General features: G+C 45.8%; 105 protein-coding genes (1 of these 105 only partly in view). 25 read left to right on the forward strand and 80 right to left on the reverse strand.

Features of this window, described 5'->3' with window-relative positions:
* From BM358_RS01480 to BM358_RS01565, 18 genes are all read right to left on the reverse strand, one after another.
* Nucleotides 1-1,084, reverse strand: the 5' portion of a protein-coding gene (locus BM358_RS01480; protein ID WP_028542723.1) for a flagellar hook-length control protein FliK. It extends 374 nt beyond the left edge of the window; 1,084 of the gene's 1,458 nt are visible here — the first part of the coding sequence; its start codon is at nucleotides 1,082-1,084; its stop codon lies off the left edge, out of view.
* Between the two features lie 26 nt (nucleotides 1,085-1,110).
* A complete protein-coding gene (locus BM358_RS01485; protein ID WP_028542724.1) occupies nucleotides 1,111-2,094 on the reverse strand; it encodes a magnesium transporter MgtE N-terminal domain-containing protein in 984 nt (327 codons plus the stop codon).
* Between the two features lie 47 nt (nucleotides 2,095-2,141).
* On the reverse strand, nucleotides 2,142-2,585 hold the full coding sequence (fliJ, locus tag BM358_RS01490) for a flagellar export protein FliJ (protein WP_013309890.1): 444 nt from the start codon (nucleotides 2,583-2,585) through the stop codon (nucleotides 2,142-2,144).
* Between the two features lie 10 nt (nucleotides 2,586-2,595).
* Nucleotides 2,596-3,915: a flagellar protein export ATPase FliI gene (fliI, locus tag BM358_RS01495; RefSeq protein ID WP_028542725.1), complete on the reverse strand. Its 1,320-nt coding sequence runs from the start codon at nucleotides 3,913-3,915 to the stop codon at nucleotides 2,596-2,598.
* The gene (locus BM358_RS01500) at nucleotides 3,902-4,738 is read right to left on the reverse strand and encodes a FliH/SctL family protein (protein WP_025723732.1); all 837 of its coding nucleotides are present in this window, start codon (nucleotides 4,736-4,738) and stop codon (nucleotides 3,902-3,904) included. Before BM358_RS01500 ends, fliI begins: the two co-directional genes overlap by 14 nt.
* Nucleotides 4,731-5,747, reverse strand: coding sequence for a flagellar motor switch protein FliG (gene fliG / locus BM358_RS01505; protein ID WP_013370674.1), 1,017 nt, complete (start codon nucleotides 5,745-5,747; stop codon nucleotides 4,731-4,733). The genes BM358_RS01500 and fliG overlap by 8 nt, the downstream gene beginning before the upstream one ends.
* 11 nt (nucleotides 5,748-5,758) lie before the next feature.
* Complete coding sequence (fliF, locus tag BM358_RS01510; RefSeq protein ID WP_023988187.1) at nucleotides 5,759-7,342, reverse strand: flagellar basal-body MS-ring/collar protein FliF; 1,584 nt, start codon at nucleotides 7,340-7,342, stop codon at nucleotides 5,759-5,761.
* A 35-nt stretch (nucleotides 7,343-7,377) separates the two neighbouring features.
* Nucleotides 7,378-7,692, reverse strand: coding sequence for a flagellar hook-basal body complex protein FliE (gene fliE / locus BM358_RS01515; RefSeq protein ID WP_007430020.1), 315 nt, complete (start codon nucleotides 7,690-7,692; stop codon nucleotides 7,378-7,380).
* Between the two features lie 39 nt (nucleotides 7,693-7,731).
* Entirely contained in the window at nucleotides 7,732-8,184 is a 453-nt protein-coding gene (flgC, locus tag BM358_RS01520) for a flagellar basal body rod protein FlgC (RefSeq protein WP_028542726.1), read from the reverse strand.
* A gap of 6 nt (nucleotides 8,185-8,190) precedes the next feature.
* Complete coding sequence (flgB, locus tag BM358_RS01525; RefSeq protein ID WP_013309883.1) at nucleotides 8,191-8,598, reverse strand: flagellar basal body rod protein FlgB; 408 nt, start codon at nucleotides 8,596-8,598, stop codon at nucleotides 8,191-8,193.
* Nucleotides 8,599-9,006: 408 nt separating this feature from the next.
* The gene (hslU, locus tag BM358_RS01530) at nucleotides 9,007-10,407 is read right to left on the reverse strand and encodes an ATP-dependent protease ATPase subunit HslU (protein ID WP_023988186.1); all 1,401 of its coding nucleotides are present in this window, start codon (nucleotides 10,405-10,407) and stop codon (nucleotides 9,007-9,009) included.
* Nucleotides 10,408-10,443: 36 nt separating this feature from the next.
* A complete protein-coding gene (gene hslV, locus BM358_RS01535; RefSeq protein ID WP_013309881.1) occupies nucleotides 10,444-10,986 on the reverse strand; it encodes an ATP-dependent protease subunit HslV in 543 nt (180 codons plus the stop codon).
* Nucleotides 10,987-11,012: 26 nt separating this feature from the next.
* A complete protein-coding gene (trmFO, locus tag BM358_RS01540) occupies nucleotides 11,013-12,353 on the reverse strand; it encodes an FADH(2)-oxidizing methylenetetrahydrofolate--tRNA-(uracil(54)-C(5))-methyltransferase TrmFO (protein ID WP_023988185.1) in 1,341 nt (446 codons plus the stop codon).
* Nucleotides 12,354-12,380: 27 nt separating this feature from the next.
* Nucleotides 12,381-14,483: a type I DNA topoisomerase gene (topA, locus tag BM358_RS01545; RefSeq protein ID WP_028542727.1), complete on the reverse strand. Its 2,103-nt coding sequence runs from the start codon at nucleotides 14,481-14,483 to the stop codon at nucleotides 12,381-12,383.
* A gap of 286 nt (nucleotides 14,484-14,769) precedes the next feature.
* Nucleotides 14,770-15,888: a DNA-processing protein DprA gene (gene dprA, locus BM358_RS01550; RefSeq protein WP_028542728.1), complete on the reverse strand. Its 1,119-nt coding sequence runs from the start codon at nucleotides 15,886-15,888 to the stop codon at nucleotides 14,770-14,772.
* 227 nt (nucleotides 15,889-16,115) lie between these two features.
* Complete coding sequence (gene sucD / locus BM358_RS01555) at nucleotides 16,116-17,045, reverse strand: succinate--CoA ligase subunit alpha (RefSeq protein WP_028542729.1); 930 nt, start codon at nucleotides 17,043-17,045, stop codon at nucleotides 16,116-16,118.
* A 49-nt stretch (nucleotides 17,046-17,094) separates the two neighbouring features.
* On the reverse strand, nucleotides 17,095-18,255 hold the full coding sequence (gene sucC / locus BM358_RS01560; RefSeq protein WP_028542730.1) for an ADP-forming succinate--CoA ligase subunit beta: 1,161 nt from the start codon (nucleotides 18,253-18,255) through the stop codon (nucleotides 17,095-17,097).
* A 329-nt stretch (nucleotides 18,256-18,584) separates the two neighbouring features.
* Nucleotides 18,585-19,055 carry a MarR family winged helix-turn-helix transcriptional regulator gene (locus tag BM358_RS01565; protein ID WP_023988180.1) on the reverse strand — a complete coding sequence of 157 codons (471 nt, stop codon included), beginning with the start codon at nucleotides 19,053-19,055 and terminating at the stop codon, nucleotides 18,585-18,587.
* 147 nt (nucleotides 19,056-19,202) lie between these two features.
* On the opposite strand from BM358_RS01565, the gene BM358_RS01570 reads away from it, so the two are divergent.
* Nucleotides 19,203-19,631: an organic hydroperoxide resistance protein gene (locus tag BM358_RS01570; protein ID WP_025723282.1), complete on the forward strand. Its 429-nt coding sequence runs from the start codon at nucleotides 19,203-19,205 to the stop codon at nucleotides 19,629-19,631.
* A 373-nt stretch (nucleotides 19,632-20,004) separates the two neighbouring features.
* Here BM358_RS01570 and BM358_RS01575 read toward each other — a convergent pair whose 3' ends face one another.
* The 28 genes from BM358_RS01575 to BM358_RS01710 form a co-directional block, all read right to left on the reverse strand.
* The gene (locus BM358_RS01575; RefSeq protein WP_028542731.1) at nucleotides 20,005-21,624 is read right to left on the reverse strand and encodes a YifB family Mg chelatase-like AAA ATPase; all 1,620 of its coding nucleotides are present in this window, start codon (nucleotides 21,622-21,624) and stop codon (nucleotides 20,005-20,007) included.
* Between the two features lie 163 nt (nucleotides 21,625-21,787).
* A complete protein-coding gene (locus BM358_RS01580) occupies nucleotides 21,788-22,339 on the reverse strand; it encodes a nitroreductase family protein (protein ID WP_028542732.1) in 552 nt (183 codons plus the stop codon).
* Nucleotides 22,340-22,492: 153 nt separating this feature from the next.
* Complete coding sequence (locus BM358_RS01585) at nucleotides 22,493-22,876, reverse strand: YraN family protein (RefSeq protein WP_028542733.1); 384 nt, start codon at nucleotides 22,874-22,876, stop codon at nucleotides 22,493-22,495.
* On the reverse strand, nucleotides 22,876-23,175 hold the full coding sequence (locus BM358_RS01590; RefSeq protein ID WP_023988176.1) for an EscU/YscU/HrcU family type III secretion system export apparatus switch protein: 300 nt from the start codon (nucleotides 23,173-23,175) through the stop codon (nucleotides 22,876-22,878). Before BM358_RS01590 ends, BM358_RS01585 begins: the two co-directional genes overlap by 1 nt.
* Nucleotides 23,172-25,277, reverse strand: a complete 2,106-nt coding sequence (locus BM358_RS01595; RefSeq protein WP_028542734.1) for a DNA ligase — start codon at nucleotides 25,275-25,277, stop codon at nucleotides 23,172-23,174. Before BM358_RS01595 ends, BM358_RS01590 begins: the two co-directional genes overlap by 4 nt.
* A gap of 90 nt (nucleotides 25,278-25,367) precedes the next feature.
* Nucleotides 25,368-26,015 carry a ribonuclease HII gene (locus tag BM358_RS01600; RefSeq protein WP_076156892.1) on the reverse strand — a complete coding sequence of 216 codons (648 nt, stop codon included), beginning with the start codon at nucleotides 26,013-26,015 and terminating at the stop codon, nucleotides 25,368-25,370.
* A gap of 210 nt (nucleotides 26,016-26,225) precedes the next feature.
* Nucleotides 26,226-27,086 (reverse strand): ribosome biogenesis GTPase YlqF, encoded by an 861-nt coding sequence (gene ylqF / locus BM358_RS01605; protein WP_023988173.1) that lies wholly within the window; start codon nucleotides 27,084-27,086, stop codon nucleotides 26,226-26,228.
* A gap of 86 nt (nucleotides 27,087-27,172) precedes the next feature.
* Nucleotides 27,173-27,799 carry a signal peptidase I gene (gene lepB / locus BM358_RS01610; protein WP_013309866.1) on the reverse strand — a complete coding sequence of 209 codons (627 nt, stop codon included), beginning with the start codon at nucleotides 27,797-27,799 and terminating at the stop codon, nucleotides 27,173-27,175.
* 101 nt (nucleotides 27,800-27,900) lie between these two features.
* Nucleotides 27,901-28,245 carry a 50S ribosomal protein L19 gene (gene rplS / locus BM358_RS01615; RefSeq protein ID WP_010346403.1) on the reverse strand — a complete coding sequence of 115 codons (345 nt, stop codon included), beginning with the start codon at nucleotides 28,243-28,245 and terminating at the stop codon, nucleotides 27,901-27,903.
* Between the two features lie 224 nt (nucleotides 28,246-28,469).
* A complete protein-coding gene (gene trmD / locus BM358_RS01620; RefSeq protein WP_023988171.1) occupies nucleotides 28,470-29,288 on the reverse strand; it encodes a tRNA (guanosine(37)-N1)-methyltransferase TrmD in 819 nt (272 codons plus the stop codon).
* The gene (gene rimM / locus BM358_RS01625; RefSeq protein ID WP_013309864.1) at nucleotides 29,288-29,803 is read right to left on the reverse strand and encodes a ribosome maturation factor RimM; all 516 of its coding nucleotides are present in this window, start codon (nucleotides 29,801-29,803) and stop codon (nucleotides 29,288-29,290) included. Before rimM ends, trmD begins: the two co-directional genes overlap by 1 nt.
* Nucleotides 29,804-29,900: 97 nt before the next feature.
* Nucleotides 29,901-30,131 (reverse strand): KH domain-containing protein, encoded by a 231-nt coding sequence (locus BM358_RS01630; protein WP_013309863.1) that lies wholly within the window; start codon nucleotides 30,129-30,131, stop codon nucleotides 29,901-29,903.
* 23 nt (nucleotides 30,132-30,154) lie between these two features.
* The gene (rpsP, locus tag BM358_RS01635; RefSeq protein ID WP_013309862.1) at nucleotides 30,155-30,427 is read right to left on the reverse strand and encodes a 30S ribosomal protein S16; all 273 of its coding nucleotides are present in this window, start codon (nucleotides 30,425-30,427) and stop codon (nucleotides 30,155-30,157) included.
* 67 nt (nucleotides 30,428-30,494) lie between these two features.
* Entirely contained in the window at nucleotides 30,495-31,871 is a 1,377-nt protein-coding gene (gene ffh / locus BM358_RS01640; protein WP_023988170.1) for a signal recognition particle protein, read from the reverse strand.
* A gap of 52 nt (nucleotides 31,872-31,923) precedes the next feature.
* Nucleotides 31,924-32,292: a putative DNA-binding protein gene (locus BM358_RS01645; RefSeq protein WP_023988169.1), complete on the reverse strand. Its 369-nt coding sequence runs from the start codon at nucleotides 32,290-32,292 to the stop codon at nucleotides 31,924-31,926.
* A gap of 166 nt (nucleotides 32,293-32,458) precedes the next feature.
* On the reverse strand, nucleotides 32,459-33,109 hold the full coding sequence (locus BM358_RS01650; protein WP_023988168.1) for a PAQR family membrane homeostasis protein TrhA: 651 nt from the start codon (nucleotides 33,107-33,109) through the stop codon (nucleotides 32,459-32,461).
* A gap of 162 nt (nucleotides 33,110-33,271) precedes the next feature.
* Nucleotides 33,272-34,288 carry a signal recognition particle-docking protein FtsY gene (gene ftsY, locus BM358_RS01655; RefSeq protein ID WP_028542736.1) on the reverse strand — a complete coding sequence of 339 codons (1,017 nt, stop codon included), beginning with the start codon at nucleotides 34,286-34,288 and terminating at the stop codon, nucleotides 33,272-33,274.
* Nucleotides 34,289-34,326: 38 nt separating this feature from the next.
* A complete protein-coding gene (gene smc, locus BM358_RS01660) occupies nucleotides 34,327-37,896 on the reverse strand; it encodes a chromosome segregation protein SMC (protein WP_028542737.1) in 3,570 nt (1,189 codons plus the stop codon).
* Between the two features lie 256 nt (nucleotides 37,897-38,152).
* The gene (gene rnc, locus BM358_RS01665) at nucleotides 38,153-38,851 is read right to left on the reverse strand and encodes a ribonuclease III (RefSeq protein ID WP_013309856.1); all 699 of its coding nucleotides are present in this window, start codon (nucleotides 38,849-38,851) and stop codon (nucleotides 38,153-38,155) included.
* A 12-nt stretch (nucleotides 38,852-38,863) separates the two neighbouring features.
* Entirely contained in the window at nucleotides 38,864-40,102 is a 1,239-nt protein-coding gene (gene fabF / locus BM358_RS01670; protein WP_023988165.1) for a beta-ketoacyl-ACP synthase II, read from the reverse strand.
* A 228-nt stretch (nucleotides 40,103-40,330) separates the two neighbouring features.
* Nucleotides 40,331-40,564: an acyl carrier protein gene (locus BM358_RS01675; protein ID WP_007429985.1), complete on the reverse strand. Its 234-nt coding sequence runs from the start codon at nucleotides 40,562-40,564 to the stop codon at nucleotides 40,331-40,333.
* A 108-nt stretch (nucleotides 40,565-40,672) separates the two neighbouring features.
* Nucleotides 40,673-41,422, reverse strand: a complete 750-nt coding sequence (fabG, locus tag BM358_RS01680) for a 3-oxoacyl-[acyl-carrier-protein] reductase (protein WP_025721716.1) — start codon at nucleotides 41,420-41,422, stop codon at nucleotides 40,673-40,675.
* Between the two features lie 50 nt (nucleotides 41,423-41,472).
* Entirely contained in the window at nucleotides 41,473-42,417 is a 945-nt protein-coding gene (gene fabD, locus BM358_RS01685) for an ACP S-malonyltransferase (RefSeq protein ID WP_028542738.1), read from the reverse strand.
* Between the two features lie 81 nt (nucleotides 42,418-42,498).
* Nucleotides 42,499-43,488, reverse strand: a complete 990-nt coding sequence (locus BM358_RS01690; RefSeq protein ID WP_023988162.1) for a beta-ketoacyl-ACP synthase III — start codon at nucleotides 43,486-43,488, stop codon at nucleotides 42,499-42,501.
* A gap of 8 nt (nucleotides 43,489-43,496) precedes the next feature.
* Nucleotides 43,497-44,489: a phosphate acyltransferase PlsX gene (plsX, locus tag BM358_RS01695; RefSeq protein ID WP_023988161.1), complete on the reverse strand. Its 993-nt coding sequence runs from the start codon at nucleotides 44,487-44,489 to the stop codon at nucleotides 43,497-43,499.
* Nucleotides 44,473-45,069: a transcription factor FapR gene (gene fapR / locus BM358_RS01700; protein ID WP_007429980.1), complete on the reverse strand. Its 597-nt coding sequence runs from the start codon at nucleotides 45,067-45,069 to the stop codon at nucleotides 44,473-44,475. The genes plsX and fapR overlap by 17 nt, the downstream gene beginning before the upstream one ends.
* A gap of 283 nt (nucleotides 45,070-45,352) precedes the next feature.
* Nucleotides 45,353-45,526: a 50S ribosomal protein L32 gene (gene rpmF, locus BM358_RS01705; RefSeq protein WP_007429979.1), complete on the reverse strand. Its 174-nt coding sequence runs from the start codon at nucleotides 45,524-45,526 to the stop codon at nucleotides 45,353-45,355.
* A 187-nt stretch (nucleotides 45,527-45,713) separates the two neighbouring features.
* Nucleotides 45,714-46,232 carry a YceD family protein gene (locus tag BM358_RS01710; RefSeq protein WP_023988160.1) on the reverse strand — a complete coding sequence of 173 codons (519 nt, stop codon included), beginning with the start codon at nucleotides 46,230-46,232 and terminating at the stop codon, nucleotides 45,714-45,716.
* Between the two features lie 355 nt (nucleotides 46,233-46,587).
* Between BM358_RS01710 and BM358_RS01715 the strand changes: the two genes are divergently transcribed.
* The gene (locus BM358_RS01715; RefSeq protein WP_028542739.1) at nucleotides 46,588-47,823 is read left to right on the forward strand and encodes a nucleotidyltransferase; all 1,236 of its coding nucleotides are present in this window, start codon (nucleotides 46,588-46,590) and stop codon (nucleotides 47,821-47,823) included.
* Here the strand turns inward: BM358_RS01715 and BM358_RS01720 are convergent.
* Nucleotides 47,813-48,844 carry a YlbL family protein gene (locus BM358_RS01720; protein ID WP_028542740.1) on the reverse strand — a complete coding sequence of 344 codons (1,032 nt, stop codon included), beginning with the start codon at nucleotides 48,842-48,844 and terminating at the stop codon, nucleotides 47,813-47,815. The genes BM358_RS01715 and BM358_RS01720 overlap by 11 nt on opposite strands.
* A 197-nt stretch (nucleotides 48,845-49,041) precedes the next feature.
* On the opposite strand from BM358_RS01720, the gene BM358_RS01725 reads away from it, so the two are divergent.
* On the forward strand, nucleotides 49,042-50,325 hold the full coding sequence (locus BM358_RS01725) for a nucleoside recognition protein (RefSeq protein WP_023988157.1): 1,284 nt from the start codon (nucleotides 49,042-49,044) through the stop codon (nucleotides 50,323-50,325).
* On the opposite strand, the gene coaD is transcribed toward BM358_RS01725, so the two are convergent.
* The 8 genes from coaD to BM358_RS01765 all read right to left on the reverse strand — a co-directional run bounded on the left by coaD (nucleotide 50,288) and on the right by BM358_RS01765 (nucleotide 57,478).
* The gene (gene coaD, locus BM358_RS01730; RefSeq protein ID WP_013309846.1) at nucleotides 50,288-50,809 is read right to left on the reverse strand and encodes a pantetheine-phosphate adenylyltransferase; all 522 of its coding nucleotides are present in this window, start codon (nucleotides 50,807-50,809) and stop codon (nucleotides 50,288-50,290) included. The genes BM358_RS01725 and coaD overlap by 38 nt on opposite strands.
* Complete coding sequence (gene rsmD / locus BM358_RS01735) at nucleotides 50,802-51,443, reverse strand: 16S rRNA (guanine(966)-N(2))-methyltransferase RsmD (RefSeq protein ID WP_028542741.1); 642 nt, start codon at nucleotides 51,441-51,443, stop codon at nucleotides 50,802-50,804. Before rsmD ends, coaD begins: the two co-directional genes overlap by 8 nt.
* Nucleotides 51,444-51,758: 315 nt before the next feature.
* Nucleotides 51,759-51,881 carry a cyclic lactone autoinducer peptide gene (locus tag BM358_RS01740; RefSeq protein WP_023988155.1) on the reverse strand — a complete coding sequence of 41 codons (123 nt, stop codon included), beginning with the start codon at nucleotides 51,879-51,881 and terminating at the stop codon, nucleotides 51,759-51,761.
* A gap of 5 nt (nucleotides 51,882-51,886) precedes the next feature.
* A complete protein-coding gene (locus tag BM358_RS01745) occupies nucleotides 51,887-52,402 on the reverse strand; it encodes an accessory gene regulator ArgB-like protein (protein ID WP_028542742.1) in 516 nt (171 codons plus the stop codon).
* Nucleotides 52,395-53,027 (reverse strand): hypothetical protein, encoded by a 633-nt coding sequence (locus BM358_RS01750; protein ID WP_023988153.1) that lies wholly within the window; start codon nucleotides 53,025-53,027, stop codon nucleotides 52,395-52,397. The genes BM358_RS01745 and BM358_RS01750 overlap by 8 nt, the downstream gene beginning before the upstream one ends.
* 171 nt (nucleotides 53,028-53,198) lie before the next feature.
* On the reverse strand, nucleotides 53,199-54,317 hold the full coding sequence (locus tag BM358_RS01755; RefSeq protein WP_028542743.1) for an acyltransferase family protein: 1,119 nt from the start codon (nucleotides 54,315-54,317) through the stop codon (nucleotides 53,199-53,201).
* Between the two features lie 313 nt (nucleotides 54,318-54,630).
* Nucleotides 54,631-56,448, reverse strand: coding sequence for an APC family permease (locus BM358_RS01760; protein WP_023988151.1), 1,818 nt, complete (start codon nucleotides 56,446-56,448; stop codon nucleotides 54,631-54,633).
* A 193-nt stretch (nucleotides 56,449-56,641) separates the two neighbouring features.
* Nucleotides 56,642-57,478, reverse strand: coding sequence for an AraC family transcriptional regulator (locus BM358_RS01765; protein WP_023988150.1), 837 nt, complete (start codon nucleotides 57,476-57,478; stop codon nucleotides 56,642-56,644).
* 138 nt (nucleotides 57,479-57,616) lie between these two features.
* Here BM358_RS01765 and BM358_RS01770 point away from each other — a divergent pair, with 138 nt between their 5' ends.
* The 3 genes from BM358_RS01770 to BM358_RS01780 all read left to right on the forward strand — a co-directional run bounded on the left by BM358_RS01770 (nucleotide 57,617) and on the right by BM358_RS01780 (nucleotide 61,786).
* A complete protein-coding gene (locus tag BM358_RS01770) occupies nucleotides 57,617-59,644 on the forward strand; it encodes a beta-galactosidase (protein ID WP_028542744.1) in 2,028 nt (675 codons plus the stop codon).
* Nucleotides 59,645-59,713: 69 nt separating this feature from the next.
* Nucleotides 59,714-60,940 (forward strand): MFS transporter, encoded by a 1,227-nt coding sequence (locus BM358_RS01775; RefSeq protein ID WP_028542745.1) that lies wholly within the window; start codon nucleotides 59,714-59,716, stop codon nucleotides 60,938-60,940.
* A 210-nt stretch (nucleotides 60,941-61,150) separates the two neighbouring features.
* Complete coding sequence (locus BM358_RS01780; protein ID WP_028542746.1) at nucleotides 61,151-61,786, forward strand: hypothetical protein; 636 nt, start codon at nucleotides 61,151-61,153, stop codon at nucleotides 61,784-61,786.
* A gap of 73 nt (nucleotides 61,787-61,859) precedes the next feature.
* On the opposite strand, the gene BM358_RS01785 is transcribed toward BM358_RS01780, so the two are convergent.
* Both BM358_RS01785 and BM358_RS01790 read right to left on the reverse strand, forming a co-directional pair.
* Nucleotides 61,860-62,690, reverse strand: coding sequence for a DegV family protein (locus tag BM358_RS01785; RefSeq protein ID WP_023988146.1), 831 nt, complete (start codon nucleotides 62,688-62,690; stop codon nucleotides 61,860-61,862).
* Nucleotides 62,691-62,711: 21 nt separating this feature from the next.
* On the reverse strand, nucleotides 62,712-63,149 hold the full coding sequence (locus BM358_RS01790) for a MarR family winged helix-turn-helix transcriptional regulator (protein WP_023988145.1): 438 nt from the start codon (nucleotides 63,147-63,149) through the stop codon (nucleotides 62,712-62,714).
* Between the two features lie 191 nt (nucleotides 63,150-63,340).
* On the opposite strand from BM358_RS01790, the gene BM358_RS01795 reads away from it, so the two are divergent.
* On the forward strand, nucleotides 63,341-63,808 hold the full coding sequence (locus tag BM358_RS01795; RefSeq protein ID WP_023988144.1) for a GNAT family N-acetyltransferase: 468 nt from the start codon (nucleotides 63,341-63,343) through the stop codon (nucleotides 63,806-63,808).
* Nucleotides 63,809-63,995: 187 nt separating this feature from the next.
* Here the strand turns inward: BM358_RS01795 and BM358_RS01800 are convergent, their stop codons facing one another.
* The 3 genes from BM358_RS01800 to BM358_RS01810 form a co-directional block, all read right to left on the reverse strand.
* Nucleotides 63,996-64,577: an NAD(P)H-dependent oxidoreductase gene (locus BM358_RS01800; protein ID WP_028542747.1), complete on the reverse strand. Its 582-nt coding sequence runs from the start codon at nucleotides 64,575-64,577 to the stop codon at nucleotides 63,996-63,998.
* Between the two features lie 72 nt (nucleotides 64,578-64,649).
* Nucleotides 64,650-65,072: a MarR family winged helix-turn-helix transcriptional regulator gene (locus tag BM358_RS01805; protein WP_025718540.1), complete on the reverse strand. Its 423-nt coding sequence runs from the start codon at nucleotides 65,070-65,072 to the stop codon at nucleotides 64,650-64,652.
* A 334-nt stretch (nucleotides 65,073-65,406) separates the two neighbouring features.
* On the reverse strand, nucleotides 65,407-66,528 hold the full coding sequence (locus BM358_RS01810) for an NADH:flavin oxidoreductase (protein ID WP_028542748.1): 1,122 nt from the start codon (nucleotides 66,526-66,528) through the stop codon (nucleotides 65,407-65,409).
* Nucleotides 66,529-66,773: 245 nt separating this feature from the next.
* Here BM358_RS01810 and BM358_RS01815 point away from each other — a divergent pair, with 245 nt between their 5' ends.
* Complete coding sequence (locus tag BM358_RS01815; protein ID WP_023988140.1) at nucleotides 66,774-67,370, forward strand: TetR family transcriptional regulator; 597 nt, start codon at nucleotides 66,774-66,776, stop codon at nucleotides 67,368-67,370.
* 95 nt (nucleotides 67,371-67,465) lie between these two features.
* On the opposite strand, the gene BM358_RS01820 is transcribed toward BM358_RS01815, so the two are convergent.
* Nucleotides 67,466-68,617 carry an iron-containing alcohol dehydrogenase gene (locus tag BM358_RS01820; protein WP_028542749.1) on the reverse strand — a complete coding sequence of 384 codons (1,152 nt, stop codon included), beginning with the start codon at nucleotides 68,615-68,617 and terminating at the stop codon, nucleotides 67,466-67,468.
* 251 nt (nucleotides 68,618-68,868) lie between these two features.
* Here BM358_RS01820 and BM358_RS01825 point away from each other — a divergent pair, with 251 nt between their 5' ends.
* The 7 genes from BM358_RS01825 (at nucleotide 68,869) to BM358_RS01855 (ending at nucleotide 77,650) form a co-directional block, all read left to right on the forward strand.
* Nucleotides 68,869-69,903 (forward strand): C40 family peptidase, encoded by a 1,035-nt coding sequence (locus BM358_RS01825; RefSeq protein ID WP_023988138.1) that lies wholly within the window; start codon nucleotides 68,869-68,871, stop codon nucleotides 69,901-69,903.
* Between the two features lie 239 nt (nucleotides 69,904-70,142).
* A complete protein-coding gene (locus BM358_RS01830; RefSeq protein ID WP_023988137.1) occupies nucleotides 70,143-70,673 on the forward strand; it encodes a GNAT family N-acetyltransferase in 531 nt (176 codons plus the stop codon).
* 160 nt (nucleotides 70,674-70,833) lie between these two features.
* The gene (locus BM358_RS01835) at nucleotides 70,834-71,205 is read left to right on the forward strand and encodes an iron chaperone (RefSeq protein WP_028542750.1); all 372 of its coding nucleotides are present in this window, start codon (nucleotides 70,834-70,836) and stop codon (nucleotides 71,203-71,205) included.
* Between the two features lie 172 nt (nucleotides 71,206-71,377).
* On the forward strand, nucleotides 71,378-72,055 hold the full coding sequence (locus BM358_RS01840) for a tetratricopeptide repeat protein (protein ID WP_028542751.1): 678 nt from the start codon (nucleotides 71,378-71,380) through the stop codon (nucleotides 72,053-72,055).
* A gap of 227 nt (nucleotides 72,056-72,282) precedes the next feature.
* Entirely contained in the window at nucleotides 72,283-73,695 is a 1,413-nt protein-coding gene (locus tag BM358_RS01845; protein WP_023988134.1) for an efflux RND transporter periplasmic adaptor subunit, read from the forward strand.
* Entirely contained in the window at nucleotides 73,692-76,772 is a 3,081-nt protein-coding gene (locus tag BM358_RS01850; RefSeq protein WP_028542753.1) for an efflux RND transporter permease subunit, read from the forward strand. The genes BM358_RS01845 and BM358_RS01850 overlap by 4 nt, the downstream gene beginning before the upstream one ends.
* Nucleotides 76,769-77,650, forward strand: a complete 882-nt coding sequence (locus BM358_RS01855; RefSeq protein ID WP_028542754.1) for a TetR/AcrR family transcriptional regulator — start codon at nucleotides 76,769-76,771, stop codon at nucleotides 77,648-77,650. Before BM358_RS01850 ends, BM358_RS01855 begins: the two co-directional genes overlap by 4 nt.
* Before the next feature lie 104 nt (nucleotides 77,651-77,754).
* On the opposite strand, the gene BM358_RS01860 is transcribed toward BM358_RS01855, so the two are convergent.
* The 10 genes from BM358_RS01860 to BM358_RS01905 all read right to left on the reverse strand — a co-directional run bounded on the left by BM358_RS01860 (nucleotide 77,755) and on the right by BM358_RS01905 (nucleotide 86,143).
* Nucleotides 77,755-78,393 (reverse strand): GDSL-type esterase/lipase family protein, encoded by a 639-nt coding sequence (locus BM358_RS01860; RefSeq protein WP_023988131.1) that lies wholly within the window; start codon nucleotides 78,391-78,393, stop codon nucleotides 77,755-77,757.
* A gap of 71 nt (nucleotides 78,394-78,464) precedes the next feature.
* Nucleotides 78,465-78,887 (reverse strand): GNAT family N-acetyltransferase, encoded by a 423-nt coding sequence (locus BM358_RS01865; RefSeq protein ID WP_028542755.1) that lies wholly within the window; start codon nucleotides 78,885-78,887, stop codon nucleotides 78,465-78,467.
* A 42-nt stretch (nucleotides 78,888-78,929) separates the two neighbouring features.
* Nucleotides 78,930-79,484: a nucleotidyltransferase family protein gene (locus BM358_RS01870; protein ID WP_028542756.1), complete on the reverse strand. Its 555-nt coding sequence runs from the start codon at nucleotides 79,482-79,484 to the stop codon at nucleotides 78,930-78,932.
* 19 nt (nucleotides 79,485-79,503) lie between these two features.
* Nucleotides 79,504-80,757 carry an MDR family MFS transporter gene (locus BM358_RS01875; RefSeq protein ID WP_028542757.1) on the reverse strand — a complete coding sequence of 418 codons (1,254 nt, stop codon included), beginning with the start codon at nucleotides 80,755-80,757 and terminating at the stop codon, nucleotides 79,504-79,506.
* A gap of 54 nt (nucleotides 80,758-80,811) precedes the next feature.
* Entirely contained in the window at nucleotides 80,812-82,527 is a 1,716-nt protein-coding gene (locus tag BM358_RS01880) for an ATP-binding protein (RefSeq protein ID WP_028542758.1), read from the reverse strand.
* A gap of 49 nt (nucleotides 82,528-82,576) precedes the next feature.
* Nucleotides 82,577-83,641, reverse strand: a complete 1,065-nt coding sequence (locus BM358_RS01885; RefSeq protein ID WP_028542759.1) for a cobalamin B12-binding domain-containing protein — start codon at nucleotides 83,639-83,641, stop codon at nucleotides 82,577-82,579.
* A gap of 192 nt (nucleotides 83,642-83,833) precedes the next feature.
* Nucleotides 83,834-84,295, reverse strand: coding sequence for a MarR family winged helix-turn-helix transcriptional regulator (locus BM358_RS01890; protein ID WP_013309820.1), 462 nt, complete (start codon nucleotides 84,293-84,295; stop codon nucleotides 83,834-83,836).
* Nucleotides 84,296-84,494: 199 nt separating this feature from the next.
* A complete protein-coding gene (locus BM358_RS01895) occupies nucleotides 84,495-84,944 on the reverse strand; it encodes a VanZ family protein (RefSeq protein ID WP_023988125.1) in 450 nt (149 codons plus the stop codon).
* Nucleotides 84,944-85,612, reverse strand: coding sequence for a ribose-5-phosphate isomerase RpiA (gene rpiA, locus BM358_RS01900; protein ID WP_025718577.1), 669 nt, complete (start codon nucleotides 85,610-85,612; stop codon nucleotides 84,944-84,946). The genes BM358_RS01895 and rpiA overlap by 1 nt, the downstream gene beginning before the upstream one ends.
* Nucleotides 85,613-85,672: 60 nt before the next feature.
* Nucleotides 85,673-86,143, reverse strand: coding sequence for a GNAT family N-acetyltransferase (locus BM358_RS01905; protein WP_028542760.1), 471 nt, complete (start codon nucleotides 86,141-86,143; stop codon nucleotides 85,673-85,675).
* Between the two features lie 467 nt (nucleotides 86,144-86,610).
* Here BM358_RS01905 and BM358_RS01910 point away from each other — a divergent pair, with 467 nt between their 5' ends.
* The 3 genes from BM358_RS01910 (at nucleotide 86,611) to BM358_RS01920 (ending at nucleotide 93,338) form a co-directional block, all read left to right on the forward strand.
* Nucleotides 86,611-88,380 carry a methyl-accepting chemotaxis protein gene (locus tag BM358_RS01910; RefSeq protein WP_023988122.1) on the forward strand — a complete coding sequence of 590 codons (1,770 nt, stop codon included), beginning with the start codon at nucleotides 86,611-86,613 and terminating at the stop codon, nucleotides 88,378-88,380.
* Nucleotides 88,381-88,524: 144 nt separating this feature from the next.
* A complete protein-coding gene (locus BM358_RS01915) occupies nucleotides 88,525-92,220 on the forward strand; it encodes a non-ribosomal peptide synthetase family protein (protein ID WP_028542761.1) in 3,696 nt (1,231 codons plus the stop codon).
* Between the two features lie 119 nt (nucleotides 92,221-92,339).
* Nucleotides 92,340-93,338 carry a polysaccharide deacetylase family protein gene (locus BM358_RS01920; RefSeq protein WP_028542762.1) on the forward strand — a complete coding sequence of 333 codons (999 nt, stop codon included), beginning with the start codon at nucleotides 92,340-92,342 and terminating at the stop codon, nucleotides 93,336-93,338.
* Nucleotides 93,339-93,428: 90 nt separating this feature from the next.
* Here BM358_RS01920 and BM358_RS01925 read toward each other — a convergent pair whose 3' ends face one another.
* Both BM358_RS01925 and BM358_RS01930 read right to left on the reverse strand, forming a co-directional pair.
* On the reverse strand, nucleotides 93,429-94,049 hold the full coding sequence (locus BM358_RS01925; protein ID WP_028542763.1) for a TraX family protein: 621 nt from the start codon (nucleotides 94,047-94,049) through the stop codon (nucleotides 93,429-93,431).
* Between the two features lie 22 nt (nucleotides 94,050-94,071).
* A complete protein-coding gene (locus BM358_RS01930) occupies nucleotides 94,072-94,782 on the reverse strand; it encodes a CBS domain-containing protein (RefSeq protein ID WP_028542764.1) in 711 nt (236 codons plus the stop codon).
* Between the two features lie 185 nt (nucleotides 94,783-94,967).
* Between BM358_RS01930 and fsa the strand changes: the two genes are divergently transcribed.
* The 3 genes from fsa (at nucleotide 94,968) to BM358_RS01945 (ending at nucleotide 97,473) form a co-directional block, all read left to right on the forward strand.
* Nucleotides 94,968-95,615, forward strand: a complete 648-nt coding sequence (fsa, locus tag BM358_RS01935) for a fructose-6-phosphate aldolase (protein ID WP_013309811.1) — start codon at nucleotides 94,968-94,970, stop codon at nucleotides 95,613-95,615.
* A 201-nt stretch (nucleotides 95,616-95,816) separates the two neighbouring features.
* Entirely contained in the window at nucleotides 95,817-96,272 is a 456-nt protein-coding gene (locus BM358_RS01940; protein ID WP_023988117.1) for a MarR family winged helix-turn-helix transcriptional regulator, read from the forward strand.
* A 1-nt stretch (nucleotide 96,273) separates the two neighbouring features.
* On the forward strand, nucleotides 96,274-97,473 hold the full coding sequence (locus tag BM358_RS01945; protein WP_028542765.1) for an MFS transporter: 1,200 nt from the start codon (nucleotides 96,274-96,276) through the stop codon (nucleotides 97,471-97,473).
* Nucleotides 97,474-97,564: 91 nt separating this feature from the next.
* Here the strand turns inward: BM358_RS01945 and BM358_RS01950 are convergent, their stop codons facing one another.
* On the reverse strand, nucleotides 97,565-98,875 hold the full coding sequence (locus BM358_RS01950; protein ID WP_028542766.1) for an MFS transporter: 1,311 nt from the start codon (nucleotides 98,873-98,875) through the stop codon (nucleotides 97,565-97,567).
* Between the two features lie 90 nt (nucleotides 98,876-98,965).
* Nucleotides 98,966-100,684 (reverse strand): methyl-accepting chemotaxis protein, encoded by a 1,719-nt coding sequence (locus BM358_RS01955; protein WP_028542767.1) that lies wholly within the window; start codon nucleotides 100,682-100,684, stop codon nucleotides 98,966-98,968.
* Between the two features lie 270 nt (nucleotides 100,685-100,954).
* Between BM358_RS01955 and BM358_RS01960 the strand changes: the two genes are divergently transcribed.
* Entirely contained in the window at nucleotides 100,955-101,908 is a 954-nt protein-coding gene (locus tag BM358_RS01960) for a serine hydrolase domain-containing protein (RefSeq protein WP_028542768.1), read from the forward strand.
* 143 nt (nucleotides 101,909-102,051) lie between these two features.
* On the opposite strand, the gene yicI is transcribed toward BM358_RS01960, so the two are convergent.
* On the reverse strand, nucleotides 102,052-104,376 hold the full coding sequence (yicI, locus tag BM358_RS01965) for an alpha-xylosidase (RefSeq protein ID WP_028542769.1): 2,325 nt from the start codon (nucleotides 104,374-104,376) through the stop codon (nucleotides 102,052-102,054).
* A gap of 181 nt (nucleotides 104,377-104,557) precedes the next feature.
* Between yicI and BM358_RS01970 the strand changes: the two genes are divergently transcribed.
* Nucleotides 104,558-105,478 carry an AraC family transcriptional regulator gene (locus tag BM358_RS01970; RefSeq protein ID WP_028542770.1) on the forward strand — a complete coding sequence of 307 codons (921 nt, stop codon included), beginning with the start codon at nucleotides 104,558-104,560 and terminating at the stop codon, nucleotides 105,476-105,478.
* Between the two features lie 15 nt (nucleotides 105,479-105,493).
* Here BM358_RS01970 and brnQ read toward each other — a convergent pair whose 3' ends face one another.
* Nucleotides 105,494-106,852 carry a branched-chain amino acid transport system II carrier protein gene (brnQ, locus tag BM358_RS01975; RefSeq protein ID WP_023988110.1) on the reverse strand — a complete coding sequence of 453 codons (1,359 nt, stop codon included), beginning with the start codon at nucleotides 106,850-106,852 and terminating at the stop codon, nucleotides 105,494-105,496.
* Between the two features lie 873 nt (nucleotides 106,853-107,725).
* Between brnQ and BM358_RS01980 the strand changes: the two genes are divergently transcribed.
* Entirely contained in the window at nucleotides 107,726-109,000 is a 1,275-nt protein-coding gene (locus BM358_RS01980; RefSeq protein ID WP_034095014.1) for an oligosaccharide MFS transporter, read from the forward strand.
* Between the two features lie 96 nt (nucleotides 109,001-109,096).
* Here the strand turns inward: BM358_RS01980 and BM358_RS01985 are convergent, their stop codons facing one another.
* Together BM358_RS01985 and BM358_RS01990 are read right to left on the reverse strand one after the other, a co-directional pair.
* The gene (locus tag BM358_RS01985) at nucleotides 109,097-110,800 is read right to left on the reverse strand and encodes a methyl-accepting chemotaxis protein (RefSeq protein WP_028542771.1); all 1,704 of its coding nucleotides are present in this window, start codon (nucleotides 110,798-110,800) and stop codon (nucleotides 109,097-109,099) included.
* 33 nt (nucleotides 110,801-110,833) lie between these two features.
* Nucleotides 110,834-112,108: an ABC transporter substrate-binding protein gene (locus tag BM358_RS01990; protein ID WP_028542772.1), complete on the reverse strand. Its 1,275-nt coding sequence runs from the start codon at nucleotides 112,106-112,108 to the stop codon at nucleotides 110,834-110,836.
* Between the two features lie 242 nt (nucleotides 112,109-112,350).
* Between BM358_RS01990 and BM358_RS01995 the strand changes: the two genes are divergently transcribed.
* Nucleotides 112,351-113,199 carry a copper amine oxidase N-terminal domain-containing protein gene (locus tag BM358_RS01995; protein WP_023988106.1) on the forward strand — a complete coding sequence of 283 codons (849 nt, stop codon included), beginning with the start codon at nucleotides 112,351-112,353 and terminating at the stop codon, nucleotides 113,197-113,199.
* 289 nt (nucleotides 113,200-113,488) lie between these two features.
* Here BM358_RS01995 and BM358_RS02005 read toward each other — a convergent pair whose 3' ends face one another.
* Nucleotides 113,489-115,330 carry an adenine deaminase gene (locus BM358_RS02005; RefSeq protein ID WP_028542774.1) on the reverse strand — a complete coding sequence of 614 codons (1,842 nt, stop codon included), beginning with the start codon at nucleotides 115,328-115,330 and terminating at the stop codon, nucleotides 113,489-113,491.
* Nucleotides 115,331-115,343: the final 13 nt, after the last annotated feature.

Genomic DNA, 115,343 nt, shown 5'->3' on the forward strand with positions numbered 1-115,343 from the left:
CCAGATGATCTGGACGAAGCATGATGGTCGCTTCCGTCAAACCAGTGCGTTTTACAATGTCAAGTTTCTGAACTACAAATTCGGTCATCTCCTTGGCAAATTGCCGTACATGTACGACTGGTTGAGCTGGAGCCGAAGGTGTTGTTCCTTGCGTTTGTACCGAAAGCTGTCCCGCAGTTGTGATCACTGGAGTCTGATTGTCAGTTGCTGTCGGATCCGCTTGCTCAGTTGCATCTACGAATGCACTCGCTTCATCCGCTCCAGTCGTCTTAACTGTAGACTGAACGAGAATATTAGTTGATGAACGTTGCCCTTCTGAACCTTGCTGATTAGTTTCGCCCTGACTTGCTTGCTGCTGAGAAACAACAACCTGTTTGTCTGTAGTAGCTGTAGCTACGGTCTGAGTACCATTTGCTCGATTTGCAGAAGGCTGAACCGCTTGTGAGTCCCCACCATCAGCAAGTTCCACAGCTTTCATTACACCATTCCACTGCTCATCGGAAATAGCTCCCGTCCCTGCCGTTGCGCTTTGGAGCGATTGTAGCAACTGTGCCACCTGGGACTTTTGGTCTCCAGAAGCCTGCTCTGCTACATTGGCAAGTTGTGACAAAGCGTCCTGCAATGCAAATCGAAGAGTAGCCGGGTTGGCTGCCAAGGCTGTTAAGCCTGTCGCCTCTGACGTTTCTCCACCGTTTAACTGTTGATTTGTTCCGTCGCCTTGCAAAAACTGTTGTACTTGCTGAATCCACGCTTGCAGAGAAGCAAGCAGAGCAGGATCGGCAGCTACCTGATCATCCAGCTTTTCGAGATTTTGCAGCAAAGGAGCCAGTGTTTCGACCAGCGGCTCGGTTGGAGCTTCCGTGGATTCTCCGGTTGCAATCAGCGGAAGTACCATAACTAATGGAGAACCGTTCGCATCTGTGCCTGCTGAGTCCGTTTGCCCGCCTGTCATCATTTGCGTAAGTGTTTGATTAAAAGCACCCGTGGTTGCTCCGGCAGCCGTGGCTGTACTCGTTGTTGAGGCTGTCGTACTGCTAGCTGTTTGACTGGAGCTGAGCGATACACTTTGAGAAATAAGGGTCATTTATTTTTCACCTCCCTTCATTTAAATTACTTACTGCCCATCAGTTTGTTCAAAATTTTTGCAGTCTGAGCCGCATCCTTGGCAGACATATTTTGTAGTAAAGAACCACGTGTCGAATCATCTACTGTATTTAATATGTTTAATGCCTTGTCTGGACTGATTTTGTAAGTTTGTAAAATAAGTTCGGCACCGCTCTTCTTGTCCATGGAAGCAAATGTGCTACTGATTTGAGTGCTTTGCAAACTCTTACTCGTCGTGCCAGCTGTGGTACCTTGATCCTTTTTCAGACGAGACTGCAACGCAGCAACTGACAAATCCGTAGATGGCGTTACGTTTTTCAGAGCCATAGTAATATCGGCTGCTTTTTTAGCGTCCATCTTTTGCAAAATCTTTGCACTGTTGGCAGGGTCCATGTAGCTTAGCAGCTGCACAGTCTCTTCCGTAGTCAGATTCTCCATAATCGGTGCCGCTTTACTAGCTGTCATTCCTTCATACATGCTAGCAAGATCTCTGGCCTGTTTTACATAAGGATCTTCATTTGTTGTTCCACCTGTAGTTTGCGTACCAGCCTGTCCCTGCTGACTGGCCTGTGGCTGCTGTTCCTGTTGCGTTTGCAGCGTATTGACCTGATTCTGCAGTTCAGTAACCTTTTTATCTTGTGTCGTCTTAGCAGCGGTAGCCTTTTTAAGCTCCTCCGTCTGCTTGGCTAAATCTGACTTTAACTGCTGAATGGTTGCTTCAGAACTTTCAGACTGTGCCTTCTGATCTGCCTCTTTCGTCTGGGTAGCCTTATCTTTCGGTTCAGGCACCCAATTTTTAACAACTGGTATTTTGTTCCCTAATGAAATCATTTCGCTTCTGAAGTCCATATTGAACAATGTAAGCAGGACCCCGACCAGAACGATTGTGAACACAATCGGAATCAGGAAAAACATAAACCGTTCAAATCCCCCGCCTGATTCTTTTCCTAAATCCATATCCAGTTCATTTTCTGCTAACTTCTGTGCCATCGTCTTCCTCCTCAGGCAGCTGATATGCGTATCCTATGACTTTCCGCTTACCGGGCTTTCATGGCAAATCGCACGGAAGCCATTTCATCCAGCTCGTTCTGCTCGCGCAGGAGCATTTCCTGTTGGAATTTCACGTTGGCCTTCTCTCTCGCTTTCAGCCAAACCTGTTCATCCAGCATTTTATCGGTCAAAACGGTTTGTTTGCTTTGCACATTTTGCTGCGCATATTGAACATCCCTATGCTTGCGTGTAATACATTGGTCCAGATGATTAACATAAGCCTGTAATTCCTGAATGGTAGAGAGTGGCGCGCAATCCTCGGCAGCCTTTTGAATGGCTGATATGACCCGATTCCTTTCGCCTACAAGCTGTGTTAATGTCTGCTCCTCAGCCTGCAATTGTCCAACAGCACTGGAAAGCAACCATTCGGCCTGTGACTTTTCGTTGGTTTTCAAGTCTACAACTTTCTGAAAGGAATACTGAAATCTCATCGTTCAACCTTCATCTCCTCATAAATTCAGAAATCAAACGCTCCCTTACCTCGTCCAGCTCAGCCTTTTCATCTGTTCTTTGTCTTGTAAAATCCCATATATCCCGTATACGCTCCATGGATTCGTCAATTTCTGCATTTGAACCCTGCTGATAGGCCCCGATATTAATCAGGTCCTCCGAATCTTTGTAAACGGCCATCAAGCGCTTAATGTTCTCGGCAGCGTCTATCTGATCTCGTGGTGCGATATCCTTCATAACCCGGCTAATACTCGCTAACACATCAATTGCGGGAAAATGTCCTTTGTTCGCAATCCCACGATTCAAGACAATGTGTCCATCCAAAATCCCGCGCACCGCATCCGCGATGGGCTCGTTCATATCATCACCATCGACCAGCACCGTATAAAAAGCGGTTATGGAGCCAGTAGGACCTGTCCCTGCACGTTCTAGAAGCTTAGGTAGACTAGCAAACACGGAAGGTGTGTACCCTCTCATTGCTGGCGGCTCCCCTACGGCTAGTCCCACTTCACGTTGGGCCATCGCATACCGGGTAACTGAATCCATCATCAGCATGACATTTAACCCGCGATCCCGAAAATATTCCGCGATCGTCGTTGCAATAAGTGCACCCTTAATACGGATTAACGCAGGCTGGTCGGAAGTTGCCACAATGACCACGGAACGTTCTAGTCCCTCCGGACCTAAATCCCGTTCAATAAAGTCCAGCACCTCGCGTCCACGTTCCCCGATCAAGGCAATTACATTCACATCAGCTTCCGTATTACGAGCAATCATTCCCATCAAGGTACTTTTACCTACACCCGAACCTGCAAAAATACCAACCCGTTGTCCTTTACCGATAGTAAGCAACCCGTCGATAGCGCGCACCCCGATACTGATTGGTTCCTGCACACGCGGACGATTCAGCGGATTGGACGGAATATTGAAGGTTGAATATCTCGCCATTCGAGAGGGAATCAATGAGCCATCCAGAGGCTGACCCAATCCGTCCAGCACTTTGCCTAACAGCTCCGACCCGACCTGCACATTCAACGGTTTCCCTGTTCCTACAACATCACAACCGGGACCAATGGATTGCAGTTCTCCAAGTGGCATCAGAAGCACTTTATTGTCCCTGAAGCCTACGACCTCCGCTTGCAAGGGCTTTGCCGTTTTACCCGGATAAATGTAACAAACATCCCCGATACTGGCGTCTGGACCTTCCGATTCAACCATCAAGCCGATAACCTGCGTAACCTTGCCATTTACCCGAACCGGGTCCAGCTGGCGCAAATGATCCATGTAGCGCTGCGCATTAAGCCCCTTCATGTCTTCGCTCCTCATTCTCATGTGCCAGACGCAATAATTCCTTTTTGATCTCAGCTAATTGTGTATCAATCCGCGCATCCACACTTCCAAAGGAAGAACGGATAACACAACCGCGATCTTTCACAGTACCATCAGGAATAATTTGCAGTTCTGCCTGCGAATCGACAGTTAATGACAATTCTTCTCGCGCACCTTGCACAAATGCGAAATGCTGAGGCGACACACACAATGTAATGGTTCCTTTTTCCCGCTTACGAGCCAAATTTTTACGAATTAATTCAATCGTGTATTCAGGCTCAAGGCTAAGCTGTTTCTCAATGACCTTCTCAGCAATAGCACTACTCAGTTCAACCAGGAAAGGCTCAGCTTCCTGAATCAGTTGTTCCTTGATCTCATAGGCCTGACGCAGAATATCCTGTGCTTCTTCCATCATCTGCTCTGATTTCGTCTGGAGCTCGGCCTCAGCCAGCTTCTGACCTTCTTCATATCCTTGCTGAAACCCATCAGCTTTTAACGACTGAGTTAACTGCTCGTCATGCTCGCGTCGTTCCTGCCACCAGGCTTCAATCTGCTGCTGTGCCTCCTGAAGCATCCGTTCCGCTTCTTCAGCTGCCTCGCGAACCTGACGTTCGGCAAAATCCTTAGCATCATTCAGCATTTCATCCCGTAGCCGTTCAGCCTCGTGATCTCGCTGAGGCTCCGGCTCCGTATATTCAGTTGTGATTTCTTCATCCGTCGTTTCTGGCGCATACGTATGTGCCACATCAATTGTTTTCAAAGCCTCTACAGGAACATATTGGAAAGATTTGATCAAGTTAGACAATGATGTCATCTCCTCCGCCGCGTGCGATTATAATCTCACCGGCCTCTTCCAATCTGCGGATTGTCGATACGATACGTGTCTGTGCTTCTTCCACATCACGCAACCGCACCGGTCCCATGTACTCCATTTCCTCTTTGAAGGTTTCTGCCATACGTTTCGACATATTTCGGAAAATCACATCGCGTACTTCTTCACTGGACACTTTAAGCGCCAATTGCAAATCTGCATTGTCGATATCGCGGATAATGCGCTGAATGGAACGGTTGTCCACATTGACGATATCCTCGAACACGAACATTCTTTTCTTGATTTCCTCAGCCAGTTCTGGATCTTGAATTTCAAGCGAGTCGAGAATCGTACGTTCGGTTCCGCGGTCTACGCCATTCAAAATCTGAACAATGGACTCGATACCACCCGCATTTGTATAATCCTGCGTTGCGGTTGCAGATAGCTTTTGCTCTAACACTCGTTCCACCTGGGAAATAACTTCCGGAGATGTACTGTCCATGACAGCGACACGCCGGGCCACATCTGCCTGTTTTTCCTGTGGCAGAGACGACAGAATTGCAGCCGCCTGCTCGAATTGCAAGTACGAAAGCACGAGAGCAATCGTTTGCGGATTCTCATTCTGTATAAAATTCAATATCTGGTTTGGATCAGCCTTGCGGGCAAAATCGAAGGGTCTTACCTGTAACGTCGCTGTTAGACGGTTAATGACCTCAACTGCTTTTTGCGACCCGAGTGCTTTTTCCAATATTTCTTTAGCGTAATTAATACCGCCTTGGGAAATGTACTCCTGAGCCAAACAAATTTGATGAAACTCGGCCATGATGGAGTCTTTCTCAATGGCATCGACCTTCCGCACATTGGCAATTTCCAATGTAAGTTGCTCGATCTCCTCATCACGCAAATGCTTGAATATTTGAGCAGATACCTCTGGTCCCATTGTGATGAGAAGTATAGCCGCCTTCTGTCTTCCCGTTAAACCTTGACTGCTTGCCTTTGCCAATGAACTCACCTCTATTCGTCAGCCAGCCATGTACGAAGCAGATTGACGAATTCGTCGGGTTTCTTTTTCGCCAGACTTTCAAGCTGTTTACGCACTTGACTTTCATTTGTCACACTTTCCATGGTAATAGACGGGAACTCCGTCGGCGTTGGCATGAGTTGCAATTCTTCATCCAACTCTTCTTCCTGATTACGACGACCGCGTACGATGAGGAAGATTACACCCGCCAGCAGCGCCAGAACAGCAGCTCCGATGCCCCATAGCCAAGGGTTGGAAGCTGAGAAGAATGTATTCGTGCTCGCAGGCGCCGGAACAGCTTGTGAGAACACTGAAACCTTCTTAGCCAAATCAGCGTCTGTAATAGTAGTACCAGAATTCGCTAACGACGCTCTTACAATATTAACCAAAATATTTTGAATTGCTGTCTGAGTTGCAGTATCCAACGTTTGCTGACCTGTTGGTGGTTCAACTGCTACATTAATGGTTAAATCTTTTACAGTGTACGGACTTTGGATAATATCCCTTGCAATTCGGTTAACTTCGTAGTTAATCGTACTTGAGCTCTTATCTGAGCTGGTATTGCCGGAATTAGCTCCTCCAGGGTAGCCTGGAACATCCTGTGTTCCTGTTCCTGCAACTCCTCCGGTTTGTCCACTACTGCCCGTATAGCTTTCCTGAATTTGTTGGGCGCTAATTTCAATACCCTTCATTTTCGTTTGATCAACAGGTGTGACCATTTGTTCCTTTGATGTTACTTTGTCGAAATTTAGCTGGGACATAACCAGCACATTTACCTTGTCGTCTCCAACAATTTTCGACAAAAATTGTTGAACATTATTCCTTACATCGCTCTCAAACTTCTTCTGTAGAGCCATGTTTTCCTGAACACCACTAGTGAGCCCACCTTGGCCGCCCTTGGCCGTTGGAATCAACTCATATTCCTTATTGGTGATCGTAATGTTTTCCACTGGCAGATTCGGTACGGCCGTTTTTACCAGATTAAAATATCCGTCGATCGCTTGCTGATTTGGAGTAAAGCCAGGCTCGAATTCCATTTGAATCGAAGCGGAGGCTTTGTCCTTTTCTTCAAGTCCGGCAAAAATGTTTTCCTTTGGCATATTAATGACAGCTTTGGAGCTTTGGACACCATCCATCCGTTCCAACAGTTGCTGTATTTCGCCGTTCAATGCATTATTGTACTTCACATTGAACTCGTTCTCCGTCATACCAATGGCAGAGGAGGACTGGTCAAAAGCACTCATGCCGATTGAACCCTTCTGAATCAGGCCTTGAGACCCAACATCTACCTTCGCCTTATCCGCATTAGCGGTTGGAACTGAGATTTGTGTCCCACCAGCATTAAGTTGATACGGTATACCCGCAGAATCGAGATATTTAATGACTCCGGCTGCATCGTTAGCATTTAAATCTCGGAAAGCCACTTCATACTCGGTTTTAGTAAACTGCATCGTTAGCACTACAACGGCGATAATGATGAATGCTAATGTCGAAACAAGTAATATCTTCTGTTTTTTGCTGAAATTATTCCAATACCCGGAAATCTTATCCCGATATTGGGCGATTCTCTCGTTCACTCCGTCACCCCATCCGAAACTTTGCTAAACCCTCTTTACATCTGTGTACGCATGATCTCCTGATAGGCTTCGATCGCTTTGTTTCGGACCTGTGTAGTAAGCTGCAGGGAAAGCAGCGCTTGTTGGGAAGTGATCATGACCTGATCTACATCAACTTTGCCTGCCATGAATTGGTCGGACATCTGGTGCGTAGCGGCTTCCTGCTGCCCTACTTCATTGAGAGCATCCTTTAGGAAGGAACCAAAATCCTTCAAGGATTCGGAAGGCGTCGCTTTCGTCAACTCATTGTTAGGCGATTGAATCTGCTGTATTACCGGTGTCTGTACATTAAACATGGCGTTCTGAATCATGTTTTACTCTCCCTATTAAGTAGTTAGTAGTCCTAGAACTTAGCGACCGATTTCAAGCGCTTTGGAAACCATAGCCTTTGATGCATTCAGAGCTGTTACATTGGCTTCGTATGAGCGTGTTGCGGAAATCATGTCGACCATTTCTTTCATAATGTCTACATTAGGCATATATACATAGCCATCTTTATCAGCGTCCGGGTGACCCGGATTGTACACAGGCTTCAAAGGTGACTGATCTTCCTGAATTTGCGAAACCTTAACGCCAGCAGCGTTTGTGCTACTACCTTCCATTTGAGCCTTTAAAACATCGGCAAAGCCAGATTGGTTCGGCTCCAAAACAACCGTTTTTCTCCGATATGGAACTGCTTGTCCATTCTCTACTTTCGCCCGAGTTGTCTCTGCGTTGGCAATGTTGCTAGATATAACGTCCATCCGCAACCGTTGGGCCGTAAGAGCAGATGCACTAATATCAAAGCCGTTGTTAATCTTCACCTAGTCCTATCTCCCTTCTACCGCTGTTCTCATCATTTTGATGCGCTCATTAATTTCTTGGATGTAGGTATTATATCTTAGTTGATTTTCAGCCATAAGACTCATTTCTCTGTCGATATCTACGTTGTTCATATTGTTATTCATGACTGAGTACCCATCTTTGGTGACCGTGGCATCTGGAATGGAGTTCACAGGTCCTATTTGAAAATGTCTTGAATTGGTTACTTTTCCACGTAGTGGTGTGACATCACCGTCCATTTGCTGCTGAAGCAGTTCTTCAAATGAAACCTCCGAACGCTTAAAATACGGGGTATCCGCATTGGATATATTGTCCGCCATCACACGTTGTCTCGTATTTGCCGCCTGTACACCTGCCTGAAGCTTTTGAAAGCTCATATCACCCAGCAGATTCATTTAGCTCCTCCCTCCCAGCGTCTACTCCAAAGTAAGATTCAATAAAACAAGATTTTTCACTTTTTTTCGACAATAAAATTTCATAATTATACATTTCTTTTAGGTCTTAAGTAGAAAATAATAACTTTCTGTCATATATTCTAAGTTTCGTAGAGTTGGGACCTAATTACAATAAGAAAAAAGCCCTATCTTTTTTAAAAAAGAGGGCTTTAGATGCATAAAATGTTAAATTTTTCAGGTTTATTTCAAGAAAATGAATGTTTTCTTAGCACTTTACACCTGTAAAAGATTATACGTCCTACTTTTGGAATAGACAGAAAAATCATCAACTTGACCATTATCTAGGTCTAAACGACGGTGCAAGATAGTGTTATTCTGGACCACACACCCTATTTTTAGAAACCCTATTCATAAAATATACTGACTAAGGTCCCTGTTTTGGGCAATATCTCCCAGCTTCTCACGTACATATTCCGGGGTAATGATCATACGATCCAATGTAAGCTCTGGTGCTTCAAACGACAGATCCTCCAGCAGCTTTTCTAGAATGGTATGCAAACGACGTGCGCCAATATTTTCGGTGTTGCGATTTACAGACTCAGCAATGCTGGCAATCTCACGGATCGCTTCCGCAGAAAATTCGACTTCAATCTCCTCAGTACGGAGTAGATCAGTGTATTGCTTGGTCAGCGCATTTTTAGGCTCCGTCAGTATCGACACAAACTCATCCAAAGTCAGGCTACTTAATTCCACACGGATTGGAAAACGGCCCTGAAGCTCAGGGATCAGGTCAGATGGTTTTGCAACATGAAAAGCTCCTGCAGCAATAAACAGAATGTAATCTGTTCTTACCGGACCGTATTTGGTCATGATGGTAGATCCCTCGACAATAGGTAAAATATCGCGCTGGACGCCTTCTCTCGACACATCGGGGCCGCTCCCCTTACCCTGGCTGGCAATCTTATCTATTTCATCAATAAAAATAATACCGGATTGCTCAGCACGCTTCACAGACTCCTGAATCACATCATCCATATCGATCAATTTGGCAGCTTCATCTTGAATTAGCACCTTGCGAGCTTCCTTGACTGGTAGCTTGCGCTTCTTCGTCCGCTTGGGCAGAAAACTTCCGAACATCTCCTGCATATTCATACCCATTTGTTCATTCCCTTGCCCAGCAAACATATCGAGCATATTGGGTGCAGTATCCTCCACATCAATCTCTATAACATCATCCTCAAGCTTACCAGACAACAGATCGAATTTAACCTTACGGCGCTTTTCTGCCAAAGATCCATCCTGTTGTGGTGGTTCTTCTTCTACCGAAGTTCCCGTGTTATTGCCAAATAGCATTTCAAAGGGATTACGTTGCGATTTGTTTGACTTTTCTGCAGGTACAAGGATGCTGACAATCCGTTCATTTGCCATGTCTTCCGCTTTGTCCTTCACATTCTCTGTTCGTTCCGTCTTAACGATGCGAATAGAGGTTTCCATCAGATCACGCACCATGGATTCCACATCACGACCGACGTAACCCACTTCTGTAAATTTGGTCGCCTCTACCTTGACAAAAGGAGCCCCCACGAGCCGTGCAAGTCTACGTGCAATTTCAGTTTTACCCACACCTGTTGGTCCGATCATCAAAATATTTTTAGGCACAATTTCATCCCGGATATCATCCGGTAGCTTACTACGCCGATAACGGTTACGCAAGGCAACAGCAACAGATTTTTTAGCTTCCTTTTGTCCGACAATATACTTATCCAGCTCGGATACCACTTGTCTGGGCGTCAACGATTGATTATTCATTTTGCACTCCTCCACCCTTGAATACTCAGAGCCGATTTACAGTTCTTCCACGATAATCTGATTGTTCGTATACACACATATTTCCGAAGCAACCTCTAGCGCTTCCCGTGCCATGTCCTTTGCTTCCATGCCAGAGCCATGGCGTTTGAAAGCACGGGCAGCCGCCAATGCAAAATTACCACCTGAGCCAATCGCAAGCACATCATCATCCGGCTCGATAATTTCGCCGCCTCCAGAAATGAGCAGCATTCCGGATGAGTCCATCACAATCATGAGCGCTTCCAGCTTGCGCAGAATACGATCCTGACGCCAGTCCTTGGCCAGTTCCACGGCTGCTCTTTGAAGATTTCCGTGGTGTTCCTCTAGCTTATTTTCGAACTTTTCAAATAACGTGATAGCATCTGCCACCGAACCCGCAAATCCCGCAACGACCTGACCACGATACAATCTGCGCACTTTTTTTGCCGTCTGCTTCATTACAACACTGTTGCCGAACGTTACCTGTCCATCACCCGCAATAGCTCCTTTGCCATTGTGGCGTACAGCGCAGATGGTGGTAGCATGAAAGGACATATCCATAACGCGCTCCTCCTTTTCCTTCATCCTTATGCCTGTACTTCAGCTGACATAACTCCCGTTTCGTTGATATAACCATGCAAACTTTCCAGCGCGCGATTAGCGAGAGCTTCATTTTTTTCCTTTTTGTTACGAATCCGTTTCTCCAACTTTGGAAGCAAACCAAAATTTGCATTCATCGGTTGAAAATGCTTAAAATCAGCGGTCGTAATATACCGCGCCATGCTGCCTAATGTCGTTTCTGCAGGAAATACAAACATTTCCTGTCCACGCGCTGCTCGTGCCGCATTCATCCCGGCCAGCAGACCAGAAGCCGCCGACTCCACATATCCCTCTACACCGGTCATTTGTCCGGCGAAGAATAGATTACTTCTTCCCTTGAACTGATAGGTTGGATGAAGTTGCTGCGGAGAATTAATAAAGGTATTGCGATGCATCACACCGTAACGAACAAACTCTGCCTCTTCAAGACCCGGAATCATTGAAAATACACGCTTTTGCTCCCCCCATTTGAGGTGAGTCTGGAAACCAACCAGATTATACAGCGTTCCTGCGGCGTTATCCTGCCGAAGCTGAACAACTGCGTGGGGCAGTTCACCTGTATGTGGATTTACGAGACCCACAGGTTTCATCGGTCCGAACAATGCCGTTTGTTTCCCACGTTGCATCATCACTTCGATGGGCATACAGCCTTCGAAATAAATTTCTTTTTCGAATTCCTTGACTTGCGCTACCTCAGCCGTAATCAGAGCCTCATAAAAAGCATCAAATTCCGCTTCGTTCATCGGACAATTCAAGTACGCTGCTTCTCCCTTATCATAACGGGAAGCCAGATAAACCTTGCTCATGTCGATAGAGTCCTTTTCTACAATCGGGGCTGCCGCATCGTAAAAATAAAAATACTCCTCTCCCATCAGCGATTTAATCTGTTCCGACAAAGCTGGAGAAGTTAAAGGCCCCGTCGCAATGACCACAATACCGTCCTGTGGGATTTCCTGAAGCTCTTCATTAACAACCTCGATCAAAGGGTGTTGATGAAGCGTATCAGTAATATGACCGGAAAATCCGTCACGATCCACTGCCAATGCACCGCCAGCCGGAACAGCATGACGATCTGCTGCACTCAGAATCAAGGAGTTCAGTATTCTCATCTCTTCCTTCAGTACGCCTACTGCATTCGTTAGGCCGTTTGCCCGCAAGGAATTACTGCATACCAGTTCGGCAAATTTATCTGTATGATGTGCTGGTGTTTTTACAACCGGCCTCATTTCATACAACTTAACTGGCACTCCACGGCTTGCAATTTGCCAGGCAGCTTCGCTGCCCGCCAAACCTGCTCCGATGACCGTTACCTTTTGTAGTTCACTCACGTTTAAATCCCCCTGCTATTGTTGTTCTTAAGAAGTCTCTACGCTCTCATCGCTCTCTTCCAGCATTTCGCTGTGATCGCAGACAGTACAGTTGAGCTTCGTTCCTTGTTTTGTACGTTTTTCGACCATTAGGCTACTGCAACTTGGGCAAGGCTTAATGGACGGTTTATCCCAGGAAACAAAATCACATTCCGGGTAGCGGTCACATCCATAGAAGACACGTCCCTTTTTACTCCGTCGTTCGACGACATGACCCTCACCGCATGTAGGACAATTAATCCCGATATCCTTAACAATTGGCTTTGTGTTACGGCAATCTGGAAAAGCAGAACAGGCCAGGAATTTACCAAATCGGCCAAGCTTATACACCATTTGGCTGCCACACTTATCACAAATGACATCGGATACTTCATCTTTTATTTCAATTTCTTTCATTTCTTCTTCAGCCACTTCAAGTCGCTTCTCGAATGACTCGTAAAAGTCACTCAACACCTTGACCCAATTACCTTCGCCTTCTTCGACGTGGTCAAGATCACCTTCCATATTAGCTGTAAACTCCACATTCAGAATCTCTGGGAAGAACTCCTCCATCTGTTCGATGACCAATTCGCCCAGCTCTGTAGGGAAAAACTTCTTCTCTTCAATAGCAACGTAACCACGTTTCTGAATGGTTTCCAGCGTTGGTGCATACGTACTTGGACGTCCTATACCCAGTTCTTCCAGCGTCTTCACCAGTCGCGCTTCCGTATAACGGGGAGGCGGTTGTGTAAAATGCTGCTTCGGCTCAACCGCTTCTTTTTTTAATTTATCGCCTGGTTGAAGTGGTGGCAGCAGTTTATCTTCTTCGGTTTTACCGTCGTCATTTCCCTCTACATACACTTTCATGAAACCTGGAAAACGAACCTTAGAACCTGCTGCCCGGAATATCGTCTCACCCGCTTCAATATCTACGGACAAAGTATCCATAATAGCAGAAGCCATCTGGCTGGCCATGAAACGTTCCCATACCAATTTGTACAAACGGAACTGATCCCGACTCATAAACGGCTTAACTGTTTCCGGATCGCGTAACGCAGAGGTTGGACGAATCGCTTCATGCGCATCCTGGGCGTTGGCCGCTTTTTTTGAATATTGACGAGGAGTTTCAGGTACAAAAGCTTCGCCATATTTTTGAATAATTAATTCTTTCGCTTCCTCTTGAGCTGAAGCGGCGATCCGTGTGGAATCCGTACGCATATACGTAATCAGACCCACGGTCCCTTCTTTACCTAAATCCACACCCTCATATAGCTGCTGAGCTACAGACATCGTTTTAGATGCACGGAAGTTGAGCTTCCGAGCCGCCTCCTGCTGCAAGGAACTTGTTGTGAATGGAGGAGAAGGATTGCGTAAACGCTCTTTCTCTTTAACATCGCGTACCTTGTAGGACGATTTTCCGATAGCTTCTAACACTTCTTGTACATCCGCTTCGCTAGAGAGTTCTTTCTTTTCACCGCGCAGCTTATGAAATTTCGCTTCAAAAGTACTGTCTTTAATAGCTAGTTTAGCTGTAATCGTCCAGTATTCTTCCGGTACAAACTCATTGATCTCGTTTTCCCGGTCCAAAATAATTTTCACCGCAACCGACTGCACACGCCCAGCGGATAGGCCCTTTTTTACCTTTTTCCAGAGCAACGGGCTGATTTTGTAGCCAACAAGTCGATCCAGTATCCGTCGTGCCTGCTGAGCATTGACCAAATCCATATTGATTTTACGGGGTGTTTTAAAAGCATCTTTGACAGCCTGCTTCGTAATTTCATTAAATACAACACGGCAATCTGCTGTATCGTCCAGTTCCAGCGCATGCGCCAGATGCCAGGCAATAGCTTCACCTTCGCGATCCGGGTCAGCCGCCAGATATACTTTTTTTACTTTTTTTCGGGCATCCTTTAATTCTTTTAGAATTGAGCCTTTACCTCGAATGGTAATGTATTTGGGATTAAAATCATTTTCGACCTCTACGCCGATCTGACTCTTCGGTAAATCCCTGATATGACCCATGGAAGCCTTGACGATATATTTGCTGCCTAAGTATTTGCCGATCGTCTTCGCCTTGGAAGGCGATTCCACGATGACGAGTGAATCCGCCATAGGCTCTTCCTCCTCTCAATTACACACATGAATATGATAGACTTCCTGAAATGTGGTGAGTTATGACGCGATAGAGAGCTTCACAGATTGGTCATTCTTCCGGATCGCTGAGATTCTTCAGAAAAATCCCATCTGCTCCGCTGCTGCGAGTCATAATGTCAACACATTTCAGGAAGTGGGGAAGGAGTAGGAATCCGCGACGCGGATGAATGCCATACTGCCCTCCACCTGATGTTTAAAATTGAATTTGTGCATTTACTAACTAAGGACTTTGCAAAAACAACTACTAAATAAGCTTGTATTTTGTGCCCGCTAGCTGGGCGATCCTTTTTTTTATGATTAACGATAACAGAACTGCGTGTAAAAGTCCAAAATCCCATGCCGTAGCATCAAGCAGTTCATCCAGTGTCATGGTTCCCTGTTCAAGCAACAGTATGACACGGTTTTCCTCAGAAGTCTCACTTTCTGGCACTTTGGAGACCTCCTTCAGATTAAGACTCTGCTCTCTATTGTATGAAGAAACCTCCCTTGTACGCAAATCTGCTTCATACTCCTCAATAATATCCGAAGCTTCAGTGACCGTTTTTGCCCCTTGCTTAATCAAGCTCAGCGTACCTCTACTCTTCGGTGACGTAATGGGTCCGGGAACAGCAAACACATCTCGATTTGCCTCCAGTGCAGCATCAGCGGTAATCAAGGAGCCGCTTCTTGCATCTGCTTCGACAACAAGCGTTCCCTTCGTTAGACCGGCTATAATCCGATTACGTTGTGGAAACATTCCTGGATGCGACCTCGTGCCTGGAGGATACTCTGATAAGATCAAGCCATTGCTAGCCATCTCTGCAAATAAAGACGCATTTTGGGGAGGATAAATTTGATCAATCGCTGTTCCCAGTACACCAATCGTGTTTCCTCCCCGGCGCAGGGCTGTTTCGTGACAAATACTGTCAATCCCTCTCGCCAATCCGCTAACGATTGTAATCCCTGCATTACATAATCCCTCTGTTAGTATCTCCGCTGCTCTACGTCCATAAGCGGTAGGAACGCGAGTTCCTACCATGGCTACAGAACATGTATGCAAAAGTGATTTATCCCCTTTTGTATACATTACCCAAGGTGGGTCAACTGTTTCCTTCATTAATAGGGGATAATCCTCGTCCACATAAGTTACCGTTCCAATATCACCGGATTGAACTCGCTGATATCTTTCATGCACCCATTCTTCATCATAACACTGAGCCGCAATGCGTGCCTGAGCAGGGCTTAACCCTATCTCGATCCACTTCTGTTCGCTAAAATGCAGTAGCTCATGCAATTGATAGTCACTCGACCAAATACGCTGAATTGTTTTTCTTCCGATTCCCTCTAACTCATGTAAACCTAACAAAAGCCATCTTTCTTCCAAACTATGGTTCCCCCATTCACGGAAGAGTGAACCCTCCCTTATTTTGTGGCACAATGAATCATTTTGCAAGCGTTTCCCTGACAAGCCTGTCTTAACGCAAAAAAAGCAACCTTTTCATCCCCTGTTTCAGAAGATAAAAAGGTTGCTTACCTTTCTTTCATTATACACTAGCCTGCGGCAAATTTCGATGCAGTTTTATGGCCTGTATATTAATGAAGAAACACGATTTAATGTGTCGTACACAAATTCAAAATACCACGTGCTTCCAGCACACTTACCAGTGTCGAGCCCATTTCGGAAGGAGTCGGTGCCACCTTGATCCCACAGGCTTCAAGCGTGGCAATTTTCTCTTTGGCCGTTCCTTTTCCACCAGAAATAATGGCACCTGCATGCCCCATCCGTTTGCCTGGAGGCGCAGTCACACCGCCGATAAAACCAACCACTGGCTTCGTCATATTGTCCCTGATCCACTCGGCAGCCTCTTCCTCGGCTGTACCACCAATTTCTCCGATCATAATGACAGCATGAGTGTTGGGGTCCTCATTGAAGCGTTGCAAAATATCAATGAATTCTGAACCTTTAACGGGGTCACCGCCAATACCAACCGCAGAAGATTGTCCTATACCTCGGGTCGTTAACTGATGCACTGCTTCATAGGTCAAAGTACCACTACGTGACACAACGCCTACATGACCTGGTAGATGAATGTAACCTGGCATAATACCGATTTTACATTCTCCTGGCGTAATAACGCCCGGGCAGTTAGGGCCAATCAGAACGGTCTTTTTACCTTCCATAAAACGTTTGACCCTGATCATATCAAGCACCGGAATGCCCTCCGTGATACAAATCACGAGATCTAATTCCGCATCTACAGCCTCCAAAATGGAATCTGCGGCAAAAGCTGGTGGCACGTAAATCACGCTCGCTGTTGCGCTAGTAGCTTCCTTGGCTTCGCTCACTGTATTAAACACCGGCAATTTGACCTGTTGTCCGTTCTCCAGTGTAATTTCTACCTCGGTGCCTCCCTTACCTGGAGAGGTGCCACCTACCATTTGTGTACCGTAATCAAGTGCACCCTTGGCATGAAACAACGCCGTTTTTCCCGTAATCCCCTGTGTAATCACCTTTGTATGCTTATCGACCAAAATACTCACGATCTTCACATCCCCTATCGTTTATTCGGCATATCGGAATGCAAACAGGCTATTGAACAAGTTCGACGATTTTTTGGGCGCCATCCGCCATGGAATCGGCTGCCACGATATTCAAACCGGATTCCGCTAAAATCTGTTTGCCGAGCTCAACATTCGTACCTTCAAGACGGACAACAAGCGGACGAGTCAGCCCCAACTGTTTGGCAGCCTCCACGACGCCGTTCGCAATGATGTCACACTGCATAATTCCGCCGAAAATGTTCACGAAAATACCTTCTACCTTCGGATCGGACAAAATGATTTTGAACGCTTCGGTTACCTTTTCCGTCGTCGCACCGCCCCCTACGTCTAGGAAGTTGGCCGGATCGCCACCGTAATATTTAATAATATCCATGGTTGCCATCGCCAAACCCGCACCATTGACCATACAGCCAATATTTCCGTCCAGAGCGATATAGCTTAGATCGTATTTAGATGCCTCAATTTCCTTCTCATCCTCTTCATCCAAATCACGCAATTCCAAAATATCCTTATGACGGAACAACGCATTAGAATCAAAATTCAGTTTGGCATCCAACGCCAGTACATTCCCATCACCCGTAACGACTAAGGGATTGATTTCTGCAATTGAACAGTCCTTGTCCACAAAAGCTTCGTATAGCGCCAGCATAAACTTGACCGCTTTGTTTACCAGCTCATTAGGAATATTAATGTCATACGCCAACTTACGTGCCTGATACACCTGAAGCCCAATCGCTGGATCAACAACCGCTTTAAAAATCTTCTCCGGAGTGGCTGCAGCCACCTCTTCGATTTCCGTACCGCCTTCTTCTGAGGCCATCATTACGATACGTCCAGTCGCACGATCTACGACAACGCCGACGTAATATTCTTTACGAATATCGCAGCCTTCCTCAACCAAAAGGCGTTTGACCTCTTTACCTTCAGGTCCGGTCTGATGCGTCACCAGCACCTTACCCAAAATTTCAGAAGCAAAAGTGCGCACCTCATCCAAACCTTTGGCAACTTTCACGCCACCCGCTTTACCGCGTCCACCAGCATGAATTTGTGCTTTTACCACCGTAATAGCGCTTCCAAGCGATTCTGCCGCAGCAACGGCTTCCTCCACCGTATAGGCAACCTTACCGTTCGGTACAGCCACTCCGTACTGCTTTAATACTTCTTTACCCTGATATTCATGGATATTCATTCTGGAATCCTCCTATCAACATGACTGCAACAAGGGCGGTTCACAAGGAAATCTATACTAAACCTACATCATTGTAACATGTTTTTAAAACGCTTTCCTTATAATTTAACCTCATGAATTACAGTATTTTGATATCATTATCATTCCCAAAATCGAATGCTTGGATATTATTGGATATTACGATTAATACAAATTCACACAAATAAAAGCACCTCTACAACACGGGATTACCTAATCCGCATTAAGAGGCACTTTATTTCTTCAAGCATTATTACTTTCAGCTGAGAACAACTCATGCCATAAGATTCGCAAGAGCAACTGAAAATATCTTATGATTTTTCAATTTGTACATTCGCTTGATGAACACGATCAAGCAGATCATTGAACTGGAGCAGAAGCGACCCAAATTGATCATGAGTCATACTTGTTTTTTCCTGGATGCATCCTGGTACAGATAGAGCTTTTTCCCGCAATGCGCTTCCCTCTGTCGTCAAAGAAATCAGCACCTTACGCTCATCCTGAGTGGAACGCTTTCGATCGATCAGCCCGGCGTTCTGCAATCTCTTCAATAGCGGAGTTAGTGTGCCGGAGTCCAAATATAGTGCCTCACCCAATTCCTTCACTGTACACTCTTCACGCTCCCAGAGCACGATAAGTACCAAATATTGCGAGTACGTCACACCGAGCTTTTCCAGATAAGGCTGGTATAGCTTCGTTATCTCTCTGGAGCATGCATATATGGCAAAGCATAACTGATTATCAAGTTTTAACGCTGTACCTTCATTAGGGTTGTTTTCCATGCTGTCTGATCACCTACTTTCGTCATTATTTTAGCACATTATATAATAAAATACATGCTAATTGCACAAAATACTTTACAAACGATAATTATTTTGATAAATTAAATTGTGTAAAATATAAATTGAGCGAGAGGCAGTGATTGGATTATGATGACCATTCAACAAAAAATGTATGAAACAACAGTAAAAGCGGTTGGTGGACGTAACGGTTATATCGAGTCTTCTTCCCCTGAACTTCGTTTAGATATTGATACCCCAAAAGAAATGGGCGGCGCAGGCGGTGCAGGTACGAATCCAGAGCAATTGTTCGCAGCAGGCTATTCCGCTTGCTTTGATAGTGCTTTAAATATGGTTGCTCGCATGCAACGTGTTAAGCATGAAGGTACTGAAGTAACAGCTACGGTCCATTTCGGCAAAGTGGAAGACGGCGGCTTCGGAATTGGAGTAAACCTCGATGTATTGGTAAAAGGCGTCGATCATGAAACTGCATTAAAACTGGTGGAAGGCGCACACGAACAATGTCCATACTCCCGCGCTACCCGCGGTAATATTGAAGTAAAACTGAACGTCTTGTAACTCAGATTTTCTTTAGCACATGTAGGGGGAATCTCCATCTCTCTTCATGGATTCAATAGTTTCGTTAGAATGAATTTCACAACAAGCCCCTCAACCGTTTTTTTGTCGAGGGGCTTATTATCCTTTCAGCTATCCCTTCGTTAAAGACTGTTTATTTTTTTCCATCAAGTAACATGGGAGATGATGCATAATCGTATATACGAAATTGATATACTCATAGTATAATCACTATTGTCATAATCTTATTTTTCTTCTCCAGATCTTTATTGTCTGGAGCTTTTTTTGTCCTTTTTTCCATTTTCTATTGTACATACCCTTTGGAAAAACTCTTTTATAAAAATGATCGTGTTATAACTACTAGTTTTATTGCTTTTTAACTTTCGGGAAAACTGGCATTTGCTCTATCCATATGGCGGTATTGAATAGCTTCAGCCACATGTGAAGTCAAAATTTTCTCTGAGTCATGTAAGTCTGCAATGGTACGCGAAAGCTTGAGAATTCGATCATACGCACGCATGCTTAAACCGAGTGCGTCCATTGTCTGATCAAGCAAGTCCGCTGCATTTTTTTCTAATACGGCATATTTACGAAGCATCTGACCAGACAGCTCACTATTCCATGAAAAGGGAAGCTTGCTGTATCTGTGGATTTGTATCGCTTGAGCAGCCAGCACCTGCCTTCGCATTTCAGCGGACGACAATGATTCTTTTTCCTCCCGCCAATCCTTTGGCTGCGATACTTCAAGCTGAAGATCGATCCGATCCAGCAGTGGACCAGAAATACGTGAACGGTAGCGGGCTACTGCTGCAGGTGAACAGGTACAGCGCTGATGTTCCGTATCATTTCCGAAAAAGCCACAGTGACACGGATTTAAAGAGGCAGCAAGTAAGAAATGCGCCGGATACTTAAAAACAGCACGTGAACGACTGATCGTAACATTGTGGTCTTCCAAAGGTTGACGCAGCACTTCTAGTACATGACGGCTAAACTCAGGCAACTCATCCAGAAATAAAATCCCCCGGTGTGCAAGACTGATTTCTCCTGGTTTGGGTATACCTCCCCCACCCACCAAACCAGCAGCAGAGATCGTATGATGAGGCGAACGGAAGGGACGAATATTCATCAGATGAGGCGATGACTCCTTCCACTTCCCGGCAGCGCTGTATACTTTGGTGACTTCAAGCGCCTCCTTTTCAGTCAAAGGCGGAAGGATAGATGGCAACCTGCGGATGAGCATTGTTTTCCCAGCCCCCGGCGGTCCCATGAGCAGGATATTATGCATTCCGGCTGCAGCGATGACTAACGCACGCTTGGCGTGCAGCTGACCCAGCACATCGCTGTAATCCTCCATGTTGCTAGTTATCTCTTCTTTCTCACACAACGGTATTTGCTCTGCCTGAGGTAAATGGTCATAGGAACAGATCATGACTTGTTTACTGGCAGTACAACTCTGATTTGTCGCTTGCCTATCAACACTCCCTTGTGCACGATCTTCAATCGGGATAAGATCTGCTAGATGACGTATAGCGTAAATACGTATACCCGTAATCAGACGAGCCTCGCTTGCGTTTTCCTGGGGAAGCAGCACGGAATTGAATCCTTCTCTCTTGGCCAGATCAACCATGGACAGCACCCCATTTACAGGGCGAATACTGCCATCCAGCGCCAGCTCTCCAATAAAAAGTGTCCGTTCTCCCACGGGTAAAACGACCTGTTCACTGGTTGTCAGCAACCCTAAAGCGATAGCAAGGTCAAAAGATGATCCTTCCTTACGCAAATCAGCAGGAGCTAAATTAATCGTGACACGCTGGGACGGATATTTAAAGCCACAGTTTTTAATTGCTGCTCTGACACGCTCCACTGCCTCTCGAATCGCCGAATCCGGCAATCCTATAATCGCTGTCTGAGGCAAGCCATTGGACAAATCAGTCTCAACTTCAATCAGAACGCCATCTATTCCATACAGACAAGCTCCGTGTAATTTTCCATACATATCAAAAAGCACCTCTCCTCATATTGGAATGCTCCCTCTCGGGAATCATTGCATATATGAAAAAAGGTGCTTCCAAATTTTCATTCTTTGCAAATGTGATGTTCGAAATTTTAGCTCCGAACTATGCTTTCAAAATTCTTGACTAAGTTTATCTGACGACAGATTATTTGTCAAACAAGGTCAGCTTATCGACTGCGGGAGTACGTGGTCTTGATTCCGGGATAACGTCAGGATAGCCTGCATATATCATTCCTATTACCTTCTCACCTGGTTGAATTCCCAAGTGCTCACGGAACTTAGGCGAATACAAAAATGGCTTTGTCACCCAAAACGTTCCGATTCCTTTGCTCCATGCGGCAAGCATAAAGTTTTGTACAAGCGCGCTGACCGCTGCAAAATCCTCATCCCAAACCGCTTGACGCGGGTCTTCTTCCAGCACTACTAAAAGCTGGATCGGGTTGTGCAAAATGCCGCTCTCAAACTTGTTGTCCTTACCGATATCGGCTGCAATTGCTTTTGCAAGCTTTTTCCGTCCTTCACCAGCAAACAACAGAAAACGCCACGGTTCACGCATTTTATGATTAGGAGCCCACACAGCGACGTCCAGCAATTCTTTGATCGTATCTACCGGAATAGAGTCGGATTTAAATCGTTTAATCGTCCGGCGTTCCTGAATTACATCTATGACATGTTCACTAAAGGTATGTTTTGTCACGTAAATCCTCCTTCACAGGTACAACTTCTCGATATTCATTTTCAGATGAAAATGATAACTATTCTCAATAAAATATACCTGTAGCTTTCCTTCCTGTCAACCTGTACATATGAATTCAGTCCCGCACTCTTAGCTTCGAAAAAGCTCTTACTCTTAAAATGCGCCTATTAAATGGTCTGTAACAACTGCCTTTTCGTCAGTTAATTGTACAGAAATCATGTCAAAGCGGATTGGAGCATCTCCAATCCCGTTCATATGCAAATATACAGCGGCTGTTTGGCGAACTTGGGCTATTTTACGCGCAGTAACTGATTCTGCTGGCGTTCCATATTTGGAGCTACTTCGACTACGTACCTCAATAAACACGAGTGTATGCTCCTGCTTGGCAATCAGATCTATTTCACCACTGCGGCATCGCCAATTACGCTCTATGATTCGGTAACCCAAGTTTTTTAAAAACAAAGCCGCTGCCTCTTCGCCCATCGCTCCTTTAGCTTTCCGTTGATCCTTGCCTCCAGCCTTCATTTCATTCCACATCACCAGTCATCCCTTGAAGCAAGCCGATCCATTTGATATATATAGGTAAGCACCTCTGCCACCAACTGATAGAGCTCAGCAGGGATTTGTTCGTCCAAATCAAGTTTGGATAGTACTTCAACCAGCGCAGCATCCTCCTGAACGGGAACACCATGTTCTTTGGCCTTTTCTAAAATGCTATCCGCAATACGGCCGCTCCCCTTGGCAACGACAATCGGTGCTTCGCTCTCACCAGGCGTATATTTAAGGGCGACCGCCTTCTTTATGGAAGGAGAAGGAGGTTCCAACGGCTCTTTCATATTTTAAGATCGACTCCTTTATACGGCTGAGGCACATAGCTTTGTACTTCAGAAGAGGCGAGGCTGTTCTGTTCAGTCCTTATGGGCATGGGCTCGGTACGAAGCGATAGAAGCTGGTATCCTAGTGACTCCAACGCTGTGTGAATGGACTCACGCCCACTGGTTAACAACGAAGCCGCCCATTCATGATCATTATGGAGCTTGACACTTACAATCCGATCTACAACCTGGACATCTACCAGGGTCGGTCCAAGTCCCTTCATGTCCAAATCAAACCAAAGACGACAGTTGGAGGCGTCCAGCTCTCCCCGTTTGCCGCGGCGGGATTGAATCTGGATCGTAGCTGTTTCGCGACCGTCCGGTCCAACGAATGGTATAAACATGTGTACTTGGGCAAAAGGCGCCGTTCGGTCTGTATTGAGCAGCAACTGCTGACCTGTCAGGTGCTGTACAACCTGCTGAGCCGCCTCTTTCAAAGCGGGCGGCAGGTCGTCACTGCTCATCAGCTGGAGCAGTGCCCCTTTTACGGTGTCTGCGTCTGCTGACACCGTGTCCCCAGACGCAGCCGCTAATCCCGGCAGCGTCTGGGGCATTCCCTCTGGCGGCTCCATACGTGCCGCCGCCCCTTGCGCGACCTGTGTAGTCGCGCGGTGCACTTGCTGCTCGTGCTCTGCACCGAGCAGCTTCAGTACGCGGCCTACCCACGGGTCTTCCGTGGGGGTGAGCTGCGGGCTGGACGCCACAGGCTGCGATGCAGCGGCGTCTGCGGCCCGCGAGGCGCCAGCCGCCCGCTGCGCCACTTCCGCTGCGGGCTGCTCTGGGGCAGCCGTGCTCAGTGCGGGCGGCACCGCCGCGCGTAGCTCTTGCAACAGCGTGCGCAGCCGCTGGAGCGGCACCTCTGGCGCAGCAGTGTTGCCTGCTGTGGATTGCGGCACAGGGGCACCAGCCTGCTGTGCCGAGAGACGGTCAGCCGTGGCTGAGGTTAAGGCGGGCTTGGCCCCCGCAGGCTCTGCCGTGGCAGCCGCTGGAGCGCCATCCGCATCCTTAAGCTGTGTGCTTGCCGCTGGAGCTTGCTGTGACTGTGACTGCTCCACTCTGGTGCGGGGACCATTTAATGCATCAGCACTCGATTCTGGCGCATTTACGCCAGCTTCCGATGCCACTGTCGCTCCGCGTCCATTGGCTGCCTCCGATTCTCCTGGAGCAGTCCCTTTGGCTGCAGATGTAGCCCCCGTCGCAGTATCTGAATCTGTTGCCAAAGCACTCGCTGCTGCAGCAAGGTTGGCTGCTTGAGTCCCTTTTAACAATTCCTTGCCGCCTGTGGTTTGTCCAGCTTCTGCCTGCTTTGCAGCGGTAGAAACATCCTTGGACAATAGAGGTGCTTGGCCTTCCTGCCCATCTACCACCACAGAAGAAGCACCTGTTGGACTAGCAGACATTCGGTCAGCGTTCTTTATAGCTGTCGATTCCCCCACTGAACGGTCAGTGGATATTCCCTGTGCTTGCTGTTTTAATACCGTTTCAAGCTCTTGCTCCAGCGAAGACAACAGATCATTTAAAGGAGGCCCAAACATCGCTTGACGCAATCCATTTATGCTTTCTGTCGTCAATGGAAGTCCACGCTGAAAGGCAACTGCCGCCGCCTGCACAAACGTTCCCAATTGTACATTGCCGCTTTGCTTCGCCATAGCTTCTCGCAAAGAAGCCGCATTTTCCGACGTCAACGGCACACCATTCTTTTGCATTGCCTGTATAAGCTCCCTGTTCTGAGCTGTATCCGGCAGTCCCACCGATTCCAATACATCTGTCAGCGCTACGGTTTGCTGTGGTGTATTGGCCACATCGTTCAGAGGCTTAAGCACCGTCATTCCGCTGGGGGAAGCCGGTTGAACCTGAAACGTTGTAGTCTGTCCAGGTTGAAGAGGGGTCTCCAGCTTTGCCCTGACCTGAGAACCTTGTATTTGCAACACAGCCTCACCGCCGTCCTCAGACACCTTTAGCACGACTCCTCGTACGACCTGACCTGGCTGCATATCAAGTTTTTTAGCCTCTCCAGCCTTCACATCTCCAAGTAATCCACGAAATACAGATCCGATGTTCATATCGCCCCTCCTCTCACTCTCCCCCATTCAAAGGGGCTTATGGTATTAGTTATACTTTATATCGGCATTGTCCCGATTCATAATAAGTAACTACAGATCAAACAGTGTCGGTTGCTCTGTCAACAAATTGCCCAGAAAGCTGCGTCTATGCATCTTTGTAGGTCCTAGCGCCAAAATTTGTTCCCTGTGCAACTTGGTAGCGTAACCTTTATGTATACCGATCCCATATTCCGGATACTTCGCATCCCATTCACCTTTACACAGCCGATCACGGGTTACCTTGGCGATGATAGAGGCCGCCGCAATGGACTGACTGTTCGCATCTCCTTTAATAATAGAGAGCTGAGGAATAGGCACATCTACCTTTTCTGCATCCACCAGTAAATAATCAGGAGATACATGTAAAGCCTCAATAGCCTGCTTCATAGCCAAACGAGCTGCCTGCTTAATATTGATATCATCAATCGTGTGCGCGTCTACATAGCCAACTCCTACAGCAATGGCCTTCTCCATAATCAGCTCGTAGTATGTTTCTCTCTTCTTATCCGTCAATTTTTTGGAATCATCCACACCTTCCAGTAACTCACCCACTGGTAAAATGACTGCTGCGGCCACAACATCACCAAACAGGCACCCACGACCTACCTCGTCAATACCTGCAATCCGCTCACAAGACTGCTCCCAGCATTTTTTTTCATAATGTAGCATGTCCTTTGCTACAATCTCTTTATTTTCCATATTCAATACCTGCCCATCTATATGTAGTTTAACGCGTCATTCATGCCGTAGCTCTAGCGATTGAATTCAGCTTACCACAGACCTTCACCGTCCAAAACCCTTTTCTAACTGCCTTCAAATACCAAAAAAAACCTTCCTCCTCTCCGGAGAGATGGGGAAGGTTCTTCCTTGCCACAAAATGCTATGTTCTGCATCGGTGTACCAGTAAAATCAGTAAGGAGCTTCCAAACTGAATCGTCCCAGCTTCCCTGCACGCAGCTCACGCAAAATGATTTTTGACGCCTTTTCGAGATCTACACGTCCGCCGCTAACAATACAGCCACGTTTACGTCCGATCGCTTCCATAACGTTGACAATTTCATCAGGATTTTCTGTATCTTCAGGACGTTCGGTGAGCTCAAAGCGCTCTGCCAGTGCATCCCAATAGTACTGAACTAAATATTTAGTCGCAAAAAAGGCAATATCCTCGACATTCAGAATTTCTTCCTTGATCGCACCTGTAACTGCCAGACGATAGCCTACATTCTGATCCTCAAATTTAGGCCATAGAATACCTGGTGTATCCAGCAATTCAATTTCTCCGATCTTGATCCACTGCTGTGCCTTCGTTACCCCTGGACGGTCACCCGTAGCTGCAATATTACGTCCCGCCATTCGGTTGATCAGTGTCGATTTACCAACATTCGGAATACCAACAATCAACCCACGCATAGGACGCGGGTTCATTCCCTTCCTAATCTGCCGATCTATCTTTTCCTTAAGCAGCAGCTTAGCCTGAATCGGAATTTCTTTTAGTCCCGTCCCAGTTGTGGCATCCACCGGAAGGGCCACATGCCCCTGCTCCTTAAAATAAGCAATCCATTGCTGTGATACTACCGGGTCCGCCAAATCTGCTTTATTCAAAATAATCATCCGCGGCTTGCCTTGCAAAATATCATCAATCATTGGATTTCGGCTGGAGAGCGGCAATCGAGCATCAATCAGCTCAATGACCAAATCAATTAACTTTAATTTTGCTTCAATTTGGCGGCGCGCTCTGGTCATATGACCAGGAAACCATTGAATCGTCACCGTCATCACCCCATTGATCGTAACTCCTACTTTTACCCTTAGGCTCTTAGTTAGGATTACGGCAGCTATGCTGCTTATTAGTTATTCTAGTGGTTAATCCACTGCATATCTTTTGCCGGCCAGAAAATAACGTCAGCCCGACCTACGACTTCCTTCAAATCAATATATCCAATCATCCGACTGTCTGTACTATTGGAACGGTTATCTCCCATTACAAAAATATGCCCTGCCGGAACTTTTCCATCCTTAAACTTCTCATTTGGAAAATTTGTAAACTTGTTGTAAAGCTCGCCATTCTGATGGGCTTCTTCTAAAGGAGCTTTCAAATAAGCTTCCTGAATCGGCTTACCATTTACTGTAATCGTGTCACCTTCTACCTTGACCGTATCTCCTTCAACGGCAATGACGCGTTTGATAAAGTCTCTTCCTTCCTCCGGCACATGAAACACGATCACTTCGCCTGGTTTAGGGGCACGGAAATCATACAAAATCTCATTTACAATGACGCGTTCTCCGGTATGAAAGTTAGGCTGCATCGACGGGCCATCCACAATAAACGGCTTAAAGAGAAGCCAGCGGATTAAAAAGACAAGCACTAACGCAATAATGATGGCCTTGAGCCACTCAAAAATCTCATTTTTTGGTTTACGCTTGGGCGTACCATCCTGATCAGTTGGCTGCTGTACAGCTCCTTGTCCTACTTCTTGCTCCATAGCTCACTGTCCTCTCTTTACGGTCAATAATCCACAGTTCCCTATGTACGTAGAAAAAACGAAAGGAGCTTGTAACCAAGCCCCTTTCGTTATTCGTTGTATTAACGACGAATTTCTTTAATTCTCGCTGCTTTACCGCGCAGTTCACGAAGATAATAAAGCTTCGCACGACGCACTTTACCACGGCGAGCCACGTCGATTTTATCGATTTTCGGGGAATGAAGCGGGAAAGTTCTTTCCACACCTACACCGTAAGAAATTTTACGAACTGTAAAAGTCTCACTGATTCCACCACCACGGCGTTTAATTACAACACCTTCAAACAACTGGATACGCTCACGAGTTCCCTCAATAACTTTCACGTGCACTTTCAAAGTGTCACCAGGACGAAAGTTAGGCAAATCTTTACGCAGTTGTTCTTCAGTGATCGCTTGGACGATATTCATCTATGACTCCCTCCTTCCGTACAGGTGTTCATGCTTCTTCTGGAAACACAACCGTTTCCTTCATCATCCACAGAGGACCACCGTATTACACACAACAGATGTATTGTATCATGGAGGATACCGCATTGCAACAACAAAAAGGGATTTGACCAAACATTATTTAATTGACTCCATTATAAAACAGGTCACCGCCTGCTTTCAAATCCACTCATGTCTAAGGCGCTTTATTGCTTATCCCCCAAACAGTCAGATTTGCGCTGCTCCTCAATCCACATGCGCTCCTTGCCTGTCAGTTCAGCCTGTTCCAACAGGTCTGGTCGGCGTTCCATCGTGCGACGTAACGCCTCTTGGCGTCTCCAAGAATCAATATTGACGTGATGCCCTGACAGGAGTACATCGGGTACTTTCCAGCCCCGAAACTCCGCAGGCCGGGTATAATGGGGGTACTCCAGCAGCCCCGTACTAAACGAGTCCGTTACCGCACTCGTTTCGTTCCCCAGCACTCCTGGTAGCAACCGTGTCACACTGTCAATGACGGTCATGGCTGGAAGCTCACCACCAGTCAATACATAATCTCCGATAGAAAGCTCATCCGTCACCAAATACTCTCGAATACGCTCATCATAACCCTCATAATGCCCACATATAAAAATAAGATGGTCCTCTTTGGCCAGCTCTTCCGCTTTCTTTTGCGTAAAAGTCTCGCCTTGTGGACACATCAAAATGATACGCGGAGATTTTATGTCTGTGTTACGTTCTACCCCTTCATGTTGGATAACTTCATCGGCTGTCTCTAATGTTGGTTGCTCTGATTTATCCAACAGCGCTTCCACAGCAGCAAAAATAGGGTCAGGCTTCAAAACCATGCCGCCCCCACCGCCATAGGGCGTATCATCCACTTGTCCATGCTTGTTGCCAGCATACTGACGAAAATTAACCGCTTGCAGTGATACAATTCCCTTATCCCTTGCTTTTCCCAGAATGCTTGCATTAAATACTCCATCAAACATCTCTGGAAACAGGGTCAGCACATCCACCCTCATTACAGCAGACCTTCCATTAACCGTACCGTAACCCGTTTTTCACGCACGTTTACATCCAAAATAACATCCTCTATATACGGCAATAGCAGTTCCTTGCCTTTAGGCATTTTGACTACCCATACATCATTGGCTCCCGGAGTCAAAATTTCTTTGACCACGCCGAGCTCATTTCCGTCTTCGGTCACCACTTCCATGCCGACTACTTCATGAAAATAGAATTCGTTTTCTTCCAATTCGCCTAACCGCTCAGCAGATACCTTCAACAATGTACCTTTATATTTTTCGACTTCATTAATATTGTGATATTCCTTAAATTTAGCGACAACCATATTTTTTTGAAAACGCGCTGTTTCAACAGTTACGGGGATCGGTGCTTTACCTTCCGCCGGAACAATCAAAAGCTCACTACCTTTAGCAAAACGATCTTCTGGGAAATCTGTCGTCGTTAATATTTTAAGCTCCCCACGGATTCCATGGGTGTTCACAATTTTTCCGACATTAAACAATTGTTGCATCGTGTTCCTCCTGCTTGTAATCGGTCCCGCTCCATATCATCTTCATCATGTACGAAAAAGGGTTAGGACATACATCCTAACCCACTTTCGTATATCTTTAAGATATGATGTCTACGGTAACCCGTTTATCCATCTTAACGGCTGCTGATGCAACCACAGTGCGAAGCGCCTTGGCGATACGACCCTGCTTACCAATGATTTTGCCTACATCCTCAGGATGCACACTAAGCTCATATACAACAAGCCGATCCTTCTCCAAGGTCTTCACGGTTACATCTTCCGGATGATCGACTAAAGCCTTAGCAATGATTATCACTAATTCTTCCATGGTTGACCCTCCGTATCAGCACCTTATTTCTGTAGTTTAGATTCATGAAACTTTTTCATTACGCCCGCTTTGCTAAGCAAGTTACGGACTGTGTCGGATGCTTGTGCACCATCTTGCAACCATTTCAGCGCTTTATCTTCATCAATTTTTACAACCGCTGGTACTGTGATTGGGTTGTAGTAACCGATTTCTTCGATAAAACGACCGTCACGCGGGGAACGAGAATCAGATACCACGACGCGATAGAAAGGAGCTTTATGTGCACCCATACGTTTCAGACGAATACGAACTGCCACGAAAATTCACCTCCTTCAAAAAGTAGACTGTATATTGTTATCCCATAATTCCAAGGGCCTAACGGCCTTAGCGGAAAGGAAACTTCATACCTTTACCCATACTCTTCAGCTGCTTCATAGCCTTGTTTTTGCCACCCTTAGGTCCCATCATATCTGAGAACTGCTTCATCATGCGACGCATTTCGTCAAATTGCTTTATCAGACGATTTACCTCAGCCAGTGATGTTCCACTGCCTACAGAAATACGTTTGCGTCGGCTATGATTAATCATGTCTGGGTTTTGCTTTTCCTGTGTGGTCATAGAATGAACGATAGCCTCAATCCGGCCCATCTGTTTGTCATCCACTTTGATATCTTTCATTTGCTTCATGTTGCCCATACCGGGAATCATATCAAGAATCTGGTCGATTGGGCCAAGCTTCTTAACTTGATCCATTTGCTCCAGAAAATCTTCAAAAGTAAACTCGGCATTACGCATTTTACGTTCCATTTCCTTCGCCTTATCGGCGTCGATATTGGACTGCGCTTTTTCAATCAGGGACAACATGTCACCCATGCCTAAAATCCGTGAAGCCATCCGTTCAGGATGAAACGGCTCCATCGCATCCAGCTTTTCACCCAATGTAGCAAACTTGATCGGGCATCCCGTCACAGCCTTAACTGATAATGCTGCACCACCACGAGTGTCACCATCCAGCTTCGTCAGTACAACTCCCGTCAATTCCAAGCTACTATTAAAGTGCTCTGCAACGTTAACCGCGTCCTGCCCCGTCATGCTATCTACAACCAGTAGAACTTCATCCGGGTTGACGTTGGTATGAATCTGGCGTAACTCTTCCATGAGTTCTTCATCAACATGAAGACGACCCGCAGTATCTATAATAACGTAGTCATTACCATTATCCTTAGCATGCTGCAAACCCTGTTTCGCAATTTCTACCGGGCTTGTCTGATCTCCCAGTGTAAATACAGGAGTATTAATCTGCTCCCCAAGAACCTGAAGTTGCTTGATCGCGGCTGGTCTATAAATATCACCAGCTACAAGCAATGGACGATGATTTTGCTTTTGCAACAATTTCGCCAGTTTACCAGACGTCGTCGTCTTACCTGCGCCCTGGAGACCCACCATCATAATGACCGTAGGCGGTTTGTTTGCTTTGGCAAGCTTGGCCTGACTGCCACCCATCAACTCGGTCAGTTCCTTGTTCACGATGTCGATGATGACCATGCCTGGCGTAAAGCTGTCCATCACTTCCTTACCAACGGATTTCTCCTTTACCTTGGCAATAAAGTCCTTTACAACCTTGAAGTTAACGTCCGCCTCAAGCAAAGCTAATCGTACTTCACGCATCGCCTGAGCTACATCATCCTCAGACACTTTTCCTTTGCCGCGCAGTTTACTGAATACATTTTGCAAGCGAGTCGATAATCCTTCAAATGCCATACTTTCGCACCTCCTTGTCTACCAGGGTTGTTTGTTCTTATATCTATATGTCCTACAATTCCTGCAGGCGATTTACAATTTGATGGACATGTTGCAGAGTGCCTTCATCGGACTCACCGATTTTACCGAATGCCTCATACAACGTCTTATTTAATTCTTCGAGATCTTGGATTCTACGCTCATACTTACTTAGCAAACCAAGCTTTTCCTCGTACATTTCCAATACCTGTTCAGCACGTTTAATATGTTCATACACTGCCTGACGGCTAATTTGAAATTCCGATGCAATTTCCCCTAAAGAAAAATCATCATGGAAGTAATATTTTAAAAACATCTGTTGCTTCTCTGTAAGCAGAGGTTCATAGAAGTCAAACAGTCGGTTAATCCGGTTTGTCTTTTCCAGCCGATTCTCCTGACTCATCTTGTATACCTCCATCGTCAAGGAAAAACACTTTACAGTTCTTTTCAACGTTCCTTATGATACATAAAAGAAAAGAAGATGTCAAGCGTTATCCCTTGTCATACAAAAAAAAGCCGATCCACTGCCCTTAAACGGAAGTACGGATCGGCTTTTTGCCCACTGTTACTTAAACCCTTACTGGAGTGAGATACAGCAGAACAGCCAGAAAATGAAGTATGCTGCCTGCCAAAACAAACAGATGCCAGATCGCATGGTGATATGGAAATGCCCGCCACACATAGAAAATCGTGCCCAACGTATACATTAGACCACCTACGAACAATAACGTCATCCCTCCGGCGGGAACAGTCGCAACAAGAGGATTCCAGGCAATGGTGATGAGCCAGCCCATCACAATGTAAAACACGGTAGACATAAACAGAAAGCGCTTGGTGAAAAACGCCTTGAACAACACACCAAACAGTGCAATCCCCCAAATCACTCCAAACAGCGTCCATCCCATAGTACCTCGCAGTGCAACGAGCATAAACGGGGTGTAGCTACCTGCAATGAACAGGTAAATGCAAGAATGATCGAATATTTCGAACAAATCTTTCATTTTCCCTTCACGCAGGCTATGAAGCAACGTTGAATTGGTGTACAACAGCAACATCGTAATCCCGTAAATCGTAAAGCTGACGACATGCCAAGTGGTTCCTTTCATGCTAGCAAAAACAATGAGCAACACAAGCGCTGCTACGCTTAAAACGGCTCCAATTCCATGTGTAATGGCGTTGGCTACTTCTTCCCGTCGGGAGTAGGTATAGGTGTTTGCCATCGGTTTTTCACCCGACTTCCTGATTTATATTTTACATACAAGATACATTACATATACGGCATCGACAGACTTCTTGCTTTCATTATACATCTGGGCGAACTTGAGCAGCAACAGGATGGCTACTTAGTCCCAAACGTAGCATGAAAGCCTACTTTAAACGTATCAGTTCTGTTCTTCCTCACCTGTAGCAGTTGCTTCGACCGTCTCTTCCTGAATCAACCCCGCAAACAACGCATGAACGAATTGCTCGGAATCAAACGGTTGAAGATCATTCACTTTTTCACCTAAGCCCACCAGCTTAACAGGCAAATTCAGCTCCTGACGGATGGCCACAACAATTCCGCCCTTCGCTGTACCATCCAACTTCGTTAGTACCAGCCCGGTTACACCGCTTTTCTCACCAAACAGCTTTGCTTGGTTAAGTGCATTTTGTCCAGTCGTCGCATCAAGTACCAACAACACTTCATGTGGAGCATCTGGAATTTCGCGTTGAATCACACGGAAAATTTTGTTCAGTTCCTCCATTAGATTGCTTTTATTCTGAAGACGTCCTGCGGTATCACACAACAAAACATCCACTTGACGCTGCTTGGCAGCCTGTACGGCATCAAACATAACCGCAGCCGGATCGGAACCGGATTGCTGCTTAATAACCTCTACACCTGCCCGTTCGCCCCATACCTCCAACTGTTCAATCGCACCCGCGCGGAACGTATCCCCAGCAGCCAACAATACTTTTTTGCCCTCTTGTTTAAAACGGTGAGCTAACTTGCCAATGGTTGTTGTTTTGCCGACGCCATTGACTCCCACGAATAAAATGACTGTAATCCCGTCAGGATTCATTTTGAGCTGACTATTGTCATTACCCCGCAGCAACTCAGACAGCTTTTCTGACAATACAGGCTGTAACTCGGATGCGTCCTCGATTTTGCGCTTTTTCACTTCTTCTCGCAGGTCTTCAATGAGGTTCATAACCGTGTTGACGCCTACGTCCGCTCCGATCAGAATTTCTTCCAGTTCCTCATAAAATTCCTCATCAATCTTTTTACGGCGAATCATCAAGTCTGTTACTTTTTCAACAAAACCTTTACGTGTTTTTTCCAAACCATCTTTGAACTGTTTTGTGACAGATTCAGTTTTGTTTGCAATGCTTTCCTTCAATTTCCTAAAGAAACTCATGGATTCCCTCCGTTGGTCTGAAAGTATGTTATTTAATGTCAGGCAATCTCAGCTTCATCGTTGTCCAGCTTGACAGATACGAGTTTGGAAACCCCGCCTTCCTCCATCGTAACCCCGTATAGCACATCTGATTCTTCCATTGTGCCCTTGCGGTGTGTGACTACAATGAACTGTGTCTGCTCCGAGAATTCTCGTAAATACTGGGCAAAACGCACCACGTTTGCTTCGTCCAATGCAGCCTCTACTTCATCGAGTACACAGAATGGAACAGGTTTAACGTGTAAAATGGCAAATAGTAACGCCATCGCTGTTAACGCACGCTCACCGCCCGACAGTAGCTGCAAGTTTTGCAGTTTTTTGCCCGGTGGTTGAGCTACGATGTCGATTCCCGTCTCCAGCAAGCGTTCCGGGTCAAGCAGCACGAGATCAGCACGTCCGCCTCCGAACAGCTTGGAGAATACCGTTCCAAATTCGCGCCGAATAGCATCGAATGTAGTCTTAAAGCGTTTGGACATTTCTTCATCCATTTCACGAATAACCTGATAAAGCGTTGTCTTGGCCTCCACCAAATCAGACTTTTGCTCATCAAGAAACGTATAACGCTCATGCACACGCTGGTATTCCTCAATGGCACCTAGATTCACCTCACCTAACGCGGAAATACCACGTTTGAGCCTTTCTACCTCACTCTGCGTACCTTCAATATCTTCAGGTATAGGGTAACGCTGCTTGGCTAACTCATAGCTGAGTTCATAATCATCACTTAATTTTTTCAGAACATTTTCCAGTTCCACATCAAGTCGATTTACTCCAATTTCCGTTTGACGAAGCAACTCCTCCACTGACTTGAGCTGAATTCGTTGTTCTTTCGTGTCGTTCTCAGCCACTTCCAGCTTTTTGGACAAGCTGCTGCGTGCAGCCCGCTTGAATTCCAGTTGCTGTGCGGCTTCTTCCTTTTTCAAACGGTATTGATTGAGATTTTCAATCTGTTTCACGGTCTCCTGCTCATTGGTCAGCAAATCTGCTTCGATGGAAGCAAGCAAGGTCTTGTTTTGTCTCGAATCCTTACCAAGAGTATCATAATCCCCACGCAATCTGCGCAGCTGCTCTTCCAATGAAAAGCGCTCCTGGTCCAGCTTTCCTTCTCTTACCTTGAGATTCGTGAGCTCTCCCTGCAGCTGCTCTTTGGCAGATTCGTTGGCTTTACGGGCGAATTCGGCAGCGTGAATGGCCTGATGCGTTTTCTTCTCTTCTTCCTCCAGCGCAGCCAACTTTATCAACGCTTCTTCACGGGAAGTTTCCAGCTCCTTGATTTCCTGATCAAAGCCCTTTTTCTCCTGACCAGACGCAGCGACCTGCTCCAGAACATGACGAAGTTCATGCTCCAGTTGCTTGAGCTCCATTGCCATCTGCTGCTCTTCACCGCGCTTCACATCGCCGCCCTGACGCAACTCGTCCAGACGGGTCTGTGTCTCCTCCAGCTGGCGTTTGGTATCTATTGCACTCTGGCGCAACCTTGCAATTTGCTGCTCCGTATCTACAATGTCTTGATCCAACTGATCCAGCTGACGCTTACGTCCAAGCAGATTAGCATTTTTCTTGAACTGGCTTCCCCCAGTCATGGAACCCCCTGCATTGACAACATCGCCTTCCAAAGTGACCACGCGGTATCTATATTGGCAACGGGCCGCAATACGGTTTGCATCTTCCAACGTACGGGCAATGACCACATTCCCCAAGAGACTGCCTACAATTCCGGCATATCGATCATCATACTGAACAAGATCTGCACCGATCCCGACAAAGCCTTCAGCGCCTTCTGCAATTTGGCGTTCTCCTGCGCTGATTTGACGCGGGCGGATAACATCCATAGGCAAAAATGTCGCTCTGCCCAGTTGACGTTGCTTTAGAAAACTGATCGCCTGTCTGGATACGGATTCATTTTCCATCACGATATGCTGAACTGAAGCACCCAAAGCGGTTTCCATCGCCTGCTCTAAATGCTCAGGCACCCGAATCAGCTCCGCTACCGCTCCATGCACACCGTGCAAAGTTTCTTTTCGTGCAGCCTTCAATACCTCTTTAACTCCAAGCATGAAGCCGTCAAAGTCATCCTGCATTTCCTTCATTGTATCTCGCCGTGAAATTTGAGCCTCACGCTTTTGTTCCCATTTACGAACCGTACCCTGGTTTTCTTCCAGTAGTTTTTGCAGGGCCTGGTACTTTTCACTTCCCTGAATATAGCCACTACGCAAACTACTGATTTCCTGCCCCAGCTTCTGAACCGCAGCTTCCAATCCCTTTTTGCGCTGTTCAAGTTGTACTTTCTGGGCTTCCCATTTGCCGGATTCGTCACTTACGCGAGTCACACGCCGTTCCAATGCTTCCTTCTGTTGGTCTGTATAACGAATTTCGTTACGCGCCTGCGCCATCTGATTCATCAGCTCCAGCAGACCACCCTTTAGGCTTTCTTCCTGCTCCTGGCTGATTCCGCCTGTAACACCAATCAGTTTGGCCTCTTCGTCAGACAGCCGCCCACGCAACTCGTCAAGCTCTACATTCAGTGCAGACAGCTTTTCGTTCAGTTGATCCAGTTCACTCCTGCGCTCGGAATGCCGTGATTCGCTTGTGCTAAGTGATAAGATCAATTGTTCCCGATTAGCCTCCAGATTGCGTGTGCGCTCTTTGAGCAATTCGCCGTAGCCTTCACTTTTCTCCGTCGCTTCACTGTATTGCAGCAGATCCCTTTGCAACCGCTCTACTTGCTCCTCCAGCTGGCGTAATTCGTTGCGGTCGCTTTCCAGCATCGCATCGTGGCTGGACACCACCGTAGACAACTGAAGTTGCTCCTGCTGCAGCAAAGCTAGTTTGGAAGTCGCATCGCTCCACGAAGTATGAATTTGTTCAATTTGATGGACGTACATTGAAATTTCTTTGGATTTCAATTCACCGCGTAGCTCTTTAAAATGAATCGCCTTTTCAGACTGCTCCTTAAGCGGTCCAATCTGATCCTCCAGTTCACTAACCAAATCGTGAATACGCAGTAAATTTTGCTCCGTTTCATCCAGCTTGCGAACCGCATCTTTTTTACGCGATTTATATTTTACGATACCCGAAGCTTCCTCAAAAATACCTCGACGATCCTCAGATCGGGTACTCAGAATTTCTTCAATGCGTCCCTGTCCAATAATTGAATAAGCTTCTTTACCAATCCCTGTATCCATAAACAGCTCTGTAATATCTCGGAGTCTGCATGATTGCCGATTAATGAAATATTCACTATCTCCACTTCGATGTACACGTCGTGTTACCGTGACTTCACCAAAATCCAGAGGCAACGCCTGATCTTCATTATCCAACGTAAGCGATACTTCACCGTAATTAACAGCCTTACGAGCATCACTACCCGCAAAAATAATGTCCTCCATTTTGCCGCCACGCAGTGATTTGGCACTCTGTTCGCCAAGCACCCAACGAATCCCGTCGGAAATATTACTTTTTCCGCTTCCGTTGGGTCCGACGACTGCCGTAATGCCGCGGACAAATTCCATTTCCGTTTTATCTGCAAACGATTTGAAGCCCGCCAGCTCAATGCGCTTTAAAAACATGCTCAATCTCACCTCTAACATTTCAAATATGCTTGTACAACACCGTACACCTGATTGATATGAATTATCCCTATTGTAGCATAAACTAGCTTGTATAAAGCACAGTACCGACACTCACATTACACCAGCAAAGCCACGAAAAAAGAGCAAAACGCAGTCCATTCGCCATTACGGGCCGGGACTCCCCGCGGACTGCCCTTTGCTCTTACTTTGTGTCCCCTGCTTGCGTAACCCGTCCGGGCTGCTCAGGTACCGATTACGATTCTGCCAGCTTCAAACGGTTTAAAGCTACTGCCGCCGCTTGCTGCTCAGCTTCTTTTTTGGAGCGTCCCGTACCTGCCCCTAGCCGTTCGCTGTCCATATATACCTCAGCTACAAACTCGCGCTCATGGGCTGGTCCGCGCTCCTCTACAATCTTGTATTCAAGCATCCCCATGTTATGATGCTGCGTCAGTTCCTGAAGCTCTGTTTTGAAATCACTCATCTGAAGCTTACCGTTTAATACAATTTGAGGAAAAATATAACGTTCCAGAAACGACCGGACGGCCTCCAGACCCTGATCCAAATAAAGCGCACCTACGAACGCTTCGAATACATCAGCCAACAGAGCCGGACGAGTACGTCCACCTGTCAACTCTTCACCTTTTCCAAGCAGTACATATTGCCCAAACTCAAGCCCGACAGCAAACTTCACCAGAGAAGGCTCACAGACAATAGCTGCACGTAGCTTGGTGAGTTCGCCTTCGGGTCGATTAGGGTACTGATTGTACAATTGCTCGGACACCGTCAGTTCCAGAACAGCGTCACCTAAAAATTCAAGACGCTCATTGTCTGCATGCTGACTGAACCGATGTTCGTTTACGTAGGAAGCGTGCGTAAAGGCCTGCTTCAGAAGCTGCCGATTGTTGAATTGAATATGAAGTTTCTGCTGTAATTGCTTCAAGTCTCCACTCAACGAACTGACCCCTTATGCTTCATATTTTTTTAGAATAACCGTAGCATTGTGACCGCCAAAACCAAAGGAATTGGACATAACCACATTCAGTTCCGCTTTTCTCGGCTTATTAGGTACATAATCAAGATCGCATGCTGGGTCTTGATTATCCAAATTAATCGTTGGCGGAATCGTCTGATGCTGAAGGGCGAGACCACAGATCACGGCTTCAACGCCGCCCGCTGCACCCAATAAATGCCCTGTCATCGACTTAGTTGAGCTGATCGCTACCTTATAGGCATGCTCTCCCAGCGTTTTCTTGACTGCTTCCGTTTCGGATTTATCACCGACTGGCGTAGATGTACCATGTGCATTGATATAATCAATCTCTTCAGGATTCAATCCAGCATCACGGATCGCCATTCTAATGCAGCGTGCTGCTCCCTCTGGATCAGGCTCCGTCATATGATGGGCATCGCCAGAAAGACCGTAGCCAATCACTTCACCGTAAATACGCGCACCACGCTTCAAAGCATGATCCAACGATTCTAGAATAAGAACACCAGAGCCTTCGCCCATAACAAACCCGTCTCTTTCGGTATCAAAAGGACGGCTTGCCTTTTCAGGCTCGTCGTTACGCGTGGACATTGCTCGCATGGAACAAAATCCAGCCATACCAATCGGACGAATAGTCGCCTCAGCTCCTCCGCAAATCATGGCGTCTGCGTCACCACGCTGAATCATGCGGAAGGAATCACCAATAGCATGACTGCCCGTGGCACAAGCCGTAACTGGTGATGTATTGGGGCCTTTAGCACCGAGTGAAATCGACACTTGACCGGAACCCATATTAGCAATCATCATCGGGATGAAGAAAGGGCTTACGCGTTTAGGTCCTTTTTCAATCAGTGCGTTGTGCTGATCCTCCCAAGTTCCCAATCCGCCAATACCGGAACCGACAGATACACCAACACGCTCAGCATCCGCATTTTCTCCGATTACAAGTCCGCTGTCCTCAAGCGCCAATTTACTAGCAGCAACCGCAAACTGCACAAAGCGGTCCATTTTACGCGCATCCTTACGTTCAATATAATCCTCTGGATTAAAATCTTTAATGGAAGCGGCTATTTTCGTAGTGTACTCACTTGTATCGAAAGCTTCGATTTCACTGACGCCGGATTTTCCAGCCATCAGATTATCCCATAGTGTGTTCAAATCCTGTCCCAGCGAAGTGATTACACCCATTCCTGTTATGACAACACGTTGTTTCAAAGATAATCACCTCTATGTCTACTGCATATTGTATTTTAAGACCGCACACTCTTGTGCGTAAAAATAATATAGAATCAACTAAAGTTAGTAATGCCGCATACTTCTCAGCCTTTGACTAAGTGAAGCTGAGCCAGACTCAAAAACACACGGCAATTCCGTCTTTAGTTCAATCTGTATAATTAGGAGAAAGTCCCGCCTGTAACAGAACGGGACTTTTGATGACATGAATTAGGTATGAGATTGTATGTACTTCACAACTTCACCTACAGTTGTAATTTTCTCTGCATCTTCATCAGAGATTTCCATATCAAACTCATCTTCCAATTCCATTACCAATTCAACTACATCGAGAGAATCAGCGCCTAAATCATCTTTAAAAGATGCTTCAAGTGTAACTTCGGCTTCGTCGGCTCCCAAACGGTCAACGACAATGCGTTTTACGCGCTCCAATACATCGGACATCCGGCTCACCTCCTCTTAGGTATTATACGAAAATTACAATTAAAATGCCATAGAAGAGAGTATTCATTGACAACTCTTCATCGGGGCATGCGGATTGGCAACATGCTACTACATATACATGCCGCCATCCACATGCAAAGTCTGGCCCGTCATATATGAGGAAGCATCCGAGGCCAAGAACAGCACCACGTCAGCAATTTCCTCAGGCCGTCCAAGACGGGCCAGCGGAATACCGCTCAGCATATTGTCACGCAAATCATCAGCCAGCACCTGCGTCATCTCAGTATCGATGAATCCAGGAGCCACACAGTTCACTGTAATACCTCTCGAAGCAAGCTCTCGAGCAGAGGATTTGGTAAGACCAATTACCCCTGCTTTAGCAGCAACGTAGTTGGCTTGTCCTGCGTTGCCAAGTACACCGACCACGGATGAGATATTGATAATTCGGCCAGAACGCTGCTTCATCATTGGACGTGTTGCCGCCTTAAGACAATTAAACACACCCTTCAGATTCGTTTCGATCACCTGATCGAATTCCTCTTCCTTCATGCGCATGATTAAATTATCTCTTGTTATGCCGGCATTATTCACCAGGATGTCAATCTTGCCCCAAGCGCCAATCACATCCTTGATCAACTGATCCGCTTCATCAGCGCGACCGACATTAGCCTGAACTGTAATAGCCTCTACACCTTTGGCACGAATCTGCTCTGCTACCTCAGTCGCAGCCGCCTCACTACCAGCATAGTTTACCGCCACATTAGCACCTGCTTCAGCCAGCGCCAACGCAATACTACGGCCAATTCCGCGCGACGCTCCTGTAACGAGCGCCGTTTTTCCACTCAATGGCTTAGACATCATAGTCCCCCCTTGCAAGTATATAACCCGTTAAGGCAATGATTATACTTTTAACGGGCCTCCAAGGCTTCCGTTACAGAAGCAAACGACTCCAGGCTGCTTATATTATACAGCTTAACCGTTTTGTCGATTTTTTTAACCAGTCCAGTCAATACACTTCCCGGTCCAAACTCAACAAAGGTGTCAACACCTTGTTCTAGTAGCCATGCTACACTGTCTTCCCACAGTACCGGAGAATAGACCTGATCCACCAACAGTTGGCGAACTTCGCTCCCCTCACGTACAGGTTTAGCTGTTACATTGGCAACAACCGGAACCTGAGCTTTGGAGAAAGTTACAGCCTCCAACTTGCCGGAGAGCTTGGTCGCTGCTTCCTTCATCAATGACGAGTGGAAAGGACCGCTAACCTCCAGAGTAATAGCGCGCTTGCCTCCTGCTTCCTTCACACGTTCAGCGACAGCAGCTACGCCCTCCTTCGTACCAGATACAACAATTTGTCCAGGACAATTGATGTTGGCTAGTTCGACCAGTTGACCAGACTCCGTAATATCACGGCACAATGCTGCCAATGCTTCACGATCAGCTCCCAACACAGCAGCCATCCCGCCTTGCCCATCAGGAATGGCCTGCTCCATGAACTCGCCACGTGTACGAACGATTTCAACCGCATCCTCAAATGCGAGAACACCGGAAGCGACTAGCGCGCTGTATTCTCCTAGACTGTGTCCAGCCACATAATCGGGATGAATGCCCATTTCTTCCTTGAACGCTTCATACAACGCAATGCTCGCCGTTAACAGTGCAGGCTGCGTATTGGATGTTTGCTTCAAAGCTGTGTCCGGCCCTTCAAAAATCAGTGTGCTTAGTGCGAACCCTAACCGTTCGTCCGCTTGGCGAAATACTTCTGTTGCAGCTGGAACTGCTTCATAAGCATCTTTAGCCATACCTACAGCTTGTGAACCCTGACCGGGAAAAATAAATGCCGTTTTGCCCATCGTGTATGCACCTCTCTGTATCCAATGCTTGTCCTGTAAAACACTACACAAATTCAATATTATATCAAAACTTCCATCTTATTACCAGACAAGAACCGACGCTCCCCAGGTCAAGCCACCGCCAAAGCCCACCATTAATACACGGTCGCCTTCCTTCATGCGGCCTTCCTCAGCTGCTTCCACAAGAGCGAGAGGGATTGATGCTGCCGATGTATTCGCATATTTATGAACATTAACAACTACCTTTTCCTCTGGTAAATCCAGACGTTGCATCGCCGATTGGATGATGCGAACATTGGCTTGATGCGGAACGAACAGATCAATATCATCTTTGGACAGCCCTGCTTTTTCCAACACATCGACCGTTGCCGTTCCCATAACACGAACCGCGAACTTGAACACTTCGCGTCCGTTCATGTAAATATAGTGCTGTTTATTTTCCAGTGTGTCTGCACTCGCAGGCAAACGCGAGCCTCCTGCTTCCAACTTGAGTAAGCTGCCTCCGGCACCCTCAGCCCCGAGATCAAAGGATTGGAATCCTCTACCTTCAGGCACTTCGCCAATCACTACAGCTCCTGCACCATCTCCGAATAGAACACAGGTATTGCGGTCGGTATAATCTGTAATCCGAGAAAGACAGTCTGCCCCAATGATTAATGCATTATTATAGATACCTGTCTTAATGAAGCTCGTTGCCGTAGCCAGTCCGTATACAAAACCCGAGCATGCCGCAGACAAATCGAAAGCTGCTGCGCCTTTGGCTCCCAATTTGTCCTGAAGAATGCAGGCAGTTGACGGAAACGCCATATCCGGTGTAACCGTAGCTACAATAATTAAATCCAGATCCTGTGCCGTCATACCCGCGGACTCCAACGCCTTAATTGCTGCTTCATAAGCTAAATCAGATGTAGCCTGCTCTGGAGCCGCAATATGGCGCTCCTGAATCCCTGTACGGCTGACAATCCATTCATCACTTGTTTCTACGATTGCTTCCAAATCTTTATTGGTCAGAATTTTCTCAGGTACGTATTTCCCTGTTCCGATAACACCAACCGGCCGTAATTTATTCATATCGTCACTCACTTCCTGCTGATTTCCTTGGATATACTTTCTACCAATCGGTTTTGCAAGGCCGTACGAGCCTGCCTTACCGCATTTTTGACGGCAACGCCGTCAGACGAACCGTGACTTTTCAGGACGAGTCCACTCAAACCCAGCAAAGGAGCCCCGCCATGCTCTTTATAATCCAATTTACCTTTCAGACTGCGAAGCTCAGGCATAATCAAGGCTGCCGCAAGCTTGGTCTTCAAGGATTTGGTGAATTGCTCTTTTAAGAGAGAAAATATGGCTCCGGCTGTACCCTCTAGCGATTTTAGCATGATATTTCCAGCAAATCCATCACACACCAGTACATCGCAATTCCCGGTTAACACATCTCTCGATTCAACATTACCCACAAAATTGACAGGTAACTGCTCAATAAGTGGATATGCCAACTTCGTCAGTTCATTGCCCTTCCCAGCTTCGGTCCCCACATTTAGCAGACCCACCCTTGGAGAAGACACACCGTGAACTTTCTGACGATACAAGCTCCCCATCAGTGCATACTGGGCAAGATGCTCAGGCTTGGCATCCATATTGGCTCCCAAGTCCAGCGCTAGAATACCCTGATCATCTATCGTTGGTATCATCGGCGCGAGAGCCGGACGTTCAATGCCCTCCATTCTTCCAACCACCAGCAACCCTGTGGTCATTAGCGCGCCTGTATTACCTGCGGATATCATGGCATCCGCTTCGCCTTCTCTGACCATTCGACCAGCTACGACCATCGAGGCATCCTTTTTACGGCGCACTGCCTTTACAGGCTCGTCCTGCGCATCTATCATTTCGGATGCATGGCGAATGCTGAGGTTCGTCGGCAACGCCCTACCGTTCAGAACCGATTCAATTCGTTCCAGGTCACCAACCAGCGTAATGTCCGTATCCTTCCATTCCGCTGCCGCAGATAGCGCGCCCTCTACTGTCGCCTCAGGAGCATTATCTCCCCCCATGGCATCAATGGCGATCCGCATGCTGACTTCCTCCTTCGCTATACTCTTCCTCCGTGGAGCGATAAATGACAAAGTTGCCTTGGAACACCATTTCTTCTCCTACGTAGGCAAAGACTTCCACTTTAGCCTTCCCTTTTTGTTCTGGATTTGAGCGTACATATGCCTTGGCAATGCACTTCTCACCTAAATGAACCGGGCGGACAAAGCGTATATCCGCTGATGCAGTCAATGCTATCTCATCATTAATCACGGCAACGGCCAATGAATTGGCCTGAGCAAATACATAATGCCCCCGCGCAATGCCAGTACGCGAAAAAATATGTTCCTCTTTAATCTCAAAAATCGAAATACCGCTTCGATCCAACTGTAGATCAACGATATCCCCGATCACTTCATGCAAAGGCAAGGAACGAACCTGGTCGTAGGAGCGCTCAGCCATCAGCTTTAGCCGTTCCCGCAATTCTGGGATTCCCAGTTCCATCCGGTCCAGCCGAATAGTCTGAATACTTACCTTCAGCTGTCTTGTCAATTCCTGATCCGTTACGAACGGATTATCATCAATTAATTGAGTCAGCCGCTGCTGTCTCTGTCTCTTCGGCAAACGTTCGATGTCAGTGACGCCTCCTTTCCCTACAATAAACTGTCGTTCAGACGACAGTTCGGGTTACTTTACTTCACTTTCTAACGGCGAAACTTCAAGCCGATTTGTCTTCTTGTATGTATAAAGGAACCTCTTCGGCCCTTCTTTCTTAGAACCTGGTACTAAAACAGTATATAGCATGCTGACGTAAAAAGGAAGCATGCAGACAAAAAAAAAGTAGCGCCTCACTGAAGTGAAGCGCTACTCTTCCTGCGAAGATTCCAAAGAATCCGCTTATCGGACATTATTGAGAGATGATCTCTCTAGCTTTGTACGTTCCGCAAACTTTGCACACATGGTGAGCAAGTTTCAATTCGCCGCATTCGGAGCATTTCACCATACCTGGTACTGCCAGTTTAAAGTGAGTACGACGTTTGTCGCGACGAGTTTTGGATGTTCTCCGTTGAGGTACTGCCATTATTCCCACCTCCTTAACCAGATCACCCCCGCATAGCGGGTATGACTTCTTATCTCATTCAAGACTGAAAGAAAATGCCAGAAGCAATTATCTTACAGCCGGTGAATCAAGCCTGCAACATCCACGCATCGGTTCAGTAACTCTCCGGCACAAGCGGATGATGATTTTTCAGAATTGAACTCAATTCTCATTTAAAAAAATCCTTAAGCCCTGCCAGACGCGGATCAATCTTTTCCGTATCGCCATCGTTACTGTCATCGGAGCCAATACTCCAGTTTTGTCCGGTCTTTGGTGCGATTCCCTGACAATCCTCACTGCACAAAGGCGCAAACGGCACATGCAGTACAAACAGTTCTTCACAATACGGTGCAATGTCGAAGGAGTCCTCCGTCACTGCGATAAAATCGCCATCTTCATCCTCCTCTTCAACACTCGAAGAGGTTTGCTTGAACCGTTCACGGAATTCAATCTTTAAATCCTCGTGCATCGGGCTTAAACAGCGTGAGCATAGCATGTCCAGACCTGCGGTCAACGTGCCTTCTACGCTCATCAAGCCTTGACCCAGACTAACGGCGACCAAGTCGGTCTCCAGCGGGGAAACGGCCGTAACATCAGCACGATCATCCACCAATTCACTCACATTAAGAGATTCACGGATAGGAAAAGGACCGTCACTTGTTGCTACTTTGCGAAAAAATAGTTGCATCACTATCACTCCAAACAAACAAAAATTATTATACCGACTGATCGAGTCGTTTGTCAACACCTTTCACTTTACACCACTCACAAATCCACCGGTTTTCCAATGGTTCGACAAGTTTTATGCAGAAGCAAAAATGCATTGTGCTAAACATGTACCGATGAGTATTCGTACCCCCGCCACTCTTCGTGTACAATAATGCGAGTATAAAGCTTTTTCGTCCAGGTCTCAATGGTCTTGTTCATGTCGACGATGAAAAACAGTATAGCTGCCCTGAAAACAATCATTCACGGGTACTTAACCATTATTATCAAAATAGTTACCCAATAAGTTACTTTAAGAAAGGAGCTGACATACGGTCTTGAAAACACTCGGTATGGTTGTAGAGTACAACCCCCTGCATAACGGACATGTCCATCACTGGGAGGAGTCTCTTCGCATCACTGGTGCACAGCGCACAGTGGCTGTGATGAGTGGCCCTTTCCTTCAGCGGGGTGAACCCGCGATTACAGACAAATGGTCCCGCACCGAAATGGCACTCGCCATGGGTGTGGACCTGGTTCTGGAGCTGCCTGTGGCCTATGCCGTCCAGCCTGCAGAATGGTTTGCCCGCGGAGCGGTCGCCCTGCTCCATGCGACGGGCATCGTCGATGCGCTCTGCTTCGGTAGCGAGAGCGGAGACATCGCCCCGCTGCGCGCGCTGGCCCGCGTGCTGGCGGCAGAGTCGGCCGAGCTCAAGGCCGGCATCGCGCAGCGCCTAAGCAGCGGCGCGAGCTATCCCGCTGCCTACGCGGGAGCCGCAGCCGCGCTGGCGGCCGAAGGAGAGGACGGCGCTGCGCTCGCCGCCCTCATGCAGCAGCCCAACAATACGTTGGGGCTGCATTACTTGATTGCGCTGGAAAGGCTGGGCAGCACAATCAAGCCCTTCACGGTAGCCCGCACGGGATCGGGCTACCATGAAGCCGTGGCTCCTGCGGACGGAGTCATCGCCAGCGCCACGGCCATCCGCCGTCTGCTGCTGGACGGCGGGCCGGAGGCCGCGTCGCCGTACATACCTGCGGCGACACTGGAGATTTTGCGGCGCGAGTGGCAAACCGAACGCGCGCCGCTGCATTGGGAAGCGTTCAGCCAGCCGCTGCTGAACGCCCTGATCACACGTAGCCCGCAGCAGCTGGCGGAGCTGCACGAGGTCACCGAAGGGCTGGAGCATCGTCTGCGGCAATCGCTGTACACGCTCCCCCAGCCTTCTGTGGAGGCCCTGCTCGCCGCTATCAAGACAAGGCGCTATACTCGTACGAAGCTTCAGCGGATGTGTACACATATTTTGCTGAATCATTCCAAAGCCGATATGACTCCTGCTGAGCTGGCGAAAGGTCCGGGCTATATCCGCGTGCTCGGCTTTAACAGGGCTGGACGCAAGCTGCTGGCACGTATGAAGCAGACAGCCACCCTTCCGGTATGGGTCAAGCTGTCTGCCAGATCACATCCTCAGCTGGACTGGGATACAGCCGCAGCCACCATACACGCAGCCGGGATGCCACGTCCCGCCATCCGCGACATGTATGCTGATTACTTGCGACCGCCCATTATGGTTTGATGGGCAGTTTTTCCATATAATTCAGCGCATCGCCAAGCTTGCGAACCGGAACAAGCTTCATCCGGGTTCCAATTTGCTCAGCTTTGGCCTTCGCCTCTTTATAATTATCTGCAGGGACGAAAAACAAATCCGCATCCTGACGGTCAGCAGCAACTATTTTATACTTTGCACCACCAATCGCTCCAACCTGACCGTCCTTATCAATAGTACCCGTACCGGCTGCACGATATCCCTTACTCAGATCACCTGGTGTCAGTTGGTTATAGATTTCCATGGTAAACATCAAACCTGCCGAAGGACCGCCAACATCCGTAGATGTAAAATGAATCGTTTTACGTCCATCCTTCGGCTGTACCTTCTGTACCGTGGCAATACTGACGCCAAATCCAGAACGTTGCTTGCCCGTCTCACTGTCCTTGATGGTCGTTAAGGGAGCTTGCACGGTCAGCAACTTTCCATCACGCTTTAGCTTCACTTTAGCCATTGTTCCCGGTTTTTCGTCCTCCAAAGTCTTCCGAATGGAACGATTATCGGTCACCCTCACTCCGTTCAGCTCCAATATTTCATCTCCAGGCTCGAACACGCTGTTCGAGCCCGGGACCTTAAATACATACACGTAATCTGGCACAATCCGATAGGGGACATGGGCACGGGTGTAGGCAGCCTCCATTGCGGAAGATTGGGAATCCCCCATATACCATACCTGTTCTGCCGCATATTCGTCTTCACTTCTTCCATGCAGACGATCCTCTTTGCGTTGAATCTCCGAATTGCGGTCCAACTTGGACAGGCCCAACATGATAACATTGGCATAACGCGCCGATACCGTCGTCATCATAAAAGTCCCCCGTTCGACGCTGTCACCCTCCTGGACTCTAACCATCGGTTTGATCTCGTTTGCCCCACCTGGTCCATAGATCAGATAAGGGGTTGGCATATAGACCAGCACATAGACCATTGCAGCCAGCGTTAAGACATAACCGGTTGTAAAAAAAGCTCTTTTCCGGTTTATTCGTTTCATTGCTTCTCCCCCTTGCAGCCTAACTTCTCCTATCTTACCCAAGTGCCTCTATGCCACCTGTTCTCAAGCCTTCCGAAAAAGCATACATTGTTTACGACAACGTATACGAACAACCTATCCCAAGACAACGAACGTGAATAAACGCTGGAGACAGCATCCTACTCTCCTTAGTATATTTATGAGAGGTGAATTCTTTGATGCAAAAGGAAGCCCATTCCGCTCCTTATTGGACAACCGTACTGCTTGGCCTTGGAGCCATTTTACTTGTACTGGCTGTTGTCGCCTCACCAGAAAAAGTATTTCAAGCCTCTACTCAAGGCCTTAAGCTATGGTGGAGTATTATTTTCCCGGCCATGTTGCCTTTTTTGATGCTGTCCGAAATGCTCATCGCCTTTGGTCTAGTACATGGACTAGGTGTCCTGCTGGAGCCGTTTATGCGATTCTGGTTCCGTCTACCCGGGCGAAGCGGCTGGGTGTTGGCCCTCGGCCTGACCGCAGGATTCCCGGCTGCTGCGGAAGCAGTGCGCCAATGGGCACAACAGGAGGATATGACCGCGTTTCAGCTTCGACGTCTAACCGCTATCGCTCATTTCTGCAATCCGATTACCATCCTGCTCGTCATCGGGACAGGGCTACTGCACAATGCTGCCGCAGGTGTGATGTTACTTGCCGTTCACTGGATTTCCGGGCTGCTGGCAGGCTGGATCACAGCCAGACTACCTGTACCGTCCAAAGAATTGCAAAAACGGGAAACGCCAGCTGCCCTCCGGCGCACCTCAGTTTCCCGTACTTCTCCCTCCCTGATCCGATCCGCATGGGAAGCTACCCGCTCTGCCAGAGAACGGGACGGCCGCAGTTTCGGAAAACTGTTGGGCGAAACCGTATCCCATGCTGTACAGACGCTGATGGTGACAGGTGGATTCATTATTTTCTTTTCCGTACTGATTCGACTGCTGTCCATATATACAGGCCAAGGATCGCTTTCTTTCATATGGCCTGCCTGGATGGAAATCCATCTGGGTTCCTATGAAATCAGCCGTCTGCCCTTTGATCTCCGTACACAAGCAGCCCTGATCAGTGCTGTGTTGGGCTGGGGTGGCCTGTGCGGCTGGCTTCAAATTACCGCCGTCACCAGGCCTTCCGACAAGGGCATCACCTTCACCCTGTCACGAGTGCTCCATGGGATCATTGCTTTTGGACTTACCTTGGCGACATGGGTCCCGCTTAGCCGCATCTTCAGCAATACAACTCCCGCTTACGTCAGTCGCAGTTCTGTGTCTTCTTTTGCGGAAAGCGTAAATGAATCCGCCACGCATCCTGTCATGGCCGGAGCCAGCGGCTTATTAACACAAATTGAAGGAACATCTATGTACCCCTGGCAACTAACCGTACTGTCCATTGCACTGCTAGGTACAATTATAGTTACCCTGCTGGCCTTTTCCTTTATGACTTCATGGTGGAGCCGCCACGATTCGCGTTGACCTTCGCACGCAGTGCGTCTTCCACCTCCGGTGCCACCAGATCTACAACCTTGCCATCAAAATGCGCAATTTCCTTCACCATACTGGAACTCAGATATGAATAAGCTGGATTGGTCATCATAAAGATCGTTTCCGCATCCGGGTTCAGCTTATGATTTGTAGAGGCTAATTGTAGCTCATATTCAAAATCAGTCACCGACCGAATTCCTCTGACAATAACCTGGGCCCCTTTTTGACGTACATAATTAGCTGTCAGATCACGGAAGCTGTCCACTTCAACGTTCGGGATATCGCGAGTTACCGTTCGCAGTAACTCCATTCGTTCCTCAAGTGAAAACAGCGGATTTTTACTAATATTGTTAAGAACCGCGACAATCAATAGATCAAACTGTCTGGCTGCTCTTTGAATAATATCCTGATGCCCCATCGTCACGGGATCAAAAGTTCCCGGATATACAGCAATACGTGGTTTGTGCTCAATCATGATGGTCCTCCCCGTCTGATTCGCTGATGCCGAATTTGACCCCTCCGGCTTCTGTATGTTCTACGACATCCGACAAAACATCGGCTGCAAAATGATAAATAGATAACGCCGTTTCACCATAAACTGCTTTTCTGACCTGTTCGAACGGCCCGAAGCTTTCCGGATATTCATGTCCCGATTCATACTCCAGCACGATGATTGCATCTGAACGAAGCAAGTTCAACTCAGCCATACGGCTCATTAATTCATCTCCGTGTTTGAGACGATAGGGTGGGTCCAGAAAAACAGCATCAAAAAGAGCTCCACGTTTTGCCAGCACCTTGAGCGCTCGTCCGGCATCATTGCGGAACACTTCAGCCTGTCCTTCCAATCCAGTTTTTCGCAAATTTTCTTTAATGACATCAATGCTTTTGGATTCCATATCAATAAAAACAGCCTTGTCCATTCCCCGGCTAAGCGCCTCTATACCCAGGCCACCACTGCCAGCAAACAGATCAAGTGCGACTCCCCCATCAAAATAAGGACCTATCATGCTAAATAGCGCTTCCTTGACCTTATCCGTGGTCGGCCGCGTCCCTGTGCCGGGAACTGCCTTTAACGGCCTTCCTTTGGCACTACCCGATACCACTCTCACGCTGAAACTCACCTATTTTCTATATGTGTTCATAACCATATAAGATTATGACGCTATCGTACCACATGCACCGCCGTTTGAAAAACTTAGGATGAGGCAGGTATAAAAAACCATTCCCTGGGCATCCTTAGGATATCGGCATTCAACCAATGTCGTAGACAACCGCGGAGAAGACTTACGTTTCCCCATAAGCTCTTCGTCCGGTTTCTCCTCTCCCATTCGGGCGCTCTTTAATGGAGCGCCTGATTTTTTTTGCATAAAAAGAAGCTGCTTAATAGCAGCTCTATGTATCATTTTTCTATTTCGGCATTTTGTTTATTTCAGCAGTTCCTCGGGTGTATCCCCTTGATAAACATACACGTAACTCGCCACTGATACAGCAAATGTTGCAAACATAGACAACGATGTAGCTAATCCATATACCATTTTCCTCATCATTCCACTCACCTCCTTCCCCGGATCAATGTTAGGCTTTGGACCAAAAAAGCAATAGCCACTACAGAGGAACCGATTACAAAATTAGTACATACAAGCAAGGAGGATAACAGTCGCAAGAGGGGATAAAATTGTACTGGAATGCGCGACTGCTTTTCAATTCTGGACGGGGCAAAACATAAAACGAGAATGAGAGCTATTCCGGTAAACAGGTTTGTCCACCAACTATTTAAGGCAATGCAGGATATGTAAGTAAAAGCTGCTGAGGTCACCAACACACATGCCATGCCCGTTTTCAAATGAATGCCTCCTGATATTTGGCGCAGTAGGGCGAAAGCGACGAGAATCATTACAGCCTCTACCATCCGCCCCGTGAAGATTGAGGCGAATAGTGTTAACACGATGATCATGGACGCATTCAGAATGAGAGCAAGTGCGTATTTAAGCACCGCGACAGAGGCCGGATGATCAGGCACAGTACGTTTGATCTGGTTAGCAAGTTTGAAAGCCATCGCTTCAATCATCCCGGTATTCCTTTCCGATTGCATAATAGATGAAAAATCCCGAAACCAGTGCAAAAAATATCATATTTAACCATACCTCGTTATAGTAGAGCACAATAGAAGTTGAAATGAGCGACAGGATAATCAGCGTGATGACAATTCCATATTCCTCTTTGAACTTTAGCTTCTTGAAATTAGGGGAAAAGCCGATCCCTTTTCGATACAACATCAATGAAATAAGCAGTCCTACTGCCGCGCTTACCACTTGTAGCAGATAGCCCTTCAAGGACCCATCCTGCAGCTCAGAAACCGGAAGGTTGCCGAACATGACTTTTAGGAATACCGACTGAACAACGGCATATGCAAAATAACCTGTAACCGTCATAATACCGGACCACACAATCGGAATCTTCACGACCGTAGCAAGTAAAAAAATAAAAAGCAGCATATTTACGACGGGCACCAAATACGAAAAGGAAAACTCCTCTCGGAGCATATAACTTTGCAAATTCATAATCAGGTTAACAAAAATGGCCTGCCATAGATAAGGGGTCATTTTAACTTTAAAAATACTCAAAATCAGCGCAAAAACAGCTACTCCCTCAAGCGTGGAGAAAAGCAAAAAGCCGATTGGCTTCAAAAGCATGCGTGCATCTCCTTTACAATTCCAACAAACCTCATCGGTGTATTCAAAAACTTGGATGTACATCGAATATAAAGGGCTGGGAGCTACTTTTCAAGAGGTCTTTTCAATTATTTCATAGATTTATTCAAGCACTTCAACCAAATGTTATCGGATGCTGCTTCAAGTTGCAGCTTAGGCAACACTTTCTTTGACCGAATCTCCCTGCTTGTGCACAGGCTTCATACGTGATATAAGCTTTTTCCCCCAACGGATGCCGGGCTGTTCAATCCACGAGTAGGTAAACCAGGATAGTCCGATGGTGAATAGCAACGTCATGATAAACATAAGTGTGAGGCTGACTTGGGGAGCAAAAGGTAGTTTAACCTGTACGATTAGTCCCAGAACCAGCATATGCGTCAAATACATGCTGTAGCTAAGGCGGCCGATCCATGACCACACCCGATTAAGCAGCCAGATCGGCTGCCAGTGATACAAAGCATACGCTCCCAGCAGCAACCCGACACCTATGAGATAATCGGTCATGCCTCCAAAAAACGCAAATAGCACAGAAACCAGCAGCCAACCTCCACTGACCCGGTCTATACTTTTCCAATGCCGCTCGTCTTTCCAAATGAAAAACAACAATATACCTAGCCCAAAGACAGGCAATTGATTCGGAAACCATAAATACAGATAGTGCCCCCATAAAGAGTGATCATTAACCCATGGATATTGAACAAATACCGTATTTAGCCCGAAGCTTACCACAAGTGCCATCACAACAAACCAGGTCGCATGGCGGACTGATCGGATCAGCTTAAATAATAGGGGGATAAACAGATAAAACATACATTCCACCGCAATGGACCATTCCACACCAATAATGCTGTTGATCCAGTACGGATTCAGACCATTCAAAAACAGGAAATGAGCAGTGATATTGGTGGCAGTGACTCCCTCCTGATCTCCAAGCCAAAATCGTGGACCTGTCCCGTTCACAACCAAATAGATTCCTAACATCACGTAATACAAAGGAGCAATTCGAAAAAAACGACGCAACAGGTAAGCTGAAGTTCTTTCCCTCTTGTCACCTGAACGTCTGCTCAAGGACAGAAATAGTGTAAAAGCGCTGGCCATATAAAATAAAGCGACTCCTTTAGCTCCTATACTCAAGCCTTTTTGCAACCATCCGTTTAATCCGTCTACATGCTGGCTGACATGCACAAGTAAAACTCCAATAATAGCCAGCGCCCTCAGCGTATCTACAAATTGCAGCTTGTCATCTTCCATTTTCCCCTTGGCTTCGGGCATCGTATCCCTCCATAACAGTCTCGAATGATACATTTCGTATCTATAATACACAAAATGTATCACCAAAGTAAATATCTCCGTTATGCAAAAAAAAACACCCTCCGACCGCAAAGAAATGCGGCCAAAAGATGTTCATTTTGTCCTTGCTATAGTCAGTTCACGCAAATGAGTTGGGCTAATTGGCAGTGACTTTATTTCAGGATTTTGCAAAATTCGATTCCAGTCGCTCCGAAGTGCAAGATATAGATGAACTAAAGCATTTCGATCTATATCCTGTTCATCGGAAGTCGCTTATGGGATTTTTGCAAAATCCTCATTTGTTTAAATGAAAAGGTACGGTCGTTACGATCACGTCTTTGTAATTAATCAAATAAGCTCTCATCAGTAAGCTGGTCTGATTGTGTAGAATATTTTCCCACCAGTGCTTGGTGATGAATTGTGGAATGAGAACAGTGATATGGTCCTCGTCTGCTTTTTTCCACTCTACTGTATCGATGAACTTGCGGAGCGGATTAATGATGCTGCGATAACGGGATCTCAGCACTACTAAACGTATGCCCACGTCCCACTCTTCCCACTTCTGTTCCATTTTTTGAATCGCCTCATCATCCACACCCACATATACGGCAACCACATTATCCGACAAGGTTTTGGCATAGCTGATCGTATTCATAACGACTCGCGTAATACCTGCCACCGGAATAATAATCGTATTGCCTTTCACCATAGGTTTATCCTTGGTAATATCAATGCGCAGTTGTTCAGCCGTATTTTTGTAATGCCTGTTGATCTTCATAAAGAAATACAGAACCAAAGGCAGAAAGATAAAGATTACCCACACCTGGCTAAATTTGGTGAAAATAAAGATGAGCGTAATCGACAGCGTGGTCAGCATCCCAACCGTATTAATAGCAAGTTTGACGATCCAGCCTGGCGGTTTGAGCTTGATCCAGCGAATCATCATGCCAAGTTGCGAGAGCGTGAACGGAATAAATACCCCTACGGCATAAAGCGGGATCAGATTTTCTGTGTTGCCGCCAAATACGATAACCAGCAATGCCGAGAAGATACTCAGAAACAGGATACCATTAGAGTATCCAAGCCGATCTCCACGAACCATGAACATGTGCGGCATGTATTTGTCCTTCGCGAGCATAAAAGCAAGCAATGGAAAGGCCGAATAGGCTGTATTCGCCGCCAAAAACAAGATGAGCGCCGTTACGCCCTGAATGATGTAATACATCACACCGCGCCCGAAAGTGGCGTTCGCAATTTGCGAAATGACCGTTTCATGCGGATTAGGACGAACACCGTACCAATAAGCCAGCAAACTAATTCCGATAAACATACACCCGAGAATCAAACCCATCATCATTAGTGTAGTTGCTGCATTTTTGGCAGCTGGCTTGCGGAAGTTCGGAATGGCATTCGAGACAGCCTCTACCCCAGTTAACGCCGAGCAACCCGAGCTGAACGCCTTCAGTAGCAGGAACAGGCTGACGTTGGATACCGTAGCTCCAAATTGCGGTGCTGCAGCATGAGCTCCCCCTGCCACGTAATGAATGATACCGCTAATAATCAAAACAAAAATAGCAACAACAAATAAGTAAATCGGTACAGCCAGCACCGAGGCAGATTCTGTCACCCCGCGCAAGTTCATAATAGTCAAAAAGATAATCATAATCAGAGCAATGGCGATCCGATGATCATGTAACGACGGGAACGCAGATGTAATGGCATCTGTACCTGCTGATGAGCTAACTGCTACCGTCAGAATATAATCGACCAGCAAAGAACCACCTGCAATCAGACTCGGACTCTTTCCCAAATTGTCCTGTGCAACAATGTACGCTCCGCCACCACCAGGATAGGAAAATATGGTCTGTCTATAGGACAGGATCAGAATGATCAGCAAACCCAATACCGCAATGGATATAGGAATGGAATACCATAGGGCAGCGAAGCCAGCTGTAATTAAAACCAGCAGAATTTGCTCCGTTCCGTAAGCTACAGAGGACAAGGCATCTGAGGACAGAATGGCCAGTGCCTTGAGCTTATTCAGTTTCTCATCTTCAAGGGCCGTCGACTTTCGCGGACGACCGATTAATAATCTTTTGACTTTACTCAGCATTTCGTTGACTCCTTCTTTGGATGAGGGTTTTGCAAAAGAACTATGGATCTTATGTTTATTATGTCACCTGCACATCAGTTTGATGAAACAAATGAACTATTATTTTATACTCCCTCATCCTGAAAAAAACAATAAGGAATGCTCCCTAAAAAGAGCATTCCCGAGTAAGAAAGAGTATTTCGATAAAATACCCTTATGTATACAGTAATTTGAACCTTTCCGGGGTAATTCCTTCAGCTCGGCGGAAAGTTGCCACAAAATGACTGGCATCTCGGAATCCTACTCGCTCCGAAATCTCCTTTACTGTTAATTGCGGATATTCCGTCATCATTTCCTTGGCCTTCCGCAGCCGAATTACAATCAGATAAGCATAAGAAGTCACACCAAACGCTTGCTTAAATAATGTATTTAAATGACGGGAGCTGACATTCATCATAACTGCCATATCACCTAGGCCCACATCTGGACTGGCATAATTTTGCTCCATAAAGGCCAGTACAGGGGTTAAACGTTCCACATTATGGGATAGGGAAGGCATCGAGCTATGTTGTCCATGTTTACGCAGTAGAGTCAGAAAACGATACATATTGGCCGAAGCATCTAATCCAGACAAATCACGTTCACTAACCATGGAATGGAGCATAGTTTCCCCAAAGCTGTGCAGCTCGCTATCCGGGTCCCAATGATACCCACGCGTATGCTTCAATCCCAGTGCAGTCAATACAGCAGCGGCGATGGGGCCGTCAAATGTAATGTATAACGTTCGCCATACCTTGGTCGCCCGTCTGTATGCATGGGATTCCCCGGGCAGCAACAGAACCCCGGACTGCTCTCCCAGACGGAAGGTCCCCCCTTTAAATGTAAACATCCCTTCACCAGACACCGTCTGAATCCAGTGAAAGCACGGATAACCCTCTGGACGGGACACATCCTCCTGCCTGCTGTTAAATCCGATACTTTCAATAAAAAGGGGTAAAGAGTGCTCACGTGTAGTCAGGAAAAATCTTAAATGATGGGGAGTTAAAATCATAAAAAGCACCTCCGGCGTATGCGGGTATGTATTCTTCATGTAGATCCATATTGTTATATACATGTTCATTTTATTATATTTAAAAGCAGTTATTTGTATTATAAGATAGAATTATTCTTATATACAGAGGTGATTGGCATGATAAGCAGCAAACTTCCTAAAGTATTTTACGGTGGAGATTATAATCCTGAGCAATGGGATGATGCCACGCATCAGGAAGATTTACGGATGTTCAGGCAAGCAGGGATTGATATCGCCACGGTCAACGTATTCTCATGGGCCAAAATTCAGTCCGACGAAATCACATATCATTTTGAATGGCTGGATCAATTGATTGACAGTCTTTATGAAAGCGATATCTTCGTTTGTCTAGCTACTAGCACGGCAGCGCACCCTGCTTGGATGGCTACCCGCTACCCCGACGTTCTCCGGGTAGACGCTGACGGACGGAAGCGGAAATTCGGTGGCCGCCACAACTCCTGTCCGAACAGTCCAACGTATCGAAAATACGCGGAGCAGATGGCTGACCGAATTGCAGAACGATACAAAAACCATCCCGCGATCCTCGTGTGGCACGTGTCCAATGAGTACGGCGGGGATTGCTATTGTGATAACTGCGCGGCCGCATTCCGGGTGTGGCTCAAGCAAAAATACGGATCACTGGAAGAGCTAAACCGGGTGTGGAATACTTCCTTCTGGGGTCACACCTTCTATGATTGGGATGAAATTGTACCGCCAAATAATCTGAGCGAGCATTGGGGAGAAAATCACTCCTGCTTTCAGGGCATATCCCTCGATTATGCGCGCTTCAATTCAGACAGTATGCTGGATTGCTACCTATTGGAATATAACGCGATTAAAAAACATGTTCCCGATGCCGTGGTAACAACCAATCTGATGGGCTTTTTTAAGCAACTGGACTATTTTAAATGGGCTAAGTACATGGATATTGTATCTTGGGACAGCTATCCTGGGGCCAATACTCCGATAAGCTATACGGCGATGGCGCACGATCTGATGCGCGGCTTGAAGGATGGGCAACCCTTTATGCTGATGGAGCAAACACCGAGCCAGCAGAACTGGCAGGCGTATAATTCGCTTAAACGGCCCGGCGTTATGCGGTTATGGAGTTATCAGGCAGTCGCGCATGGCGCGGACACGGTCATGTTCTTCCAGCTTCGCCGCTCGATCGGCGCTTGTGAGAAATTCCACGGGGCCGTCATTGAGCATGCCGGGCATGAGAACACACGTGTATTTCGCGAGGTGGCACAGCTTGGCAGTGAGCTTGGCGCATTAGGCAACACACTACTTGACGCGACCGTTAATGCCAAAGTAGCCATTTTATTCGATTGGGATAATTGGTGGGCTTTGGAAAAATCAAGCGGCCCTTCTGTCGCCTTGAAATATATGGATCAGGTACACAAGTATTATGCTCCCCTCTTCCGGCGGAATGTACAGGTAGACCTGGTTTCTGTTGATGCAGATTTCCAGAAATATGATCTCATTATCGCGCCTGTACTCTACATGGTCAAGCCGGGTACCGCCGAGAAGCTGGAACAATTCACAGAGCATGGCGGCACCTTCGTAACGACCTTTTTCAGTGGCATTGTAAATGAAAACGATCTGGTCACAACCGGAGGATATCCTGGTAAACTGCGTAACTTGCTCGGGATCTGGGTGGAAGAAATTGACGCGCTTCTGCCGGAATCACACAATCGCATTGTATTGAAAGAAAAGGTGGGCGTATTACAAGGTGAATATAAATGCGGTCTACTCTGTGACTTGTTGCATAGCGAAGGTGCCGAAGTACTGGCCGAATACGGCGATGATTTCTATCAGAGCATGCCAGTGCTGACACGCAATGGTTTCGGTCAAGGTGAGGCATGGTACGTTGCTTCAGACCCTGAAGAAGCTTTCCTTGATGGCCTGCTGGGCTACATTTGTGAGCAAAAAGGGATTCCATCCCTGCTGCGCGCTCCTGCGGGTGTAGAAGCCACTGTACGGACCAAAAATGGAAAATCATATCTATTCGTTCTGAACCATAACGCCCAGACGCAGCAATATCATCTGGATGATCAGAAAGGGAATGAGCTGATCAGCGGTAAATACCTGGAAGGAGAAATTTCTATTGAAGGCTACGGCTTTCATGTACTGGAGCTATCATAATCACTCAGATTTGACTCATGCAGTTTAGCTTGCCGCATGAGTCAAATCTAGGTATCAAAGGAGTTCATCATGAAACGACTGCTATGGATCGGCAGCTTATCTTATTTTTTAATCGGCCTGGCACACGTGGTTGTAGGCTCCCTACTGCCTGTGTTGTTAGAGCATTACGGTAGAAACTATACGGATGGCGGAAGTCTAATCTTCGCTCAATTTTCCGGTTTTCTGGCTGGAGTCCTGCTGTCGCCGTGGCTTGCCCGGAGTTTCGGCAAACGCCGAAGTCTGGTATTCGCCCTGCTCCTGCTATGCGCGGCGGAAGTGCTGTACTCATTGCTGCCGCCTTGGGGTTGGCTATATGCCGTCGGGGCAGCAGCCGGGTTTGGCTTCGGCATGGTAGAAACACTCATTGGCACTATTATTATCAGCGGTATTACTCAAGGAACGGGCGCGGCGATGAGCCGTCTGGAAGTCTTCTTTGGGATCGGTGCTTTGGCTATGCCCGCTATCGCCAGCCAGCTCATTGCACTCGGTTGGTGGCGATTGGCCTTTCCCATCATTTCCATGTTTGCAGCCGTCACCATTATAGCTTGGCTGCGCGGGTCCTTCGGCACGCTGGACGCTGTATTAGACCAACAGGAACACCAAGGTGACAACCATACGCGTTCCACTAACTCACCCAAATCCCCCACGGTGGAGGCTTCTAAGGGTAGCCCTATAGGCAATTGGAAGCTACTTGCACTATTTATCGTCTTTTTCTTTATCTATGTAGGGACAGAGATGAGCCTGGCTAATTTCCTGCCCTCCATGTTCATCGAACGGCTGGGTCTCACACAAGCCGAAGCAGCACTTAGTGTCACCTGCTTCTGGTTAGCAATGGCTACCGGCCGGTTATTCACAGGCTACATTGCCGATCGATACGGCTACGGTGTCTTTGTCGCCCTGAGCTCACTGGCAGCGACCGTGCTGCTGTGCGTGTTCCCGCTGATCAAAGGGACTGAAGGCGCCTTTATCCTTATTGTACTGCTGGGGCTGGGCATGTCCGGCATCTTCTCCATCGCACTTGTTTTTGCCAGCAAAATGATGCCGGGTACAGAAGAATCTACCACTAGCCTGCTTATCGGCGCAGGTGGAGTTGGGGGAGCTCTGCTGCCTTTATGGCTCGGAAATAGCATGGATCGTGGTGGAGCAGTCTCTTCGGCGTGGTTGCTGGCAGGCTTCGCCTGTATCCTGTGCCTGCTTGGGGGCATCTTGTACGCCCTATATGTGCGCAAAAAACGGCTTCAAACCGCTTCATCATGAGACACGTCTCTACCGGCACCTTTGTCTGTTCCTTGGTTGTCATCCAAGTGCACATTCAAAGGTGCTTTTTTACATACTAGACGAATGCACCTTGTACAGCAGCCCGTTTTTAGTCAAAATAGATCGTTTCCTATGAATCACAGGACAGATATCCATGCCTCCTCTAGATGAATGGAGTAGTATACAACAAACCATATGGAGGTGTTTGTATTGGGTCATCCTGAATTAAAACGAAAAAAAGGCCGTAAAAAAAATGTTTTTGTCCGTGCCTGGTTTGATAAGTTAGAAAAAAAGTTTGAGGAGAAGCCCCCAAAGAGAAAAGTCCGCTCGAAACGGAAAGGGGTTGGAAAAGATATCATCGTCAAAAAGCAACTTGTAAGTGTGAATATTAATCATGGCACTTTAGGGCCTGATGGGGATCCTGGAACCATAGGTGATTTAGCGCAGTTCGGTTATATTTATAATGTGAAGCCCCAAGTTGTTCCGATTGAAGGGGATGTCATTTTGGATACGAACGGTATACTTACACCTGGAATTGCTCATGTTCCAGGAACTACACAGATTGCTGTATCCGATGCTGGAAAATATGAAGTTCACTTTTCGGTGTCCGGTGTGGAACCTAACCAATTCGCCATCTTTATTAATGGCGCACTGGCTGTGGGAACTGTATACGGCTCAGGAGCCGGGACACAACAGAACACAGGGCAAGCTATCCTCGCTCTGGCATGCGGTGACGTCCTTACTCTGCGAAACCATAGCTCTACTACTGCTGTTACCCTGCAAACACAAGCCGGAGGAACTCAAGCCAGTATAAACGCTTCTGTCCTCATTAAAAAATTGAGATAGGCTTGAACTCCCGCAAAGTCTCAGTGTACTAAAAAGGGTTTATCCATACAGCGAGGATAAACCCTGAATATTTTTAAAAAGCCATAATGATCCCTTTGTCATTGGCATACATTGAACTAATCCCTCTGGTGGACACAATATGAATATCTTTAAATTGATAGCGTTTCTTCAGCGCATTCATTAATTTTTCCGCCAGCCCAGGATTATTGCAGTGAGTAATGACGATGCTTTCTCCTTCGGTAGCCCGGCCACTTTTTTCAATAGTATCTGCCAGCTTTTCGATAATTTGATTCTGACCGCGTGCTTGAGTAAAAAATGCGATATTCCCGTCACCATCCGAGCCTAAAATAGGCCTGATATGCAAGAGTGAAAGTATTTTTCCTGTGATTTTATTCATCCGTCCGTTCTTAACCAAATTATCCAGATTTTCTAAAACAAAGTACGTTTTCATCTTGCTGATAAAGCTCTCCAAGGAAGAAATAATTTCGCTTTTATGATAGCCCTCGTCGATTAGCTTGCGTAGTTTTAGAGCTAACAAGAGCTGTCCAGCCGAAGCGCTTTTCGAATCAAATACATGAACATCCGCCCCCTCTTCTTCCGCCATATCTTTTCCTACCAATGCACTGGAATAAGAACTGGACAGGTTGCTGGATAATGTAATGGCAAAAGAAGTATGCGTACCTTGAAAGGCTTCCTTATACAGCATAGGTGACGGTGATGCGGATCCAATTTTGGTTGTACAGGCTTTCATTTCTTCCATAAACTGAGGCAAGTCCAATGTGTCATCATCTACGAAGCATTTATCTCCCAGCGTCATATTTAACGGAATTGTAGTAACTTGCATCTCTTCTCTAAGCTCTCTCGTTAAATCACAGCAGCTGTCTGCTATTATTTTATATCTCACCCGGTACACCCTCACATTATGTTATTTTTCAATAGAACCCGCATTCATAATACTCAAAGAAAGCTCAATTAACCGTATAAAATCCTTCACATTCTTCTCACCCAAACCTACTACAAGCGCTTCAAAATAACCCTCAATTCTCTGTTGCTTCTGTTTGATCAACGATTCACCATCTACTGTGAGCCTTACACACATTCGTCGTCTGTCATGCTCAGACATTTCCATAGTCACATAGCCTTTTTTCCTTAATCCCGTAAGCGCTGCCGTAATTCTTGATCTGGATACATGCAGATGATCGCTGAGCAAGGAAGGATTAATTTCATCATCCCGATGCTGAACTAAATATTGAAGCACATGGTTTTCCCCCTGAACAAGCTCCGTCAGGCTACTGAATAATTCCATGTCATAAATCCGGTTAACGGATTCTCTCAATTCGTCCCTTAGTTCATAATCTTTCATAGTGAACCTCCGCAAAACACATAATACATACAGTTAACTATTAATACTATGTACTATAATGAATTGCCCACGATAATAACAATGAAATATTTGTGAATTTTAATACAAGGGTTAATGAGCTCAGCGTCGAATAAGAAAAAATACGCTTGATCACCTCTTGCCAGTTTACGGTAAAGGAGTTGTTACATAAGATGAAACGGTTTACTCTTCGCCAATCCCACAATTCGGATATTGAAAGCATTGCTAATTTACGGGCGATTGTACTGCGGAACGATTTAACCAGATTAGGAAGGTTTGATGAAGAGAAAGTTCGTCAACGCTTTCGTGATGCATTCGATTCTGTCCATACCTGGATCATTGAGGAAGACTCTTCTTTTGTGGGCTGCATAGCTTTTAAACCGAGATTAGACGGTTATTTATTGGAGCATTTTTATATTCATCCCAGTTACCAAGGTAAAGGAGTCGGCAGTCAAATATTAAAAAATCTGCTAGAACAAAATCATGTAAAAGGAAAACATGTAACCTTAAATGTTCTGCAAGGAAGCTCAGCCAGACGTCTTTATGAACGGTTTGGTTTTAAAATTGAACGTGAGGACCCTATTGACGTTTACATGTACTTAATCGTAGAGGGACATTCCAAAACCGTCGAAAGATCATAGAGTCATGCTTCAACCACCCTTGAATGTCCAGTTATATCTGCCCCAAGATGCTATTACAAATTCAAAAGATCTATGAACCGGGATGTTGGAGATATATAAGCACTATAAGAAAAGGCCAACCACTAAGTACGGGTTGACCTCATCATTTAAAGAATGTCTTACGTTTCTAAGAGAACATAAACTGACTTTACAGCACCGTTTTAACCGTGTCTTGGACTTGCTTCAGCAGTCCTTTATAACCATCTTCATCAAGGTAACCAATACTTCCAAGCAGCAAGTGACCGACGGATTCAATTCCAACGAAATCAAAAATTCCCGTATCTGATGTGATCTTCAATCCTGCGGTCATACCGATTTCATCGTAGATCGCGTTGGGAGTACCATGTGTATTCACGATAAAACCTTTTTTACCTGTAAGCAGCTTATTAATCCCTTCCGCACCAGCCGTATATGCAAATCCGTATGCAAATACACGGTCAACGTAACCTTTCAGGATGGCAGGAAGACCTGTCCACCAGATGGGAGAAATAAAAGTAATTGTATCCGATTGTGAGATGTATTCCTGCTCCACTTTGATATCAGCCGGAGTTTGCCCTGCTCTCATAGCGGCAGTATCCTCAGGTTTTAATACAGGTTGAAAATCAAGGGCATATAGATCACGTACAACGACTTCGTCACCTTTTTCTTTCAGAGTATTTACAACCGTTTCGAGTATCGCGTGATTAAAGCTTTCTGCGTTAGAGTGAGCATAGATAATAAGATGTTTCATTTTAATAACCTCCAGATGTTTTATTGTTATTTTGATATTAATATAGATATCTATACATTTACTTAAAAAAATTTATAATCTGTTTTTAACATGCTCCAGCAAATATTCCAGCTGTTCTTTTTCCTCGTCTTTCAGACCACCATAGATGGTTTCTTGTAATCTATTGGAGATCATCTCAAATACAGGCTCTATCTCTCTTCCCTTATCGGTCAGAAATATCAAGGTAACCCGACTATCCTCCCTTTCTTTTTTTCTTTCGACATACCCCAACTTCACTAGCTTGTCGATCAAAACAGTGACAGTGGGTTGCTGACGAGAAATTTTTTGCGTCAATTCCTTAATGGAAAGCCCGTCCTTTTGATAAAGGAACATTAGAATTCCACCATGAGTAGGAACAATTCCTTCAATTCCATTTGATTCGAGCTCAGACACAATCAATTTATTGATCGAGTCTCTAATGGTTCCTATCAGTGCAGCTGCATTATTTTTTAACATACAAGCATTATTACATAGACATCTATATATATCAAGTGTTGGTTTCAGTCTGATCTGGTTTTAGCATATGAATGATTCAAAGAACTAGGATTAAGTTTGTTATAATGGGATCTAAAATAGATAGGAGCTTATTAAATGGAGCAGCTTTTAAAGAAAATTCAATACTTGAGTACCCAAGAAAACTTTAAAGCAAATATGACTTAATCTAAAATGGTTCATGGTGGACTACTATTGCAGACGCATAAAAAAGCCAAAATACCAAAGTTCCTTACCTGACTTTGAGTATTTTGGCTTACACTGTTTATTTAAAGAGATATTGGAAGTATGATATGTTTTAGTTGAGCGTTTGAAGTACCTCAGGTGTAAAGGTTTGAAGATCATGAATTCGGCCTTCACGTATTTTTGTAGCCCATGCAGGATCACCCAGAAGCGCACGCCCAACAGCTACCAGATCAAATTCATTGTTGTCCAGCCGTTCCAGAAGTTCATTAATATCTTGGTGTCCTGCCCCTTTCCCTTCCGTATAACTTACAAAATCCTCATCCAGACCTACAGAGCCAACCGTAATCGTGGTTTTTCCAGTCAGCTTCTTCACCCATCCGGCAAAGCTCAAATCGGAGCCTTCAAATTCAGGTACCCAAAAGCGACGTGTCGAGCAATGGAAGATGTCCACGCCCGCTTGTACTAACACATTCAGGAGTTGCCCCAGTTTATCCGGTGTATCGAACGGCTTTGCGTTGTAATCATTCATTTTCCATTGGGATAGGCGCATGGCAATAGGGTAATCAGGGCCAACCTCAGCACGAATAGCTTCCACAAGCTCAATGGCGAATTGTGCACGTTTTATGATATCGCCACCATAGCGATCCGTACGTTGGTTCGTTCTCTCCCAAAAGAATTGATCAACCAGATAGCCGTGCGCTCCGTGAATTTCAACGCCGTCAAAGCCCAATCGTTTTGCATTCGCAGCTGCATCGACATAGGCCCCAATGACCTTGACGATTTCTTCTTCTGTCATCGGCTCGGTCACTTTTTTCCCTTCCAGATCCAGCCCTGATGGACCAATCGACAGCGCTTCTGGGTTCGGCTGAGATCCCAAAGGGCGAGCCATCCCCATATGCCAAAGCTGTGGAAAAATTTTACTACCGGCTTCATGAACCTGTCTGACCACTTCAGCCCAACCGTTTAAAGCCGCTTCTCCATAAAAATTAGGTATCCTCGGCTCACTTGTTCCAGCAGGATGGTCAATTACTGCACCTTCAGTAATAATAAGACCTACACCATTCTCTGCGCGACGGCGATAATAAGCGGCTACATCCGGTCCTGGCACACCATTTGGTGAAAAAGCGCGGCCCATTGCCGGCATTACAATACGAGTCTGTAGGGTCAGATTATGAATGGTATAAGGTTGAAATAAAGCTTCTGTTGAATGGACATTTTGCGGTTGATTACTCAAGGATTGTACCTCCCCATTTTCTTTTATCGTTTTTAGCGATATATAAAAAGCTCGTGCACCATCAAACGGGGTGCAAGTGAAATGTTAGCAATGTTTAATTTATCATTCAACCGACAAAATGTTCATTCTGTTGCTTAACCAAAAGGGTTATAAAATTGTTGTATATCTAAACTCACTTGTTGACAAAACAACACATGTTTATAATGGGGGAATCATTTAATTTACCTGAAAGGAGTGTCTTGAGGATGCCTGGTGTAACCTCACCCAACCCAAACGATCCGCGCGTCATTCGAACACGTAGATTAATTCTCGACGCATTCGTTGACCAATTAAATAAGAAAGACTTCTACACGATTACGATCAATGACATTACCCAAAAAGCCACCATTAACCGTGCCACGTTCTATGCACATTTTCAAGATAAATATGCACTGCTTGAAACCCTTTTGTCAGACGCATTTTTGGAGTATGTTATCAAGAGGATTGATGCTGAGGCACGTTTGTCGGAGGAGATCATTCAGAAACTTATTCTTTCGTTATGTGACTATCACGACTCAAGTAACCAATGCGTTCATAAATATAATTCAGTGGCACCGATCCTGGAAGAACATATTAAGAATCAATTAGAGCAATTCATACTTCAACTCATAACAAGAGAAGCCAATAATACAGACCAAAGAACGTTAGAACTTGCCGCGACCATTTTAAGCTGGTCCATTTATGGTGTAACCTTTCGCTGGAATGTGGAAGGAAAAAAAGAGTCTCCTACAGATTTAGCCGAGAGAGCTGTGCCTTTAATCTTCAATGGGGTTGTCTTATCTCTAGTCTCACAAATCTCTTAGCAGAAAATGCGAATAAAAAGGGCCGTTCCCAGTATACTTCGATCAGTTCCTGGGACAGCCCTTATAGTATTTAGTAAAATAATTGCATCTTTTATTTAAAGAATTTTCTTAAACATCTCGATAACTTGTTCTTTGCTAGGTATGAACGGATTGCCCGGAGCGCAAGCATCCTTCATTGAGTTCTCGGCAAGCAGATCCAAATCCACTTCATTTACACCCAGTTCAGAAAGTTTGGAAGGAATCCCTACTTCCTTCGACAGGTCTTTGATTCTTTGGATTACATAGTCTGCGCATTCCTTATCCGTTTTCCCCTTATCTTCAAAACCGATGACCTTAGCGATGGCACGAAACTTCTCTGGTACATGCTTGGCATTCTCCTCCTCCACAATCGGCAGCAGCATGGCATTACAAACACCATGAGGCAAATCGTATACGCCGCCAAGCTGATGCGCCATCGCATGAACGTAACCCAATCCGGCATTATTAAATGCAAGTCCTCCCAAGAAAATAGCGTATACCATTTGCTCACGTGCTTCTATATCATGACCGTTGCTCACTGTACGAGCCAAATGATTAAAAATAATCTTTACTGCTGCCAACGCAGTCGCATTCGTTACAGGATAGGAACCTGGCGTAACCAAAGCTTCAATAGCATGGGTCAAAGCATCTAGTCCTGTAGCTGCCGTTAACGCGGCGGGTTTGTCTACCATCAGTTCAGGGTCGTTGACCGAAATCGTAGCTACACTATTCTTATCAACCATAACCATCTTGACCTTGCGCTCTTCGTCCGTAATGACATAATTGATCGTGATTTCAGCCGATGTTCCTGCTGTGGTATTAATAGCTACAATAGGAAGCGATTTATGCTTGGATTTATGAACGCCCTCATACTCGGTTATATGTCCCCCGTTGGTAGCAATAATGCCGATTCCCTTAGCCGTATCCTGTGGTGATCCTCCGCCAATCGAAATTAAAAAGTCACATCCGTTTTCTTGCAGAAACTGAACACCATCATGTACATTTTTACAGGTCGGATTTGGTTTTACTTCATCGTATACCGCATAGTTCAATCCAATATCATCTAGCAAAGATGTAACCTTGCCTGCAATGCCACTCTTCATCAAAAATTTATCCGTAACGACTAGAGCTTTGTTTAAATTCAGTTCTTTTATATACGGCCCAACTTCATGCAAACAGCCTGTTCCCATAAGATTGATAGATGGTACAAAAAATACATGTGCACTCATATAAAATCGGCCTCCTAAAGAATTCACTTCTTGTTGCCTCGCTAAATATAGAATTATTCTCTAAAGTGAAATATTTCACATTTATAATTTTATCTTTATTTTATTTTGATGTCAATAATGAAACACAGATATTTATTGGTTTTATTTTTGTTTGTTTTGTTTTTTAAACGAATCCAATATTTGGTACACAACTAATCGGAGGAAGCCTCGTACAACTTAGATGAACACATTAACAACGAGGTGATGACAGCATGACAATCAACAAGGGAGTATTGCTGGCTCTGCTGGCAGTATCGCTGCTCCAAGCAAACCCGTCTTATGCGAAGTCGGTACCGCTGACTCCAGTGACGACCGTTTATGTGGATGACCACCCGCTTCAGCTTGCCGCCGAGCCGCTGCTGCTAGACGGGACAACGCTCGTCCCCATGCGTCAGTTGTTTGAGGCGCAAGGAGCTGTGCTTTCCTGGAACGGATTCAGCAAAACCGTAACAGCAACCAAAACCGACACGGTGCTGACCTACCACATCGGGGAACTCGTTGCTACCCTAAACGGCAAAACGCTGTCCCTGAATGTTCCGGGACAGATCGTTGAGGGCAACACGATGATTCCACTGCGTTTTGTGAGCGAAGCACTTGGGAGCACAGTGAAGTGGGATGCCCTTACCCGGACAATCCGGATTGCCTCCAGGGACGATTTTTTCACAACAGTTCTTTCCAGGGTCAACCTGCGCAGCGAACCGGATTCATCGGGAGCTTCCCCTTCCCTGCGGCTTATTCCAGCCAGCGAAAAGGTTCACGTCATCCGCGAGGTCAATGCTCTCTGGCTGGAAGTGCGCACTAAAGACAACCTGACCGGATACATATCGGCAAAACCAAAATACAGCGACTATTCCAGCCCATCCCTGGCGGAACGGCAGGGAGATGAACTCATCGCCTACGGAGAGAAATTTCTCGGTACCCCTTATGAATTCGGCGCAGCAAACGGACAGACATCGACCTTTGATTGTTCTTCTTTTGTGGGGGAAGTGTTCCAGCATACGCTCTCTATCGACCTCCCCCGTGTCTCTTATGATCAGGCTAAAGAAGGGCGGGAGGTCGGGCTGAACGAGCTGCGCAAAGGCGACCTGCTGTTTTTCAGCGCACGCGGGCTAGAGATCGGCCATGTGGCTATCTATGCAGGGAACAACAAATTGCTGCATACCTTCTCCAAAGAACGCGGCGTTCATTTTGACACGCTTGACGATAAATGGCAGAAACGTTTCGTAACAGCGCGCAGGCTGTTTTAGGACGAACCAGATAGCCAGTAACAGTAGGCTATTCCAGTCCACATTCATTATCTTCTAATTGCCTTTTGCCGGACGCTCCCTTGCGGATTGCGTTCAGGCGGCAAAAGGTCTGGATTCATTGTAAAATGGAGGTCATAACGTTTAAAGACTACGTTCGCTTAAAAAATTGGATTGAGGTATTAATCGTTTTGAAATACTAGGTAGAGTCTTTTGACTATAGACAGGAGGAATAAATAATTATGCAGTTTGAGACAAACCGGCTCATCATTCGTGATATTTTCAGATCTGATTGGGAAAGTATACATACGTACACGTCATTGCCTGAAGTTACTAGATATACAGCCTGGGGACCGAATACAGAAGAAGATACAAAGGCATATATAGAACAAGTTTTAGCTTCGCAGCAGGAACAGCCACGACAAGACTACGAACTAGCCGTTTGTCTGAAAAATAATGGAATCCTGATCGGCGGTATGGGTATTCATGTCAAAGATACTAATGCAGAATTGGGTTACGTTTTGAATCCAGATTATCAAGGGAAGGGTTATGCAGCAGAGGCAGCACGAGCGTTACTAGACTTTGGATTTAGCACACTTGCTGTCCACCGTATTTATGCAACATGTCGTCCAGAAAACAAGGCTTCTGAGAAGGTTATGCAACAGATCGGAATGCAACGTGAAGGTTTGATGCGTGAACACTGGTACTACAAAGGTGAGTTTCATGATTCATGTTTGTACTCTATTCTTGCTGAGGAATATAACAGGACATAAAAGGTGTTTTTTATATCTAAATATATTTTTGATTATTCAACAGACAATTATTCCTTGAGAAACATGTTGCTGCGATAAAATGATAGTTAAACCATTTAATCACAAATATGTTTGAGGAATTTTTCTGAACGATATAATTTTTAATTAAGGAGGGAACAACATGGAAGCTTTTGCAGAATATTTAGAGCATATTGATAACCCCCAACATCGGGCCCGAACGCAAGAGGTTTTGGCTTGGGTAACCAAGAAGTTTCCAAATTTAATGGAAAAAATTGCGTGGAATCAACCTATGTTTACGGATCACGGCACATTTATTATTGGCTTTAGCGTAGCCAAACATCATTTGGCCGTTGCCCCTGAAAAGGCAGGGATTAATCATTTTTCTGAGTTAATTGTGCAGGCTGGCTATGATCACACCAAGCAGTTGGTACGTATCCAGTGGGATAGTCCCGTTGATTTCTCATTACTTGAGAAAATGATCGAGTTTAATATTTTGGATAAGGCAGACTGTTCAACCTTTTGGCGGAAATAAAAAAAGGTTCCTTTTCTCGTAAAACTATACATCGAGCATCACAAATAAGTATTTCTCTTCTCGCCCCCTCTACCATCCTTCCAAATCTCATCATGCTAATGACCCTTAAAGTGACCCTATGCTATAATGTGGAAAGTATGGATTGTTACATGCACAGGAGGATTGGAGCAGAATGATTGGGAAATTTTTAATTTTCTCTCTACTATGGAGTTTGCTCGGCAACCCGTTTTTGGCAATGCTCGTACTCCTAATCGTGATCTATATATTAGATCGCAGCTTTGTGGGTGTATTGCCCAGCATCAGCAAACCATGGAAAAGAAGACGCAATGCCGCTCAATTGCGCCAACAGATTACGCTAAACGCCAACGATGTGGCTGCCAAGTTCGATTTGGCACGTATCTGGATCGAAAGCAAGAAATATCCGCAGGCTTTGGAGCTGTTATTGGAAATTGAATCCCGTTATGAAGAATCAGCAGACTATTGGAACGCACGGGGAACGGCTGAAGTACACACAAACCATCTGGAGGTTGGAGAACAGCATTTATTGAAAGCACTGGATATTAACCCGCGGGTGCAATACGGTGAGCCTTATTTGCATTTAGCCGCTGCTTTCAAGGAACGTGACGTCAATAAGTCGCTTCATTATCTGCAGCAGTTTCAGGAGATTCAGTCTTCTTCCAGTGAGGGCTATTATCTGACAGGCTTGATGTACCGTATGCTGGGACGCAAGGATGAGGCCATTGTAGCCTTTAACCAGTCCATTGCCGTCTATCGCTCTCTGCCCAAATACCGTAAACGAAGTGAGCGCAAGTGGGCTGTACGTAGCTTATTCCGTAAATTAATCGGCTAAACAGCTATATTTATTTTCTTAACGACCTTTCTCTTCTTTTGAGAAAGGTCGTTTTTACGTTTGTCTACCATGTACTTCCACGGACCTGAATCGGCTCCCTTTCGCATCCTGAATTTGAGGCATTTTTTTGTAATCAGTTGTTGACATGCCACAAATCAGGTCATATAATCCGTTTATGAACTGATGAGTTTATACATAAACTTTAAAGTACAAAAAAGACAGAAAGGATGATCATCTTGTTAAAACCCAGTCTCTACATATCTGCTATATTCATTCTTCTGTTCACCTCAGCTTGCTCATCTACAGGATCGAGTGATCAAGAAGCAGCAGAACAACAAAATCAAAAGGTAGAAGCGATGGTTGTTAAAAAAGAACCGCTGTCTGCTTCTTTTGACCTTTCAAGCACGCTACAGCCCTATGAGGATACCTCCGTATCTTTTGAGTTATCCGGACTGATTCGCGACACAGTTGTCAATGTGGGAGACTCCGTATCCCAGGGGCAGATCTTGACGATGCTTGATTCATCCAGCTACCAGCTACAACTGGAGCAGGCTAGTACAGCTATCCTTGAAGCACAGGCAGGTATCAAAAATGCTACAGCTGCCATTTCAAGTGCAGATGCCTCCATTCAATCCGCCGACGCGCAAAAGGCAGCAGCTCAAGCTGGAGTTAACAAAGTGAACAAGGGTGCCCGTGAGCAGGAAAGGGCACAGGTCCGTACCAAAGTGCAAAGAGCACAGTCCGCTTTGACTAAAGCACAGGCTACCGCTGAACGCACCAAGCTTTTATATGATCAGGGAGCTGCAACCAAAAACGATTATGAAAATGCACAGCTTGCTTTAACCAACGCCTCCAGGGACCTGGAGGATGCACAAGATGCCCTCTCCTTAATACAGGAGGGAGCGACAATAGAAGATCGGCAATCGGCAGCATCCAGCTTGCACCAAGCCCAAGCCGGGAAAGAGTCTGCCATCGCCGCGAAGGAACAGGCAGTAGCCACTAAAGATAACGCTACTGCAGCATATCAGCAAGCGGTCATTGCCAAAAAGCAAGCCGAACTTTCCCTCTCCAAGACAGCTTTAAAAGCCCCCATTTCCGGCGTTATTCTGGAGAAAAAAGCAACGGTGGGACAATTGGCGAGCGCTGGACAGCCGGTATATCGTATCGGACAAATCGACAAGCTCAAGGTGCTGCTCCCTGTTCCCGATCATGAAATCACGAACTGGAAGCAAGGTCAGACCGTCCAGCTTCAACTGTACGATGAGAACAGAGAAGGAACGGTCAGCAAAATTTATCCGGCCACCAACACCAATACGGGCAGTATCAACGTGGAAGTGATTGTTCCTAACACCCAGCATGATTGGGCCCCGGGACAAGTCGTAAAGGCAGGCCGCCAATTGACCCAAAGTGAGCAAATTTTGCTCCCAGCCAAGGCTGTCATTAATAACGGTACAGATACTTTTGTCTATAAAGTGGTGAACAACAAAGCGGTCAAGACGGTCGTGAATGTCGGTCAGATGTCCAACAATAAGCTCGAAATTACCAAGGGGCTGAATGTCGGGGATCGTATCGTTACCACCGGAGTAAACCTGATCTACGATGGGCTGCTCGTTCAGATCATGGGGGGAACGAGCAAATGATTGCATATTTTATCAAAAAGAAAAAACTGACCCTCTTTATTTTTATCATGTCGATTGTTGCCGGGCTGTATAGTGTCTCTCAGCTTCCCCGGCAGGAAACGCCGGATATTATCAAGAAAACCGCTGTGGTCACGACCCTCTACCCTGGAGCTACACCCCAAAAGGTAGAACAAACGGTCACAAAGCCTCTGGAACAAAAAATGAAAGAAATCAATCATATTAAAAAGATTTCTTCTACATCCGAAAATGGACTTTCGACGATTATCATTGAGACAGAAGGCAACGCCAATGCCACAGAAGCCTGGGATACATTACGCAAAAAAATGAACGATGCCCAATTTTTTCTGCCCACAGATGCTCAAAAGCCTGTCGTTAACGATGATTTGAATAAAGTATTTATCCATTCCTACGCCATCACGGGGGACTCTGTGGAGCAATTGTATCAACTAAATGATATGGTGATATCATGGAAGGATCAATTAAAAACCATTCCCGGTGTATCGGAAGTAACAATCAAGGGATTACCGGATCAAGAGGTTCAGATTCAGATTGATGCTCAAAAGCTCCAGCAGTACCATATCAGTTGGGAACAGCTCATGAGTGCAGTGCAGAAGGAAAATGAGCAATATCCGATAGGCAATCTGGATTACAATGAACGTACCTACCGAATGAATGTGACGCAGTCCAAGAATGCTCAGGATTTGAGTAAAGTCATTATTTCCAAAACTGAAAGTGGCGCTCCTGTGTATCTCAGTGATGTGGGCACCGTATTGCTTACACATAACACCAGCAGCTATATGGCCTTTTTTAACGGTAAACCAGCTATTACGCTGACGATTAACGGTAATACCGGCTCTGACGTAGACACGATTTATAGCAAAGTAAATAAAGAAATGCAGTTGTTAAAACCAGATCTGCCTAATACGTTTCAACTGAATACGTTATTTTCACAGACCGAGCGGATTGATCATATTTTTCATGGCTTGACCCGTGAATTGCTGTTTGCCATTGCGGCGGTTGTGATCGTATGTACATTGGGCTTGAATCTGATTACATCCTCTTTTGTGGCACTGGCTATTCCTATTTCAATCGCCATAGGTCTCATTATTCTCCCTATGCTCGGAATAACATTGAATCAGGTTACGGTCATTGGCTTAATTATTGTAATGGGGATTCTAGTCGATGATGCTGTGGTGGTTAATGATAATATTGAACGCAGAATGATGACCTTGGGCGAGAGTCCCAAGATAGCAGCATTAAATGGAACGAAAGAAGTTTCCATTTCCATTTTGACCGCAACCCTGGCAACTGTAGCCTCCTTTGCCCCGCTGTTCTTTTTATCAGGCGATGCAGGCTCCCTTATCAAACCATTACCGTTTGCTGTTATCTTTACGTTATTGGCTTCCATGTTCATGTCCTTTACCGTCATCCCAATCTTTAGAGAATGGTATGGACAACGAAATCAAAAAACGCCCAACTCCACCATGAAGCCGTCGGGACTGCTGGGAAAACAAATTGATGCTCTTCGTAACGTATATACCAGCAAGCTGATTCCGAGAGTCATTAAGCAACCTGGATTATATGCTGCATTAGGATTATTGATCAGTACCACGCTGTACGGCATACTTGCTCTGATTCCGATCGACCTGTTCCCCAGAACCAACGATCCGGAATTAAGCATTAATGTGCGTATGCCTACAGGTACTTCTATAGAAGAAACCAAGCGGGTCACCGTGGATATTGCCAAATGGGTGAAGCAGCAACCTCATGTGGAAACGATCAGTTATGCGGCTGGCGGCGATGCTCCCCGGTTGTTTCAAGATATGACCGCTGACGCCAAAACAGGCACAACCGTGGGTCAAATTGCTATTATTGGGGAAGAAGGTGCATTTGATCCCGATGAAATGGCAGACAAATGGCCCTCCATCTTAAAGGATCGTTATCCGGGTCAATCCATTTCCTTGAAAATAGCCAAAGTGGGGGTGCCTCTCGGTAAGCCGATCTCCATTCGGATTTTAGGCAATGATGTAGATCAGTTGCGTTCGTTGTCACAGCAGTTAAAAGAAGGCATTATGGCTACCAGAGGAACACAGGACATACAAGACAATATGGAAAATGAAGGCTATACGTTGGATTTCCAAATCAACAAACAAGCGATGGATCAATATCAGGTAAGCAATAATGATCTGACACGTACACTCTTGTTAATGGGTAATGGCGTGAGCTTTAGCCGATTTGATACGGGGAAAGATTTGATAAATATTAAGCTGAAGCTAAGCCAAACCGATCAAAATCCTGAAATTTTGTTTCAGCAATTGAATGTGACCAATGCCAATGGTGTTCAAATCCCTTTATCTCAATTGGCTGAGTTGAAGCCATCCTTTGCAACACAAAAAATTAACCATTATAATTTAAAGCGTTCGATTACTGTTGAAGCTGAAGTTCACGGGCGTACAGCTTCCGAAGTCATGAAGGACGTCAAGCTTAAATTGCAGGACATTAAATTTCCTCCAGGCTACACTTGGGAAATTGGCGGCGAGATTTCAGGACAAGATGACATTTTATCAGAAATAGGATGGTTATATGTTGTCGTCATACTATTAATCTTCATGCTGATCTTTTTGCAATTTTATTCTTTCTCGACTCCACTCATCATATTGACTACCGTGTATATGGCAGCAGCAGGCGGATTTCTTGGCTTGTTCATTCTAAATACGCCGGTTAGTTTTATGGGCGTGTTGGGCTTAATGACCTTGGCAGGTATTGTCGTACGTAACGGCATTGTGCTGATTGAGTTTATTGAGGATGCAAGACGTGAAGGGATCGAACTGAAGGAGGCGGTTATTGCAGCGACCAAAGCGCGTTTCCGTCCCATATTGCTTACTTCACTGACAGCCATTGTCGGTCTGATTCCGATTGCGCTTATTGGAGAGCTTATGTTTAGACCGCTGGCGTATACCATTATGTTTGGATTGATGTACTCGACCATTCTTACGATGTTTGTGGTTCCGTCCCTGTATATGGTTATTGCCCGCTGGAAATTAAAAAGTCAGAGCAAAAAATTGGGGGTACAATGAAAAAAATAACGAGTGAAGATATTATCTATGCCGCCCTTTCCCTGTTTTCTGAAAAAGGGTACGATGCCACCTCGGTGGATGAAATTGCCCGCAAAAGCGGGATGGTCAAGGCTTCCTTTTATAAATACTTTCAAAGTAAAGAAGAGTTGCTGCTGGGGACAATCGTCCTGATTGAAAAACTTCTTGATGCAGATATTAAAGAACTTTATTTGAAGCACCAGCTACCTTCCCGTGAAAAGTTGAGACAACTGTATTTGATTGCGCTGGGCCGGATTTATAAGAATAAAGTTCATTTGCTGGTATACTCCGTCCCTTTAATCGGTTCTAAGGAAGAAAAAATCGCACAAGCCATTGATCGTGTTGAACATTATTTGTCTAACGTGATGGTTGATTTCTTAATTGATGCTTATGGACAATCTATACGTGACTATGCGCACGATATCAATTTTGTCATCAAAAGTATCATTATTAATTCCTTCCGAATGAGCGATTCAGAACTGTCCTCAACGGAGCATCAAACACTGGCTGAATTTATTGTCAGCATTACGGATATACTGGCACAAGGAATGTTGAGCCCTGATGTTCAACATCAAATCATGTGGGGCCGCGATTCCGTATTCTATGAAGATTCTGATCAAATCTGGACCAAAGGAAAACAAATCTCCTATGCACTGCAACGTATAGATACGGTTCTGAAACAAACTAAATTAAATGAAGCTACCCGGAATGAATATGTGCAAATCCTAAGCAGATTACAGCGTGAGATCTCGGAAGAAAACGTGGAAATAGCTCACGTGAAAGCCCTTCTTCTATTTTTGGGGCAGCTGCCCGAGTTGCTGGAAGACTGTACCAAGCTGAAGGCTGTATTGGAGATTTAGCACGCCGAAATGCATAAAAAGAGGTTCATGATGGTCAGTTTCTACTGCCATCATGAACCTCTTTCTTTAATATACTTTGTCCGATCCAAAGCATCCTCTCACGCTCACCGTAACGGTGCATAACCAAGCCGATTCAGCTCTTCTGCAATCACGCGATAACCACGACTGTTCGGATGCACCCGGTCTAACGAAAGTAGTGCCCGTTCATAGCCCTCAAATGCGGGATAAATGTTCGCCACCCGGTAATTGGGTCCGCCCAATGTGTAGAGAAACGAGTTGTACTGGCGCACATACACTCCCGCCTCCCTTACCCCTGGAAAAGGATTATATAATCCCACCATTCGGATGATAAATGGCTCACGCTGACCGGACTTTATCTGATACAGGGCATGTACAATTTGGCGCACATGTTCTTTTGTGTGATTCAGTGCTTGCGGAATGGAGGAACCCGACAAGCCGGAATCTCCAGCAAGGGCGCTGATGTATGGGCGCAGATCATTCCCGCCGATCGTTACCGTTATAAGTTCAGCCCGGCTGAGCGCCGATCGAAAAAGCGGATTGTTGCGGACCATTGACAGCAACTCCTGCGATGTCAGCCCGTTAATTCCCAGATTCTCGTAACTGACTGGCGTACGGAGATGTCTTTCTGCCATTCGCCGATAGATAGGTACAAATCCGCCGCTCAGCAACGTCCCCGCACCTGTTGTTAAAGAATCTCCAATCGCTGTATAGTGGTACGCCAATGAAACCCACCTCCCTCTTTCTACATAACATATCTTATGTAGAAAGAGGAACGCGGGACCCGGAGATTCGCTTATTCTTCGTCTATTTCATATACACAATGGAATTGCCCACCATCCGGCAAATCCTCTGATCCATATACGGCAAAGCCCACATTGCGGAAGAAATCTGCCCCCTCCGCATCCGTGTCCACAGTAAGCCGTTTCGGATTACGCTCCTGAATAAGCGTAAGCAGCATACCTCTGGCATATCCTCTATGACGGTTTTCAGGCAACACGGCCAGATGGCGAATTACGGTTGTTCCATCCTCCTGCTCCTCAAAGCCAACAATACCTACAATAAGTCCTTCATCTTCTACACCGAACAGCTTCCAGTCATTCGAGGCTTGATAGGTACGTAAAGCTGCTTCTCCGCGTTCAGGATGATCCAGCACAGCGTAGGTTAACAGCTCCAGAACCTCCTCACGATCTGAATCTGTTTTTATATTTTTAAACATTGTTTGTCGTCTCTCCTTAATATCCTGAAATTAGGATTACCTCTAATTCTCCATAATAAGCAACGGCCAGTTATCAAGCCACTGCTTCTCAAATACACGCTGACGAAAAGCCGTTGTGTGACTAAACAAAGGGCTTTGCCGTACCCGCATATCCAGCAGATCTTCCAATCCATGCGGACAAATGACCTCTATTTGATCCTTGTCATTCAATCTAACCGCCACAGCCGTTGCCGTCTCTGGCCAGCGGCTCATCGCATCCTCTATCGAGGAATAAGGAGCCTCCCCGTTGCGAATATGCATCCGAGCCTGATTTTTGACAGACCAGTTACGTCCGGCCTGCTTACGGTTCAAGGACAATTCTAGATACTCATCTCGTTCCTCTAGCGTATTTCTCGGGTCAAAGTAAATAACATCAATATCGTTTAAAGGTGTAGCAGTTGTATAGCCATGGAGCTTGTCCCAAACCCGGTTACGTACATAGCCTGCGGCAATACATCCTTGCGGCAACTTCAGCTCTCGCACATATCGCAAGTCTTGCAGTACCTGCGGATCATTCATATATTGTATGATTCGTAGCACATTTTCTTCCGACTTCATCCTGCACTCAACTCCCTTTTTATGATGACAGTTGCTGCACCGATTCTCCTCCTTGAGCCGCGATCCGTGCTGTACGCTGCGCCAGACGGCGGCGTGCGACCAGAAGAAACGGAATGCCAATCACAACCGACAGGGCAACCGGAACAAAAACGGCAAGCGGCGCCGTTTGACCATAGATATCCAGCAACCAGCCACCAAATAAAGGAGCCAGCACGCTTCCCAAATTATTAAAGCCGATTGTACCGAAGTAGGTCCCTTTATATTGAGCATCTGCAATTTGGTCAATCAGTACGTCCAACATCGTGAACAATAACACTTCACCAACCGTAAACAGCACCATATCCAGTATAAACATCCAGCCTGAGTTTAGCATACCGCACAGCAACAGGCTGACCGCAATACATATATTCCCTGCAATCAAGGAATTCACCGGGGAAAATCGACTTGCCAATCGCACCAGCGGATATTGAAATGCCAATACACAAACCGCGTTGACCGTCAGCATGTATGTAAACCATCGGGTTCCTTCTGCGAAGGATAAGGACAAGAATTGAGGCATTGTGGAATTGGAATGAGCATAGCCCATCACACAAAATACCGTTCCCAGCAAAATCGGCATAAACACCGGATCACGGCTGGCTGTACGGAATGCCTCGCCCATCCGCAGTGGAGCCTCTCCCGCCGTTGTACCTATATGCAGATCCGATGCATACCGGGCAAATTGGATCAACAACAGTACCCCGTACAATGCGTACACACCAGCAGCTACCATAAACGGCGTCCCCGTGGATGCAGATCCTAACATTAAACCAAGCAACGGCCCTGCCACCACCCCAACATTAATGGCTGCATATCTCATATTGTAGATAAGCAGTCTTTTCTCCTTCGGGGTTACATCTGATAACAGTGCCCGTGAGGTTGGCTCGAACAAGGATCTGCACAGTCCATTCAGAGCATTAATGACAAAAAAGGCCCAGGCCGCTTCCGCCAACGCAAAAGCAACGAATACAAGCGCCCAGCTCGCAATGGACACCAGCATCACCTTTCGCCGTCCGATTCGATCTGAAATATATCCACCGTAAAAGCTGGCAAAAATGCCGACCAACGAGCTGACCGATACGATCACCCCCGTATGAAAGGGGGACACCCCTAGACGGGTGGTAAGGTAAATAGACAAAAACGGGATACTCATGGATGTCGCCATCCGTCCAAAAATTGTACCGACAATAATCGTCCAGGCCAGCGGGTGAATGGAACGTAACTGTTCTTTCATATATGTCTCTTACGTCCTCCTTCCGTATGCAAGTCTAACAAGGGGGAAACCTGTCTAGCACTGGTGAATATAGCGTTCCAGCTCTAAACACGTTGCTTGATAGACAGATTGGAGCGCAGACAACTTCGCTTTCGCATTCTCAAGTCGGTTCTCCCGTGCAAGCTGTTCAATATCGGACAGCAACGAGGACAAACGCCCGACACCCAGACTCACGCTGCCTGATTTCAACTCATGAGCAGCCTCTACTACTTTTGTGGCTTCGCCCGCAGCAGCCAGTTCTCTTAACCTATTGATTTTAGCAGGTGTATCACTAGTATACATTTCGACCAATGACTCCAGTAGTCCCGTGCTGCCATCCTCGTCCAGCATCATAATTTCACGTATAACTTCCTCATCCAAAATCGGCTCGGTTTCCGGCTTTGGAAGCCATTTGACAAGCTTTTCAGAGAGCCTTTCAATCGTTACTGGCTTCATCAAGTAATCGTTCACTCCAACCTCCTGGCCCCGTGCCTGATCCTCCTCGGACACATTTCCGGTCAAAGAAATGATTGGCACAGGTGGTTGCTGGTTTTCTGCTTCCCGCTGGCGGATCGCTTTCGCCGCATCATGACCATTCAGCAGAGGCATATGATGATCCATTAGAATACAAGCGTAGGATCGTTCGGAGGCCGCTCTTACAGCAGCTTGTCCATCCTCAGCAAAATCAATATGCTGGAATCCCAAGTGGTTAAGCTGTAATTGCACCACCTGACGATTTACCCGATTATCCTCAGCCACCAAAATAGTTTGAGAATGACTGTGCTCACGCAGCAACTCGCTAAACACCTTCAAATCACCAGTTTCATGCTTCTCCATTTCGTCTGCCTGCTCCGATCCTTTCATGAAGGGAATTTCAAACCAGAACGTAGAGCCTTGGCCTTCTTCACTGACGACCCCAATTTCTCCCTGCATGAGTTCCACAAATGAACTGCATATCCATAGCCCCAGACCCGTTCCTCCATATTGGGAGGCGCTTCCTTCACCGGCCTGTACATAGGGCTGAAACAGCTTATTCTGATCCTCCGGTGAAATCCCAATACCCGAATCCTGCACCTCAAACCGAACACGTTGGGAATCTTTTGTTTCCTCCACTAATTTTGTTCGAACGATGAGCAATCCCTCACTCGTAAATTTATTCGCATTGTTCAACAGATTGAGCAAAATCTGCATGATCCTTGCCGAATCTCCCTCCAGATGCTCTGCCACACTGGTATCGGTCTCTATACTCAACCGGTTACCCATCTGATAGATTTGCGGCTCCAACAACTGGGCAACGTGACTCATAATCGCCTGAACTCTGACATTTCCGATCTCCAGTTCCATCTGTCCTGCTTCCACTTTGGATATATCAAGCAGATTATTAATCATGTTCAACAACAGAGAGGCTGACTCACGTATCACACCGATGGCCTGCCGTTGATCTGGGGAAAGTTTGGATGAACCTAACATTTCGATCATTCCAAGTATTCCATTCATTGGCGTTCTGAATTCATGACTAACCACAGCCAGAAAAGTGCTCTTTAGGTCATTAGCCCGTACGGCTTCTTCCTTCGTCCGTGTTAATTCCGCATTACTTTTGGCAAGCTGACGCTGCAGATTGACCAGTTCGTTGTTCATTGATGAAAATTCATTCAGCAGCTTTTCTTCCTCAGCCTTGCTTTTCACAATCTCATCCGTTAATTGTTCGACCGTTTTCCGCAGGACAGCCATTTCTGCTGTCGGTTCCTTCATATTAAAAGGCCCCCTTTACAAAATGACTAACAGGTTCACAAAACTAACCTTATTTCCTGAGCGAAAGTAAGTCACCTGCAACCTCCAGTGCTTCCTCCGCACCTGGTGCGTATCCGTCCGCCCCTACTTCCTGCCACAAGTGGGAATCGAGATTAAAAGGCAAGCCTCCGACCATAATTTTCACATGGCTAGTAGTTGGGTCTTGCCGAATGAGAGCAATCAACTCTTTCACTAGATGGACATGGTAAGCCATGGTAGCTGAGATAGCCACCACATCCGCCTTGTAACTCACAATGGCCTGAAGCAGACTCCGGTTAGGTACATTGGCACCTAAATAATACGTATCCCAACCATCCATTTCAAATATATCAGCCAGCATACGCAGACCAAATTCATGCTGCTCGCTGCCTACACACGCCGCCACGAGGCAGCGTTCCTTACTTCCACTTCCCATCCATCTGGGGTACAGGCTGGAAATAATAAATTGAGTCGCGGCAGTGCAAAAATGCTCTTGACCGACGGTGATTTTGCCTTCATGCCATAGACGGCCTATTTCATATTGCGAAATTCGAAAAATATATTTATACGTATGTTGAATAGAGATACCCTCATCCAGCAAACGGACGATCCAATCCAAAGCCTGTCTGCGATTACCTGAGAGTAAATATTCCAAATATTGAGCCGCATTAGCAGCATAAGGATTATCATCTGTAATAAAAGAGGCATACTCCTCTTTCTTCCCAATTTGCTGTATCCCCAAATCCAGATGCTCCAGCACCATGGTTTTATCCGTATGATCGAAGTGCTCTATCAACGTCTCCTGGATTAATCTGAAATTGATGCTCAAATCTTCTTGGGTTATGCCGAAACCCTCCAGAAGCTTTTTTAACCAGGAAACATACTGTGTAAATAAAATAGGGCTGTTCATGATTACACTTTCAGCTAAATAGTTCAAACTATATATAGAATCCTGTTTTGTCTTTATTTTACCGTTATCCCCAAAACGCTGCAAAAGATCGGGCTGTAATTCGTATTGCTTATGGGTAACTAATTCAGCCAAAGCTCCTGCTTGCATCAATAGCGATTCACCTGCGGTATATTGCTGTATACTCATGTACAGCTCCTTCCCCGACAAGGTATTGTATTCGAAACAGATACTGGGGATTTGTTCCAGACGTGACTATTAGACAATTATACCTGATTTGCGTCTCTACATTAACCCTACTCCCCAAAATACGACAAAAAAATAAAATACCGAGAAGTCGGTATTTTATCTAAAAGCAGATTTAACCTGCACATGCACAATTTATGATCCGTTACTCTTCTGCCCCTCAGCCGTTAGTCCAAGCTTTTTTAACAGATGAATAGCCTGCTCTTTCTCTTCCACAGATAAGCCATCTACGGTCTCCATAATGACACGATGATGCTGCGGGAATATTTGCTCAAAGAAATGACGTCCATCATCAGTCAATTCTGCATAAATCACACGCCGATCATCTTGTGATGCACGACGGGTAAGCAAGTTTTTTTTCTGAAGTTTATCTACCACGTACGTAATATTCCCACTAGAGATTAGTACCTTTTCACCAATCTTCTGCAAAGGCTGTGGTCCCCGATAATACAGCAGATCAAGCACTCCAAATTCTGTTGTATTTAATCCATGACTATGAATGTCCCGATTCGTACGGGACGTGACCGAATTATAAGCACGAGCCAGAACAACGAACAAATTAAGTGCTAAGTCCTGATCATCTGGTTTTACAGACATATTAACAGCCTCCGTTACTCATATCTTTATTCCAAGATATCTTAATTGTGCACTTTTGTCAAGTTTAAGCGTTCCTTTCCCTGCTCTTACGGCCTATAAATGGAGGAATTACCGTCTATTATGAGAAGGTTACAGTTCATTATGTAAAAAAAGCCCGCTCTCAGCCAGTCTTAAAGCACTGATCCAGAGAGCGGGACGATTATGTTGTTATCCCTAACTTCTTACGTACAAATACGTAGGCAACACGGCCGCATAATACTCCCAGAACATTCAGTATGATGTCATCTACATCCATTGTACCTGCGCCCAGCAGCATTTGGGACACCTCAAGAATGACCAGTGCGATCACTATCGTTAACAACAGACTGCCTATACTTCGCATGGACACCCAAATGATAGGCACAAGGATACCGAAGGGAATAAATACGCCAATATTACCGAGCAAATTAACACCCCATACCCGAAAAGGAAACGACTCCATTGCCCGCCAGTATTGCCTAATCGTATCAAACGGAACAATATTATACGAATACGGGGGTCCTGGTCGTAATGTACGACCAAAACCGAGAAACATCCAATATAATAGAAGCCCTGTATATAAAATCAATAACATCAATGCCACATGATGAAGCAGGCGGGTCCTAGACATTACTTGTTACGGACGTCGATCTGTCCATTGGCCCGTGCGATAATAACCTGGTCCGCCATATTAATGAACAGTCCGTTATCGACTACACCCGGAATTTGATTCAAGCGGATTTCCAATTCCTGCGGATTCTCGATCGTACCATAGCGACAATCGGCAATATAATTACCATTATCCGTAAGGAAGCGCTCGCCGTCTTTCATACGCCATTCTGCTTTACAGCCCGTCCCCCGCAAAGCCTCCAACGTCCACTCACTGGCAAAGGGTACGACCTCAACGGGTAAAGGAAATGCACCCAGCACCTTCACATCCTTGGACTCATCGACAATAATGATTAATCGGTCGCTATTGCTTTCCACAATTTTCTCTCTCAGCAGGGCTCCGCCTCCACCTTTCACCAGTACCAGTTGCTCGTTCACCTCATCTGCACCGTCGATGGTAACGTCAAGCCTTCCAATCTGATCAAACGGAATGATGGGAATTCCCAGCTCCCTGGCCTGATCCTCCGAGGCTTGGGATGTAGCTACAGCCTGTATATGTAATCCTTGTGCTACACGCTCACCGATTTTTTGAATAGCCCAAAAGGCTGTCGAGCCTGTACCAAGTCCTACTTTCATGCCGTCCTGAATCGCCTCAACTGCTTTTTCGGCCGCTTTTTGCTTCAAATTCATTATCATCTCTCCCGCTATATAGGCTAGTATTGATCATCATCCATTTTATAAGAGAACGCTTTATAATAACAGAGACAGCTTTTTACCATAACAAAGGCTGTTTTCATCGTGTTCATACTCCCCAAACCGTTCAATAGGTTCGTATCCCCGCTTGGTATAGAGAGCAATCGCTTCAGGTTGAGCCGCTCCGGTCTCCAGTTTAATTCTTACAACTCCTCGTTTGCTGGCTTCCTCTTCCAAAAAAGATAATAGACTCACCGCAATTCCTTGTCTGCGATAAGAGGAATCGACATAAAACCTTTTGAGCTCCATTTCTTCCGCATCTATAGGCCTAAGCCCTCCACAAGCCACCGGTTTTTCGTCCACATACACAACAGCGAAAACCATTTTTTTAACTTTCGGATTGGAAAAATCGACCAAATAAATTTCGTCGGCAGGATACCTTTCCAGCAAGTCCTCATCCAGCCTTTGGATCAACTTATGCAGATCCTCATGATTACTCTCAACCTTTAAAATCGTAAGCTTGGACATTCTTCTTATCCCTCTTCTCTTTACATGGATATAAGGACTCATTTCGCAAACAATTCACAAAAACCGCGCTAAATCAAGCATTTTTAACGTCAAATATGAAAAATGTCCCAAATTGATAAGTGCATTTGACTCTATTATAAAGTATGATGGTTTCTGTTGAATAGTTGCTTATGGACTGTAATGAAGTCGAATTTCAAGTAGAAGTATAAATTGGAATATACTGAAACACAGACAGCGTTTACCTATTAAAAATTAATTTTTTATTGTGTAAGGTATTCATTTCAAGGGCTTTTCGTACGACATATATATAGGGATATCATACTTGTCTATAAAAGGACTTAAGACCTATTACTTAAAATTCAAGGGTCTATGATCTCGATTAATATGTTTGTAAGGGGGACTTGATTATCTCATTCGATAAGCGGTTCAACACCATATACAAAAATACAACCAGGGAGTGGAACATTTTGAAAAAGTGGAGTAGCTTATCATTCTTCACCAAAAACTTATTATTATCCTTCTTCAACATCGTATTGATTGGGCTAGTCCTTATTGTGTCCAGTTATTTGATCCAACGTACGATTTTGATAGACCAATTGCATGGGCAAGTGGAAAAAATCACATTGAAGTGGGCCCAGGGCATTAATTCCGATGAAGTAACCCAAGCGGTTCAAGAGAAAAATTATGATGGACCCGTTCAAACCAAACTCCGCGCGTATCTAGATAACATCATGGCGACGAATCCGAATATCTCTCATGCTTATATTTTCGGGACGGAGCTCGAAAATGGCAATCTAACATCTATTGTGGCGATGCCAACGGATCTCAGAGAAGCATTTGAAAAAGATAAGCTGCTCGTTGGCTCCATGTACGAGCAACCCAATGTCGTAGCAGTAGGCGTAACCGGTATGCTGGACAGTGGCAAACCAACATTCACCAGCTTCTACGATGATTCTTTTGGTACATGGACGACTTTGATGACTCCGATTAAAGATCCAAGTGGCAAAATCTTTGCATATTTTGCAGTTGATGCAGATGCCGGTGCCGTACCTGCAGGATTGACCAAGCTGCTCATTAGCGGCGCTACCATTTTAGTGATTTTCCTACTGATCTGCCTGGCGCTTCAATATTGGGTTGTGAAGCGCACGCTGTCCCCGATTAAGCAACTGATGTATGGTATCAGTGAAGTAAGCAGAGGAAATCTGGATGTTCAAATTCATGCAGGTCATGATGATTTGGGGCTCGTGAATCAGAACTTCAACAATATGGTAAGTCATATTAACAGCATTATGACCAAAGTGAAGCAGACAACGGATGAAGTCAATGAATCTGCCAAGGAATTACTCGCAATCTGCGAGCAAAACGGAATCAATTCCAACATCATCAATCAAAACATCAGTGAAATCACGGAGAATATCCGTTCGCAGGAAAAAGCAACAGGTGATAGTGCACGTGCCATGGCTGAAATGGCTTCGGTAATTCAAAATATTGCCACTAGTTCTTCCAATGTTGCGGAGGAAGCCAATTCGGTAGAGAAACGTTCTAATGAAGGCAACGAGATTGTAGGTAAGGTATCATCCCAAATGCACTTGATTACCGATACAGTAACCAATACTTCTCGTATCATCAAGTTGCTGGACAGTCGTTCGCAGGAAATTGGCAATATCATCAGTACCATTTCAGGCATCTCCAGTCAAACCAACCTGCTCGCTCTGAACGCTTCTATTGAAGCTGCGCGCGTTGGCGAAGAAGGTAAAGGCTTTGCCGTTGTTGCCAGTGAAGTACGTAAGCTGGCAGAACAATCTGCGGATGCAACCAAACAAATTACATCCCTGATTGAAGAAATTCAAAGTGAAATCGGACAAGCTGTGAAGTCAATGGAGCAAGGAAACGTTGAAGTTCAAAACGGAATCGTCGTTGCCGGACAAGCAGGCGTGCTGTTCAATGATATTCTTCAAGCAACTAAAAATGTAGCATGGCAAATCCAAGAAGTATCCAGTGCTACTGAGCAAATATCTGCGGGTACACAGGAAATGACAGCGACAGCAGACGATCTTTCTTCCACCGTAACCAAAACAGCCAATAACAGTGTTCACATTGTGCGAACGGTGGAGGAACAAAAAGCTTCTTTAGATTCGATCATTGATTCATCCCATAAATTGACATCCATGTCTGAAGAGCTTCAAGAAATTACATCTTATTTCAAAATTGCAGACACCAACCGTACCAAATCATAATAACCATTTATCGACTCCAAAATTTATTTCATAAGTAAATCATTCGGTAATGCCTCCCTCCTGTTCATGCATTTGAAGGGATCGGAGGCATTTGCTGAATTTACCATTTATATTAAGACATCATACATTCAGGAGGTTAGCGTAATGGCTTCATTACTACAAAACAGCACACAGACAACCCCATCCCCATTCCTAGTTCCCTTGGATTGTGCACGTATACAACGCAAGCATACATCCTCTACTTATCAAGTAGAGTTAGAAGCGTCCATCTCGGAACAATTAAATCAGCAAAAAACTGCGGAAGACAAACAAGCGTTGCTCTTATCAGCATATACTGCATGGGTATATCGCCTATCCGCAGAAGAAGAAGTTTCTTTTTCTACTTTTGTGCTGCAAACCGGTCTGCTTACAGCTTCGCTGACTGTCGAAAAGGAAACGACTTTTCACGAACTAGCAGGCTTATTTCAGGAGATGCTCCGTGAGCCTAATGCATACCTTGCGGAACCACAAGCCGATACTTCATTTTCGGCAAATCTGCCTACGGACAGCGGTGTAGAATCCCGTATTATGGACTGGGCTGTTAGTGAACACAATGGCGCTTATCAAATACAGATACGTTATGATCAATCACTCTTGCTGGAAACAACGGTTGTCCGATACGCAGAATACTTTGAAACCCTTTTGCGTGGCGCGCTAACCAACAGCCATGCACTTGTGAATTCCATTGATATATTATCGGATGCGGATCGAGCTGCTCACGAAGCTTTAAATAATACAGTTGTGAAATATCCTGAGCACCAAACTATTCATGGAATGTTTGAGGAGGCGGCTTCACAATACCCTGATCGTCCGGCTATTGCTTCACACACTGGAGAGTACACGTACCGTGAGTTGAACGAACGTGCTAACCAAGTCGCACGTGTCTTGTTATCCAAAGGTCTTACCAAAGGTGAATTCGTGACTATCTTCATGGAACGGAGCTTAGAGACCGTCATTTCACTGCTTGGTATCCTGAAAGCCGGAGGCGTATATGTACCTGTTGATCCCGCCCACCCCGCTGACCGGAGTAGCTACATTGTCGAAGACACGCGTTCTCCTTTTGTCTTAACAACTTCCGCACTCATGGAACAAGCGACTGAACTGTGCGGTTCGATTGAGACGGTAAAAGAAATTTTAGCGATTAACGGGCCACTGGCAGGCTATGCTGCAAGCAATCCGAACGTTAATGTAAGTCCGGATGATCTAGCTTATGTCATCTATACATCCGGCTCTACAGGCAAACCGAAAGGTGCCCTGATCGCTCACCGTGGTGTCGTTAACCTAGGAGCTGTCGTGCAACGCGATTGCGACATTACACCTCAGGATGTATTGACCCAATTTGCGACCTACAGCTTCGATGCATCCGTTTGGGATACAATTGGAGCCTTGTTTTACGGTGCAAAATTGTACTTGCTGTCTTCCGAAGAACGTGTATCTGTTGAAGAATTCGCTGAAGCCATTGCACGTACAGGCACGACGATTATTACTATTTTGCCGACCGTATTCTTTAATCAGCTATCTACGTACTTGTCAGACGAAGGCTATCGCAAACTCGCTAAGGTACGGATTGTTACTGTGGCAGGCGAAGCGCTGTACGGCTCACAAGTTCGAGCGTTCCAAAGCAAATTCGGTACAGATACCGACATCGTAAACGTATACGGACCGACAGAATGCACCGTAGCGACGACGACCCATCGGGTCCGTGGTGCCGTGCCTGAGCATGTCGTCAATATTCCGATCGGCAAGCCGATTTACAATTACAAAGTGTATATCGTTAACGATGATAACAAGCTTTGCCCTGTCAATATTCCGGGTGAAGTATGCATTGCTACTCCTGCATTGGCCCATGGCTATCTCCATCAGCCAGAACGTACAGCCCAATCATTCGTGGACAATCCTTTTGTTCCGGGTGAAAAAATGTACCGCTCGGGTGATATCGCCAAGCTGCTGCCAGATGGTACGATTGAATACGTAAGCCGCAAGGATTCACAACTCAAAATTCGGGGGAATCGGATTGAAATTGGAGAAATTGAAGACCATTTTTCCAAACATCCAGGTGTTCAGGACGTCGCTGTAGTAGCCGTCAAAGATCACACAGATCAGAACATGTTAGTTGGCTATTTTACCACTTCGGATGGACAATCCATTCCACAAGACGTTATTCAGTCTTATATTGGGGGCAAGCTGCCTTCTTATTTTGTACCAAGCCATGTCGTTCATCTGGAAGCCATGCCAATTTCACCAACTGGCAAGATCGATCGCAAAAAGTTGGCCCTGCGACCACTTCCGGAAGCGTCTGATCTTTCATTTGGCGGGGAACCTCTCCGAGAAGGAACCGAAACACTTATTGCCGAAGCATGGACTCAAGTGCTTGGTAAAAATAACATTGGCGCTACCGATGATTTCTTCCTGATTGGGGGCGATTCGCTTCGTGTCATTCATGTGCTGGCTATTCTAAAGCCGCGCTATGGCGCGCTGCGCATCGGAGATTTTTTCCGCTACAAAACCGTTCGCGAGCTTGCTGAATATGTGGAACAATTAGGTACGGAACAAACGCCGCAACGCAAGCCACTTGCGATTTCTCAAGAAAAAATGGACTTGAATGAGCATCCTATTGAGTTGTCTGGTGCTTCTGACTTAGCTGAAGTCCGCGACTTGCGCGTGATCTTGTTGACCGGTGCTACAGGCTATCTGGGCTCGCACATTCTGTATGACCTGCTTCAACGGACAGAAGCCAAAGTATACGCGATGGTACGCCCTTCTCAGGACGGTCCATCCGGTATCGAGCGTATTCAGTCCGTATTGACGGGATATTTTGGACAAGATATCTCCAGCTTGATCGAAGGACGGGTAAAAGCTGTCTATGGGGATCTGGAGCAAGCTGATCTTGGTCTCTCTTCCGTCGACCGCCATATGCTGGAGCACCAAATCGACGGCATCATTCACAGCGCCGCTGATGTTCGCCATTTTGGTGATTTGGCAGCCTTCGATCGCACGAATGTGACCGGAACACTGGAACTGCTGAAAATCGCTCAAGCCAAGCCAGGAGTATCCTTCCATCATGTCTCCACTATGGGAATACCAGAGGATCTTGCTAACGAAGGAAAATGGGAGTCGGCATTGGAGCTTTCTGCCTTCCCAGAAGAACTGAACGTGGACAACCTGTACACGAACAGTAAACTCGCGGCGGAGAAGCTGTTGTTCCAAGCAGCTCAAGCGGGTACGCCTGTCTCGATCTATCGCGCGGGCAATTTGACAGCCCATTCGGCCAACGGACGCTTCCAGCGAAATATCGACAGCAATGCTTATTATCGTATGATGAAGGCGATGCTGCTGCTGGGCAAAGCGCCACAAGCCGATTGGCATACGGACTTCACACCGATTGATTACGCCAGCCGTGCTATCGTAGAGCTGTCCGTTCATCAAAAAAGCGCAAACCGCATTTTCCATATCTGCAATCCGAACCCACTGCCATATGATGAACTGATCGCTATGGTAAACCAACTCGGTTACGCAGTAGAAACCCTGCCTTTTGACGATTACAGCGCTTGGCTGCTGAATCCGTCTTCCGGCATTCAGGAGGGTGCACTTCACCTTGCTATGGGACAACTGGAAGGTGACGGAGCCAAGGATTCAGCTTACCGTTACGGATGCTCTGTAACCGCAGCTCTGCTGGAACAAGCTGGCGTTCAATGCCCGGCAACCGACCTTAACTTTATTCGGAACATGATCCAGCATGCCGTCGAGATCGGTTACTTCCCGACCTCTTCATCGGTATCTGTAAAAGCAACACAGAGGTAACAAAGTTGTGATATTTCCCCCGCATGTTTTCGGTATGATAGACTAGATTTTGCTAGTTTCATATTTAGTATAAACCTCTATACTTTCAGAATTTTTTTGCATGCGGGGGATGTCATTCAATGAAACACACTTTTTTTAAAAGAACGTTGCTAATCATAAGTTTGTTGGCTATTTTAGGGATTTTGGTGTATGAAGCACGTAGCATATACCACACACCTACAGTTAAAGGGACTCATCGTACACGTACAGCTCATGCAGATCGACTGGTACGCCATTTATTCTCACTGACGCCTACACCAGATAAAGTATATTACCAAAACAAAGTCATTGTCCTGATGTATCATGAGGTGACCAAGACTCCACCTGATCCCGGCGCTCTCAAGCTTAGTAATTTAACGAGGCAGTTGGACGAAATGAAAGCTAACGGCTTCCACTGGATCACGATGAAAGAGTATACCAACTTTATTTTACATAAAGCCAAGGTTCCTGATAATGCGGTACTCATGACATTCGACGACGGCTATGAGTCCTTTTACACGGACACTTTTCCCGTGTTGAAAAAGTACCAGGTACCGGCAACCAATTTTCTCATCACGTCCACGATCAGCAATCCCAAGCACATTGGTATTCCAAAGCTCACATGGGATCAAATTCATCAGATGCATGCCGAAGGCATTGATTTCTACAATCACACCAATGACCAGCATGCTTACGGATACTCCAACACAGCCCGCACCAAACAAAAGCCGCTTCTGATGGGCCCGGTGTATTCGAAAAAGCTGGGGCGAATGGAAACAGAGAATGAGTTCAAACAGCGGGTTTATACCGACTTGGACATGGCTGACAAGAAGCTGTTCAAGCATCTACACAATGTTCAGAATGTACTTGCCTTCCCTTATGGTGGGTATACCAAGGAGACGTTGGAAATTTGCCGTTCCTTGGGAATTGACGTTACATTCACGGTAAAACGGGGGATTAACTCGCCTGGGCAAATGAACGGCTATCGCGTCAATGCAGGTGGAATACACAATATTCCAGAAGTATTGGTGCAATACATGAAGGAAGGTGCTCCCCTTCGCCCACTTCCTTTTGCCCAAGGTCCTAACAAGGTATCCTAAACGTTAGCTAGCTTATTCAAGGATAAAAAAGAACCTTTAAAACCATTTATGTCGTGGTTTTAAAGGTTCTTTTGTTGTATGAGATGTAGATTAGGGCCAGATGCGAATTGCCGCGATAACAGCCAGATGTACCGGGTAAAAGCTGCGCCACAACCAACGCGGTACCCGACTATAAAATCCGCTCTCTCCCGTTGCAAAACATACGATCAGAATGCTGGACAGCAGACTAAAGTGTTGGAGATTTGCGTGGTGCACCATATCATACACAACGTTCAAAGCAAAATGGGCTGCAATCATCATATATGAGCGAGTGTATCGATAAATGAGAACCAGCAGTAGACCATAGGCCCCGTAATCCATCTGGCTGAACTCCATGACCAGAGCTGTAAGGACGTACAGACCCGTTACAGCCGCCCAATGCTTCAAGCGGGATGCAGCAGCCAGCGCGAGCAACGAGGCCAGTAGCGTCCAGATTACATTCGGTCTGTATACATCAAACGCCAGCATATAGGGCACCTGAGAAATCAGAGCCAGCCCGAGTAGACGGAGCATATAGCTCCGCATATCTCGGGTACGGGTATACCCCATATACAGCGCGTAGGCATAGATTGGAAAAGCAAGTCTGCCGGCAATTCTCCAAGCCGGATCCGTCGGAAAAAACACAAGTCCGACATGGTCAATCAGCATCGTCAGCATGGCCAACCAATACATACAAGGCCCCCTTATTCATCTTTTACGTTTTTTCTTCTGTCAAGCTCAGAATGGCGTTCATGATGTCCGTTTTCGTAACCCGCCCTACCAACCCTTGAATTGGAGTTGAGGAGCTACATTGCTCGTCCAAAACTGGAAGACAATTGACCTGATGCCGAATCAGTCTCGATATCGCTTCCAGTAAAGAGTCTTCTGGAGCAAGCGTCGTCATTTGGGCCCGGCGCGTCATTGCCATGGTCACCGGGACGGTGTGAAGATCGGTATGCCCCAGCATGACCTTCAGCAAATCCTTGCGCGTAACAATTCCAATGAGCTCCTGCTCCTCCCCTGTGACCATCAGCGTGCCTGTATTTTGCTGAAACAGCATCAGCACCGCATCATAGGCGGTCGTTTCACCGGAAATCAAAATCGGATCACTAAGTATATCCGCCACAGTCAGCTTTTTGAGCATGTTGCCGATATGACTATCATATTTGGGGTAACGTCCTGGCAAGTAGCCTACCTTCGGCTTGGCATCCACCAGCCCGAGCATAACGAGCAGAGCAAGATCAGAACGGAGAGTCGGACGCGTCAGTCCCAGTGTTTCAGCAATTTTATCCCCCGTAACAGGTGCCAGACGCTGGACAATATCAACAATTTCCCGCTGTCTTTCAGACAGTTGAATAATGATTACCTCCTTATGAAGTGGGGTAGTATATATTATAAATGAGCATAGATCGGTAAATTTCAGCATCTTCCGACAATTCATCAAATTTTAATCATAGACAGCTTGTTTTCAAATTTAAAATGTGTCACAATTAAGGATGTAATACATACTAATTATAAGTTTAACGTGTGCAATATGCTACATTTAAATGAGCTAGTGTACATCGCATGTGATATGTATTATGAATTATATAAACCTGAGGAGGAAATCAAATGAAATTTTTCTTGGATACTGGTAACATTGAAGAAATCAAACGTATTGAACGTTTGGGTCTGGTTGATGGTGTAACAACGAACCCTTCACTGATCGCTAAAGAAGGTCGAGTGTTCAAGGAAGTCATTCAGGAGATTTGCAGTATCGTTGAAGGTCCCGTAAGTGCTGAGGTTATTGGCCTGAAGGCTGAAGATATGCTCAAAGAAGCTTATGATATCGCCAAGTGGGCACCGAACGTGGTTATCAAGCTTCCTATGACCGAAGACGGCTTGTACGCTTGTAACGAGCTGACCAAAAACGGAATCAAAACGAATGTAACACTGATTTTCTCCGCGGCTCAAGGTTTGATGGCAGCCAAAGCTGGCGCTACTTTTATCAGCCCGTTCGTAGGACGTCTGGATGATATCGCTGTTGATGGTATGAAGCTGATTCGTGAACTGAGACAAATTTTGGACATTCATGGTCTGAAATCCGAAATCATCGCCGCATCCATCCGCAACATTAAGCATGTAGAAGATGCTGCTCTGTCTGGTGCACATATTGCCACCATTCCAGGTTCCTTGCTCCCTTCTCTGTGGAAACACCCGCTGACAGACAGTGGTATCGAACGCTTCCTGAAGGACTGGGAAACTGTACCTAAAGCTTAATTCGCCAGTCATGGCAAACGATATTATATCAACCTAAACAGCCCGTATTTTATGGGCTGTTTTTTTGTTTTGTTTTGTGATGGCAGAAATAAAAACGCCGAACAACTTTTTTTGACAAAATAACTTGTTGTTCATATAATTGTTATAACAACTAATTGATTTCAAAGTAATTTATGTACGGGAAACAGAAAGGAGTACCTTATGAATAACTTGCCTCCCGATTGTTCCATTGGGATGTTGCTCGGGATTACTCACCGCAAAATGAGTCAGCAGCTCTTGCAGCGTCTCAAGCCTTATGATATTTCCCCAGAGCAATGGTCGGTTCTGTACCAAATCTATCAGGCTGAGGGTTTAAATCAGAAAGAAATTGCAGCTAAGGCCGTGAAGGACCAGCCGACCACGACTCGAATTATTGATTTATTAGACAAGAAGGGCTGGGTACGGCGTGTGAATAGCCCTCAGGATCGTCGAGCCTATTTACTTCATTTGACTGAAGCAGGCCGACAGCTTGTAAAAGAGATTCTTCCTATTGAATATGATGCCAATCACGATTTTGTAAGAAGAATTTCCTCAGCCGATCTGGAGCAATTCCGCCAGACTCTTTTACAAATTCACGCCAACATGACCGAATCAGAAAAACAAGGAGATAACGATTAATATGCAACAAAGCAAGCAACCTCTTTGGACCAAGGAATTTATTGTTCTTACGGTTTCCAATTTATTTTTGTTTTTGGAATTACAGATGATTCTATCCTCTATTCCTTCTTATGTGAAAAATACATTCCACGCTAGTTCCGTTCAGGTTAGTCTCGTTACCACTTTATTTGCTTTAAGTGCGATTGCGGCACGGCTCTTTTCCGCCCGTATGCTGGAAAAAGGGCATCGCAGCACTCTGATCTTCGTGGGGCTGCTGTTTGCATTGGCAGGAACGCTGGGGTACAGTGTTTCGCCGACGATTACAGTGCTGCTGCTCATGCGGATGTTATTCGGGATCGGCTTCGGTATGAGCAGTACGGCTTTTCCAACGATGGCCTCTGACGTCATCCCGTCCAAGCGCCTTGGTGAAGGAATGGGGTATTTTAGTTTATCCACCAGTCTAGCGATGTCGATTGGGCCGACCATTGGCATCTCAATGCTGCAATACGGGAGCTTTAACCTGCTCGCCTATACGACAGCAGCTGTCATTATTGTTATATTCCCTTTGGCTCACTGGCTCATTCGTACATTACCTAAGGGGCACATCGAACCCCCTATGGTTCCTTTGGAAGAGGGGCGAAAACCGGCATTTAACCGTAAACTGTGGATTCCCGCCTTACTGAACATGCTGATGTCTATTACATATGGCGGATTACTCAGCTTTATGGCGCTTTACGGAAATGAAGCAAATCTGGCGCACCCGGCCTATTTTTTCCTGTTTAATGCGGTTTCCGTGCTGATTGTGCGTCCCTTCTCGGGCCGTATTTATGATAAAAAAGGAGCAAAAGCACTGCTCATCCCCGGCTCCCTCTTTTTAATTGGCGGTCTGCTCCTGCTTTCCTACGCGCACAGTGATGATTTCATGTATGTGTCGGCTCTTTGCTACGGTATCGGATTTGGTGTGATGCAGCCAACCCTGCAAACCTGGATGATTCAGATTGTATCTCCTAAACAAAGAGGCATGGCAAATGGTATGTTTCTCAATTCCCTCGATTTCGGGGTTGCAGCCGGTGCGCTTATACTTGGCATTATTGCCAAAGCAAGTGATTATGCGTGGATGTACCGCCTTTCCTCGCTGTTTATTGTACTGTTTTTGCTGATCTATGTTATACAAATCATCGCAAGCCGTAAGCCTAAATCGCATGTTTCTCTCAATGGGTAAAGCTATTGTTTTCAAATACATTTAGTTTATAACTGCTTATAATCAAAAGCACCCGTTGCCATGGTTGTGTGAACAACGGGTGCTTTTTCATTTATTTCGCAGGAGTTTTGCGTTTTAGCTTGGAAGAAAGAGGCTTTTCTCGGGCCACCCCTGTTAGCTCCTCATTTACACTCATACGGTCACTGGATTTGTCATCTGTTGGTTCATCCTGCTTGGGTTTGACCGCAAATAGCATCAGCAGAGCTGCAATGCCTCCCACTGCGGCCATCACGCCAAAGAGCAGACCATGTCCACTGCGACCCAGCAGCAAGGAAACAACCGGAGGGCCTAGCGATACCCCGACAAAGCGCATGCTGCTGTACAACGAAGTAATGGTTCCGCGCTCCTCTTTTTCAATTCCCTTCGTAATCAGGGCATCCAAACAAGGCAATGCGAGCCCAATTCCGCCTCCCCCTAACGTAAACAACCCAATCACCGCATAAATATGTTGAAGAAATCCGAGAATGGCAAAGCTGATCGTCAATATGGCCAAACCGCTGAAACCGATCCATTTCATGCGCTTTTTGTGCTTGCCGATAATCTTGCCTCCTACATAAGAGCACAGACAGAGGGAAATAAGCGGAATGGCCAGCACAAAACCTTTCCAGACTCCACGGAGGTTGTAACGACTTTCTAGTATGTCGGATAAGTAAAACAAGACGCCAAAAATGACAAACATGCAAATACCGCCCATAGCGAAAATAGCATAGAGCCAGCGTCCTTTTTCAGCAAGCACCCGCTTCACATTTCCCACAAACTCTCGAAACATAATCGGTTGGTTCTTACGTTTGGGCACATGGATCAGCCAAAGCACCAAAATGAGCGAAATCAGACAGAGTCCTGGAATTACTGCCAATGGCAAAAACCATAGAACTGCTCCCAACGCGGCACCGAGGATCGGACTTAACACTTTACCGAATGTGTTGTAGGTCTCGACGACGCCCAGGTTCTTGCTGGCCTCATCCTCGTTTTCGTACAAATCACCTACAAGCGGAATGACAATAGGAAAAGCCCCTGCCGCTCCCGCACCCTGAAGTAGACGGCCTCCAATAATGGTCCAGTATGCTGCCGAATCGTGAAGCAGCCATGCTCCCGCCGCAGAAATCCCCCCTCCAATCACAGTCAGAATCAGACAGGGAACAATCACCGCCTTACGGCCAAATCGGTCGGAGAGATAGCCCGCAATCGGTATCAGTAAAATGGCCACTACCGCATATACTGTAATCAACATGCTAATCCGAAAAGAGCTTACATGTAGCTTACGTCCGATTTCCGGTAAAACAGGAATCAGCATGGAATTACCCAGCGTCATCATCAGCGGGATGGAACCTAACGCAAGCAGATTCCCTTTATTTTGTTGCATCCCGTTACCACCTTTGCAAAAGTAATAACACAGCTGTTCTGATTCGTTCAACAGATGTTATTGTGTTTACATTGGTGGGGATTTATGCGGTTACACTTTAAATCCACCGACCCTTGCATTCAGCAGTTGCGACATATCCGCCAGTGTATGAATAGATGATGCAATTTCCTCCATGGAAGCCAGCTGCTCTTCAGCTGCCGCACTGACGCTCTGGGTTCCCCCTGCCGACTGCTCTGCTACTTCACGTATGCGTTCCACCGCTTCCACCATTCGCTCGGAACCGCCGGACATCTGTTCTACAGACCGATTTACACTGTGAATCTGTTCGCTGACCAGTTGAATGGAACTTCCAATCTGACGAAATGCGGTTTCTGCGGATTGCATAACCTTTACGCCAGACTGCACTTCAACCGTCCCTGTCTGCATACTGGAAGCCACATTTCCAACATGCTCCTGAATATTTTGCACAAATTGTGTGATTTCTGCTGCTGAAACCGATACCTGCTCGGCCAATCTTCTTACCTCAGAGGCTACAACTGCAAATCCTTTGCCCTGCTCTCCGGCTCTTGCCGCTTCAATCGACGCGTTGAGCGCCAGCATTCCTGTCTGTTTGGCTATCCCAGTAATAACAGCTCCGATCATGCCAATCTGTTCGGCCTGTTCACTAAGTGAACGTACAGCACGTGCAGAGCTGTCTACACTTTCGCTTACCTTCTCCATCTGAAGCATAGCCTGACCTATAGATTGTTCTCCTGCTTCTGCATCTTTAGCGGCTGTATCAGACAACTCATACACCTGCTGGCTCGTAGCTGCAATATGCTCCAGTTCGTGGGCTAGCTCTTTTACGGTATCTGTAGTTTGTGTAATATCATCGACCTGATGCTCCATACCAGCCGCTAGCTCTTCCATTACACCGGAAGTATGACGATTGGCCTGATTCATTTCCTCTGTACTTACGCTAACCCGCTCTGCGGTTACGGTTAATGTACGCGCCGTATCCTGAGCATCCACTATAATACTGCGGAACCCCTCAATAAGCTTGTTGTAGGAGCTTGCAATCATACCGATTTCGTCTTTGGACGTAATATCCAGTCGGCTACGCAAATCTCCCCCACCTTCAGACATTTCCAACAGCTGCTCATTCATATGGTGTAATGGACGAATTGAACGAATCAAAACGATGGATTGAACAATACTGTAAATGATAACTAGAAGTCCTACAATACTCGTAATCAAGGATGTATTCGTCATCGTTTGGTGCGCTTGCTGTACTTTCACCGTTACCCTATCTTCTTGAGCTTTGACAAAGGCTACTACCTTGGTATCAAGTTGCTTACGCAACACCCGTTCGTTTTCAAAATCATCGAGCAAATCAGAAAATGGCGGGAAAGCATCGTCTCTTGTACTCTGATACCCCGCTGTAGTCAGTAAACGATGAACTTGATTCATGTAAGTATTAATCCCCGTCTTGAGATCAGTCATTTTTTTCTTAGAATCCTCATTACCTGTATTAAGCAGAGCTTCTGTCTCCTGTAGCAACTTTGCAACTTCACTTTGCTTGTTTCCGATCTCTCGCCCGTACTGTTCATCACGAGTTAGCAAATATGCCCGCTCATCATTAGATATGCCGTTTAACAAAAATTGAAGAGACTTCGAGTTATACGCAATAGCCTCTTCACGATTCATAATATCCTTGTACTCATTCTCACTATGTACGCTTAAAATGTAATTGGTCAGCAGCATAGCTGCAATCACACTCGGAATCAGTATCGCGCTAAGAATCATTTTGGCCTTAATTGTTAAATTCATGAATCGGTCCCCCAGTTATTTCTGAATAAAATGTCCAACTTACTATATATCGTTTTATTCGATTGTTTTTTTGAATGAAACAGAAAAAGTGTATAGATTTTTAAATATACTTGTGTCTATTCAGTGAACATATATATCTTTTTTAATATCAAAGAACAAAAAAATTCAAAATTAGTAAATGAACTGTTTTCAGTTTGTACTCTTCGAATTTCGGACTATTAAAATGATATACTATGTATTGCTATGCCATAAGCCTCAAGGAGGATCTGCATGAAAAGTCTGGAACTAAAACCGCTTATTCACGTGCTTAACGAATTGGAAACCCGCAGCTGCCTTATTGAGCAGCAGGGTAACATGATCATGAATTACTATCGTGAACCTCAAATTGCTAATGAACTCTATAAAATAAATTCCTGTACCAAAAGCGTGATTTCCGCATTAGTTAGTATCGCTATGGACCAGCAACGGGGACCGAAACCGGAGACGCCGATCCTCGAATTCTTTCCCCAGTTGGCCACAGATAGTGATTCTCGTAAGCGTGATATTACGATTGAACATCTGCTGACGATGTCCGCAGGCTTTAACTGGACGGAATTTGGCGGACAAAATTCTTTTCCTACCATGAGCAAAACGTCAGACTGGGTGCAATTTGTGCTTTCACAGCCATTATCGGATGTGCCAGGTACGCGGATGGAATACAGTTCTGGCTGTTCTCAACTTTTGGCCACCATACTACGTAATGTTTCTGGACAAACAGTTGCTGAATTTGCCGAGCAGCAATTATTCCAACCGCTCGGTATCGAAAGCTATCATTGGGAAACCGATCCTCAGGGTACTCATACGGGTGGATTCGGACTGCATCTCAGGCCGATGGACATGCTCAAATTCGGGCGGCTTTATCTGAACCAAGGAGGCTGGGAAGGACGGCACATCATCCAAACAGAGACAGTCCGATATTCAACCCGTCCGTTTCTTCCTGCTGCCAAACCACAAAAGGCATTTTACGGCTGGCACTGGTGGACTTCTTCCTTTTCAGATGAAACAGAGATAGGAACTGAAACGGACTATTTTTACGCTCTCGGCTTTGGTGGGCAATATATTGTTGTCGTCCCGTCGTATGACATGGTTGTTGTCGTTACCGCTGATAGATTTAAAAAGAAAAGGACTCCTGTAGATATTTTCCGGCAGTATATTGTACCGCTGCTACTCCAGCAGAATAAATAGAAATAAATACCAAAGCTAAAAGTTGCAACTGGTCTCTATCAAAAATCTGCATCAAAAAAGGCTTGCCTATTGGATCAGGCAAGCCTTTTTTTGCATATAATCGCTACATTATGACATACTTCATCCACTTTCTAGCGCCTTACCTAGCCCAAGTGAATCGTAAGCTCTTGCTGTCCGCTGGAAGCTGGTGTAATGATTACACCCTGTTCTCCCGACTGGCTGCTGCCTTCCTCCACTTGAACAGCCTCGTGGATACCGCGCAGGACTATCGACCATGGTTTAACAGCACCTTCTGCCTTCACCGTAATGACAGAATTCTTGCGGCTAGCAGTAACCGTTAGCTCTTCTTCACCTGACGTATTCACGATAATCGTTCGAGCCTGTTGCCCCTCACCAAGTTCAAACAAATGAAGCGCCACTTGATCAGCATAATCATAATCCGGACGACTGTTCTCATGACCGATTGCCAAAAGTGTGTTCGGCTTCACGAGCACAGGCAAAGTTGTAAAATCATGATGCTCGTTAACCCAACGACCACCTAACACGCTCTCATTCGTAAGTAAATTTGTCCACTTACCCTCTGGTACATAATACTGCACATTGCCTTCTTTATTAAAGATCGGGGCTACCAAAATGGAATCCCCCAGCATGTATTGCAGATCCAGCGTTGCACAGGTTGGGTCCTGCGGGAATTCCAATACCATAGCCCGCATCATCGGCAGTCCCTTTACTGAGGATTCCACAGCAGAAGGATACAGGTATGGCATTAGCGAGCATTTGAGTTTTGTAAAGCTGCGCACCACGTCGACTGATTCTTCATCAAACAGCCAAGGCACGCGATAGGATTCGTTTCCGTGCAAACGGCTATGAGAGGACAGAAGCCCGAATTGTACCCACCGTTTGTACACGTCCGGCGCAGCCGTTAACTCAAAGCCGCTAATATCATGGCTCCAGAAGCCGAAGCCGCTCAAACCAAGCGACAAACCGCCTCGCAAGGATTCCGCCATCGACTCATACGTCGACGAGCAGTCTCCGCCCCAGTGAACCGGGAACTGTTGCCCCCCGGCTGTAGCGGAACGCGCAAATAACGCGGCTTCATTTTTACCCAGCTTTTCCTCCAGCACATCAAATACAGCCTTGTTGTACAAATGCGTATAATAATTATGCATCTTCATTGGATCAGAGCCGTCATGATATACCACATGGGTAGGGATGCGCTCGCCAAAATCAGTTTTAAAGCAATCCACCCCCTGATCTACCAACACCTTGAGCTTATCCTGGTACCATGCGACTGCAGCTGGATTCGTGAAGTCAACCAGCCCCATCCCCGCCTGCCACATATCCCATTGCCACACGCTGCCATCGGCGGTTTTGACCAGATAACCATTCTCCATACCTTCATCGAACAAAATGGATTTTTCCGCAATATACGGATTGATCCATGCACAAATTTTGAGGCCCTTTGCTTTCAATCTCTGCAGCATGCCTTCCGGGTCTGGGAACATATCTTGATCCCACTGGAAATCGCACCATTGGTATTCCTTCATCCAGAAGCAGTCAAAATGGAATACCGAGAGTGGCAGATCTCGCTCAGCCATCCCGTCCACAAAATGGTTCACTGTCGCTTCATCATAATCTGTCGTGAACGAAGTGGTCAGCCACAAACCAAAGGTCCAGGCTGGTGGTAATGCAGGCTTACCCGTCAGCTTGGTGTAATTGTCCAGTACCTCTTTAGGGTTAGCTCCACCAATAATAAAATACTCTAACGATTCGCCGGAGACGCTAAACTGAACCTTTGATACATTTTCCGATGCAATCTCATAGGATACCTTTTCTGGATGGTTGACGAACACACCATACCCTTTATTAGATAGATAGAATGGAATGTTTTTATATGCCTGCTCACTGCTAGTCCCGCCATCTTCATTCCAGATATCAACTACCTGGCCATTTTTTACGAATGGAGTGAAACGCTCTCCAAGTCCGTATACGTACTCACCAATGCCCAGCTCCAGCTGTTCCCGGAAAAAAGGCTGATCCTGCAGGTCTGTAATATAGCCTGGTCCCCGATGTCCGCTGCCTGTGACTTTGCGATCTTCGACATAAAAGCCTACATCCCAGCTCTTCCCACGGCCGACTCGCACACTCAGATCGCCGCTTTTCAGTACCGCTACGTCCTCATCCACCGTAATGTCTACCTCTGTTGGCAAGGTGTGAATTTCAAAATTCGGTCCCTGATGCACCCGTCCCTTATGGTGGTTCAGACGCACCTGAATGACATTCGGCATAGGCGAGCTGTAGGTCGCTTTCAGCAACGCTCCGTTCAGTGTATCTCCTTTATGCTCGATCCGGTGGGTGGCTGCATATACCGTCATGGAAGCATCGTCCGTCACAATATCACGGATTTCAGCAGGATTTTGTATTTCATAGCCCTTGCGAACCATCCAATAGCCATCAGTAAATTTCATCTGTTTCTTCCTCCGCTTCAATCTTTATTTTCTTAATCCCAAATCGCTTGTTGGATTTTTTCGAAATCCTTACTATAATAATATTGATTTATGTAAGGGTTTACTTCTTTTATTTTGACGTATTGTATCAATATTTTGATGTTTTATATATAAATCAGTTTGCGGAAAAGGAGTCATAGAAATGCAAAGAGAAATGTTGCGGGAAAATCGAATTCACGGCAATCCCATGTATCCGGTCAGCGTATATCCGAGCGTAGAGCAGCTAAATGGAAATAGTGTACTGGAGTCCCATTGGCATGAGGAGATGGAGTTTATCGTAGTGGAACAGGGGAGCGCCATATTTCAGACGGATATGGTCTATACGGAGGTGAACGAAGGTGAAGCTCTTTTTGTCAACAGCGGCGAGCTTCACGCAGGTTATTTACAAAAAAGCGCTCGTTGCGTATTTTCTGCGGTGGTGTTTCACCCCGACATGCTGCACAGCCGCACGCAGGATACGGTGCAAACGCAGTTTATTGACCCATTTATCAGTAAAAAGCTTGTCCCTCCCCCTCACATTCGTGGCGTGCAGCCCTGGGAGCAAGAGGTGCTGGCTGCATTGCGACACATTATCACCAGCCATGAGCAGAATGCGCCTGCCCGTGAACTGGCGACCAAGGCGCAGCTCTATAGCATGATCGCCTGTCTGTACCCACACATGACCCCCGCTAACGGAGAGGATGTGATTATGGCAGGGCAACGCAATAAAGTTGAACGGATCAAAAAAGCGCTGGTGTATATTAACAGTCATGCTCATGAGCCTATACGTTTACGGGAGATCGCAGATGAGATTGGAATGAGTGAGGGGCATTTTTGCCGTTTTTTTAAGCAGATGGTTCAGAAAAGCCCGGTAGAATATATTAACTATCATCGGATTCAAAAGGCTTGCAGGTTGCTGGAGCAAAGTGATCGCAAAGTGGTTGATATTGCGCTGGATGTTGGTTTTGACAATCTAAGCTATTTTATTGCGACCTTTAAAAAATGGAACGGCCTGACCCCTTCGCAGTACCGTAAGCAGCACGAAGCAGATCAGGCGCTTGCTGTCCCTTATATAACAGACTAATATGCATAGGATAAATCATTTATTTTTTTTGGGCTTCATAAGTACTAAAATTATTTTTCTTCCTCTTAACTTAGTAAATATGTAGCCAGCTACGCCTCCTAAAACAGAGGGAATTAACCACCCTAACCCTACATTATATAATGGAAGAAGATGAGTGAAAAAATCATTAATTACATTAATTTTTATTCCAGCAGCATTCAAGCCATCAAATAAACTAATGATAAAAGTTAATATCAAACTGCCTTGATATACTTCTGACCTTCCTTTAAATACGGGATGTAAAAAAGTTAAAAATATCAGAGAAATAGCAATAGGATATATTGCCATTAATACTGGCGTTGAAACCTTAATGAGCTGAGTTAAACCTATGTTAGCTACAAGGGTACTAAATATAGATAACATGAGAGCAACTCTTTTATAAGAGACTTTTGGAAATAATCCATGAAAAAAGGAAGAGCAGGAAGTGATAAGCCCCACACTTGTCGTTAAACACGCTACTGTAATCATTAAGCCTAATAGAATAGAACCATAAGATCCAAAATAATAGGAGGAAACCTTAGCTAACACCTCAGCCCCATTTCCTAAAACACCCAATTTTTCAACGCTAGAAGCTCCCATGTATGAAAGAGACGTATAGATAAAAGCTAAGAGTATAACCGCAATTGCTATCGCTTTGGCACAAATGATCATCAACTCTTTTTTGGAAGTAACTCCTCTATCCTTAATTGCATTCACAATGATAATTCCAAAAATAAAGGCTACAAGAGCGTCCAATGTTAAATAACCCTCTTGAAAGCCTTTGAAAAAGACATTCGATGTATAACCCTCCGCAGGTTCTTGGAACTTTCCTATTGGGTGAATAATAGCTACAATCACAAGTAATCCAATGAATGTCAATTTAATGGGTGTTAAAAACTTTCCGATTACATCAATAATTTTTGTAGGATTAAGTGATAACAAACATGCAACTGCAAAAAAAAGGATAGTAAATACAAAAAGTGCGACAGGATGATCTGCATTGTTTGAAAAAAAAGGTTTTACTCCAATTTCAAATGACACACTACCGGTTCTAGGAATTGCATATAAAGGCCCGATGGCTAGATAAAGAATAGTTGTAAAGACAATGCCGAATACAGGATGTACACGACTCGCTAAAGTTTGCAAATTGCTTTTGCCCGAAAAAACAAAGGCTGTGACGGCTAGTAATGGTAAGCCAACTCCAGTAACCAAGAAACCTGCATTGGCTATCCATACATTCTTTCCAGCCATTTGCCCAAGCATAGGTGGAAAGATTAGATTCCCTGCACCAAAAAATAAGGCAAATAGCATTGATCCTATAATGATAATAAAGGACGAAGAAACACTTTTCGACATAATAAATCCTCCAACTACGAATTCACAACATTTTGTTTTTATTCGTTTTCTCTTTAATTTGTATAATATATGTTAATAGGGACGTAGCCCATGTTGCATCCAAAGAACGGTATCTGATTGCCTAGAGTATGTAATCTGGTGCTTTTCACAAATAATGCTCAGTTCGATCTAAATGCCATCACCAATCAGGGACAGCCATCCGCTCCCCCCTTCTGACTAGTGTAGGGTGATAACCTGTGCCTTTAGGGTGAGTGGGTTTCGTCTTAACTCGTCGTTACACAATACTCTATATACGATCACTGTTTCAAGTAACTTTGTACTTGCAAAATGAATCACTTCATCCCCTTGCTTTTACAATTATGATGCTACCCTATGTTTCTCCTCCTACTTAGTGAGCTTAATGAACTATAAGGGAATTTTACACTTAGGACTTATTTCTTACAAGACGTAGATGTAGTTACACACACCTGGTAGGTCTCGTAAAAGTTTTTAATTAGTTCAAACACCCATGTAACAGCATATTCTCATGTTACCGTCATATCGCTTACATCAAGAGCTGCCTGGTTGCTTTTGGATAAAGAAAGTGAGTTAACTCTCAAGCGTTCGCTATGTTAGATTTCTTTAAAATCATACGCATTCTTCATCTCTGTTCGAAAGAGTAATACATAATCTGTTTTGTATATTTTACCATATTTAATCCATATCAGGATCGGCTGTTTTATTCGAATTATCAACTGATTGTAATAAGCACAGGAAATCTTGGGAAAATGCCCTATGGAAGCATCTGAATAATCCTTACAATTAATAGTACAGACAATGCATACTGACGTTGTATACAATTTGAGCCGCTACAATTTAAAGGGGTGCTTAAACATGATGAATTTGGCAAAACGCAACTATTGGTCTTTGAGTATTTTTAACTTCGCTTATCTGTTTACATGGTCTGCCGCCATGTCTTTTTTTGTCATTTGGCTGGGACAAAGCCTGGGAATTTCACAAACCTACACGGGATTTCTATACGCGGCTAATTCAATCGTCGCCTTGATCATGCAGCCCCTGTTCGGTTACTTATCTGACAAGCTGGGCTTGAGAAAACATCTGCTGTACATACTCTTTACAATCCTTTTGCTCGTCGGACCCTTTTTTATCTATGTGTACGGTCCATTGCTTCAAACGCAGTTCGTCATTGGTGCCATTGTTGGTGCGCTATTTATCGGCCTGGTGTTTAATGCAGGTAACGGTGTCGTCGATTCGTATATGGACAAAGTTTCGCGTAAATATGGCTTTGAATACGGACGGGTTCGTATGTGGGGTTCGCTCGGATGGGCGGCGGCTACTTTTGTTGCTGGACGGGTCATCAATATCAATGTAAATCTGACCTTCTGGATCGCCTCGGTATCTGCCATTGTTGCCATGATCTGCATCTTCCTGACCAAAGTCGAAATTTCCGGACAGGAGCAGCAGAAAACAGAATCGTTGAAGCTAATTGATGTACTGCATCTCGTACGTACCAAAAAGTTCTGGTTTCTTATGCTATTCATGGTTGGCGTGACCCAAATTTATGAGGTATATGACCAACAGTTTGCCACATACTTCGTATCGCAGTTCAGTTCCAAAGCGGAAGGAAATCAATTCCTTGGCGATTTGAGCGCTGTGCAAGTTTTCCTGGAATTTGTGTTCCTTTTCGTTACCCCTTGGTTTGTAAACAAAACGACCGCCAAATGGGCATTAATTATTGCCGGGTCGATTATGTCTTTGCGTATTATCGGCTCTTCGTTGCCATTCGGTTCCATATGGGTCGCTGCAATGAAGATGATTCACTCCCTGGAGAAACCGCTTATTCTGGTAGCCATCTTCAAATATATTACCGTTAACTTTGACCAGCGCCTGTCCTCCACCATGTACCTGCTGTATTTGTTTATGGGCTCCCTGGTGGTTTCCATTTTCTCGCCCATTGTGGGGCATATGTATGAAGTATTAAATTTCCCGATTACCTATGTAATTCTGGGTTCCATTGCAGGCCTGTTCACCATCATATCCTGCTTTACACTGACAGCAGACAAGAAGAATGGGGAACGGTATCTGGAGGAACGCCGTAAACAAGATTTGAAAAGAGCAAACAAAAAAGCTGAAGCAGTTCATTCGTAATCTAATGGTTTGAGCTTAACAGAACAGCGGCAGTCTAGGACTTGTTTTTCTCGTCCAAGGCTGCCGCTCTTAACTCCAGTTAATTTGAAGCTTATTTTAAATCTTGAATACCGACACCGTCTGATTCATCTCTTCCGCCCGCTTGGCAAGCATGTTAGCACCTGCAGACACTTCCTGCATGGAAGCGGTAGTTTCCTCGACCACGCTTGCGACTGTTTGAGTAGAATCGGCTGCACGTTCGGAGATTTCAGCAATTTTTCTCATAGATTCCACCATAGAAACGGTTCCTTCATTTACAGATCTTGCTTCTACAGCCGCAGTGTCCACCTCACCGCTCACTTCTTCAACGGCACCTACAATCTCAGAAAAGACGTTACCGACACCTTCGACAAGCATCATACCTTCATTTAGAGATTGAACACCTTCGTTCATTGAAAGCACGACTTCGTTTGTTCTTAAGGTAATTTCGTTGACCAGAGAAGAGATCTTGGCTGTTGCTTCACTTGCTTGTGCCGACAAATTGCGTACTTCAAAAGCAACAACCGCAAACCCTTTCCCCTGCTCTCCCGCTCTTGCAGCTTCTATACTCGCATTTAGTGAAAGCAAGTTGGTTCGGGCTGCTATATCACTGATCATAGCTGTGATCTGTTTAATCTCCGCCGACTTTTCACCTAGAATATTTACCACTTCAGCGGATTGAGTTACCTTGGTATGCACATCTCTTATTTGGGAGACAGTCGAAGACATTCGGGTTTTCCCGTTGTTTGCTTTTTCTTGTGCTTGGGTTGTGAGATTAGCCACATGAACAAAGCGATTGGTTATGTTGTCTACACTTTTAGAAACGTCTACCGTGTAATTCAGCGTTTCAGCTATATCTGCAAGCTGTGTCTGAGATCCCTCTGCGACTTGAGTGGCACTTATAGCTATCTGCTCGGTAGCGATGCTTGTCTGTTCCGCACTGGCCATTAACTGTTCTGCTGTAGAGGCAACCAGTAGAGAGTTATCCACGACTTCTTTTAAAAGGTTACGCAGTGAATCGCACATTTCATTAAAATCGGATGCCAGTTCCCCGACCTCATCTTTTGATCGGATACTAAGGGGTTCCACTTGCAGGTTCCCCCTCGTTACCAGCTTTATCTGTTCCGCTATCTTTAATATGGGCTTAGTGAACGATTGAGCCAGTAAAAAAGAACCAATGATTCCAAGTATCGTACATATGATCGTCAGAGAAATCATTAAAATTCTACCTGAATGGTAAGATTGACTCGATTGATTAGCGGCATCAGTAGCGTACTGCTCATTAAGTAGCTTCAGTTTATTTACATCGTCTAATGCTGCCTTATAAATAGAAGAATTTCCATGAATGATCATGTAGGCCATCACTTTGTCGTTTTCTTCCATGGCAGCGGAAACCACTTTGAGATGGCGAAGATACATTGCCCACTGACCATAAAAGTTGGTGAACAGTTCTTTTTCCTCTGCCGTAGAGGCTAAACTTTGATATTCATTTACACTCTTATCCATTGAAGCAGTAGCTTTGGTTAGTTCTTCTTGATAAGTGCTGCGAACAGCCGCATCCTCTTCAAGTATCAATCGAACGGTGAGTCTATCGATTTCTGTAATCTGCTTATCCATACCCTGAAGAAGAATAACCGCGGGTAAAGACCTGTTATTTACCTTGTCAGAAGCCTCTCCCATTTCCGACATCTTAATGACGCCTATAACACTTGAAAGGGAAAGTACGATAACCAGTATGAGCGCTGCACTAATTATTTTTTTCTTTAACGTTAATTTAAACATCTTTATCTTCCTCCCGTGACTGGTCTCGTGTCATCACTGCTGAGCTTTCCAATATATGCGTATTTGGCGCAACAGCTCAGCCTTATCTATCTTTCCACTGATGTAGCTTTGGATAGATGCTCCTGTGATGGCCCCATGATCAGGTGGAAGGGTTGACATAAACGGCAGCGTCTTTCCGCTCGAGATATACGACTTGATTGATCTTCCCAAAGGATCGGCAGGCTCTAAATCAATATTTTTGAACGCGGGTACCGTATTAGCCTTGTTTACAAGAAAATCTTGTCCGGACTTGTCGTATACCAGCCAGTTCAGAAACTTCTTTGCTTCCTCTTGCTCCTGAGGTGTGGTAGCTGTGGAGTCAATGAAAATATACTTTGTTACACCGACTGTAATCTTAGCATTGTTAGGGTCATCCGTATTATCGCTTAACGGAAGGGGCAAAAAACCGTATTCCTCATTTGCTGTATCATTGCTCTTAATCCCCGCCCAAGCCCAGTTGCCCATAAACCAAAGCCCCACTTTTCCCTCTCCTAATGCTTTAGCTCCATCGTCATACGTGCTGTCCAAAGGCGAATGCTTATTGATGCTGTTATCCTTGAGTAGGTCTAAAGTTTGTACCCATCCAGACATCACACTGTTTTGGGACATGTCTATGGAGTTATCCTGCATACCTTTAACAAACTCCGGAAAACCCCCAGGCTGAACAGAATAAGACAAAGCTAAAAGATGAGAGCCGAGAGACCAGTCCATTGGTGAAAGCATGACCGGTGCTACTCCCGTCTTCTGAATCTTAGCCATTAATGAGTTCAGGTTGCTTCTACTTTTTACCGAGGAAGCATCAAAAGCCCCACCTGTTGCTTTGTCCAGCACTTTCTTATTGTAAATTAATCCGTAGCCTTCCACTGCAAATGGAAACCCCAGCACAGCATCACTTTTCTTAACGGCGTCAAGTCCATTTTCTATCGTATCAGCTACCCACTTTTCTTTGCTTAAATCAACGGCTTTATCCAGAAATTGCTGAGCATCCCCAGGATCCAGCATCGACATGGTAGCGGGACTTCCTGAGCCGTACATCGACATCAGCTTTTGATATGCAGACGTCCCCTCAGGAGCGGTAATAATCTCCAAAGATACTCCGGGGTGCTCTTGATTGTATTGTTTTGCTACTTCTTCTAATTGAGTTTTTATTTCACTTTTGGAATTCAAAAGTGTAATCTTGGTTGTCTGCTGTGATACTGGTGAGGCTGAACAACCTATAAACATCATTAAACATGCTAGAGAAATCGCAACTTTTAGCTGTATTCTCATTAACTTTCCCCCTAAGGATTTACTTTGATAAAATTTATGAATAATATTCAATGTTATCGACATAATTCCCCGGGAAGGTTAGAAATTTTCCATTGGTAAATGAAGGAAGTTAATTGAATAGTACAAACTGGTTGTTACGTTAAGTTAACAGACAGGACAGCGCAACGATCTTTATCCAGTTGCGTCTTAATATGGGGTAAAATTGCTCGCAACAAATTAAACCAAGAAAGGAGCAATCATTTATGAAAAAAGCTTTCTTTGGGGCTTTTCTTACAATTTTTTTATTTATTTCATCGTCCACTACTTATGCAGCAGAAAATCAAATCAAAGTTGACGGTGTGACTACTACATCCGATGTGAAGCCCGAAATGAAGAACAAACGCACAATGGTACCTCTACGTGTTATTAGTGAAAGTTTGGGGGCTAGCGTCGAGTGGTCCAATTCCGAGGTTATTCTCGCTAAAAGCGATATGAAAGTGAAATTAGCAATAAATAGAAACACCGCGAAAAAAAACGGAGAAAAGATACTGCTTGATGTAAAACCATACACGAAAAATAATCGCATATATGTTCCACTTCGTTTTATTGCAGAGACGTTTGGCTGTAATGTCAATTACAACAACTTTGCAGTGACTGTTGATACTAAACCATTGTTCATAGACGGTGTACAAGTAAAAGCATTGCAATATGAATACCATATGTTTATGGGCGGCGTAGTTCAGCAAATTAATGTAAATGCATTTAATGAAACCATTTATAATATTTTTGCAAAAAACATAGGTGAAAAGGTTGAAGCACCTGCAAACTACTCTTGGAGCTTCACTATTGACACATTTGGGTCTTATTATAAAAATGCACAATATGATTTCTTAGACCAAAAAGGGAAAAGCTTAGTTCGTTTTGATATTTATTCTTTAATTAGTCCTGTTCCATCTGAACTTTCAACAGAATATCCAGAGATTTTAGTTCATGACGTATCGAAAGATGAGTGGTATTTGTTTAACGATACCGCAAGAAAATCCATTAATCAGTTAATGTTTACCGCTGGGAAGAACGGTTTTCTGAAGATTATAAGTAACACAACTGTATAATGTGATTTTTTCTAATTACACTTTTTTCGTCTCCAAAAGATAAAAGGCGAATTCCCTGCTGAATATGCTTCACATGGGTTTGCTCTACAAACCTGTTCCAATCCTGCTCTATAATCGAGGCATGATGAGCCATCTTTTCTAATGAACGATAATAGGGATGCATCTGCTCACCTCTCCTTGACTTTTATAAAGGAATCGAAGATAACTTTTTTGGCTTCGTATATGAAAAACAGGGGTTATCCCTCAGGTCTGGTCAGACCTGCAGGACAACCCCCAGCGACGTGTTCTATCAGACTTCCGCAGCATCCTCTTCCACGAAAAGAGATACCTTGCGGATGCCATCCGCTCCGATCACGACAAGCCCCTGATCCGACAGACGGATTTCAGGGATAACGACCAGTGCGAGCAGTGACAGTGTCATCAGCGCGTTGTTCAGCATGCAGCCGGATTGCTGAAGCGCCCGGCTGATACTTTCGGACTGCGCAGCCACCTCTGCAAACGGAGCTGGGGACATCAGCCCGGCGATAGGCAGCGGGAAGCGCGTCTCACCCGAGGCGGATACGACGACCACGCCACCACGCAGGGCAACAGCCTGCTTCGCCGCCTGGGTCATGAGCTCGTCATCATTACCAATGACGAGCAGGTTGTGGCTATCATGCGCGACGGTCATGGCAATCGCAGCCGGCTCGGTGAAGCCTACACCTGTTACAAGTGCAACCGCGTGACTGCCACTGGCATGATGGCGCTCGAAAACGGCTATTTTGCACAAATCCTGTGCAGAATCTGCCGTGACTTCTCCATTACGGACCGGAACGGTCATCCGCACTTCCTTCGTGTCCACGTGATTTTCCGTAACACGAATCACTCGTACAGGTACATCCCCCTCCTGTACTGGAGCCGCAATGCGGAAATCTGCAGCACTCAGCTCTCGCCCCAGATGGACGGTGTCCATCACTTCCGCAGGATAATCGAAGCCGTCCCAATCGGCGACCATTTGACCGTGCTCGGCCACCAGCTGGCCCGCTGCGATGGTAGCCGTCACATTCACTTCGGCCAATCGGCCATCAAGCAAAATAATGTCGGCAATCGCACCCGGAATGATCGCTCCGATATCCCGTGCCACGCCGAAGCGCTCTGCCGTATTCAGCGTGGCCATCTGAAACGCGGTTACGGGCTTGACGCCCTGTGCAATGGCATGACGCACGACGAAATCCATCTGTCCTTCATGGAGCAAGGATTCTGCGCTGCGGTCATCCGTTACCAGCATCATGCGGCGCGTGTCGAGACCCATTTCCGTGCTGGCTCGGATCGTCTCGGCCACATCATGCCATGCGGAGCCTTGCCGCATCTTGGCATACATGCCGAGTCGGATACGCTCGGCTACATCCTCGGGCGTGACACACTCGTGGTCGCCCGTAATTCCCGCGGCTGCATAGACCGGCAGACGCCAATCATCGGAGGCCCATGTAAAATGGCCATCCGCCACCTTGCCCGCGCGCAGCGTGGCCTGAATTTCCCCGATCATCACATCGTCTCCATAGACGACACCAGGGAAATTCATGACTTCGCCCAGCCCGATCATATCCGGGCCCCAGCTTAACGCCTCTGCGACTTCCGCCGGGCCGAAGGAGGCACCCGTCGTTTCCAGTTCCGGACCTGTGGACGGCACGCAAGAAGCCACCTGCATGTAAGCAGCCAGCGGTGTCGTACGTGCTTCGTCCAGCATCAGACGAAGCCCTTTTAGACCCAGTACATTGGAAATTTCATGCGGGTCAAAAAAACCACCCGTCACTCCCAGCGGCAGTACAGCCTTAGCGAACTCAGTTACGGTCAGCTGTGTGCTTTCGATGTGACAATGTCCGTCCAGTAACCCCGGTGCCATATAGCGGCCTTCGGCTTCAATGATTATGGTGTCTTCTCCAATCGTATGACTGACGTCCCTACCGACGTAAGCGATACGAGAACCTTGCACAGCAATAGACATGCCTGGCAGCAATTCGCCCGATACCACATTGACCAGCGTTCCTCCGCGGATCACCAGCGATGCCTTGCGCTCCCCTCTAGCTGTAGCCACCAGCTCGGGTACACAGTCCGCCAGCGGCGGGCGTTGAAATACACTCTTCATGTCCATTACGTTTGTAACC

Source organism: Paenibacillus sp. cl130 (assembly GCF_900116035.1).
GTDB lineage: Bacteria > Bacillota > Bacilli > Paenibacillales > Paenibacillaceae > Paenibacillus > Paenibacillus polymyxa_B.

What these genes read in the sequence shown, in the direction of transcription:
- BM358_RS01945 (WP_028542765.1), top strand. Translation starts at nt 96,274, where the DNA reads ATGCAACAAAGCAAGCAACCTCTTTGGACCAAGGAATTTATTGTTCTT.
- BM358_RS01770 (WP_028542744.1), top strand. Translation starts at nt 57,617, where the DNA reads ATGATAAGCAGCAAACTTCCTAAAGTATTTTACGGTGGAGATTATAAT.
- smc (WP_028542737.1), bottom strand. Translation starts at nt 37,896, where the DNA reads ATGTTTTTAAAGCGCATTGAGCTGGCGGGCTTCAAATCGTTTGCAGAT.
- fabD (WP_028542738.1), bottom strand. Translation starts at nt 42,417, where the DNA reads ATGGGCAAAACGGCATTTATTTTTCCCGGTCAGGGTTCACAAGCTGTA.
- BM358_RS01995 (WP_023988106.1), top strand. Translation starts at nt 112,351, where the DNA reads ATGAAAAAAGCTTTCTTTGGGGCTTTTCTTACAATTTTTTTATTTATT.
- brnQ (WP_023988110.1), bottom strand. Translation starts at nt 106,852, where the DNA reads ATGTCGAAAAGTGTTTCTTCGTCCTTTATTATCATTATAGGATCAATG.
- BM358_RS01595 (WP_028542734.1), bottom strand. Translation starts at nt 25,277, where the DNA reads ATGAACATCGGATCTGTATTTCGTGGATTACTTGGAGATGTGAAGGCT.
- BM358_RS01750 (WP_023988153.1), bottom strand. Translation starts at nt 53,027, where the DNA reads ATGCTTTTGAAGCCAATCGGCTTTTTGCTTTTCTCCACGCTTGAGGGA.
- BM358_RS01865 (WP_028542755.1), bottom strand. Translation starts at nt 78,887, where the DNA reads ATGTTTAAAAATATAAAAACAGATTCAGATCGTGAGGAGGTTCTGGAG.
- BM358_RS01765 (WP_023988150.1), bottom strand. Translation starts at nt 57,478, where the DNA reads ATGATTTTAACTCCCCATCATTTAAGATTTTTCCTGACTACACGTGAG.
- BM358_RS01895 (WP_023988125.1), bottom strand. Translation starts at nt 84,944, where the DNA reads ATGTCTAGGACCCGCCTGCTTCATCATGTGGCATTGATGTTATTGATT.
- coaD (WP_013309846.1), bottom strand. Translation starts at nt 50,809, where the DNA reads ATGATTGAGCACAAACCACGTATTGCTGTATATCCGGGAACTTTTGAT.
- ftsY (WP_028542736.1), bottom strand. Translation starts at nt 34,288, where the DNA reads ATGAGTTTCTTTAGGAAATTGAAGGAAAGCATTGCAAACAAAACTGAA.
- BM358_RS01885 (WP_028542759.1), bottom strand. Translation starts at nt 83,641, where the DNA reads ATGAGTATACAGCAATATACCGCAGGTGAATCGCTATTGATGCAAGCA.
- BM358_RS01905 (WP_028542760.1), bottom strand. Translation starts at nt 86,143, where the DNA reads ATGTCCAAGCTTACGATTTTAAAGGTTGAGAGTAATCATGAGGATCTG.
- BM358_RS01720 (WP_028542740.1), bottom strand. Translation starts at nt 48,844, where the DNA reads ATGAAACGAATAAACCGGAAAAGAGCTTTTTTTACAACCGGTTATGTC.
- BM358_RS01890 (WP_013309820.1), bottom strand. Translation starts at nt 84,295, where the DNA reads ATGTCTGTAAAACCAGATGATCAGGACTTAGCACTTAATTTGTTCGTT.
- rimM (WP_013309864.1), bottom strand. Translation starts at nt 29,803, where the DNA reads ATGCAACAATTGTTTAATGTCGGAAAAATTGTGAACACCCATGGAATC.
- trmD (WP_023988171.1), bottom strand. Translation starts at nt 29,288, where the DNA reads ATGAGGGTGGATGTGCTGACCCTGTTTCCAGAGATGTTTGATGGAGTA.
- BM358_RS01920 (WP_028542762.1), top strand. Translation starts at nt 92,340, where the DNA reads ATGAAACACACTTTTTTTAAAAGAACGTTGCTAATCATAAGTTTGTTG.
- BM358_RS01740 (WP_023988155.1), bottom strand. Translation starts at nt 51,881, where the DNA reads ATGATGAGGAAAATGGTATATGGATTAGCTACATCGTTGTCTATGTTT.
- ffh (WP_023988170.1), bottom strand. Translation starts at nt 31,871, where the DNA reads ATGGCATTTGAAGGATTATCGACTCGCTTGCAAAATGTATTCAGTAAA.
- rplS (WP_010346403.1), bottom strand. Translation starts at nt 28,245, where the DNA reads ATGAATATCGTCCAAGCGATCACTGAAGAACAACTGCGTAAAGATTTG.
- BM358_RS01565 (WP_023988180.1), bottom strand. Translation starts at nt 19,055, where the DNA reads ATGGAAAACAACCCTAATGAAGGTACAGCGTTAAAACTTGATAATCAG.
- BM358_RS01960 (WP_028542768.1), top strand. Translation starts at nt 100,955, where the DNA reads ATGAAAAGTCTGGAACTAAAACCGCTTATTCACGTGCTTAACGAATTG.
- BM358_RS01795 (WP_023988144.1), top strand. Translation starts at nt 63,341, where the DNA reads ATGAAACGGTTTACTCTTCGCCAATCCCACAATTCGGATATTGAAAGC.
- BM358_RS01925 (WP_028542763.1), bottom strand. Translation starts at nt 94,049, where the DNA reads ATGTATTGGTTGGCCATGCTGACGATGCTGATTGACCATGTCGGACTT.
- fliE (WP_007430020.1), bottom strand. Translation starts at nt 7,692, where the DNA reads ATGATTCAGAACGCCATGTTTAATGTACAGACACCGGTAATACAGCAG.
- BM358_RS01835 (WP_028542750.1), top strand. Translation starts at nt 70,834, where the DNA reads ATGGAAGCTTTTGCAGAATATTTAGAGCATATTGATAACCCCCAACAT.
- fsa (WP_013309811.1), top strand. Translation starts at nt 94,968, where the DNA reads ATGAAATTTTTCTTGGATACTGGTAACATTGAAGAAATCAAACGTATT.
- BM358_RS01570 (WP_025723282.1), top strand. Translation starts at nt 19,203, where the DNA reads ATGATGACCATTCAACAAAAAATGTATGAAACAACAGTAAAAGCGGTT.
- BM358_RS01820 (WP_028542749.1), bottom strand. Translation starts at nt 68,617, where the DNA reads ATGAGTGCACATGTATTTTTTGTACCATCTATCAATCTTATGGGAACA.
- BM358_RS01590 (WP_023988176.1), bottom strand. Translation starts at nt 23,175, where the DNA reads ATGAAAGAGCCGTTGGAACCTCCTTCTCCTTCCATAAAGAAGGCGGTC.
- rpmF (WP_007429979.1), bottom strand. Translation starts at nt 45,526, where the DNA reads ATGGCAGTACCTCAACGGAGAACATCCAAAACTCGTCGCGACAAACGT.
- BM358_RS01745 (WP_028542742.1), bottom strand. Translation starts at nt 52,402, where the DNA reads ATGATTGAAGCGATGGCTTTCAAACTTGCTAACCAGATCAAACGTACT.
- BM358_RS01760 (WP_023988151.1), bottom strand. Translation starts at nt 56,448, where the DNA reads ATGCTGAGTAAAGTCAAAAGATTATTAATCGGTCGTCCGCGAAAGTCG.
- BM358_RS01775 (WP_028542745.1), top strand. Translation starts at nt 59,714, where the DNA reads ATGAAACGACTGCTATGGATCGGCAGCTTATCTTATTTTTTAATCGGC.
- BM358_RS01940 (WP_023988117.1), top strand. Translation starts at nt 95,817, where the DNA reads ATGAATAACTTGCCTCCCGATTGTTCCATTGGGATGTTGCTCGGGATT.
- BM358_RS01830 (WP_023988137.1), top strand. Translation starts at nt 70,143, where the DNA reads ATGCAGTTTGAGACAAACCGGCTCATCATTCGTGATATTTTCAGATCT.
- BM358_RS01855 (WP_028542754.1), top strand. Translation starts at nt 76,769, where the DNA reads ATGAAAAAAATAACGAGTGAAGATATTATCTATGCCGCCCTTTCCCTG.
- BM358_RS01630 (WP_013309863.1), bottom strand. Translation starts at nt 30,131, where the DNA reads ATGGAAGAATTAGTGATAATCATTGCTAAGGCTTTAGTCGATCATCCG.
- BM358_RS01915 (WP_028542761.1), top strand. Translation starts at nt 88,525, where the DNA reads ATGGCTTCATTACTACAAAACAGCACACAGACAACCCCATCCCCATTC.
- BM358_RS01585 (WP_028542733.1), bottom strand. Translation starts at nt 22,876, where the DNA reads ATGTGGAATGAAATGAAGGCTGGAGGCAAGGATCAACGGAAAGCTAAA.
- hslV (WP_013309881.1), bottom strand. Translation starts at nt 10,986, where the DNA reads ATGGATATGTCCTTTCATGCTACCACCATCTGCGCTGTACGCCACAAT.
- hslU (WP_023988186.1), bottom strand. Translation starts at nt 10,407, where the DNA reads ATGAATAATCAATCGTTGACGCCCAGACAAGTGGTATCCGAGCTGGAT.
- BM358_RS01955 (WP_028542767.1), bottom strand. Translation starts at nt 100,684, where the DNA reads ATGAATTTAACAATTAAGGCCAAAATGATTCTTAGCGCGATACTGATT.
- flgB (WP_013309883.1), bottom strand. Translation starts at nt 8,598, where the DNA reads ATGAATCTGCTGGGTGATATGAGCTTTCAAAAGCTTCAGGCAGGTGTA.
- BM358_RS01875 (WP_028542757.1), bottom strand. Translation starts at nt 80,757, where the DNA reads ATGAAAGAACAGTTACGTTCCATTCACCCGCTGGCCTGGACGATTATT.
- rpiA (WP_025718577.1), bottom strand. Translation starts at nt 85,612, where the DNA reads ATGAATTTGAAGCAAAAAGCGGCCGAAAAAGCAGTTGAGGCGATTCAG.
- BM358_RS01950 (WP_028542766.1), bottom strand. Translation starts at nt 98,875, where the DNA reads ATGCAACAAAATAAAGGGAATCTGCTTGCGTTAGGTTCCATCCCGCTG.
- BM358_RS01970 (WP_028542770.1), top strand. Translation starts at nt 104,558, where the DNA reads ATGCAAAGAGAAATGTTGCGGGAAAATCGAATTCACGGCAATCCCATG.
- lepB (WP_013309866.1), bottom strand. Translation starts at nt 27,799, where the DNA reads ATGGAGCAAGAAGTAGGACAAGGAGCTGTACAGCAGCCAACTGATCAG.
- BM358_RS01815 (WP_023988140.1), top strand. Translation starts at nt 66,774, where the DNA reads ATGCCTGGTGTAACCTCACCCAACCCAAACGATCCGCGCGTCATTCGA.
- BM358_RS01600 (WP_076156892.1), bottom strand. Translation starts at nt 26,015, where the DNA reads ATGGAAAATAAAGAGATTGTAGCAAAGGACATGCTACATTATGAAAAA.
- BM358_RS01725 (WP_023988157.1), top strand. Translation starts at nt 49,042, where the DNA reads ATGCAAAAGGAAGCCCATTCCGCTCCTTATTGGACAACCGTACTGCTT.
- BM358_RS01645 (WP_023988169.1), bottom strand. Translation starts at nt 32,292, where the DNA reads ATGAGTCAGGAGAATCGGCTGGAAAAGACAAACCGGATTAACCGACTG.
- fabG (WP_025721716.1), bottom strand. Translation starts at nt 41,422, where the DNA reads ATGTCTAAGCCATTGAGTGGAAAAACGGCGCTCGTTACAGGAGCGTCG.
- BM358_RS01870 (WP_028542756.1), bottom strand. Translation starts at nt 79,484, where the DNA reads ATGAAGTCGGAAGAAAATGTGCTACGAATCATACAATATATGAATGAT.
- BM358_RS01845 (WP_023988134.1), top strand. Translation starts at nt 72,283, where the DNA reads ATGATCATCTTGTTAAAACCCAGTCTCTACATATCTGCTATATTCATT.
- BM358_RS01690 (WP_023988162.1), bottom strand. Translation starts at nt 43,488, where the DNA reads ATGAATAAATTACGGCCGGTTGGTGTTATCGGAACAGGGAAATACGTA.
- BM358_RS01930 (WP_028542764.1), bottom strand. Translation starts at nt 94,782, where the DNA reads ATGCTGAAATTTACCGATCTATGCTCATTTATAATATATACTACCCCA.
- BM358_RS01880 (WP_028542758.1), bottom strand. Translation starts at nt 82,527, where the DNA reads ATGAAGGAACCGACAGCAGAAATGGCTGTCCTGCGGAAAACGGTCGAA.
- plsX (WP_023988161.1), bottom strand. Translation starts at nt 44,489, where the DNA reads ATGCGGATCGCCATTGATGCCATGGGGGGAGATAATGCTCCTGAGGCG.
- BM358_RS01825 (WP_023988138.1), top strand. Translation starts at nt 68,869, where the DNA reads ATGACAATCAACAAGGGAGTATTGCTGGCTCTGCTGGCAGTATCGCTG.
- BM358_RS01850 (WP_028542753.1), top strand. Translation starts at nt 73,692, where the DNA reads ATGATTGCATATTTTATCAAAAAGAAAAAACTGACCCTCTTTATTTTT.
- fliJ (WP_013309890.1), bottom strand. Translation starts at nt 2,585, where the DNA reads ATGAGATTTCAGTATTCCTTTCAGAAAGTTGTAGACTTGAAAACCAAC.
- BM358_RS01840 (WP_028542751.1), top strand. Translation starts at nt 71,378, where the DNA reads ATGATTGGGAAATTTTTAATTTTCTCTCTACTATGGAGTTTGCTCGGC.
- fliI (WP_028542725.1), bottom strand. Translation starts at nt 3,915, where the DNA reads ATGAAGGGGCTTAATGCGCAGCGCTACATGGATCATTTGCGCCAGCTG.
- BM358_RS01575 (WP_028542731.1), bottom strand. Translation starts at nt 21,624, where the DNA reads ATGTATGGAAAATTACACGGAGCTTGTCTGTATGGAATAGATGGCGTT.
- topA (WP_028542727.1), bottom strand. Translation starts at nt 14,483, where the DNA reads ATGGCGGATTCACTCGTCATCGTGGAATCGCCTTCCAAGGCGAAGACG.
- BM358_RS01710 (WP_023988160.1), bottom strand. Translation starts at nt 46,232, where the DNA reads ATGCAACTATTTTTTCGCAAAGTAGCAACAAGTGACGGTCCTTTTCCT.
- BM358_RS01485 (WP_028542724.1), bottom strand. Translation starts at nt 2,094, where the DNA reads ATGGCACAGAAGTTAGCAGAAAATGAACTGGATATGGATTTAGGAAAA.
- BM358_RS01675 (WP_007429985.1), bottom strand. Translation starts at nt 40,564, where the DNA reads ATGTCCGATGTATTGGAGCGCGTAAAACGCATTGTCGTTGACCGTTTG.
- sucC (WP_028542730.1), bottom strand. Translation starts at nt 18,255, where the DNA reads ATGAATATCCATGAATATCAGGGTAAAGAAGTATTAAAGCAGTACGGA.
- BM358_RS01790 (WP_023988145.1), bottom strand. Translation starts at nt 63,149, where the DNA reads ATGAAAGATTATGAACTAAGGGACGAATTGAGAGAATCCGTTAACCGG.
- BM358_RS01980 (WP_034095014.1), top strand. Translation starts at nt 107,726, where the DNA reads ATGATGAATTTGGCAAAACGCAACTATTGGTCTTTGAGTATTTTTAAC.
- yicI (WP_028542769.1), bottom strand. Translation starts at nt 104,376, where the DNA reads ATGAAATTTACTGATGGCTATTGGATGGTTCGCAAGGGCTATGAAATA.
- BM358_RS01755 (WP_028542743.1), bottom strand. Translation starts at nt 54,317, where the DNA reads ATGCCCGAAGCCAAGGGGAAAATGGAAGATGACAAGCTGCAATTTGTA.
- BM358_RS01990 (WP_028542772.1), bottom strand. Translation starts at nt 112,108, where the DNA reads ATGAGAATACAGCTAAAAGTTGCGATTTCTCTAGCATGTTTAATGATG.
- BM358_RS01805 (WP_025718540.1), bottom strand. Translation starts at nt 65,072, where the DNA reads ATGTTAAAAAATAATGCAGCTGCACTGATAGGAACCATTAGAGACTCG.
- BM358_RS01800 (WP_028542747.1), bottom strand. Translation starts at nt 64,577, where the DNA reads ATGAAACATCTTATTATCTATGCTCACTCTAACGCAGAAAGCTTTAAT.
- BM358_RS01985 (WP_028542771.1), bottom strand. Translation starts at nt 110,800, where the DNA reads ATGTTTAAATTAACGTTAAAGAAAAAAATAATTAGTGCAGCGCTCATA.
- BM358_RS01650 (WP_023988168.1), bottom strand. Translation starts at nt 33,109, where the DNA reads ATGGCAAACACCTATACCTACTCCCGACGGGAAGAAGTAGCCAACGCC.
- BM358_RS02005 (WP_028542774.1), bottom strand. Translation starts at nt 115,330, where the DNA reads ATGGACATGAAGAGTGTATTTCAACGCCCGCCGCTGGCGGACTGTGTA.